We start from the raw sequence: 115,343 nt of genomic DNA, 5'->3' as shown, positions 1-115,343 counted from the left end.
GCTAATAAAATGTAATTGTTGTAATTTGGCATGGGGGTTCTGCGCTTTAAACTGCTTAAATGATTGCCACAATGCGAGAAAATTCAATCCTGTACCAAAACCTGTTTCGGCAATCACACAGGTTTTATATGGGTGATTAGAAAAACGCTCAGGAAAATGATTTCCTTGCAAAAAGACATGTCGGGTTTCTGCTAAGCCATTTTGGTTAGAAAAATAGATGTCTGCAAATTGTTCGGACATCGGTGTGCCTTCGGCATTCCAACTTAGGTGTGCGGTTTGAACAACGCTCTTTTTCACAATAAAGCCTATTATTACCAAATAATCATTGAATTTTAGCGCCGATATCGTTGCAAGGCTACTGTCATAAAAAAGTCTTATTGTGGACATAAAGAAAAAAATACAAAAATTTACCCTGATCGGACTTGTTCAGCGTACAAGTGTAAGCTAAAGTGACGCCTGTAATCCCGTAATCATAAAATTATAGACATGAGGTAACGAATGAAGCGTGCAGTCATCACTGGTCTAGGTATTGTTTCCAGCCTTGGTAATAACCAGAAAGAAGTACTGGCTTCTTTGAAGGAAGGTCGTTCCGGGATCACTTTCTCAGAAGAGTTCAAAGAGGCAGGGCTACGTAGCCATGTCTGGGGTAATGTCAAAAACTTAGATCCAAAAGACTTAATTGACCGTAAAATTTTTCGTTTCATGAGTGATTGCTCCGCATATGCTTATTTATCTATGGAACAAGCAATTGCTGATTCGGGGTTAACAGAAGAACAGGTTTCAAACTTACGTACGGGTATTGTGGTGGGTTCAGGTGGCGGTTCTCCGCGTAACCAAGTGGCCGGCTCTGACGGTATGCGTGCGAAAGGGTTGCGTGGTGTTGGCCCCTATATGGTCACACGTGCAATGGCATCGGGTATTTCTGCGTGTTTAGCAACACCTTTCAAAATCAAAGGGGTTAACTATTCAATCAGCTCGGCGTGTTCTACATCTGCACACTGTATTGGTCATGCTGTTGAATTGATCCAATTAGGCAAACAAGATGTGGTTTTCGCAGGTGGTGGCGAAGAGCTGAGCTGGGAAATGACCTGTGAGTTTGATGCAATGGGCGCATTGTCGACTAAATACAATGAAACGCCAGATAAGGCATCAAGGACTTATGATAAAGACCGTGATGGCTTCGTTATTGCAGGTGGCGGTGGCATCGTGGTTGTTGAAGAATTAGAGCATGCACTTGCTCGCGGTGCTCATATCTACGCTGAAGTTGTGGGTTATGGTGCAACATCTGACGGCGCAGACATGGTAGCTCCTTCAGGTGAGGGGGCAGTTCGTTGTATGCAAATGGCGATGCAAGGTGTCGATAAAATTGATTACATCAATACACACGGTACGTCAACGCCAGTAGGTGATACGAAAGAGTTAGAAGCTATCCAAGAAGTGTTCGGTAGCAACTCTCCAGCGATTTCAGCAACTAAAGCGATGAGTGGACACTCATTAGGTGCTGCGGGTGTGCATGAAGCGATTTATAGCTTACTGATGTTAGAACACGGCTTTATTGCGCCAAGCATTAACGTTGAGAATTTAGATGAGAAAGCCGCTGGCTTGAATATTGTCACTAAACCAACGGAACAAGCGCTAGAGACAGTGATGTCTAACAGCTTTGGTTTTGGTGGTACTAATGCCACATTAGTGATGAGCAAGTTTAAAGCGTAATTGTGCTGCTATCTCGATGAAAAGCGAGGACTTTAGTTCTCGCTTTTTTACATTTTAATCCCCACCGCCATCTCCTCCTCCGCCATCTCCTCCCGAAAAGGATGATGAACAATCAGAGCTTGAATTGTCACTTGAACAAAAAACACTACTAGAGCGAGGGGTATCATGATGACTGGTATCTGCATAACTCGTTGGAACATAGCCTGAGTTATAAGAGGCAGAGTGCGCTCTCTGAGAGGCTTCTTGATAATTTTTACGGACTTCAAAAATTTGGCTTTTATCTTTCACCCAACCAATAGTGATAAGGGTGGTATTTTTTCGCACACTCAAATGCAGCATTTTCCCACAGTAAAGATACATTCTGCCAAATGACTTAATTTGTATATACCCACTTTCCTTTTCGGTGATTTCTACAGGGTGTTGGCTGTGGACTGCATAGCGGTCACCTAGGATATCGATAGTGCGAGAGTAGGGTAGTGGTTTAGGGTGAATATTAAAAAGAACAAAAAGTAATCTATCAAGCATGGCGTTATCATTTTAATCAATAAGATGAATAGGATAATTGTTTGAAGTTATTCGATATATCGTCATTGTCTGATTAAGTAGTTTTAATTTAAGTTTGAATTAATGGCCGAGGAATAAATAATCACTTTATTCAATTCTCTGAGTAAAAATAGTGCCATGATATTAGCCCAAACTGCATTTTCACGAGGGACTAATATGAGTATAACAAGATTTCATGTGGGGATTTGGAGGCAGGATCTTAAAATTATCGGTAAGGCATTATCTCACTATATTCGCGGTAAATTCAGTGGGATGGTCTGCAAAATACGTAATATCGAAATCCCATTTCCATTACATGGAAATGTTCAAAAGAAGCCAAGCTCAACCCCTATTTTACACTCAAAACCTATTTGTGGTGAAGAAGGGACTCCTAATAAAAACGTTGTTTTACTGAGCTATACAAAATTCACTCTGTCTTGATAGCAAAAAAATGCCCCGAAATCTCACTGGGGCAAAGTTTTACAGAGAGGGTATGAACAGGGTTTGGTTTATGCGACCGAGGCCTGTTTGCGTTTACGAATACGTTTTATGATTGGCGGCAGTACCAGTACGGCCACTGCAAGGGCGAGTAAGCTTTGGGAAATGGTGCTGCTCCAAAGAATATCGAAGTTGCCGTTACTGATGGACAATGAACGACGTAAGTTTTGCTCTAACATTTCACCAAGGACAAAACCTAAAATTAGCGGAGACAAAGGGAAATTCATTTTGCGCAGAATAAAGCCAAATACCCCAAGTCCCATCATCAACAGCAAATCAAAGGTGGTGCTATGAACCGCATAGACACCCACAGCGGAAACACAGGCGATAGCAGGAACTAAGAACCACAGCGGCACTGTTAACATTCGAGTGAACAGACCAATTAATGGGATATTCATGATCAACAAAACCACGTTGGCGATAAGTAGTGCGGCAATTAACCCCCACACAATATCGGGTTGTTCAGTGAACATCCCCGGTCCCGGAGTGATGTTATACAGGGTAAGCGCCCCCATCATCACGGCGGTTGTCCCTGAGCCGGGCACTCCCAAGGTTAGCATAGGAATAAATGAGCCACAGGCGGAGGCATTATTAGCCGCTTCAGGTGCTGCAACCCCTCGAACATCGCCATGACCGAAATCGCCTTTTTCGCCACTGATTTTCTTTTCAGTCATATAGGTAATGGCGCTGGCAATGGTGGCACCTGCTCCGGGTAATACCCCAACAAAGAAACCTATAAATGAAGAGCGTAATGCAGGGCCTGCACACGCTTTGGCTTCTTTACGGTTAAACAGCATTCTCCCTGTTTTGCGGATCAACCCTTGACCGGTCGCTGTTCCTTCTAACATCAATAAAATTTCACTGACAGAAAACAGGCCAATAACGACAACAATAAATTGTATGCCATCAGACAAATGAACACTGTCAAAGGTAAAACGATATTCCCCTGAGTTGGCGTCAACACCGACCGTCGCCAGTGACAAGCCGATTAATGCGGCAAGTAATGATTTGACAGGATTTTGACTCATCATACTGCCAAGACAGGCGATAGCAAAAACCATCAGTGCAAAATATTCGGCAGGCCCAAAAGCCAGTGACCACTGCGCTAATAAAGGGGCAAATAAAATAATTCCCAAAATAGCAATGGTTGAGCCGATAAACGAACTGACTGCCGAAATCGAAAGGGCAACTCCGCCTTTGCCTTGTTTTGCCATAGGATAACCATCTAGCGTGGTCATAATTGCAGCGGCATCGCCGGGGACATTAAGTAAAATAGATGAAATCCGCCCCCCATATTCACAGCCTAAATAAACTGTAGCTAGCAAGATCAAGGCAGACTCCGCGGGTAATTTCAGGGCAAAGGCGAGAGGTAATAAGATGGCTACACCATTGATAGGACCAAGACCCGGTAACATTCCCACTATAGTGCCGATAAAGCAGCCAATTAAGGCAATCAAGATATTTTGAGGGACAAGTGCCACCTCAAAACCTTGTGAAAGATACATCCACGTTTCCATGATGCTGCTCCTTAATTAAACAAGCTGCCAATTGGCAAGGTAACATCAAGCAAGTTATCAAAGGCATAGAATAAAAAGATGCCAAGGACAGGCCCAGAAATGATGGCAGCGATGGGCGTCGCACCAAATAATAAGGCAATGCTGATGGTCAGTAAGCTTGTGGCAAGTGGGAACCCTAGCCATTCAAAAGCCCATGCATAAATGACTAAGGAAATAATTAATAATAGCAAGCGGCGTAATACATAAGGTTTTGGCCACTCAACGGCTTCTTGCTTACCAAACAACAGAGCAAGGGCACAAATAGCCATTAAGGAGAGTATGGCGACCGGAAAAGGGCGGGGGCCCAGTGGTTCATAGGAAAACTCACTTTGTATGCCCCAGCCAATATAGATTCCGATAGCACACAGTATTAGCCAGATTATGGCAAATATGCGTTGGCTCATTGTTTGCTCCGTTATTTGGCTAAGCCAAATGCACGGGCTTGCTCACGATATTGCTCGATTTCTTTTTTCACATAGTTATCGAGTTCTTGCCCCGTTAAGTTATATTCAAACAAGCCACGTAGTTCGCGTTGTTTTTTGAATTCGTCGGTTTGTTGTAATTTTTGGAAGGCTTCGACCCACTGGTTATAGTCAGCATCAGAGACTTTCGGCCCCATATAGAAACCTCGAATAATCGGCCAAACAATGTCATAGCCTTGTTCTTTGGCGGTGGGGATATCAGATAAGCCATCACCTAAGCGTTTGTCTGCATAGACGGCAAGAATACGAATTTTTCCTTCATTGATATAGGGGGTCATTTCGCTGATATCGCCAGATAATACTTGAATATGGTTACCCAATAGAGCCGTTAGCGTTTCACCGCCACCTTCAAAGGCCACATAGCGCATTTTTCGTGGGTCGACATCAATGGCTTTGGCGAGTAAAGCCGTTTTCATCCAATCTTGGCTACCAATTGACCCCCCAGCACCGAAGACAATGCTATTTGGGTCTTTTTTGAAGGTATCCATTAAATCGTTCAGCGTTTTATACGGTGAGTCAGCGCGTACGGCTATCATGCCGTAGTCACTGCCTACACTGGCAAGCCAACGAACATCGTTTTCGTTATAACGACCAAATTTCCCCTGTGCGAGGTTGAGTAATGAACCTCCTGAAAAAGCAACAATGGTTCCCGGCTCAGCAGGGCGCTGTGCGACGATAGCATTATATGCAACGGCGCCAATACCGCCTGGCATATAGGTCACTCGCATTGGTTTCTCAATCTCTTTGGTTTCAAGCAGGGAAACTTGGACTAATTTGCAGGTTAAATCGAATCCACCGCCGGGTTTGGCAGGGGCGATACACTCTGTGCGTTCAGGAAGGGCACTTGCCTGATTGATGCCAACTAAAAATATTGCTGTTGCTAAGGTCTTCATTGTGAATTTTTTCATTCTTTTATCCTTACTAAGACAATAATTAGAGGTACATACTGTTTACAAATTGTTGTATTGGTATTGCATCATTGTCTTGCAAAGCTTTCATTTACCTTTCATTAACAACTTTTATTGTTTTTATGTGATATATATCAGATTCTTTTGTATTTTAACTTTTTTGTATTGTTAATTTAATGTTAATTTTAAGATGTTAACTTCTTTCGCAAGCTATAGTTGTGATGGAGACAGTAAAAATGGTCTCAATCGCTTTTCATTCACATAATGGAATGTCAACGTATATGAATAAGTAATTATAATGAGTATACGGAATGCGAATTTTACTGGTGGAAGATCATGATGAGTTGTCATTGTGGCTACAAAAGGCGCTCTCATCATCGGGGTTTGCGGTTGATATTGCGAGTGATGGTGCGATAGCCGACCAATTATTACAAACGGAAGATTATACTTTGGTCGTGTTAGATGTATCACTGCCACGCATGAGTGGGCTTGAGGTATTGGCTCAAATGCGAAAACGCCACCAAGAAACCCCTGTTTTGTTATTGACGGCTAATTCAGATGTGGCTGACCGAGTACAAGGTTTGAATGCGGGAGCGGATGATTATCTGACAAAACCGTTTGATATTGCAGAATTAGAAGCGCGTATTCGGGCTCTATTAAGACGCAGTCAAGGGCAAGTTAATGAGTCTCAACGCTTTGGTTCCCTTTGTTACCATGAAGAAGGGTATTTTTTGCTAGGCCAAGAGCCGTTAGGGCTGACACCGAGAGAATATGCGGTGTTAAACACCTTATTTCATCGACGGGGCCGTCCTGTTTCAAAGATGCAACTATTTGAGCAGGTGTTTTCTTTGTCAGATGAAGCCAGTTTACAAAGTATTGAATTGTATGTTCACCGAGTGAGGAAAAAGCTAGCAGGTTCAGATGTGAATATCAATACTTTACGCGGATTGGGATACCGATTAGAGCAGTGTAGTGTATGAAATTAGTCTCTCATCCACACTCACTCTTTCATCAGTTGCTGCTCTTTTTCGGTATCCCCCTCATTTTGTTGGGGAGTTTTTCAGTATATACCCATTACTACAGTGCTAAAAATGCTGCCAATCTTGCTTATGACCGAACATTATTAGCGTCGGCGCGTACGGTGGCAGAACGGCTTCAAGTGGCTAATGGCCACCTTTCTGTCAGCGTTCCCTATGTGGTGCTTGATAGCTTCGAATTAAATAATAATGACCGTATTTTTTACCAAGTCATTTCCCCGTTAGGGGAGACGATATCCGGTTATGATGACCTGCCTCCTGTCCCCCCTTATTGGATGCGTTCACAACACTATACGGCATTAGTGTATTTCTATGATGCTGAATATAAAGGTTTACCGATTCGCGTTGCGACTTTTTTCCAACCCATTAACGAAGGTGGCATCACGGGTATGGTGGAAATACGCGTCGCAGAAACCATTTATTCGAGGCAAGATCTGGCTAATCAATTATTAGTATCCGCCTTGATGAGTCAAGGAACCGTGGTATTTTTAACACTAGTACTTGCCTATATTTTGTTGAGCAAGTTATTAACACCGTTGAAAAAATTATCAAACTTGATGTTAGGTCGCTCGGCTAATGATTTAACGCCATTACCAGATATGCTGCCTTGGTCAGATTTATCACCGTTAATTGAAGCATTGAACCGTTATATTTCTCGGCTTAAGCGGATGGTTAAGCGACAGGAGCGTTTTAGTGCTGATGCATCTCATCAATTAAAAACGCCTTTAACTGTATTAAAGACCCAAGTTTCGGTTGCCATTAATAGTGCAGATGAAAGCCAGCGGCAGCAAAGTCTAGAAGCGATTGATAAAACCTTGGATACTACAATAACACTGACAGATAGGCTATTGCAGCTGTCTCGCTTGAAAGCTCACGAAAAAGAAGCTATCACGAAATATCGTGCGGTTAACTTAGTGGAGATTGTTCATCAAACCTGTTTTACCCGCCTAGCGCAAGCAGAAAGCCAGAGAATTGATCTTGGTTATGAGGGGTTAGAAATGGCATGGATAAAGGGGGAGCCGATTTTATTGGCAGAGATGTGTGCGAACTTAATAGATAATGCCATTAAATATACCCCAGTAAATGGTATCGTCACGGTACGTGTGGTGAGTAGTGGTGACAATGCGCATTTTGCGTTAGAAGTAGAAGACTCAGGCCCGGGAATTCCCGATGCGAAAATTAGTCGCTCTATGGAGGCTTTTACGCGTTTAAATAACGCGTTGGGTAAAGAGGGGGCAGGGCTCGGTTTAGCGCTGGTCAAAGATATTGCGAGCTATCATGGCTCAGAGCCTCAGTTATTGAAAAGTGAGCTATTAGGTGGGTTATTAGTAAGAATTGGCTTTAAAGTGAGTAAAGCCCCTATTTAGTTGAAAAGGCGCTAAAAACCATTAGCGCCTTTTGTTCATGAGTTATTGATTTAACAGCGTAAAGTCCCACTCTTGTAATGCTTTGATTGAGTCTTTATCAAGGTATTTAGCACCCAGCTCAAGGTAATCATGGGCTCTTTGCAAATCCTCTTTGCTCTTTGTTCCAATCCAACCGTTATAATACATATAGGCCAGTTTGTATTTTGCCATTGCATGATGGGTGCCTTGCTCTAAGTCCGTCATATCGTAGTATTTAGCTGCTTTGACGTAGTCTTTTGGCATTCCTTGGCCAAAATAGAGCATATCGCCGGCTAAATGTGCGGTATTACTGTCGTTTTGTTGCGCACCTAAATCAAAGTAGTAAAGTGCTTTAGGGAAGTCTTTTTCAATACCGCGTTTATTGTCCTTACGGTAAAGATTACCTAAGATGTTGTAAGCGCGAGGATAGCCATTTTTACCTGCTAATTCATAGTAGTAAATCATTTTTTGAGTGTCTTTAGGGACTTTTTCGCCCCGAGCATAGGCGATACCTAATGAGAACGCAGCCATTTTATCGCCAGCTTCTGCTTTTACGCGTTGTTCTTCAATCTCCTGTGTAAAGCGGCCATACTTTTGGAATGCTTGCTCATCGGCAAAACGTTGGTCGACATCCTGCTTGTCCTTAGCGGATAATTCATCGAATAATTCAATATTGCTTGTGTTTTTTTTCAAACGCAGCGCAATGTAATAGGCTTGTTTTGCATCCCCTTTTGCCACATAAGCTTTGTATAGGCTGTTTAAAGCATGCTCATCATGATAATTCAAGGAAATGAGATACCATTCAATGGCTTTGTCGATATCTTTTTGCATATCGCACTTACCATTTAAATAAACATCGCCCATTTTTTTACTTAAACTTTCAGCGGCGCTAATATAACGTCGATCTGTATTTTTCTCGAACTTGCTTTTTTCTAACCACTCTTTAAGGTAAGTGCTGGCTTTATCCATATCTGCGGTACGTCTATTGGTGCAGTATTGATTGGGAAAGTTGATTTCATACAGTTTTTCTACCGCATTTAAATCGCCGTTCTTATAAGCACGCTGTAAATATTCCAGCGCTTTAGGCTCATCAGTTTTTGCGTAATAGTCATATAGCTGAATCAGAGCTTCTGGTCGATTCGCTTCTTCACTTTGCAGTAATGCTAAATACTTTTTATCATCTTTGGGGCGGTTAAGGCTTTTGTCTTTGTTGCGTATTCCTTCTTGATATAAAACTGTTAACATATTGAATGCATTACCAGAAAGTTTACTATCTGCCGATTTCATTCCCTCTTGTAGATATTGGATAGCCGTATTGTAGTCGGCTGAATCCGTTGGAACGTTACCGTCATACAAGAAGTCTTTAGCGAGTTGTATTTTGGAAAATAGGTCGCCTTTTGCGGTGCCATCAAGGTAATTTTGACGTTTTACTTGAGCGCTATCAGTAACTAAGTCAAGAGGTTTGTATGCGGCTAAGTTACCGGCATCAATACTTTTTTGATACCAAGTTCGGGCAGCTAACGGGCTGCCATATCTTTTATACCAATCGCCGAGTTTTATATAGGCGGTGGTATCACCATTTTGTGCAGGGACGACGATGGTATTATAGATTTCGATATAATCTTCAGTGCGTCTTGGGTTTGGGTGTTTTTTTAAATAAATAATGGCTTGATCCCAATTAGGTTCGAGCAACCAAGACTGATTATCTTTGTTAGGTATACCCATGTACAGGATTTTTGTATATAGGCCAAGGGCGAGTTCATGACCCTCATCACTTGCCATTTTCAGATATTTAACACCTTCAAGTTTATCCTCTTTGACTCCATAACCGTAATAATAGGCACGGCCTACTTTGTATTTAGCATTGGCACTTTCACCCTGCATCTTCATGCCGATGTCAAAATCATCCATATATTTTATGTACTGATCCCCCCAGCTCCCTGCTTTGATATAATACTCACGAGCTTTCTGGCGGTTTGGCTCAACAAGGCGACTACCGTTTAAGTATTGATGAGCTAATTTGCGGGTATAGTCTTTGCTGCCTATATTGGCTAATTGGTCGTAATAACCCAATATTTTACTTTTATTGGTATCAATCAATGTGTCTTGGTTGTAATAATCTACAAGTCTTTTTAAAGCTTTCTCGTCATTAAATTTTGCAGCAGCCGTTAAATATTCCAGCGATTTTTTTTCATCAACTTTTTGCCCATAGCTACCATTTTTATAAGCATCAGCTAATTGGCGTAGTGCGGCTGGGTTATTTTGTTTTGCTTCTGCCTGTATTTTAATAAATTTAGCTTTAGCGTTTTCAATCGCTCTTTTGCGTGATTTTAAAAAGCTAAAATCAGGGTCAGATATTTTTCCATAATATTCTAATGCAGTATCATAGTTTGCATCTTCCCCATACTTACCTTCTTGGTAAATTTCACCTAATTCGTATAAGCAACGATTGCTATTTTGTGCCGCACATTTTTTGTATTGTGCAACCAGATCATCTGGCGTTAATCCTGTAATTCTCTGGAATCGAGCTTTATAGTAAGGTCGGTCATTATAATAATTAACACGATCTAAATTCTGTGCAATATAGAGGCTAGCTGATTGGCTACCTAATTCAGCAGCATTTAAAATGGTATCGTAATAAGGTTTTAGCTCTGCATCACTCATATCATCGACATGGGTAAGTTGTGACAGTTTTTTAATGCCATATAAGTAAGTGATATCGGCATCAACCCCTATTTGTTGCTCGATAAGTTTTAATGCCTCTGTATTATTTTCGAATAGAGCTAAATTAACTAATAGATTCTTAGCCGGTACGGTCGTTAAACCGACTTTTAATAAAATATTATTGGCGGTATTGATTTCTTTTTCCGACAGTTCTGATTTGTTATTTGGTGAATTCAGTACGTCAACAATCAAGTTGACGGCACGTCTAGTTTCTTCAGGCTTATATTTTAATAACGCTGCCGCATAATAAACGGAGCCACTATAGTTCTGCTTACTGGATTGCTCATATAACTCAAAGGCAAGTTTACGATTTTTTTCTGCATCTTGTTGTAATAAATAATCAGCATAAAAATGAGCTAACTCGTAGTTTTTTCTTTCGATGACATCCTGTTTTAGAATATCAATGATGATTTTTTCATCAACATATTCTTTGATATCATAGCGGTAATACAATTGAACTAACAGGCGATCGGCTGTAGATGGATAGCCCCTTTGGTCTAAACCTTTCTTCAATATCTTGACCGCTTCTGGCAAATTCTGCTTAGTGCCAAAGCCTTGAATGTAATAGCGGGCGAGTTGTATTTGCGAATCATAATCGGGTGATATTTTATTGGCTTTTTCTAATGCCTCAAAGGATTTCTCTGGTGAATATAATGGGCTGTCTTCATTACCATATACATTGCTGGCGGCAATTAAAGCATCTGGAGAATTTGGGTATTTTTCCATTAATATCGATGTATATTTTGTCACGATATCAGCCAATTGCTTATTTGGAAACCGATGGCTGGAAATGGTTTTTTCAATAATGGTGATTAACGCTTGCTCGTGCCCCATATCCGCGGCACTCGTTAAATATTTATCCGCTCGGGCATCATCGCGTTTTACATCATAGTTAAACGTCTTTCCTGAATATACACGATAGGCAGCATACATCGCATCAAGATATTGGGCGTCAGCGGCTTCAGTTAAATCTTTAATATTATCTTTATCGGCAAGGTAATTTAGATACAGTGCCTTAGGCGCGCGCTTTTGCACTAAAGGATATAAATAAGCAGCGGCTTTATTTTTATTTTTACGGACATCTTCACCTGTCATATACTTTTGATACAAAATATACATGGCAGTTTCATCGCCGTTGCTGGCGCGAGTTTCAAGATTGGCGATGATTTTTTGCTTTTCTTCTAATGTCAGTGAACCATAAAGTGATAATGGAGATGGCTCAAATTGGTCTGCATCAGCAATAAATTCAAGAGTTGACGCCATTGATATACGTTCATATCTTTTTGCAAAAAACTTATTTTGCGTAATACCATTTCCGCCTTCTTCATATATGGATGCAAGTAGTATTGCAGGTAGAGGAAAGTCTTTGCTGACTAATGGCGTTAGGATTTCAACGGCTTTTTTATTATCTTTATCAAAATCATGTGCAATGTAGCCAAGAGCAAATTTAGCTAGTCGTGAATCTTGTTCTGCCGCAAGAGTGAAGTATTTACGGGCTTGTTCAACATTCCGTGACTTTTCTTCGTATTTATCTTCCATATAAATACCGCCCACCATGACTTGTGCTTCGAGTAGGCCTAAATCAGCCGCTTTGATGAGAGACGTCAAGCCATTTTTATCATCTTGGGTGTCTTGCATTTCTTGGTTATAACGGTAAAAACCAAGGTTATAGAGTGCATTCTTATTATTTTGTGCAGCAGATTTTACCAACCAGCTTTGTGCTTGACTCTCATCAGCGGGAGTACCAATTCCACCTTTATACATCATGGCTAATGCATAAGCGGATTGTGAGTCTGTATCAGCGGTTTTTTGAAACTGTTTGAAAGCAGCCTCGGTGTCACCTTGTTGATATAAATCGTAACCGGCTTGGGCTGAATTAGATTGGCTTGATGCATTGATGAAATAAATGCTAACGGCCAGAGCAATAACTATTAATATGCAGAGCCAAACTTTAAGCTGTTTAGTCATGGTTATCCCTTATCAATGGTCATGTGTTGTGACACATGCCGTAATCCTTAAGTACAGAAAGAGTCGGATGTTGATTAAATTAAAAAGAATACCCCTAATTAGGTACTTTAATTCCAGTTAAGTCTAATTGTTTGTAAATAAGGTTCAAGTAGATTTCCCTTTATTGCTTAACTCAGACACAAATGAGTGTATCAGTTCATGAAATGTTAAGGATGACTAAGGCGTTTTAGAACGTTACAAGATATGAATGAGGGTAAAAATTGAAAGGTAGTATAGGGAGATAAAACATAGCCCCACAGAGTGGGGCATATGAGTTCACGACATTGCTTTTATTGCTTTTAGTATCAGTTATAGCGACGCATTATTGGCAAGTATCTTCTTGTTGTACCGCTTTTTTATTGCGCTTAAAGACTTGCGTCAGTGGCGTGCGTAATTGCTGCGCTAACATTACCCCTAATAATACTACACCTCCACCAATAAGGTGATAACTTTTTAATTCTTCACCCAAAGCAAAGATAGCAATGATGGCGGTAAATACGGGGGCAAGGTTCATAAATATAGAGGTCGTATTCGCGCCTAAGCGCATAACACCTTGAATCCACATTGCTGGTGCAATTATCGACGCGGCAATTCCTGCGAATATGACTAAGCCAATATTTTGGCTATTTAGCGACACATCGTCGGCTAATAAAAAGTTGGGTAACAGTAAGATAACGCCAAAGAAAACTTGCACATAGAGGGAATCCCAACTGGATAATTGAATTGACCAGCGCTTAGTTAATACACCGTACAGTGCATAAGCGGCAGACGCTATCAACATCATGATTTCCCCTTGGCCTAAGCCATGAGATAACATGGATGCAGGGTTCCCTTGGCTAACCAACCACAACAGGCCAAATAGTGACAGTGCGGAGCCTAGCACAATACCGACAGTAGGGATGACGCGCAGCACAAAAATACTGATCACCACAGTTAATAATGGGATCAATGAGTTCATTATTCCCATAAAGGTTGCACTCACGCTATGGGCGGCATAATAAGCTAAACTTTGGTATAACATCATGCCTAATGCCCCAAGAATCGCCAGTTGCCACCAATGCTTCATGACCACTTTATGGTTTCTAAGTACTGAGCGCAGCACAAATGGGGTCATGACGATAAGTGCCAGAGCCCAACGATAAAAAGAAATGGCAGCAGGATCAATGGCTGTAGAGGCTGCTTTGTTAACAATGGCATTAATAGACCATAATAAAACCGCAATTAGCGGAAAAAGAAGATTTTTCATTCAAACACTCTCCCGTTACGAATGCGAAGTAGTATACATCTGTCCGATTTTTTATATATACTGATAACCAGACAATCGATAACGCTTTTCAGACAGGTAGCATGGAAACTTTAAAATCTGATATTTGGCAGGTGAGTGAATGCAACATTATTGAGCCTGAACTCATTGCATTTCGTCACGAGCAAACGGCCGCACTGACAGAGTACAAATCCCATTCACATCCCTTTGGGCAAATGTTATATGTTGTTTGCGGTATTATGGAAATGGAAGTTGCGGGTAAGCATTATTTAGCGCCGCCAGAATTTTGTATTTGGATACCTGCAAATATTTCCCATGCTAGCTTTAATAAAGAAAGTGTCAAATTTCGTATTATTGATTTTTCACATCAATATAATCAGATTTTGGCGCAACACCCCTGTGTTATTAAGCTAAGCCCAATATTTCAATCCATTATGACGGATATGTACCATCGAGGAATTGTACAACCAGAAACGGAGCCTGATTTACGATTGGCGCATGTATTGATTGACCAATTTTTATTGTCACCTTGCCAAGATACCTATTTGCCTAACACCAAAGATAAGTTTTTAGCGCCAATCCTACAGGAATTGCAAAATGACCCCGCAGATAACACCACATTGGCGGGATGGGCTACCCGATTTTATACTTCAGAGCGTACATTATCACGGCGTTGTCAGCAGGAACTCGGCATGTCATTTAGTGAATGGCGTCAACGTTTACGCTACCTTCATGCAGTGGCGGGGCTTGAGCGTGGTAAAAGTGTGCATGAAGTGGCCCTTGATGTTGGTTATAGCTCAGCTTCTGCGTTTATTGCGATGTTTCAGCAAATATCTGGAGTCACCCCTGACCGTTTTCGTACAAAAGAGTTTATAGCAGAAGATTAGTTTATATTGGAACGCTAACTCTCATAGGCATCTGGGACAAACCGTGGCAAAATATTGCGATGCAAAGCCGTATCGCCAATAGATTGGGACAAAATAGTGAAAATTTTAGTTGATGAAAACATGCCCTACGCTCAGGCACTATTTAGTGAACTGGGTGATGTTAAAGCCGTGCCGGGACGTCCAATTCCTGAACAGGAACTTATAGATGCGGATGCACTAATGGTAAGGTCTATAACCAAGGTGAATGAATCTCTATTAAAAAATACCCCGATTAAATTCGTTGGAACTGCAACCGCAGGTTTTGATCATGTTGATACAGCATGGTTATCAACGGCGAATATTGGTTTTTCTTCCGCGCCTGGTTGTAATGCGATTGCAGTCGTGGAGTACGTTATTTCATCATTATTATTCCTTGCTGAACGTGATAATTTTGATTTACGCGATAAAACCGTAGGGATTGTTGGTGTTGGTAATGTTGGAGGGCGTTTAGCGGCTCGGCTAAACGCATGGGGAGTGAAAACCTTATTATGTGATCCACCACGAGCAGCGGGTGGATCATCGGAAAACTTTGTTTCGTTTAATGCACTGCTAACGCAAGCGGATGTGCTAACTTTCCATACGCCACTGAATCTTTCAGGTGAGTATCAAACTTTCCATTTAATGAATCAAACCCATTTAGAAAGTCTGCGTGATGGTTCGATATTGATTAATGCGAGTCGAGGTGAAGTTATTGATAATCAGGCATTATTATCAGTATTACAGCAAGGGAAAGACTTAAGCGTGGTGTTGGACGTTTGGGAGCCTGAGCCTGATTTAAATACCGATTTGTTGAACCTTGTCGATATTGCAACCCCACATATTGCAGGCTACACCTTAGAAGGTAAAGCAAGAGGAACGACGCAAGTTTATGAAGCTTACTGCCAGTTTATCGGTAAATCGGCACAGGTTTCCCTGTCTTCATTGTTACCAAAGCCGGATATCAATGAACTGACATTGAATGGTAAATTAACGCAAAGCCAACTCAAAAGATTAGTGCATCTTGTGTATGATGTGCGCCGTGATGATGCCAAGCTACGCAGGGTGGCGGGTATTAAAGGCGAATTTGATAAATTGCGTAAAAACTACCAAGAGCGTCGCGAGTGGTCATCACTTAATGTGACTTGTGATGATGCGGAGGTTGTCACGCAGCTTAATGCGTTAGGGTTTAGCGCTCGTTTAGCAAACTAATTGTTATGATTTTTATCATTAAACGATCTCACTAGTGAGGTCGTTTAGTTTTTATTATTAGAGGAATAGCCATGACTGAAGGTTGGAATATTGCAGTATTAGGGGCAACCGGAGCTGTGGGTGACGCCATTATCGCACTGTTACAAGAACGCGAATTTCCGGTAGGCGAGTTATATTTACTTGCCAGTGAACGCAGTGCAGGGGAGAGCGTGCGTTTTAACGGAAAAAGTATCCAAGTCACCGAGGCGGCTGATTTTGATTGGTCTCAAGCACAAATTGCCTTTTTTGCGGCGAGTGAAGCCGCAAGCATACAGTATGCCGAACACGCAGCGCAGGAAGGCTGTATTGTTATCGACACGAGTGGGGTATTTGCTCTGGAGCCGGACGTACCACTGGTTGTGCCAAATGTTAACCCGCAAGTCCTTGCTGATTATCGTAACCGCAATATTATTTCTTTGGCAGATAGCGCAGTTAGCCAACTTCTTACTTCAATTAAGCCATTAATTGATGCGGCAGGACTTGGACGCATTACGTTAACCAATATGCTATCAGTTTCTAGCTACGGTAAAGCGGCGGTTGACGAACTGGCGGGGCAAAGTGCACGTTTATTAAATGGCATTCCAGCGGAAGAAGGCCGGTTTAGTAAGCAATTAGCATTTAACCTGTTACCGTTGCTGGCGGATATGGACGGCAGTGTTTCTCATGAACGCCGTCTCGTTGAGCAGGTGCGTAAAGTACTGCAAGATGATGGTTTACCTGTCGCTGTGAGCTTTATTCAGTCTCCGGTTTTTTATGGTAATGCGCAAGTTGTGCATTTGGAAACATTACGTCCAATTAATGCAGAAGAAGCTAACGAAGAACTTGAACGTTTTGATGATATTCAGGTCTCAGAAGAGGGCGATTATCCGACGCAAGTGACAGAAGCGTCTGGCAATGATCAACTTAGCGTGGGCTGTATTCGTAATGACTACGGAATTCCTGAAATTTTACAGTTCTGGTCAGTGGCAGATAACGTGCGTTTTGGCGGTGCACTGATGGCGGTTGAAACCGCAGAAAAATTGGCTCAGGAGCTGTTTTACTAATGTCTGAGCCAGCAAAGTTGTATCGGATAGCTTTAGGGATTGAATACAACGGAAGTCGTTATTTTGGTTGGCAACGCCAGCAAGAAGTGAAAAGTGTACAAGGTTGTTTAGAAGAAGCCTTGTCGAAGATTGCCGCGGAGCCTATCAGTGTGTTTTGTGCTGGGCGCACGGATGCCGGAGTGCATGCGACAGGGCAAGTTGTGCATTTTGAAACCTCGGCCAACCGTAAAGAAGCGGCTTGGACAATGGGGGCAAATACTCACTTACCCGCCGATATTGCCGTTCGTTGGTGCCAGCCGGTGAATGAAGAGTTTCATGCGCGGTTTAGTGCGACTGCTCGTCGGTATCGTTATGTGATTTTTAATCACCGCTATCGACCAGCGATTTTATCAAGTGGCGTTACGCATTTTCATTATCCACTTGATGAAAAAAGAATGCATAAAGCGGCGCAGGCCTTAGTCGGAGAACGTGACTTTACGTCATTCAGAGCAGTTCAGTGTCAGTCAAGAACGCCTTGGCGTAATGTGATGCATGTTAATGTCAGTCGTCATGGTCATTATGTGGTGGTGGATATTAAAGCGAATGCATTTGTTCACCATATGGTGAGAAACATTGTTGGCAGTTTGCTGGAGATCGGTTGTGGCAATCAAGAGGTTGATTGGATGGCCTATCTTCTTGAGTTAAAAGACCGAACCAAAGCCGCTGCCACAGCAAAAGCAGAAGGGCTCTATTTGGTCAGTGTAGATTATCCAGAGAAATTTGCGCTCCCGAGTAATGTGATGGGGCCTCTTTTTCTCAGTGATGAGCTGATGTAAATCGACGTTAACTTTATCTCATAATTACTGTAAATGGCATGGATGCTATTATTAACGAGGGTTATATGGAATTTATCAGTTTTATTATCGACTTTATTTTACATATCGATGTGCACCTTGCTGAACTGGTCAGAGATTATGGTTCGTGGGTATATGGTATCCTTTTTCTGATCCTATTTTGCGAAACAGGGTTAGTGGTTACACCATTTTTGCCTGGGGATTCGTTATTATTTGTTGCGGGCGCAATTTCCGCATTAGATAGCAATGATTTAAATGTCCACTTAATGGTCGTGTTAATGATAACAGCGGCGATTATTGGTGATGCTGTAAATTATACGATAGGCCGTATTTTTGGCGAAAAATTGTTTAGGAACCCAGACTCAAAAATCTTTCGTCGGGTCTATTTAGATAAGACCCATGCATTTTATGAAAAACATGGCGGTAAAGCGATTATATTGGCGCGTTTTGTGCCGATAGTCAGAACATTTGCACCTTTCGTTGCAGGAATGGGAAAAATGTCTTATCGTCATTTTGCCTTTTATAATGTGGCAGGGGCATTTATCTGGGTGTTATTATTCACCTATGCAGGTTATTTATTTGGTGATTTACCGATAGTACAAAAGAATTTGAAATTACTGATAGTCGCGATTATCTTTGTTTCAATTTTGCCGGGTATCGTTGAAATTATTCGCCATCGTCGTATCGCTATGAAAGAAAAGCGTGCGGCAGCGCAAAAAATCGATAACCGTTAGGCGGTTTAAAAAGTTTTTATCTACAGTGAGATATCATTGTGGTTTAATGGCAAAAAATTACATACTGGTGATAACCAGAGCGAATCAGACAAAAAGGTCCATTAATGAGCTGGATTGAAAAAATTTTAAAGAAAGGTAACTTGACCCAATCACATAAAGCCAATATCCCAGAAGGAGTTTGGACAAAATGCGATGGCTGCGGGCAAGTATTATATGGCGCTGAGTTAGAACGTAACTTATCCGTGTGTCCAAAGTGTGACCACCATATGCGTATTCACGCACGTCAGCGCTTAGAAGCCTTCCTGGATGAAAACTCTACAACGGAATTGGGCAGCGAGCTTGAGCCAAAAGATGTTCTTAAGTTCAAAGATTCAAAAAAATATAAAGACCGTATTACGGCAGCGCAAAAAGCAACGGGCGAAAAAGACGCGATTATCGTTATGAAAGGCACCCTTAAGGGAATGCCGGTGGTCGCAGCTGCATTTGAATTTGCTTTCATGGGCGGTTCAATGGCATCGGTGGTGGGGGCTCGTTTTGTCCGCGCTGTTGAGCAGGCACTGGAAGATAACTGTCCGCTGGTTTGTTTCTCGTCAAGTGGTGGTGCGCGTATGCAAGAAGCTTTGCTATCACTGATGCAAATGGCCAAAACCAGTGCAGCCTTGGCGAAAATGCAAGAGCGTGGTTTACCTTACATTTCAGTGTTGACTGACCCGACTATGGGGGGCGTTTCAGCCAGTTTAGCGATGTTAGGGGATATCAATGTGGCGGAGCCTAAAGCACTGATCGGTTTTGCCGGACCACGTGTTATCGAGCAAACAGTACGTGAAAAGCTACCACAAGGCTTCCAGCGCAGTGAGTTCTTACTCGAGAAAGGCGCTATAGACATGATAGTTCGTCGCCCTGAAATGCGTGATCGCTTAGCGGAAATATTGGCGATGTTAACCAATAAGCCTAGCTTCAGTGAAGCGCCTATTGTTGCGGCTGAAACGGTAGAAATCAATATTAATGCAATCGACGATATTGATACCGAGGAACCAGAAAAGGATTCTGCAAAGCTTAAAAAAGATGATGAGTAATTTAATCATTCCTACTGCCAAGTCTCCATTGGAGACTTGGCTTTCTTATCTCACTGACTTGCATAGCCAAAATATTGATATGGGGTTGGAGCGAGTAGGTCAAGTTGCTAGGCAAATGAACCTAACGCAACCGGCACCCCGAGTTATCACTGTCACCGGAACTAACGGCAAAGGAACAACTTGCCATACCTTAGAATCTATCTTTATGGCAGCTGGGCTAAAAGTTGGCGTGTACAGTTCTCCACATTTAGTACGCTACACGGAACGTGTGCGCATCCAAGGTGGAGAGCTTGCGGAGACTGATTTTTGTGAAGCATTCGCTAAGATTGAAGCCCAGCGCGGTAATATTTCACTAACTTATTTTGAATATGGCACTTTGGCGGCACTGCAATTATTCAAACAAGCTAAATTGGATATTGTGATCTTAGAAGTGGGATTAGGTGGGCGATTAGATGCAACAAATGTCGTTGACGCTGATATAGCGGCCATCACCAGTATTGCTCTTGATCACACAGATTGGCTTGGTTCAGACCGTGAACATATTGGTTATGAAAAAGCGGGTATCTTCCGGACAGGTCATTATGGCGTAGTCGGTGAGCCTGATATGCCTGCATCGATAGCGCAAGTGGCTACAAAACTCGGTACTTTATTGTTCCGTCGTGGTGCTGATTGGCACTATAGCCAACAAGCCGACAGCTGGACATGGCAAAGTTCGCAGCGTGAATGGCACAATCTGCCATTACCCAATGTGCCGTTAGCCAATGCAGCAACCGCCCTTGGTGTGGTGAGTTGCTTATTACTGATTGATGAAAATATTGCGCGGCAAGTCACGGACTCTGCTATTTATCAAGGGTTGAGGTCAGCACAGTTACCGGGGCGTTTTCAGGTTATCGGTGAACACCCCTTGTTGATCTTAGATGTGGCGCATAACCCACATGCTGCTGGGTATTTAGTGAGTAAATTGGCTGAATTACCTAAAGTTGATGGGCGTCGTATTCGTGCTGTTGTCGGTATGTTGGGTGATAAAGATATTAAAGGCACGCTTGAGTGTCTATCACAGCAAGTGACAGATTGGTATATTGCGCCATTGACTGAGTTTAGAGGGGCTGATGTTGCCGAACTTAGCCAACATTTGGTGCAAGCGAATGAATTTGATTCTGTAGAAAGCGCATGGCAACAAGCTTGTTTTGATGCAACGGAACAAGATGTGATTGTTGTGTGTGGGTCATTTCATACCGTAGCCCATGTCATGATGTTATTAGAAAATCAAAAAGGATAGTGCCGGTGGCTAGTAAATTTCAGAATCGTCTTGCTGGCGCCATTGTACTGGTTGCTGCGGGGGTTATCGTGCTCCCCGCACTGCTTGATGGCGATAAGAAATATAATGAAAATGAATTTGCGGCCATTCCTATCATACCTAAACCGGGTGATGAAGAAGATATTGAAGCGATTGCGCATAATGCTTCATCTGCATCTTCTGAAGGGGCTTCTGAGGCGATGCTATCAGAGGCTATAACGCAACAACAAAATGAACAAGCTGAGAATAGCATACCCGATACACAAACCAATATTCCTGCTGTATTGGAGCCTGTAAAACAGGCACAACCGGAACCTAAGCCAAAACCACAACCGAAAGTGGAGCCAAAACCGGAAGTGAAGCCAGAACCTAAACCAGAGCCTAAACCAGAACCTAAACCAGAGCAGAAGCCGCAAGGTAAAGCATTTGTGGTTCAAGTGATTGCACTCAATAATGCTGCCAAGGTTGAAGAGATAGTGGCGAAACTGCGGTTATCGGGGTATCAGGTTTACACTATTCCTGCAAGGCCGGTGAATAACAAACTAACACGGATTTATGTGGGACCAGAGGCTTCTAGACAGAAGCTAGAGTCTGCATTACCGGAACTTAATTCCATTACGGGAACAAAAGGGATAATTCAAACTTATAAACCTTAAATAAAAGATTCAATAATCCCTAAAAGGTAAGGGGATTTAGTAACTTACTGCGGCGATTATGATTTTTTCTTTTCGCCGCTATTTTTTTAAAATTGATAGAAAAATGGTTACGCAAACGTTTTCGTTTTCTGTTAGAATGCACTTCGCTGTTGTCGTGAGTGCGAATTTTGGAATGGAATATGGTCTGGATAGATTACGCAATAATTGCCATTATTGGCTTCTCGGCACTGGTAAGCTTGATCCGTGGGTTTGTACGTGAGGCGCTTTCATTAATCACTTGGGGTTGTGCTTTTTTTGTTGCAAGTACTTTTTATCCTTATTTAGCGGATTATTTTACCCGTTTTGAGGACATACTCGTGCGAAATGGCATTGCTATCGCTGCTTTATTTATTGCTACACTGATTGTGGGCGCTGTCGTTAACTATGTGATTAGCTCATTAGTACAAAAAACAGGGTTATCAGGCACTGATCGGGTTCTGGGGATCTGCTTCGGTGCGCTGCGTGGTGTGTTGATTGTCTCGGCATTGTTGTTCTTTCTCGATACATTTACACCCCTTCCTCAAAGTGAGGATTGGCAGCGTTCGGAACTTATTCCGCAGTTCAGCCATATAATCAGGTGGTTTTTTGACTACCTGCAAAATGCGTCAAGTTTCCTGCCGGAGAACATTTCTCCGTCTACCTGATGAGGAAAGACTAAATGTGCGGTATTGTCGGTATCGCCGGTGTTACACCGGTAAACCAATCAATTTATGATGCTCTAACGGTGCTTCAGCATCGTGGGCAAGATGCAGCAGGTATTGCCACTATTGATGGCACAAACAATATTCGTCTACGCAAAGCGAATGGCCTAGTCAAAGACGTGTTTGAAACACGTCATATGCTGAGATTACAAGGTTGTATGGGGTTGGGGCATGTTCGGTACCCGACCGCAGGCAGCTCAAGTGCATCGGAGGCTCAACCTTTCTACGTAAACTCGCCTTTTGGGATCACACTTGCTCATAATGGTAACCTGACAAACGCGCACGAGCTCACTCGGAGTTTATTTGAAACAGCGCGCCGCCATGTCAATACAACCTCAGATTCTGAAATTTTATTAAATGTGTTGGCTTATGAGTTGGATAGATTTGATCATTTTCCTCTTGAGCCAGATAACGTATTTAGCGCTGTTGCAGCCATGCATAAAAAACTACGCGGTGCTTATGCCTGTGTCGCCTTAATTATTGGTCATGGCATGTTAGCTTTTCGCGACCCTCACGGTATTCGCCCACTTGTTTTAGGTCGTCGAATTACTGAGAACGGTAAACATGAATACATGGTCGCTTCAGAAAGTGTGGCGCTTGATACGTTAGGGTTTGAGTTTTTACGGGATGTTGCACCGGGCGAGGCAATTTATGTCACCGAGAAAGGCCAATTGTTTACGCGTCAATGTTCGGATAACCCACAACTGACACCATGTATTTTTGAATATGTCTATTTTGCGCGTCAAGATTCCTTTATTGATAAAGTCTCCGTTTATAATGCAAGGCTGCGTATGGGGCAGAAACTTGGTGCAAAAATTGCGCGCGAGTGGGATGATTTAAATATTGATGTGGTGATCCCAATTCCTGAAACGTCATGTGATATTGCACTCGAAATCGCACACATTCTGGATAAACCTTATCGTCAAGGGTTTGTGAAAAACCGTTATGTAGGCCGTACATTTATCATGCCTGGTCAACAAGAACGCCGAAAATCCGTTCGTCGTAAGCTGAATGCGAATCGTGCAGAGTTCCGTGATAAAAACGTCCTGCTAGTGGATGACTCTATTGTCCGTGGCACGACGTCAGAGCAAATTGTCGAGTTAGCGCGTGAAGCAGGCGCTAAAAATGTGTACTTTGCATCAGCGGCTCCGGAAGTGCGTTTCCCTAATGTGTATGGCATTGATATGCCAAATGCTAATGAGCTAATTGCACATGGCCGTGAAGTCGATGAAATCCGCAAATTAATTGGTGCTGATGGCCTAATTTTTCAAGATTTAGTCGATTTGGTGGATGCCGTACGTGAAGAAAATCCCGAAATTACCGAGTTTGAATGTTCTGTATTCGATGGTATTTATATCACCAAAGATATTGACCAAAGCTACTTAGACTATCTGGAAAACTTACGTAAAGATGACGAATTAAAGTTAAAAGATAAGAGTGAAGTTGAAGATCTTGAAATTTATAACGAAGGCTAAACTTTCGTCATAACAGAATATAATTGAATACCTGCCTTTTGGCGGGTATTTTTTATGTAACGCTATAAATTACAGTTATATCTGATTTGAAATAATAGGTAGCCGAGTAGGCTAGAGGAAACTTATTGCTTATTTGGAGCTACGTATGATTGACTTCGATTCCCTCCCTGAGGTTCTTAAACCATTTGCAGACAAAATCAAAGCCACGAAAAAATCGCTTGTTGAAATGAGGCTGTTCCCTGTTAAAGATTATGTCTTATGGGAGAGTCGAGTAGGAGGTATGCCATATTTACCTCTCGATGAGCAATACCCAACAAACAGTGAGGGAACACCGCTTAAGCTACTCGCTCAAATTAATTTTGCTCACATGCCTAAATTAGAAAACTACCCAGAAAAAGGGCTATTGCAGTTTTTTATTGGGGGAGATGATCTCTATGGCGCTGACTTTGAACAAAGGCAAAAACAAGAAGATTTCCGTATCATATACAGGGAAAATATCATTGAAGATGCCAGCCAACTGACACAAGATTTTTCCGCTATCATTGCAGCCCACTCGGATGATTACTACACCCCCATTGACCATCAATATGGCATCGAATTTAATCCAGTTGAACAATATATCAGTATCGACGATTTTCAATTTGGACAAAAAATTCTGGGGGTTGATAACCTTTATGACTATGAAGAACAGTTTGACGGTGAGGATTTCTATGATGAATGGATTGAACCCTATAGTGACACTTTTGAATCAGGCGCTCATTGCATTGGGGGATACCCATTCTTCACTCAAACAGACCCAAGGGAATATGAGGAAGAGATCCAACAATATGAATTGCTTTTACAAATAAATACCGACTATGAAATTGGTATTATGTGGGGAGATATGGGGGTAGGAAACTTCTTTATTCATCCTGATGACTTGAAAAAACGTGACTTTAGTCGTGTTGTGTATAATTGGGATTGTGGCTAATAGGCTAAATTGTCGACATACTTTGGACTACAGCGCAGTTGGTCTCTGCAATCTTAGTGAGTTTTGTATATAATGCCGTAAGTATAGTGAATAGGGCAGCGAAATGAAAAAACTGATCATTGGGTTAACTGGAGCTAGTGGGGCGATTTATGGCATCCGTTTGCTTGAAGTATTACAACCTGTTAAAGAGGTTGAAACCCATTTGGTGATGAGTGCGGCTGCCCGACAAACATTAGCATTAGAAACGACTTACAGTGTGAAAGACGTTCAATGCCTTGCTGATCATAACTATGACAGCCGTGATATTGCCGCAGCGATTTCTTCAGGTTCTTTTCGAACGGCAGGAATGGCGATTATGCCTTGTACGATGAAAACGCTATCAGGTATTGTACATAGTTATACCGACACCCTAGTTACAAGGGCGGCAGACGTTGTACTCAAAGAAGGCAAAAAGCTAGTGCTAGGGGTACGTGAGACCCCGTTGCATGTTGGCCATTTAAAGTTGATGGTACAGGCCGCCGAAATGGGCGCCATTATTATGCCCCCAATGCCTGCTTTTTACCATCAACCAGAAACTATCCAAGATATTGTCAACCAAACAGTTAATCGCGTCCTCGACCAATTTGATATCGAGCTGGAGCATGACTTATTTAACCGCTGGCAAGGCGCAAAATAGTCGCTATTCATTCTCATTATGAGTAACAAGTATGTCAGTCAAAGCCTCTTTTAAGTTGATAAATTCAAACTGAAAACCCGCTTCCTCTAACCGTTTAGGAATAGCCTGCTGCCCGCCTAAGACTAATATAGCTGACTCCCCGAGTATCGCTTTTATGGCAAAGGCAGGTGTTCGAATAAAGGCAGGGCGGTTAATGACATCACCAAGAATGGCGGTAAATTGGTCATTATGTACAGGATATGGCGCAGTCATGTTGAATGGGCCTGATAGTGCGGGGGTATCCAATAGGAAGCAAATTGCGTTTACCATATCGTTGATATGTATCCACGGCATAAATTGTTTACCATGACCTATTGGGCCACCAGCTCCCATTTTAAATATAGGCAGTATTTTTGCCAGTAAACCGCCATTTGCTGATAAAACTAAACCTGTACGCAATAAGCAAACGCGAGTTTTATCTGATTGTGCATTAAGCGCGAGAGCTTCCCAATGTTGTGCCAGCTGGTGAGTAAACTCATCGTGTGGTTGTTCATCTTCAGTGACGACGGCTTGCCCCTGATCTCCGTAGTATCCAACGGCTGAGCCTGATAAAAATACCTGAGGTGGCGTTTCGCTCGCAATAATTAAATCACTAAGGCGCTGAGTGAGCATCCAACGACTATCACAAAGGCGTTTTTTCTGCTCATCAGTCCAGCGCTTTTCTGCGATAGGTTCACCTGCTAAATTAATGACCGCATCAAAATCATTTAAATGGGTTCGATCATTTAATGATGTCCAGCTTTCAACGGCTTTGCTAAAAAGACTATAAACTTTTTGGGGGGAGCGGCTGAGTACCGTTACCTGATGACCAAGGGAAATGAGTTTTTGGATGAGTGGTGTACCGATTAGCCCTGTACCACCGGTTATGAGTATTTTCATTATTATCCCCGCCATATTTCAAACAGCAACGTTGTTACTTGCATTCTGTCACCTTAGCTACATGCTGAAGTATGTTCCTAAGGATCTCACTTTGTAGCGCCATGAACTAACTATAGCATCTGTGAATGTAATTTGTATGATTTACTAGGCTATCTAAAAACGAATCTTATTAATCTTGCGATAAGAAGTGATTTTTGGGATAGCAACCAAATGCAAATTCAGCTAGGATCGTTAGCTAAATGTGAGCCAAAAGCATCTTTTGTATTGTCTAACATGTTGTGGCAATCAATCTATGGCATAAGCCGTTTAAGGCTAAATTTTAAAAGGTTTATAGGATGGGACAGCAGACTGAACTCGTTGAATGGGTAGACATTGTTGATGAGGACAATACGGTGATTGCTCAGGCAACACGAAGCCAGATGCGAGCAGAGAATTTACGCCACCGTGCAACTTATATCGTTGTGCATGATGGTATGGGGAAAATTTTAGTCCAGCGACGTACGGATATTAAAGATTTTCATCCAGGTTTATTAGATGCGACAGCGGGGGGAGTTGTCACACAAGGGGAAAATATTCTTGATTCAGCTAAGCGTGAAGCTGAAGAGGAGCTCGGTATCGCTGGCGTTCCATTTGCAGAGCATGGGCATTTTTATTTTGAAGATGACTATTGCCGCGTATGGGGTGGGCTATTTAGTTGTGTCAGTCATGGCCCTTTTGCACTGCAAGAAACGGAAGTTGTAGAGGTGAGCTGGCTAACACCGAAAGAAATCAGTGCGCGCTGTGATGAATTTACCCCTGATTCCCTCAAAGCCCTTTCTTTATGGCTAACGCGTAATAATGAGCCAGAGAAAACCATTACTTGTGCTGAAAACTCTTAGAACGTCAGTATTAAATGTTTAAAGGGCTATTATATTTAGCTCTTTAGATTGTTTCTATCATATTGAAATTTCCAGCAAGGTTATTTCTCATCTAATATATAACTATTAGTTATATCAATCTTATATGTTGCACGATGTATTCATTTCAACTCTATATATAATGTGACCTGTATCTTTCCACGACATTATGTAATTGCTTAATGTATAAAATAATATTATTGAGAGAATAATAATGACAATTCATAAGGAAGATTTCCTTTTAAAACAACACCTAGAGAATGTAACCAATAAAGCCCGCGAAATCATGGAGCGTGAGGGAATTGAAGCGTTAATTGCGACAGTGGGTGATAATTTTTATCATTTAACGGGATTTGCTAGTTTTTTTATGTATACCTTTAGGCAAACAGGATCTGCTATTGCTGTTATTTTTCGCGATCCTTCTATTCAATCACTGGTTATTATGAATGAATTTGAAGCGGCAAATTTAACGCTTCAAATGCCTAATGCACAAATTAAAACTTTCCCAATTTGGGTGGATGTGGATGACCCTTATAATCCGGAAAATGGCAAAGTAGTTAAAGAAAGGCCGATTAATAGTCCGGTTGAAACCATTTTTAATTTATTAAAAGACGCATTGTCAGAGGCAGGGGTTCATGGCAAACCGGTTGCGATTGAATTAAATCAAATTACTCATACGGGTAAAACATGGCTGGATAAAGTGATCCCAAATTTGAACCTTGTTGACTCTTCTCCTTTATTTAATGAACTTCGTATGATTAAAAGCGAGTGGGAAATTGCTCACTTGAGAAAATCTGCACAAATTACTGAGGCGGGTATTGCGGCTGCAAGCCAACTGATTAAAGTGGGTTGTACCTCTGCACAATTAACAGCGGCCTTTAAAGCCCGAGTGATGGAATACCCAGAGACAAATTACAGCCGTTTTCACCTTATTTCGGTTGGCAGTGATTTCTCACCAAAAATGTTACCTGATGACGTACCGGCTAAAGAAGGAGATTTAATTAAATTTGACTGTGGCGTCGATGTGGCGGGTTATGGTGCAGATATTGCTCGCACCTTTGTTGTTGGCAAACCGAATGAAAAAGTCAGTGCGATTTATCAAACTATTTTGAAAGGCCATCAATACATGCTAAGCCGTATAGCACCTGGAGTGGCATTAAGTGATGTATTCAATGAAACGATGGCTTTGATTCGTTCTTCCGGTTTACCTCATTATAACCGTGGGCATTTAGGGCATGGTGATGGTGTATTTGTTGGGTTAGAGGAAGCGCCTTTTGTGAGTGCTGCGACGACTGAAGTGTTTCGTGCAGGGATGGTCATGAGCTTAGAAACGCCATATTACGGGATTGGCGTCGGGGGTATTATGATTGAGGATATGCTACTTATCACTGAAAATGGTGTTGAAATGCTAAGCCACTTGCCTCGTGAATTGGTCTCTTTAGGGTAGTGGAATAAGGAATTTGCTATGAAATGGTATCACTATTTAGTTATTTTCCCGATATTGGCGTTAACCGTGGGCATTTATTTTGTTAACCAAGTTGAACCTTTCATCATGGGTTTACCATTCTTAATGTTTTGGATCGTTGTGTGGGTGATTATTACTGCTTTAGTTATGTTACTGATAAATGTATTAGATAGTAAAAATACTAAGGAAAGCTCATGAGTTCCTCATTAATTATTATTATCGCATTTTTCTTTTTTAGTATTTATTTGGCTATTCGCGCTAAAAAAGGCAAAACGATGGATCACGAGGGGTGGTCTGTTGGCGGGCGTAGCTATGGGGCATTGTTAGTTTTCCTTCTAAGCGCAGGGGAAATCTATACCACATTTACATTCCTTGGTGGGAGTGGTTGGGCATACGGTAAAGGGCCTGCAATTCTCTATACACTGGCCGTCAATGCTTTCATGGGGATCTTTTTGTATTGGGTACACCCAAGGGTATGGCGTTTTGCAAAAGATAACGATGTTAGAACAATATCTGAATTCTTTACTAAGAAATATAATAGCCAAGGGTTAGGGTTATTAATTAGTTTAATTTCCATTGCGGCAATGGTGCCTTTATTTGTTTTGCAACTTAAAGGATTGGGGATTATTGTTTCCCAAGCGTCTTATGGTGCGATCCCTGCAGATATGGCGATTTGGATTGGTATTATTGCTGTTACATTATTTGTGATGATCTCGGGTATTCATGGTTCAGCTTGGACATCGGCACTGAAAGATTTAATGATTTTAGTCGTGGTGCTATTTATTGGGATCTATATCCCGTTACATTACTACGGTAGCTTTGGTGATATGTTTAAAGCTATCGATACTGCTATGCCAAGTTTCTTAACATTTCCGGAAACAGGCCTAAATATCCCGTGGTATATTTCTACTATTTTCTTATCGGTGGTCGCTTATTTTTGTTGGCCACACTATATGGCGGCAGTATTTACTGCTAAAGATGAAAAATCACTTAAGCGTAATAGTATTTTAATTCCTGCTTATAGTTTGATTATGTTATTTGCCTTTTTTGTGGGTTATGCGGCGATATTGCAGATCCCACATCTTGAAGGCGCTGGGGTCGATTTATCACTATTTGAAATATCGAAAAGTACGTTTTCGCCTATCGTGGTTGGCTTTATTGGCGCGGCAGGGATGCTAACGGCATTAGTGCCAGGTTCAATGCTATTACTCACAACCTCAAATATGCTCGCGGGTGTATTGCAAAAAGCGTTAGGAGTGAGTGAAGAGAAACGTCAATCAGGTGTTTACGCACGCTTCATGGTGCCACTGGTTGCATTAGTGAGCCTCTATTTCATATTCCACAGTAATGACACGTTAGTCGCGATAATGTTGTTAGGGGTGAATATCGTGGCGCAGTTCTTTCCTGCGTTATTGATGAGTTTTAAACAACATAATCTAATGACCTCCGCTGGTGCTATTAGTGGTATTAGTGCAGGAGTATTATTCCTAGCAGTCACATATATTGAGAAAATTTCATTGGCACAATTGTTCCCTTGGTTAGGGGAAGGGTTAAGCTTTATGAATATCGGTATTGCTGCATTTGTTCTGAATATTATTGTGGCAGTGGTTGTTTCATTATTTACCCGTAAAAAATAATATTGTTTGATTAAATAAAATACCCGCCAGTATGATGCGGGTATTTTTATGTTAACTATTTACGTGATAGTTGAACACAGAAAACACCTGCGATCACTAAGCCAATCCCCAGTATTTTTCCAAGTGGTACGGGGGTTTGTGGCATTCCAAACCAGCCAAAGTGTTCTATTAAAGCTGAAATTAGTAGCTGCCCTATGATAACCATTACAAAGAAAGTCGAACTGCCAATTTTGGAACTAAAATAAGCGCTGAGGTGAGATAAAGCATACCTGCAATTCCGCCAAACCAAATCCAGATAGGTTGTTGGAAAAGGGCAATACTAAAATTTGGCTTCGGTACTTTAAATATAAATAATAATGGAATGAGCACGATAATACTGATAATCAATGAAATAGCGGTTGCCCATAATGGATGGCCTAATTGGCGTGCTAAAAGTGCATTACTTGCCGCTTGAATAGGGACAACGACGCCCGAAAATAGAGCCACTAACGCCAAAAGTAGTGCAGATAATGACAGTGTAGACATATAAACCTCGGTGTTAACAGGAGATCATTATTGATTTAAGGTGAGCTTAATGAGTGGGAGACTGATTGGGAAATGAACAATTTTATAAGGTACTATTCGTCAAATGGATAACTTAAGAAGATTAGATTTAAATCAATTGGTTACCTTGTTGGTTTTGTTACGCGAGCGTCATGTTAGCCGCGCGGCTGAGGCGTTACATAAAAGCCAACCTGCGGTTAGTCATACACTGAACCAGTTGCGCGAACTGTTTCAAGACCCATTATTGGTTCGCCAGCAAGGGCAGTACCAATTAACGAGTAAGGCGGGTGCTTTGTATGCGCCATTATTAAATGCGCTAGGGCAGCTCGATTATTTGATTTCTCAACAAAATTTCCGACCCGAGTTGTGTCACCGCCAGTTTAATATCGCGTTATCTGACTATGGTGCAGCGATTATTACTTTACCACTCACACGCTATTTGCGGTCACATGCCCCTGATGTAGATTTGAAAATTTGGCATTGTAGCCGTGAAGAAATGCAGACTAAATTGCAAGAAGGGAGTTTAGACTTGGCATTTGGGGTGTTCAATTCATTGGATAATACCTTACAGGCACAGTCTGTTTTTCAAGACCGCATGGTCAGTGTGGCAGATAAATCGATTTGCCCCAAAGGGGAGATGACGCTACGTGAATGGCTTTCATATCCACATATTGCTGTCAGTATGAAACCTGTTGATGCAAATGAAGTGGATATTCAATTAAAGCGTTTAAATCTACAACGACGCGTAGCGGTGACCGTGCCTTATTGGCAAGTAGCGCCAACATTAGTTGAAAATACAGACTTAATTTTAACGGTCGCTCGGAAAGTTTTCCCACAAGAAATGAGCGAACAATATGTCATATTTGAGCCACCGATTAACATTCCTTTACTTGACTTTCAGATGGTATGGCATGAGCGCAGTGATACAGATAATGCATTAAATTGGTTAAGAGAAATCATTGCCAATTTATTAAAATAATAAAAAATGCCAACCAGTTAAGTGAACTGGTTGGCATTCATCGACATCATAGACTTAACTGTTTTTATACGTTTTCGTTCTGTACCGCTTGGATAGCAGTTAACGCAACGGTATAAACGATATCATCAACTAATGCTCCACGAGATAGGTCATTGACGGGTTTACGCATACCTTGCAGCATTGGACCGATAGACACTAAGTCAGCAGAACGTTGTACGGCTTTATATGTGGTATTACCGGTATTCAAGTCTGGGAAGATAAACACCGTAGCTTTACCTGCTACCGGGGAATTAGGTGCTTTCGATTTAGCGACATCAGCCATCACCGCAGCATCATACTGTAATGGACCATCAATCATCAGGTCAGGGCGTTTTTCTTGCGCTAAGCGTGTTGCTTCACGTACTTTCTCAACGTCACTACCTGCACCGGAGTTACCTGTAGAGTAAGAAATCATCGCAACGCGTGGGTCGATACCAAACGCTTTTGCAGAATCCGCAGATTGGATAGCGATTTCGGATAATTGTTCTGCGGTTGGGTCTGGGTTGATAGCACAGTCACCATAAACAAACACTTGCTCAGGTAATAGCATGAAGAAGACGGAAGACACTAATGAGCTACCCGGCGCCGTTTTAATTAATTGCAACGGTGGGCGAATCGTATTTGCAGTGGTATGAACCGCACCAGACACAAGGCCATCAACTTCGCCTTTTTCGAGCATCAATGTTCCTAGAACCACGTTATCTTCCAGTTGTTCACGTGCAACAACTTCGGTCATCCCTTTGTTCTTACGCAGTTCAACGAGACGCGAAACGTATTCTTCACGGACTTTAATTGGATCAACGATTTCAATACCGGTGCCTAATTCAATACCTTGAGCCGCAGCAACACGACGAATTTCTTCAGGGTTACCTAACAGAACACATGTCGCGATACCACGGTCAGCACAGATAGAAGCCGCTTTAACGGTACGGGGTTCATCACCTTCAGGTAGAACGATACGTTTGCCCGCTTTACGTGCTAATTCAGTCAACTGATAGCGGAATGCTGGCGGAGATAAACGGTTTGGACGTTCTGAGTCAGCAACCAGTGATTCAATCCATTCACTGCTAATATGGCGAGCGACATAGTTTTGGATTTTTTCAATACGCTCATGGTCATCTGCGGGGACTTCTAAGCTGAAGCTTTGCAGATTCAAAGACGTTTGCCATGTGTTACTTTTGACCATGAAAACAGGTAGGCCAGTTTCAAATGCTTGTTCACATAATTGGCGGATTGGTGCATCAATGTTGTAACCGCCGGTGAGCAGGACAGCACCAATTTCGACACCATTCATCGCTGCAAGGCAGGCAGATACCAGCACATCAGGACGGTCCGCTGAGGTCACTAATAAAGAACCCGGACGGAAGTGTTCAAGCATGTGTGGAATACTGCGGGCACAGAAAGTCACTGATTTAACGCGGCGAGTTTTAATTTCACCTTCGTTAACAATCTCAGCACCTAAGTGTTTTGCCATATCAATTGCACGGGTTGCGATTAAGTCAAAATTCCATGGAATTGATGCAAGAACAGGTAAATTCAAGGAGACGAGTTGCTTGGTATCGAGGTTTGCAACGGTCGCTTTAGTTGAGTCATCAAAGATTTCAGACAGGTCAGGGCGTGTACGGCCTTGTTCATCAACAGGTGCATTGACCTTGTTAATGATGACACCAATAATATTTTTATTACGTTGACCGCCAAATTCATTACGGACCAGTTCCAAACGTTCTTGCATTTGAGTAATACTGCTATTACCAGGTGCAGTAACAAAAACAATTTCAGCACCCAGTGTTTTGGCAATTTCATAGTTCAATGATTGTGCAAAGGAATGCTTACGAGTAGGAACAAGACCTTCAATCAGGATAACTTCTGCATTTTTTGTGTGGTCATGGTAACGAGCCACAATTTCTTCCATTAATACATCTTTTTTAGATGAAGTCAGAAGTGATTCAACGTATTCCATTGTTAATGGTTCAACAATGGTGGTAATACTTGAATGCGAACGCAGGACTTCTGTTGTTTGATCTTTGTTTCCAGAGACACGTGGCTGCGCAATAGGCTTGAACACGCTCAGTTGGACACCTTTTTCTTCCATTGAACGAACGACACCTAAGCTAACGCTGGTTAAACCAACACTGGTGCCTGTAGGTATTAACATAATTGTACGGGACACGGGAACCTCTTTGTTTCGGTTACTCTAATGATAAAACGTTACCGCCAGCAAATTGCTGGCGGTAGAAGTGACTTATGCGGTTAAACGCGCAGTATCTTGGGCGATAACCAATTCTTCATTGGTTGCGATAACCAGCGCTGGGCGGCTGTTATCGGTAGTGATTAAACCTTCTTTACCGAAACGAGCGGCTAAGTTGCGTTCATGGTCATATTCGAAACCAAGGATAGCCAGTTTTTTCAGGGTGATTTCACGAACTTGTGCTGAGTTTTCACCAATACCACCCGTGAAGATAATAGCATCAAGACGGCCTTCCATCAGGGCGCTATATGCACCTACATATTTTGCTAAACGATGGCAAAATACGTCCATTGCACGAGTTGCTTCTTCTGCTTTACCGTAGTTATCTTCAACATAGCGGCAGTCGCTTGTCACACCTGTCAGACCTAACAGACCTGATTCTTTCGTCAGCATTTTGTTGATTTGTTCAACGCTCATACCTAACGAGTCGTGTAAATGAAAGATAATAGCAGGGTCAATATCACCACTACGGGTACCCATGACTAAGCCTTCTAAAGGCGTCAGTCCCATTGAGGTATCAACACATTTACCGTTAACGATAGCGGTTACAGAACCCCCGTTACCTAAATGACAAGTGATAACATTTAATTCATCAACAGGCTTGTTTAATTTTTTAGCCGCTTCACGAGAGACATAATAATGGCTGGTACCATGTGCACCATAACGGCGAATACTGTGTTCTGAATACAATTCGTATGGTAGAGCATACAGATAGGACTCTTGTGGCATGGTCTGATGGAATGCCGTGTCGAAGACCGCAACATTTTTGTTAATCAGGTGCGGGAAAGATTTTCTCGCTTCTTCAATACCAATAAGATGAGCAGGGTTATGCAGTGGTGCAAATGGAATAGCCGCTTCGATACCTTTAATCACATCATCAGTGATCAAGACAGATGAGGTGAATTTCTCGCCGCCGTGAACAATACGGTGGCCGATGGAGGTGATCTGCTCTGATAGCTCAGGTTTTTCAGCAAGAATTGTATTAACAATGAAATTCAATGCTTCGCTATGCGCCGCGCCAGCACCTAAAGGTGCTTCTTTTTTAGCACCATCCATTTTCCACTTAATACGGGCTTCAGGGAGGTTGAAACACTCAGCTAAACCGGATAAAAATTCATCTCCATTAGTTGGATCGATGATGGCGAATTTCAATGAGGAGCTACCGCAGTTTAGAACCAGTACCAGCTTACTTGACATGGAAATACCTATCGTTAATTGTTGTTGTGAAGCCTTTAAACAGCGAAAGACTTAGAATAAAAATCGTTGTCGCTAGAGCCTAGCGCATTTATTACCTGCTACTTTATGATTGACATCATGTTAATGGTGAAAAGTTAGCGTGAGTGGTAATTTTAATGGGTTCCATAAACACTCGTTATGCTTTCTTTGCGAAATTATTTAAGGAAATATTTCGCATTTTGTGTTGAAATAACGACCAGAACCCCAATATATAACTGTTGTCTATCTTTTTTATCACACCGTTTTTTAATCTCTATAACTCACATATATTGGACTTTTTAAAGTAACCTCATGTTAATCATAAACATCTGGATGTAACAAATTAGATAGATAAAGCTACAAAGTAACAATTTCAACAGCAATTCTAAATAGGGCTGATTCTACTAAAAATATTTTATATTTTATACGTTTTTTTTAAAAATAGGTTGTTTGATTGATTAAAATCATAAGTGACGTATAAGGCTGTGTTACAGCGTGGGGGGAACCCTGCTATGAGAATAGCTGATTTTAAATGAATTAGCTCATTTTAAGGTAAATTTAATGACGTTGTTTTGTTATCTTAAGTGTGCGTTCACTGCCACAATGGCGTAAGCTTATACATTATTGCATTAGTTTGAGTAGTCGATAGGAAACGTTTCATGAGTACATTACAAAGTCCCCCCCCTGGTTTCTTTAAGCGCTTTAGATTAGGAAATCGCTATCTGAAGACCTTTCCTATGGAGAAAAAACTTTCGCCTATTTTTCCTGAGATCCGCATTAACAAAGCGGTTCGTTTTGGCATTCGTTATATGCCACCGATTGCCGTTTTTACGTTAGCGTGGCAAATCGCACTGGGTGGGCAGTTGGGGCCGGCAATAGCGACCGCACTGTTTGCCTGTAGTTTGCCAATGCAAGGTTTATGGTGGTTAGGAAAACGTGCTGCTACGCCATTACCATCAAGTTTACTAAGCTGGTTTCATGAAATTCGTGAGAAATTTAGCGAGGCGGGAATTGCGATGGCGCCGATTGAGCATCAACCTGATTATATGGCACTTGCGGACTTATTAAAACGTGCGTTTAAGCAGTTAGATCGTTCCTTTATGGAAGATATTTGAGAATAAAACACAGTACATTTTTGTTAAAAGGTAGATTTAACAATAAGTAATGCAGAAACCGTGTTTAGATCAATAAAAACAGTGTTTTCACTGTCTATGATATAAGTTGAATGCGAAGATAAGCCATACTTTTCTGTAGGAGAGCCATAATGGAAATGACTAACGCACAACGCCTGATTTTATCGAATCAGTATAAAATGATGACCATGCTTGATCCTGATAATGCAGAGCGTTACCGTCGTTTACAAACGATTATCGAACGCGGCTTTGGGTTGCAAATGCGTGAGCTAGATAGGGACTTTGGGCATTTAAGTGAAGATACATGCCGTACTGTGATTGATATCATGGAAATGTACCATGCATTGCAAGTCTCCTATAGCAATATGGACAATAAGCAAGATATTGATGGCCGTCGCGTGCAGTTTTTAGGCTTTGATGCGGCGACCGAAGCGCGTTATTTGAGCTATGTTCGTTTTATGGTTAATACCGAAGGGCGTTATACCCATTTCGACAGCGGAACTCATGGCTTTAATTCGCAAACACCGATGTGGGAAAAATATAACCGCATGTTAGCGATTTGGCACGCCTGTCCTCGTCAGTATCATTTATCCTCGGTAGAGGTTTCCCAGATCTTAAACGCCTAATGCTCGTCATTCTTCGCGCTGTTGCGTTGTTGGCTGCGTTCGGCTACTCGGGTCACATACTTGTGTATGCTCCCCGAGATATCCTTTCTGGCCGCCTAGCAACAGCACGAATAATTTAGTGCACTAAGTTTGACTCTCTTCTCATGATTTCTACGTCTTTTACGTATTTGAAACTCAGCGTTAGGCTAAATTCTTAATTATTTAACATATTGAGGTTGCGTATGTACGCTTGTTTATCGTTAACTAGTCGTTAAATCGATTCAACTTTGTATGTGAATAACAAAACTAAAGAGGTAAACGTGAAATTAAAGGCAAAAGGGTTTCTTTTCGATCTGGATGGTACATTAGCAGATTCGCTTGCTGTCGTTGAGCGTTGTTGGTGTAAATTTGGTGAGCGTATTGGTAAAAGTGCTGAGGAAATCATTAGCTATATCCATGGAAAACCTGCATTGACCAGTTTGCGCCATTTTTTACCGCATGCGAGTGACAAAGAAATTATGGATTATTTTCGTTGGTTAGAAAAAATGGAGAGTGAAGATACCGAAGGTGTCGTAGCTTTACCCGGCGCGATCAACTTGTTATCACGTTTAAATGAAATAGGTGCCCCTTGGGCCATCGTCACTTCTGGAACGGTGCCAATTGCTCACGGTCGTCAGCAAGCCGCAGGTTTACCTGAACCAAAACATTGGGTCACATTTGAAAAAGTGACTAAGGGTAAGCCAGATCCTGAACCTTTTTTGTTAGGTGCAGATATTCTTTCTTTGCCTCCAAAATCGTGTATTGCTTTCGAAGATGCAACCGCAGGCATCCATTCTGCACTTAGCGCGGGTTGCCAAGTGGTAGCGGTGCATGCACCAGAAGGGATGGCTCGTCGGGATGAAATTAATATAATTGTGAGTTCGCTGGAACAAATTTCCGTTATGGGACCAGACAATAATGGTGATTATGAACTTTTAGTGTCTAAATTAGGTTAATCGTGATCTAATCAAAGAAATTCTCCGTAAAACGTGGTTAACTAAAGAAAATCTTTAGCAATGTTTTTTTTCGTCGAAAGGGGATATTTTGAACGGAGAATTGCTGTGGGTATTAACCCTCCTACTGATCGCGATCGTTTTATTTACCACAAATAAAATCCGCATGGATGTGGTCGCGTTATTGGTGATCGTCGCTTTTGTGTTGAGTGATACCTTAACGCTACAGCAGGCAACCGCAGGGTTTGCTGATCCTAATGTATTGTTAATCGCCGCTTTGTTTGTTATTGGTGATGGTCTTGTCCGTACAGGGATAGCTTATCAGATGGGGGACTGGCTTGTTCGCGTTGCGGGAAACAGTGAGAGCAAAATGTTGGTTTTTTTGATGATCACTGTTTCAGGCCTTGGGGCATTTATGAGCTCAACGGGGGTCGTGGCTATTTTCATCCCTGTGGTGCTGAGCGTCGCTTCCCGCATGAAAACATCACCAAGCCGCTTAATGATGCCACTTGGTTTTGCTGGGCTTATCAGCGGTATGATGACTCTGGTGGCAACGCCTCCCAATATGGTAGTGAATAGTGAGTTGTTGCGCGAAGGTATTGACGGTTTTAAATTTTTCTCAATTACCCCTATCGGTATTTTGATTTTACTCGCGGGTATTGCCTACATGTGGCTGACTCGTCGTTGGCTAGGGAGTAATGAACCCGATAAACTCCCTGAGCGTTATCAGCGTACTTTTCGTGATTTAATCCGTGACTATAAACTAACGGGCAGGGCTCGTCGCCTAGCTATTCGTAAAGGCTCCCCATTGATAGGTCACACACTTGACGAGCTACATTTACGTTCACGTTATGAAGCTAACGTGGTCGGTATAGAACGTTGGCGTAAATTCCGTCGTGTCATGGTCAGTGCTACCGGCGGAACGGAGCTACGTGAACGTGATGTTTTGTTAGTTGATATTTCGGTAAGCGATGATGATTTGCGCCAATTTTGTGGTGAAAAATTGCTTGAGCCTATGATTTTGCGGGGGGATTATTTTTCGGATCAATCTCGTGATGTGGGTATGGCTGAAGTTTCCATGAACCCTGATTCAGAGTTACTAGGTAAATCCCTCAGAGAGATTAAATTTCGTACTCGTTATGGCCTTAATGTGGTCGGGCTCCGCCGTGACGGTAAAGCATTAAGCGGTAAATTAGTCGATGAACCGTTAAGACTTGGTGATATATTATTGGTTATTGGGGATTGGAAGTTGATCCGTGTTTTGTCAACAAAACCCCGTAATTTTATTGTGCTAAATTTTGCAGCTGAGGTTGAAGCAGTTGCGCCAGCTTCATCTCAAGCACCTCATGCATTGTTTTGCCTTGCGCTGATGGTAGCCATGATGGTAACCAATGAGGTTCCAAATTTTATTGCAGCACTCATTGCTTGTTTGTTGATGGGAAAATTTCGCTGTATTGATATGGAAAGCGCGTATAAATCTATTCACTGGCCAAGCATCATTCTCATTGTGGGGATGATGCCGTTTGCGATCGCTTTGCAAGAGACAGGCGGTATAGCTCTTGCGGTTGATGCCCTAATGAAGGTTGCAGGTGGGTTAGGGCCGCATGTGATGTTACTGTGCCTATTTATCTTGTGTGCCACTATTGGGTTGTTTATCTCTAACACTGCTACAGCAGTATTAATGGCACCTATCGCGATTGCTGCCGCACGGCAAATGGAAGTCTCTCCTTTACCCTTTGCAATGGTCATTGGTATCGCTGCATCTGCTGCATTTATGACTCCGGTTTCATCACCAGTTAATACCTTAGTACTGGGTCCTGGTGGCTATAAATTTTCTGATTTTTTGAAAATGGGAGTACCATTTACCATTATAGTTATGTTTATTAGTGTAGCGGTTATTCCGATACTGTTTCCTTTTTAAGTACACATAAAAATAATTTCAAAAAAAGCTCTATGATATATTAGAGCTTTTTTGCTATTAAAATTAATGATATTTTTAATGTTTAATATATTGCAAAATAGAACTTACTATTGATATTTTCTTTTTTAATATATGCCAATTATCAATAAAAATAATCCCAAATGAATAGAGGGGATATGATAAATTTAATTTTGATTAATGTGATTTGAAAATTAGCGGAGGGCGGAACTATCAATTTTTGAGTTAATGTATTTATTCCTTAACACTCAAGAGTATTTTCTACAACGATAGACTACAATATAAAATGAGTAAAAGTTGATTAAACTATTTAATCAGAGGCACTTAAAGCTCATTGACTACTAATAAATTAATAATATTTAAGCAGGTATAAAACACCACACCTTATATGTTAATTACTAATTTCATCTAAAGAAAGAGTAAAGCTCGGAACGAAGGTTTTCATAAAATATTCCATTTCTGGACTATTTCTTTCGACGAGCATTTTTTCAAGGCGTCTTTTAGCGAGTTTAAATTCACTGTTGCCTGCTGAAAGTTCTTCTAAACATTTTAAATAAGCGCATAAGGTGTCTGCTTGTTTCACGATAAAGTGTTCTTCTTCTGATTGTAACTCTTCAATGAGTAAACATTTAAAATCTTCTTGTAGCTCTTCGGGTAACATATCGAGCAATTTTTGCTGAGCAAATTTTTCGATCTTTTTATATTCATAAGCAATTTGTTGATTATGATATTTAATGGGGGTGGGTAAGTCACCAGTGATCACTTCACTAGCATCATGATACATAGCGAATAAAGCGATTTTTTCTGCGTTTACGTTTCCTTCGAACTTGCGGTTTTTAATGATTGCAAGTGCATGGGCAACCATAGCGACTTGTAGGCTATGTTCTGAAACATTTTCAATACGTACGTTACGCATGAGTGGCCAGCGGTGGATCAACTTCATTCTAGCTAGGTGGGCGAAAAAGTAGCTCATAAATCCTCTTTAATGCTGTCAACAAACAATAAAAATTATAACGGAAATAGAGATGAAGTGATATGAATTTATTGTTTTTTAATGAGTTACTTAGGAAGTATCAAATTTTTATATTAAATAAATTATTTTATAGTAATCATAATAGTACATTCTTTTTTTGATATACTTGATTAATATTGTATTTTTATTGAATTATAATATTAAAAAAATATAATGAATTTTCAATTCAAAAATAAAGAGGCAATATGAAATATTTTCCATTTATATTATTGGGCTTTTTTCTCGTAGCAATTTATTTTATTTCCATTATTTGATATTCAAAATAGTATAGTCAATAAATGAATAAACAAAGCCTCCACATTTGGAGGCTTCACATATAAAAAATACAGAAATAAAACTAGATACTATTGTCGGTAACCTTCAAGGAAACGGCCAAATTTATTGATAGCCATTTCTAAATCATCTGCGTATGGTAACGTGACAATTCTAAAATGGTCAGGTTCAGGCCAGTTAAACGCTGTACCTTGTACCAGTAGTACTTTCTCTTGTAATAACAAGTCGAGGATCATTTTTTGGTCATCATGGATATTAAAACGTTTAATATCAATTTTCGGGAACATGTATAGTGCACCTTGTGGTTTAACACAAGATACACCCGGAATTTGATTAATAAGTTCCCATGCTCGATTGCGTTGCTCATATAAACGACCACCTGGTTGAATAAATTCACTGATGCTCTGGTAGCCGCCAAGTGCTGTTTGAATGGCATGTTGCATTGGTACGTTAGCACACAAGCGCATTGATGCTAACATTTCTAAGCCTTCAATGTAGCTCTTCGCGTGTTTTTTCGGCCCATTTAATACCATCCAGCCTTGGCGAAAGCCTGCAACACGATATGTTTTTGATAAACCGTTAAAAGTGATTGTTAACAAGTCAGGTGCGAGTGCTGCAATTGAGTGATGCACCGCATCATCGTAAAGAATTTTATCATAAATTTCATCAGCATAAATAATAAGGTTATGCTGACGCGCAATTTCAACAATTTCTATCAACAGGTCTTTGCTGTAGACCGCACCAGTGGGGTTATTTGGGTTGATGATGACAATACCACGTGTTCTTGGTGTTATTTTTTTACGGATATCTTCGATATCAGGCATCCAGCCTTGTTGCTCATCACACATATAGTGCACTGCTTTACCACCAGATAGGGAAACAGCAGCCGTCCATAATGGGTAATCAGGCGCAGGAACTAGCATTTCATCGCCATTGTTTAGTAAGGCTTGCATTGCTTGTACGATAAGTTCGGATACACCATTACCTATGTAAACGTCCTCTACGGTCATTTCATGAATACCGCGAGCTTGGTAGTGTTGCACAATCGCTTTACGTGCAGAATATAACCCTTTTGAATCACAATAGCCTTGTGAACTTGGCAAATTACGTAAAACATCAACAAGGATTTCATCGGGGGCTTCAAAACCAAACGGTGCCGGATTACCAATGTTAAGTTTGAGGACTTTGTTGCCTTCTTCTTCTAAGCGTTTAGCTTCTTTTAAAACGGGCCCACGAATGTCATAACAAACATTATCGAGCTTACTGGATTTAGTTAGATTGTTCATTGTTCTCTCATTACCCTAACGGGATTGCTTTGGTAGGGGGACCGGCATAGTTATCTTACTGTACTCCTCACTCCGAAGCTTTTGAAGATGCAAGGTAATTTTTGGTGTAAACGGTTGGTTTAAGCATAAATGTGATACATGATGTCTTATTATATTTATTAAGTCGACATATTAATTCAAATTTATTTTGCTATCTGGTTTTTTAATCTGATAATTCTCTGTGTTTTAGTGAGTAAAAGATAAAAAAGTGCTAATAGGTGCCAAAGATAAAATTGTATCAAACTGTAAAAAATAGGACATGAATCATTATTTCAGTAATAAATTTCACACTTTAATGCTCTTTTTTGATAATTATCAGGGTACTTTTGTTAGTAATATTGATTGTTCTCGCTGCCTAACTGTAGCTAAAAGTGTTGCATTTTTCTTTAATGATTTGATAAATATAGGTATTTTAAAACGATGAAATGGTTTTTATAATGTGTTTACATTAAAATAATTGCAATTACATTAAATATGCTACTATTTAGTCATATTTAATAAGGGATTTCCCTCAATTTTAAAAGAGAGAATTCCTATTTATTAAATATTTTTTTGATTTTTTGGAAGTATTCTAATTTAAGCAAGCTACTTTAATACTAACCACCTGTAGGTTTGTCTAAATAGATAAAATAAATAGAAGTCATTGCAGATCTACGGATTAGAAATGCATTCACTTAGTTGTTGCAATAAACTCGCTGATTCTCACGGAGGAGAGCAGAAACACCAGGTAACATAATATTATATAAGAGAATGAACGATGATAAATTCCAATCGTCCCATAATGAACCTAGATCTCGACTTGCTGCGTACTTTCGTTGCTGTCGCTGATCTTAATACATTCGCAGCCGCTGCTGCTGCGGTGTGTAGAACGCAGTCTGCGGTGAGCCAGCAGATGCAACGTTTAGAGCAATTAGTCGGGCGTGAGCTTTTTGCTCGTCATGGACGAAATAAATTGCTGACTGCGCATGGACTGCAATTACTCGGCTACGCAAGGCAAATACTGCGCGCAAATGATGATGCAACAGCATCATTAACTTATAATGACGCTGATGGTGAGCTGCGTATTGGCGCATCAGACGACACTGTCGACATTTTGCTGCCTTTTTTGCTTAATCGTATCGCCTCAGTATACCCTAGAATTGCGGTAGAAGTTCGCATTAAGCGCGCACAATTTATCGAGTCAATGCTGGATAACCACGAAATTGATTTAGCACTAACAACGGCTAGGATCAGCCATCACCCGAAAACAGCATTAAGAACTGTTCCTGTTTTGTGGCACAGTGCTCCTGATTTTCAGTTACGTCATAATGAACCGATTCCATTAGTCGTTATGGATGAGACTAACCCATATCGTAAACTTTGTACGAGTGCCTTGGATGAAGCGGGTTTATCATGGCATGTGGCGTATGAAGCGGCGTCTTTACCTGCTGTCCGCGCAGCAGTTAATGCAGAGGTTGGGGTAACGGCAAGACCAATGGAAATGCAAAATGCAGATCTACGTATCTTGAATGAAACTGATGGACTGCCCCGTTTACCTGATATTCAATACTGGTTGTATAAAAATGCGGATGAGCAAAAAGATTTTGTTTTGACTGTATTTAGTGCAATTGAAAACAAAAAAATTCCTTATGTTGCTGCTTCTCCTAGTGAGTTACTTGACAGCAGCATTGATAGTAATAACTAGGTTAGTCCTCTTATCGGTTATATTGATATGCAGGCCTAAGCTAAATGATGCTATCGACGGCAATTCCCATTTTACTGGGGGTTGCCGTTTTTTATTAACTTATGATTGAATGTTTGTTTGTGATCAATGCGTTAACAAGTTACACAAGTAAAATTAGATTTACCGTTTAGTTAGTAGGAAGTACGGCAACTCAAAGAATGGTGTGATAGCTTGGGCCCTTTAAGGATGAAAAGGGGAGAATGATCTGTTTTTAGGGCAGCATTATTTAGGTAATAATACTTAGACACTGAAACGATTATTCCATTGTGTTATGCGATATTTTCAATATTGGGAAATAGCTGCCAGAAATTAGGAACTGTTAATGTTGAAATAATACACAGTGGTAATCATTAAAAGAGTTATCAAGTTCAAATTTATCATTTTTTTACTCATATTTGTTCATAAAAAAGGCAATTAACCACTTAATAAGTATGGTTAAAAATCAAAGACCATGAAATAATTGTGATGTAGCTGGCATAACCTGAATTTCATTATTTGGTTAATGGTTTGTTACGTTGTTAACAATCTTTTTTTATTGAATTGATAAAATAGCGCTGTAATGTCAGTCGGTTAGTTAAGTCAATGAATAAAAAATGGTTACGATCTCTTAAAGTTAAATTGAATATGATGTAAACAAATTGAGTACTTTTTCAATAAAACTGTGCGTTAGATCAAATAAAAAGAGCAATTTTTCATCTGTTAAGACAGGTTTTTCCTGAGATAATGGTGTAGTAAAAACGAATAATCAGTTAAACTAGTTTGCGTGTTTACTTGTGTATTATTACACTGACACGTTTTAGCAGATTATGAGTTTTTTTTGTTGTTCTGTTGTTTTAAGTGTGTGAAGTTTTTGTAATAAATACGGGTTGTTTTACCTAATTTGGGTAAAATAAAATGTAATGAGAGAGGACAAACCAAACGCAGTCAACAGACTGATTTTAGTTTGGTGTTTTATAGATTGTGAACAATTTTGGTCTTTCTTCTCGATTAACTGGGCAATTGTGGTGCAATACTGCCGTGATATAAAAAAGAGCAGTTAACACACCATAAGTAATGAGTAAGCAACGAGTATGTCTACATCAATCCTAGCGTTAGCCCATAACTGGGCGTTTGCGATATTCCTCATCGGTACTATCGCTCTTTGTGCTTTCATGTTGACCGCGGGACATTTCCTAGGCAGTCGCGCCAAAGCCAGAACAAAACATGTCCCTTATGAGTCAGGTATTGACTCAGTCGGTAGTGCACGTCTTCGTATGTCAGCTAAGTTCTACTTAGTTGCTATGTTCTTCGTTATCTTCGATGTTGAAGCCATGTTCTTATTTGCATGGTCAGTTGCCATCCGCGAAGCCGGTTGGGTAGGCTTCATCGAAGCCGCGATCTTTATTTTGGTATTGTTGGCGGGATTGTTTTATCTAGTTCGCGTAGGAGCATTGGATTGGACTCCAGTCCGTTCCCGCGGAAAAGTTAAGCATCCTAGTGAAGTTATTAACATCAGCAATCGTCATCCGCAGTAAAAAGCGAGGCATTATACAATGGATTATACGCTCACCCGCATAGATCCGAACGGTGAGAACGACCGTTACCCACTGCAAACTCAGGAAATCGTGACTGATCCACTGGAGCAGCAAGTTGAAAACAGTGTGTACATGGGGAAACTTTCTCATGCATTACACGATGTGGTTAACTGGGGGCGCAAAAACTCTCTATGGCCATATAACTTTGGTCTTTCATGTTGCTATGTAGAAATGGTGACTTCGTTCACGGCTGTTCATGACGTAGCCCGCTTCGGTGCGGAAGTACTTCGTGCTTCACCTCGTCAAGCCGACTTCATGGTTGTTGCAGGAACTTGTTTCACTAAGATGGCTCCTGTTATTCAACGTCTGTATGACCAAATGCTAGAACCAAAATGGGTAATTTCCATGGGTTCATGTGCCAACTCTGGTGGCATGTATGACATTTATTCTGTTGTACAAGGCGTCGATAAATTTATCCCTGTGGATGTATACATCCCCGGTTGTCCACCGCGTCCAGAAGCCTATATGCAGGCTCTGCTTCTGTTGCAAGAATCTATTGGTAAAGAGCGTCGACCACTTTCTTGGGTCGTTGGCGACCAAGGTGTTTATCGCGCGAACATGCAATCAGAAAGAGAAAGAAAGCACGGTGAACGTATAGCAGTGACGAACCTGCGTACACCAGACGAAATTTAAGGCTTAAAGCCATACAGCGTAACAGAGCAATGTTGTTGCGAAATAATAAACCTGATCAAGCGTTATGGTGAAGAATGATGACAGATCAGATAGCGCAAGCGAGTAGTACCCAGCCAGGATGGCAGACACAGGATCATTTAAATGACCCTGTTCTTCTGGAACTGCGCAACCAATTTGGGCCGGATGCCTTTTCTGTTCAAGCAACCCGCACTGGTATGCCAGTGGTTTGGGTTCGCCGTGAGCAGTTACTGGAAGTAGTAGATTTTCTGAAAAAATTACCAAAACCGTATGTCATGTTATTTGACTTACACGGGGTCGATGAGCGTCAAAGAATTCACCGTCAAGGTCTGCCTGAAGCAGACTTTAGTGTTTTCTACCATATTATCTCTATCGACCGTAACCGCGATATTATGTTGAAAGTTGCTCTTAATGAGAAAGACCTCAACGTACCTTCTGTGGTTTCTTTATTCCCAAATGCAAGCTGGTATGAGCGTGAAGTGTGGGACATGTTTGGGATCACCTTCCAAGGTCACCCAAATCTTCGCCGCTTGCTGATGTCGCCAAGCTGGGAAGGTCACCCGCTGCGTAAGGATTATCCTGCGCGTGCAACCGAGTTTGACCCGTTTGTTCTGACTAAACAGAAACAAGATCTGGAAATGGAAGCATTAACTTTCAAACCAGAAGAGTGGGGCATGGCGCGCGGAAATGAAAACGAAGATTTCATGTTCCTGAACTTGGGGCCAAACCACCCATCATCACACGGTGCATTCCGTATTGTATTGCAACTTGATGGTGAAGAAATTATCGACTGTGTGCCTGATATTGGTTACCACCACCGTGGTGCTGAAAAAATGGGTGAGCGTCAGTCATGGCATAGCTACATTCCTTACACTGACCGTATCGAGTATTTGGGCGGTTGTGTGAATGAAATGCCGTATGTGTTAGCCGTTGAAAAATTGGCTGGCATCGAAGTGCCTGATCGCGTAAAAACCATTCGTGTCATGCTGTCTGAGTTATTCCGTATCAATAGCCATTTATTATACATCAGTACCTATATTCAAGACGTTGGTGCGATGACCCCTGTCTTCTTTGCGTTTACCGACCGTCAAAAAGTCTACAATGTTATTGAAGCGATTACGGGTTTCCGTATGCACCCTGCATGGTTCCGTATCGGTGGGGTTGCTCACGACTTGCCACGTGGCTGGGAAAAATTGCTGCGTGAATTATTAGACTGGTTGCCAAAACGTTTAGAGTCCTATGTGACATCTGCACTGAAAAACTCCATCTTGAAAGGCCGTTCTATTGGTACTGCAATGTACTCGAAAGAAGAAGCACTGGCATGGGGTGTGACAGGAGCAGGTTTACGCGCAACAGGCGTTGACTTTGACGTGCGTAAATGGCGTCCATATTCAGGCTATGAAAACTTTGAGTTTGATATTCCTATCGCTCACAACGGTGACTGTTATGACCGTGTGATGATCAAAGTTGAAGAGATGCGCCAGAGTATCCGTATTCTTGAGCAATGCTACAAGAATATGCCAGAAGGTCCTTTCAAAGCCGATCACCCACTGACGACTCCGCCACCGAAAGAGCGTACGTTGCAGCACATCGAAACCCTAATCAACCACTTCTTGCAAGTGTCTTGGGGACCGGTGATGCCTGCGAATGAGTCATTCCAGATGGTTGAAGCCACTAAAGGGATCAACAGTTACTATCTGACCAGCGATGGCAGCACAATGAGCTACCGTACACGTATTCGTACACCAAGTTATGCTCACTTGCAGCAAATTCCTGCGGTCATTAAAGGTAGTTTGGTTTCAGACTTAATCGTCTATCTGGGTAGTATCGATTTTGTAATGTCGGATGTGGATCGCTAACCATGCATAATGAACATAACGAAAATGAGAAGCACAATGAGCTCAATGTCGTGAATGTGTTTGAACCGCAAGTCAACCACGGCTTTGTTTTAACAGAGAAAGAGCGTGAAGAGATTGAAGGTGAAAAACACCATTACGAAGATGCGCGTGCTGCCTCAATTGAAGCACTGAAAATTGTGCAAAAAAACCGCGGTTGGGTTGAAGATGGCGCTATTCATGCTATTGCTGAAGTGCTAGGCATCCCAGCCAGTGATGTTGAAGGTGTGGCGACATTCTATAGCCAAATCTTCCGCCAACCAGTAGGTCGCCACATTATTCGCTATTGCGACAGTGTTGTTTGCCATATTACAGGTTATCAGGGCTTGGAAGCTGAAATCATTAAACAGCTCAATATTCGCCCGGGTCAAACAACAGACGATGGCCGCTTTACGTTGCTGCCGACCTGTTGTTTAGGTAACTGTGACAAAGGTCCAACGATGATGATCGATGAAGACACTCACAGCTACGTACAGCCTGAAAATATTCAAAAATTACTGGAGCAGTATCCATGACAAATTCTGTTAATCCAGTGATCCGTACTGCAGAAACTCACCCCTTAACATGGCGTTTGCGTGATGACAATCAGCCTGTTTGGTTAGATGAGTATCGCAGTAAGAACGGATACAAAGGTCTTGAGCGTGCGCTCAAAGGCATGGCTCCCGATGAAGTAGTGAATCTCGTCAAAGACGCTGGCCTGAAAGGGCGTGGTGGTGCGGGCTTCTCAACTGGTCTGAAATGGAGCCTGATGCCGAAAGACGAAAACATGAAACTGCGTTACTTCCTATGTAATGCAGATGAAATGGAACCGGGCACTTATAAAGACCGTTTATTGATGGAACAGCTTCCTCACTTGTTAGTTGAAGGAATGATCACAGGCGCTTATGCACTTAAAGCCTATCGTGGTTATATCTTCTTACGTGGTGAATATGTTGAAGCGGCTCATAATTTACGTCGTGCCATTGAAGAAGCGAAAGCTGCGGGTCTATTAGGGAAAAATATCCTAGGTTCGGGTTTCGATTTCGAACTGTTTGTCCACACGGGGGCTGGGCGTTATATCTGTGGTGAAGAAACTGCATTGATTAACTCCTTAGAAGGCCGCCGTGCGAACCCGCGCTCTAAACCACCATTCCCTGCAACTTCAGGGGCTTGGGGTAAACCTACTTGCGTCAATAACGTTGAAACTATCTGTAATGTACCGGCAATTTTAGAGCACGGTGACCAATGGTATATCGACTTAAGCGCAGGTAAGAGTAAAGACGCGGGCACGAAATTAATGGGCTTCTCAGGCCGTGTTAAAAATCCGGGTCTGTGGGAGTTACCATTTGGCACCACGGCACGTGAAGTGCTGGAAGATTACGCAGGTGGTATGCGTGATGGCCTGAAATTAAAAGCATGGCAGCCGGGTGGGGCAGGAACAGATTTCCTGACTAATGACCACTTAGATTTACCAATGGATTTCGAACATATTGCCAAAGCGGGGAGCCGTCTTGGTACTGCATTAGCGATGGCGGTTGACCATGAAATCAATATGGTTTCTTTAGTGCGTAACTTAGAAACTTTCTTTGCCCGTGAATCCTGTGGCTGGTGTACACCGTGTCGTGATGGTCTGCCGTGGAGTGTGAAAATTTTACAAGCGCTGGAAAAAGGCGAAGGGCAGCCGGGGGATATTGAAACTCTTGAGCAGCTGTGCCGTTTCTTAGGGCCAGGTAAAACTTTCTGTGCTCACGCACCGGGTGCGGTCGAACCGCTACAAAGTGCCATCAAATATTTCCGTGATGAATTCGAAGCGGGTATTTCGCAAAAAGATCTACGCAACATTGCGCAGATTGCGGGTATCCAACCAAACCTGCTGAAGCAGCGTTGGTAATAATTTAGCGATTGAGCAACCGCTAAATTGGATTTTCACGAAGAACGTATTTTTGATTAACGCCTGCTTTATGCGGGCCTTTGGGAAGCATGCTGACTATGGCTACAATATATGTAGACGGCAAAGAATATGACGTTAACGGGTCTGAGAACCTGTTACAAGCCTGTCTTTCTCTTGGGCTAGATATTCCTTATTTTTGCTGGCATCCGGCGCTGGGAAGCGTTGGCGCTTGCCGCCAGTGTGCGGTTAAGCAGTATCAGAACGCGGATGACACTCGTGGTCGCCTAGTAATGTCTTGTATGACACCGGCAACGGAAGGTACTTACATCTCGATTGATGATGAAGAAGCCAAACAATTCCGTGAAAGTGTTGTGGAATGGCTGATGACTAACCACCCACACGACTGCCCAGTCTGTGAGGAGGGAGGGAACTGCCACCTGCAAGATATGACGGTGATGACCGGTCATAATATGCGTAAATATCGTTTTACTAAACGTACACACATCAACCAAGACTTAGGGCCTTTCATTAGTCATGAAATGAACCGCTGTATTGCTTGTTATCGTTGTGTTCGTTACTACAAAGATTACGCTGACGGCACAGACTTAGGAGTTTACGGGGCGCATAATTATGTGTATTTCGGTCGTACTGAAGATGGTACGCTGGAAAGTGAATTCTCCGGTAACTTAGTTGAAGTTTGTCCTACTGGTGTTTTCACCGATAAAACCCACTCAGAGCGTTATAACCGTAAATGGGATATGCAATTTGCACCGGGCATCTGCCAACAGTGCAGTATCGGTTGTAACACCAGCCCTGGTGAACGTTATGGTGAAATTCGCCGTATCGAGAACCGCTATAACGGTTCGGTAAACCATTATTTCTTGTGTGACCGCGGGCGCTTTGGTTACGGTTACGTTAACCGCAAAGACCGCCCTCGTCAGGCTATCTTGAACAAAGACGGCGTGAAACAAACCATCTCTGCAATTGAAGCAATGCAAAGTGGCGCACAAATTATCAACCAAGCCAAAAAAGTGATTGGGATTGGTTCTCCACGAGCAAGCATTGAAAGCAACTATGCATTGCGTGCGTTAGTGGGGGCAGAAAACTTCTATTCAGGTATTTCTGCGGGTGAACAGCGTCGTTTAGCATTGATGCAAAACATCCTGCAAAATGGCGGTATCTACACCCCAACCCTGCGTGAAGTGGAAGGCTATGATGCGGTATTGGTTCTGGGTGAAGATTTAACTCAGACGGGTGCGCGTATGGCTTTATCGGTTCGCCAAGCGGTGAAAGGTAAAGCTCGTGAAATGGCAGCAGCGCAAAAAGTGGCTGACTGGCAAATCGCGGCAATTATGAACATTGGTCAACACGCAAAATATCCGCTGTTTATCACCAACGTTGATGACACTCGCTTAGATGATGTCGCGGCATTTAACTACCGTGCACCAGTGGCTGACCAAGCGCGTTTCGGTTTTGCTATCGCGAATATGATTAATGGCGAAGCCCCTGCGGTGAATGACTTATCCGCAGACTTAAAAGCAAAAGTTGAAACCATTGCTCAGGCATTAGCTGGCGCGAAAAAACCATTAATTATCAGTGGTAGTCACAGTGCAAGCGAAGCCATGATCCAAGCAGCGGCTAACGTTGCATTTGCATTGAAGGCGAAAGGCGCAAATGTAGGCTTATCTTATTTAGCTTCTCATGCAAATAGTTTTGGTCTAGCCATGATGAATGCGCAGCCATTAGACAGCGCGTTTGCTCGTATCGAAGCGAATGAAGCGGATGTGGCTATCGTCATCGAAAATGACCTTTATCGTCACAGTAATGTTGATGCGGTTAATCATGCATTAGCAAAACTGAAACACTTGATTGTTGCTGATCATCAGCAAACCGACATCATGGATAAAGCAACGTTAATTCTGCCGGCGGCGAGTTTCGCTGAAGCGGATGGTACGTTGATTAACCAAGAAGGTCGTGCGCAACGTTTCTTCCAAGTTTTCGATCCAACCTATTACGACAAAGCTATCGTGATGAACGAGAGCTGGCGCTGGATGCATTCGCTGCAAACTGAAGCTCAAGAACGTGATGCAGATTGGTCGCAACTTGACCATGTTATCGCAGACTGTGTTGCTGCTATGCCGCAATTTGCCGGTATTGTCGACTCTGCACCGAAAGCCTCTTTCCGTATTCGTGGTCAAAAACTGGCGCGTGAGCCTCATCGTTATAGTGGTCGCACAGCGATGTTGGCAAACCAATCTGTACATGAACCTCGTCAACCGCAAGATATTGACTCACCATTTGCTTTCTCAATGGAAGGGAACAACAGTCCTACGGCACCACGCCAGCAAATTCCATTTGCATGGGCGCCGGGTTGGAACTCACCACAAGCGTGGAATAAATTCCAAGCAGAAGTAGGGGGACACCTGTTATTTGGTGACCCAGGTGTACGCCTGTTCAATTCAACGGAAAGTAAACTGGCTTATTTCACTGAGATCCCAACGGCTTATCAAGCCGCTGAAGCTCAGTGGGTTGTCGCCCCGTATTACCATTTGTTCGGCAGTGATGAAATGTCACAACGTTCAGAGGTAATTCAAGAGCGTATGCCAGAGCCTTATATCATGCTGAACACGCAAGATGCTGCGACTTTGGGTCTGTCAGCGGGTGCTAAAGCTGAGTTTAGCCACGCAGGTCAAACATTTAACTTGACTGTGCGCCTAAGCAATCACTTGTTTACAGGTCAAATTGGCTTACCACTAGGAATGCCGGGTATCGCACCTTCACTGGCTGGCGTGTCAGTCAATAATCTGCGGAGGGGAGCATGATGGATTGGATTTCTCCTGAAGTGATGGAAGTTTTAATTTCCATCCTCAAATCTGTCGTTATTTTATTGGTTGTTGTGACTTGTGGGGCCTACATGAGTCTGGGAGAGCGCCGTATCCTCGGTTTGTTCCAGAATCGTTATGGTCCTAACCGTGTTGGCCCATTTGGGATGGGTCAGTTAATCGCGGATATGTTCAAAATGCTGTTTAAAGAAGACTGGATACCACAGTTTGCGGATAAGAAAATCTTTACGCTAGCGCCAGTTATTGCATTTTGTTCTTTATTCCTTGCGTTCGCCATTGTGCCCGTTAGCCCAACTTGGCACGTTGCAGACCTCAATATCGGGATTTTGTTCTTCCTGATGATGGCGGGGCTGGCGGTGTATGCAGTGTTATTCGCGGGTTGGTCAAGTAACAACAAATACTCATTATTAGGTGCGATGCGTGCGTCAGCACAAACCGTGAGTTACGAGGTGTTCCTAGGTCTTTCTTTAATGGGTGTAGTTGCACAAGCAGGTTCATTCAACCTGATTGATATTGTGAACTCCCAAGAAGGCATGTGGAATATTATCCCTCAGTTCTTTGGCTTTGTGACTTTTGCGATTGCAGGGGTTGCGGTATGTCACCGTCACCCATTTGACCAGCCAGAAGCAGAGCAAGAGATTGCGGATGGTTATCACGTTGAATACTCAGGGATGAAGTTCGGTCTGTTCTTCGTTGGTGAGTATATCGGTATCGTAACGGTTTCCGCATTGATTGTGACGCTGTTCTTTGGTGGCTGGCACGGTCCATTCTTGCCGTCATTCTTGTGGTTTGCTATCAAAACAGGCTTCTTCATGATGATGTTTATCTTGATCCGTGCCTCTTTACCGCGTCCACGCTATGACCAAGTGATGTCTTTCGGTTGGAAAATTTGCCTACCGTTGACTCTGCTTAATCTGCTGGGTACTGCAGCAGTGATTTTATACAACGCTCAGTAAGGGGTGATTGAACCATGACATTGAAAGAGTTATTGGTCGGTTTCGCCACCCAAGTACGTAGTATTTGGATGGTCGGCCTACATGCGTTCGATAAACGCGAAACGTTAATGTATCCAGAAGAGCCGGTTTATTTGCCACCCCGTTACCGTGGTCGTATCGTATTAACTCGCGATCCAGACGGTGAAGAGCGTTGTGTTGCCTGTAATTTATGTGCAGTTGCTTGCCCTGTGGGGTGTATCTCACTGCAAAAAGCTGAACATGAAGACGGTCGCTGGTACCCTGAATTTTTCCGCGTTAACTTTTCGCGCTGTATTTTCTGTGGTCTGTGTGAAGAGGCTTGCCCAACCACGGCAATCCAATTAACACCTGATTTTGAAATGGCTGATTGGAGACGTCAGGATCTGGTTTACGAGAAAAATGACCTGTTAATCTCAGGTCCGGGTAAATATCCTGATTATAACTTTTACCGTAAATCAGGTATGGCGATTGCAGGTAAAGACAAAGGTGAAGCGGATAACGAAGCGAAACCGATTAACGTCAAAGACCTGTTGCCATAAGGAGCGATATTCATGGAATTTACATTTTATATCGCCGGCCTAGTTGCCATATTAGCAACTTTGAGGGTGATAACTAATACCAACCCAGTGCATGCATTGTTGTATCTGGTTGTTTCTCTGCTGGCTTTGTCGATGGTGTTTTTCTCACTCGGCGCATATTTTGCTGGGGCGTTAGAAATCATCGTTTATGCAGGCGCCATCATGGTCTTGTTCGTTTTCGTCGTGATGATGCTCAACTTGGGCCGCTCAGTACAAGAGCAAGAGCGCGCTTGGTTGGCTCCGAAAAATTGGATCGGCCCCGGTATCTTATCTGCCGTATTATTGGCTATCTTAGTTTACGGCATTACCTCTTTGTCTTATCAAGGAGGCATTGACGGTTCGGTGATTGGGGCGAAAGAAGTGGGAATTAGCTTGTTCGGGCCTTATGTTCTGGCTGTTGAATTAGCGTCATTGCTACTGTTAGCGGGTATCGTCGTCGCATTCCACGTTGGACGTGACCGTAAAGAAAACGGTGCTGATCTCGTCAGTATCGCGAAGGCGGAGGAGCAAAAATGATACCTCTTCAACATGGTCTGATTTTAGCGGCAATTTTATTTGTAATGGGACTTAGCTGTCTTGTTATTCGCCGTAATCTGCTTTTCATGCTGATCGGACTAGAAATCATGATTAACTCAACTGCACTGGCATTTGTTGTTGCAGGGAGTTTCTGGGGGCAACCAGACGGCCAAATTATGTATATTTTGGCTATTGCGCTGGCTGCAGCGGAGGCGAGTATTGGATTGGCGTTGTTACTGCAACTCCATCGTCATCGTCAGAACCTGAATATTGATAAAGTCAGTGAGATGCGCGGATGAACCTACTCTATTTAACTATTCTGTTACCACTACTCGGAGCGGTGCTACTGGCCTTCTCTCGTGGACGTTGGTCGGAAAACGTTTCTGCCATTATTGGTGCGGGGTCGGTCGGCTTAGCGGCTCTCGTAGCACTTTATGTTGGCAATGAATTTTTAGCTCAACCTGTTTTATCGAATGGCGGATATCAGCCATACTCACAACAACTTTGGACTTGGATGTCTGTGGGTTCTTTTAGCATTCCTTTTACCTTAGTACTTGATGGTCTGTCACTGACCATGCTGGGTGTGGTAACGGGGGTGGGCTTCCTTATTCACGTATATGCGTCTTGGTATATGCGTAGTGAGGAAGGTTACTCACGTTTCTTCGCTTATACCAACTTGTTTATTGCAAGTATGGTGGTGCTAGTTCTTGCCGATAACATGATGTTAATGTACCTCGGTTGGGAAGGGGTGGGGCTGTGCAGTTACCTGTTGATTGGTTTTTATTACACTAATCCAGATAACGGCAAAGCCGCGATGAAAGCATTTATCGTAACGCGTATTGGTGACGTATTCCTTGCCATCGGTATGTTTATCCTGTGGAACCAATTAGGCACGCTGAATTTCAGCGAAATGGCACAACGTGCGACTGAACTATCGCCAGAAGGTTTGTCAATGATGAACTGGGCAACGCTGATGATTTTAGGCGGTGCGGTAGGTAAATCAGCTCAGTTACCACTGCAAACATGGTTAGCCGATGCTATGGCAGGTCCAACACCTGTTTCAGCACTTATCCACGCAGCCACCATGGTAACCGCTGGGGTCTATTTAGTTGCTCGTACACATGCTCTGTTCTTATTAACACCTGAGGTTTTACATTTAGTGGGTGTTATTGGTGCCGTGACATTAGTATTGGCAGGTTTTGCTGCATTAGTACAAACGGATATCAAACGTGTTCTCGCATACTCTACCATGAGCCAAATTGGTTATATGTTCTTGGCTTTAGGGGTACAAGCATGGGATGCGGCGATTTTCCACTTAATGACGCATGCGTTCTTTAAAGCGTTATTGTTCTTATCAGCAGGTTCAGTGATCCTCGCTTGCCATCATGAACAAAACATTTTCAAAATGGGCGGACTGCGCAAACAGATCCCATTCATCTACGCTGTGATGTTAATTGGCGGAAGTGCACTGGCAGCGTTGCCACTGTTTACCGCTGGTTTCTACAGTAAAGATGCCATTTTGTGGGGTGCGAAACTTGATGGTCAAACCGTGCTGTTATGGGCAGGTATTTTCGGTGCATTAATGACCGCAATCTATACTTTCCGTATGATTTTCATCGTGTTCCACGGTGAAGCAAAAATCAACGCACACAAAGTTAAAGGCATCACCCATACATTACCGCTGGCTATTTTGGCTATCCTTGCAACGTTTGTTGGTGCATTAATACACCAGCCATTAGAAGGTGTGCTCCCGACGGAAGCTGTTGGTAGCGAAGAAGGTAAAGTTTTACTTGAAGCTATCTCCGGTGGGTTTGCTATCGCAGGTTTATTAGTTGCGATATTCCTCTACCTATTTAGGCGTTCAATCGTTGATGCGATCGCGAAAACTGCGGTTGGCCGTTTCTTCAGCGCATGGTGGTACCAAGCTTGGGGATTCGATTGGCTGTACGATGTAGTCTTTGTTAAACCGTTTAAAGGTATTGCATGGCTACTAGAAAGCGATCCTGTTAACTCACTGATGAATATTCCTGCCCATCTTTCACGTTGGATGAATAAAGGGCTTGCTGTCAGTGAAAACGGCCAGATCCGTTGGTATGTTGCCTCATTGGGGCTGGGTGCAGTGCTGATTCTTGCTCTGCTGCTTTTGGTTTAATTAAGGGACACATTGCGCCATGCTATTACCTTGGCTAATACTCATTCCCTTCATCGGAGGCCTGCTAAGCTGGCAGGCTGACCGATTCAGTCACCGTGCACCACGTTGGATTGCACTGGCGACGATGGGATTAACACTGATACTCTCCGTGCAATTGTGGTTACAAGGGAATTATTCTCTGGTGAACCCACAAGGTATTCCACAGTGGCAGTCTGTTTTTCTTATGCCGTGGATACCATCACTGGGGATTAATTTTCATTTAGCGATAGACGGTTTATCACTGCTGATGGTCGTATTAACGGCTATTATGGGCGCTTTCTCGATACTGAGCTCATGGAGTGAAAACCAAAAGAACCAAGGTGCTTATCACTTTAACCTATTGTGGATTATCACAGGGGTGATGGGGATCTTTACTGCGGTTGACCTGTTTTTATTCTTCTTCTTCTGGGAGATGATGCTGATCCCAATGTACTTCCTAATTGCCAATTGGGGACACAAAGGTTCAGAAAACAGACAACATATTAACGCAGCGACTAAGTTCTTTATCTATACGCAGGCAAGCGGCTTGATTATGTTGGTGTCCATCATTGGATTGGCGCTGGCACATTACAGCTCAACAAATACATTAACATTTAATTACGATGAGTTATTAGGCACTCAAATGTCTAGTCATGTCGCATTTATGTTGATGTTAGGTTTCTTTATTGCCTTTGCCGTTAAAATGCCACTGGTTCCATTTCATGGGTGGATGGCAGATACACAAGAACAATCGCCAACAGCGGGCTCTGTTGATATCTCCGGTATCATGTTAAAAACTGCTGCCTATGGTTTATTACGCTTTACCTTACCGTTGTTCCCAGAAGCGTCTATCCAGTTCACGCCAGTGGCGATGACGCTGGGGGTGATTAGTATCTTCTACGGAGCATGGTTAGCGTTTAAACAAACCGATATCAAACGTTTGGCGGCATACAGTAGCTTATCTCATATGGGATTCGTGACTGTCGCTATTTATGCAAGTTCAGTACTGGCTTACCAAGGTGCAGTGATCCAGATGATCACTAACGGTTTGTCTGGTGCAGCACTAATTATTATTAGTGGTCAATTATACGAACGTGCACAAACTCGTGACATGCGTATGATGGGCGGCTTGTGGAAACGCATCAAATGGTTACCAGGTTTATCCTTATTCTTTGCTGCGGCAACGCTAGGCATGCCGGGCACAGGTAACTTTATCGGTGAATTTATGATCCTGTTCGGCAGCTTCAGCCAATTCACATTAGTCACCTGTATCATGGTCTTTGGTGTGGTATTCGCATCTATTTACTCGTTATGGATGATGCAACAAACTTATTACGGTACACCGAAGTCTGAAAAAGAAATGAAAGGGTTAACTGCACGTGAGTTTGGTGTGCTGCTAGCTCTGGCTGCTTTACTGGTTTTCATCGGTTTCTATCCACAACCAATTTTAGATACATCAATTGGTTCAATGGAAACATTGTATAACCTGTATTCTGCTCCACTTACAACATTAGGGCTGTAATTCGCCATGACAATAACTCCTCAAGAACTGATCGCAATACTACCACTGATGATCGTCGGGTTGACGGCGGTGGTTGTGATGCTGTCCATTGCGTGGCGACGCGATCACCTTACCAGTGCCGCGCTGACAGTATCAGGCTTTGTTATTGCGTTGCTTTCACTCATTTGGGTAGCCGATGGCTACCTAATGGATGTTACTTCGCTTATCCGTGTTGATGGCTTTGCTTTGTTTTACAGTGCATTAGTCCTGATCGCAGGTATAGGTACCAGTATCTTTGCTTACCATTGGTTGGAAGGTTTTGATGATAATAGAGATGAGTTTCACTTGTTAGTCGCAATTGCGGTAGCAGGTGGGGTACTACTTTCTATGTCAAACCATATGGCATCAATGTTTATCGGTATTGAACTGATTTCACTGCCATTATTTGGTCTGGTCGCTTACACCTTCGAACGTAGCCGTACTTTAGAAGCAGGGATCAAATACATGCTGTTGTCCGCAGCGGCATCCTCATTCCTGTTATTTGGTATCGCATTACTGTATGCAGAATCAGGTAGCTTAAGTTTTGCTGCTGTGGGACAGAGTTTATCTGACAGCCAAATCCATGCACCATTAGTAATGATTGGCTTTGGTATGCTTATTGTTGGTTTTGGTTTTAAACTGTCGCTGTTCCCATTCCAATTATGGACACCCGACGTTTACCAAGGCGCACCAGCACCCGTGTCTGCATTCTTAGCAACAGGCAGTAAAATTGCTATCTTTGCTGTACTCGTGCGCATCTTTATGGAAGCCCCAATTACGAACAGCAATACATTAGCGATTGTGATTTCTGTGATTGCTATTGCGTCTATCCTGTTTGGTAACTTGCTGGCTATCTCGCAAAAGAGTGCAAAACGCTTACTGGGCTACTCATCAATCGCGCATATGGGGTATTTACTGGTAGCACTGGTTGCTTTACGTGCCGTGCCTGAATACGCTCAAATAACCATCGCCATATACCTTGTAGGTTATCTGTTTGCAAGCTTAGGGGCATTTGGTGTAGTCAGTATCGTTTCTAGCCCGTACCGTGGTGATGACCAAGATGACTTTAGCGCATTCCGTGGGCTTTTCTGGCATAAACCGGTATTGGCAATGGTCATGACAGTGATGATGCTTTCATTAGCTGGTGTGCCAATAACATTAGGATTTATTGGTAAATTCTATGCTATTTATACGGCAGTGAAGGCAGAATTGTGGTGGCTAACGGGAGCTGTGGTTGTCGGTAGTGCAATTGGTTTATATTACTACCTACGCTTTATGGCGAGCTTATATAGCCGTGATGCAGAGCATGCAGAGCGTTACACTGGCCCTGAAAAAGCAACTCTGGGTACTGTGGTTGCTGTTATTTGTGCCATTGCTGTTATCGTCTTTGGTGTTTGGCCACAACCGCTTATCGATATTACATCAACAGCCCTCGCTGTGATTAATTAATAACGTATATATTGATATCAAGCCGGTTACTTTCGAGTCGCCGGCTTTTTTGTTTTTAGCCAGTTGAATCCGGTAATTGCCGATGATACTGATATTCCACATCATTTAGATAGGTCTCGAGCATCTGGCTTGCAGTATTAATTAAGGCAATATTTAGGCGCTGCTCAGAAGCTTGTTCGTTAATAAACGTGCACCAAGACAGCCAGTAGTTTTTTAGTAACTCTATCTGTGCGGTGACAGAGAGCCTGTATGTATCAATAGTGGTTATTTCATTGGCTAGTGGTATCAATTGAGAAAGCCGAGAGATATTCGTATCAATTATATTAAGTTCTTCTTTTAACGCTATGATTTTATCACTTAGATATAATCTAACATGGACTAGCTGCGAAAACTCTAAGCCATTATCTATGACGGCCAGTAAATTTCTCACATAGCTTATGGTTGATTTAAGTATCTGCTTTTTGTTTACGGGTAGCTCAAGAGTATCTATTAACTCTTTGCCTAGCAAATACCTATTAAAAAAATCTGAAATTTTAGTTTTTAAAATAATATCTTCCGCCGCAGTGATAATAGAATATTCGTGGTTGATTTCATCAATTTTTGCTTGTTTACTATTTTTTGATGTAACAAGTGCTTCTTTTTGATTGATATATTGAGAAAGCTTTAATTTATTGGGTTCGATAAGGTCAAAAATAAGTAATGAGTCATTTGTATATTTCATTTTAGAAATTACTTTTTCTAGGTCTAGTTTTACATCCATCAAATCCTCAATATAATTTGCTATTAATATTTTTTTCTGTATATCTTCGAGGTTATTATTATCATGATTCTCAGTGCTATTTTCATTCAGTTCACTATGTGTGATGTAACTTAGTTTTATTTTTAATAGTGGTATGGCATTTCTAACAATTTCATTTAGTTCTTCAGTTTTCATGGCTATTTTTTGTATTCTTTCATAAATAATATAATCATAATTGATTATATTTTTATTGAATGTATTGATATTATTTGATTTGTATCTTAATTGATATATATCAATAGCGGGAGGGGTGGGTATTTTAAGGTTAGTATGCATATTAATGCCTTTTATTGTGAATGGAGTTCGTGTTTTTGTAGCTCATCAAATAATTTCATTAAATGAATGGAGTATTCTTGGATTGAGCTCCAAGCGCTAATTATTTTTTTAAATTGGGTGATGAACCTAAGAAGTTTATCTGCATTGTTAATGCGTTGAAATATATCAATAGATTGTTTTATTTCAGTTAAAATAACCAGCCACATGTAGTCTAGATGGTCAATGGCGAGCCGTGCATCTTTGAAAAAAGCTTCGATTTTATGTAAATTAATCTGTATATCAAATATTGTTTTTTTTAGAATTTTATTTTTGTTAATTCTAGCATTGATATCTTCTATTTCTGTTAATGTTTCATTTCTTTTTTTTCTAATTCCTTCAGCTTTGGAACCAAAGATACTGCTGGTTATCGCTAAGCCGATAATGCCGCCAGCAAGCCCAGTGAAGCAGAGTTTAACAAAGTGAGAATATTCTTTTTCGAGTAGTTTTATCTCTTTTTTTTTGAATTCCATTATCTCTTTTAAATAATCTTCTGCGTTATCATCATTTGAAGAGTCAAGTTGCTGATATATTCCTTTGATGTTAAATAATAATGATTCCACATGTTGAAAGTTTGAAAGGTACCCTCCTGTAATATGAGTTCTAAAATCAGAAATAATGTTTTTTATTTTAACTGTTTCAATTGACTGATGCTTTATATCAAGTTTTATTAAATTTAAAATACTAACAAGTTCAGTTGCAATTTGCTGATCATCACTTTGGTATGTAATTTGCGACAAGTCACTGTCAGTAATATCTCCCAAATTATCCGATATTTTTTTTAAAATTGGCATGTGGTTAATATATTCAATAATTTGATTTCCAGTTTGGATAATATTACGGCTAGTTAATGAAAGATTGATTGATTGTGATTTAACATGCTGTTCGACATTATCCCATGTGTTAGCATGGGCTCGCACATTAATAATGGCCATTGTTAAATCGCGAGTATCAACAGGTAGTGTTGTTAATTCTGTAATACCAAACCATTTTAATATATCACTTTCTTTTAATGGTAAGGAAAGTGAAAAGTTCACATGTCGATGTATATTGATCAAATCCTCTAGTGTAAAAATACCTGCTGCACGAGAGGAAAGTGAATCTTGATTAGTGAGTAAAGCAAATGTTGCATTACCTATATTTTCTTTATCAATAATTCGATCATAACTTTCTTGAATATTCATTATTAGTTCCAACTTAATATGTTAAAGATAAAATTTAATTCAGTATTGATGGCTGTGTGATTGAATGATTTATTTATGATGAGATATGGACATAAATTTTGTATTGATTAACCTACTTGAAATAAATGAAAAAGTTGATATTAAAAAATGGAAATCAACACTAAAAAATAGCGCTATTTTTTACTGGTTATTTATAACACATATAAAAGTGCTATCATTTGCACAAGTGTATAAGTGTTAAGAATGGTTATAAACTAAACTACAATTCTCATTGAGTGCTTAAACACATTGTCGTTAGTTGATGACATCGCATTTACTGGTTGTCATCAATGTATTAAAAAATCACATTGCACTATATAATAATTGAAAGTGAATCTGTGTGATGTAGCAGTAGGGATCGAAAGTGACATATAAAAAAATTGATAAAGTGATAACTGAAATTTTAGATCATTTGTCTACATTGACACTCAAAACAAAAGAGTACACACGCCTTGTTTGGCAAGTAGATGGGCAACTTATTTTCCCAGGGCTTTCATGGTTATCTGAACAAAATTGTTATCCGCAATTTTATTGGTACCAACGTACTGGAGCGCAAGAGTGTAGTGCTATCGGAATGGTAAAATCTTTCCAATCGATTGATAACGCACAGGCTTTTTTATCGCAATATCCCCAAATGCCAGATATGCGTTTATGGGGATTAAACGGCTGGAATGCCGTTGGAGAAGACATTCCTGAAACGTTGAAGCAACAAGCAACCTTTTGTTTTTTACCACGATTGGAAATTTATCGATGCCGTTCGACAGTGAACATTAGCATCCATATTGACGGTGAAGAAGATCGTTTAAATGCAATCCATTTTTTACGCCAACTAAAGCCTACATCAGAAGGCGTTTTAACCCTTTGTGCGAACATTACTGCTCAAGAACATATTCCTGACCATGATGAATGGTGCCGTTTATTGAACAGCGCCATTAATGATATGAAAGCAGGGAAAATGGAAAAGGTGGTGATGGCGCGAGAAACTAAGCTCACATTGACTGAACCTATTGCTGTGGCTGAGTTTTTATCGGAAAGTCAAAAAGTGAATCACTTTTGTTACCACTTTATGATGGCCTTTAGCCAACATTCAGGCTTTATATCTTCTACACCCGAACGTTTATATTTACGCCAAGGTGAACTGCTAAATTCAGAAGCTTTAGCAGGGACGGTGGCAAATGATCCTGACGATGCTATTGCCGCGGAATATGCAAAGTGGCTAATGGAAGACAAAAAAAATCAACATGAAAATTTGGTTGTGGTTGATGATATTTGTCAGCAATTACAAGGTGCTGTAACAGGTGTGGATGTATCTAGCGCGAAAGTTATTCGTTTAAGAAAAATCCAGCACCTATACCGTTCTATCGTTGCAACCCTCGTCACGCCTTCTGATAGTGACTGTTTACAACGTTTGCAGCCAACGGCGGCTGTTTGTGGATTACCCAGAAATGTCGCGCGACAATTTTTAGCTAATAATGAACCTTTTTCACGGGGTTGGTATGCGGGAACTGGCGGATTTATTAGCCTTAATCAAAGTGAATTTGCGGTATCATTGCGCTGTGCACAAATAGAAGGAGCGCAGGTTTCTTTATATTCAGGCGCGGGTATTGTCAGCGACTCAGACCCAGAACAAGAATGGACAGAGATTGAAAATAAAGCGGCTGGGTTAAAATCTTTATTTGGAAATAACGAAAAACCATAACATAAAAATGGTTATTTTCTTTTTATTTTCAATTAGTTCATCAAAAATTGTTCTGAGATCAAGAAATTTATCTCAAGCAGTCTAAACTAATTGATAATTAATAATTTGCTGAGCATATTATGTCGAATTCTGCGTTTAACATCCGTTGGGCTGAAGTGATCCTTGAAGCACTTGCCCGCCATGGTATGAAACATATTTGTATTGCACCAGGCTCTCGCTCGACGCCTTTGACTCTGGCGGCGATCAATAACGCCAAATTACATTGTCATACTCACTTCGATGAGCGTGGTCTAGGGCATCTCGCACTTGGATTGGCAAAAGCTAGTAATGAGCCCGTTGGCGTCATTGTGACATCAGGAACTGCGGTTGCAAACCTTTACCCTGCATTGATAGAAGCGGGGTTAACTGGGGAAAAAATCATTTTTCTCACCGCTGATAGGCCGCCTGAGTTAATTGACTGTGGTGCTAACCAAGCTATTCGGCAAACCCATATCTTTGCTTCACATCCATCCCAAGCGTTAATGTTGCCAAGGCCGACAAAAGATATTTCTGCAAAATGGTTAGTCACCGCTGTTGATAATGGCATGAACCAACTGCATCATGGTGCATTCCATATTAATTGTCCCTTTGCAGAGCCGCTATATGGCAGCACTGAGGGGGAATATGAATGGCAAAAGGCACTCGGAGAATGGTGGAGCTCTAACCATCCTTGGCTAAGTGAGCCTCTGACGAATACGGTGGCACTCGTTGCTGATTGGTATTTTTGGCGGCAGAAAAAAGGCGTCGTTATTGCTGGTCGAATGACGGCAAGTGAAGGAGAGCGCGTCGCGAAATGGGCTCAAGAGCTGGGATGGCCTGTCTTAGGTGATGTATTGTCGCAAACGGGTCAGCCTTTCCCTTGTGCCGATTTATGGTTACAACACCCAGATGCTCAGGGTATTTTAAAAGAAGCAGAATTAGTCGTGCAGTTTGGGTCTAGTTTAACGGGAAAACGCCTGTTACAGTGGCAAGCCAGTTGTGAACCCGAAGAATATTGGATTATCGATGCCATACCCCAGCGTCTCGATCCCGCCAATCATATGGGTCGTAAATTAACCTGTTCAATTAGAGGTTGGTTGGATAATCATCCAGCACAGCCACGCAGTTTATGGTGTGAACCTTTACTGGCTTTAGCACAGAAAACCCAACTTTATGTGCGCCAGCAGCTAAGTGAACAATTTTCAGAAGCCGCAGTCGCTCATCAATTGCCTGAACTGCTTTCATCAAGAGGGCAACTGTTTGTTGGTAACAGCTTAATTGTACGTTTAGTGGATGCATTAGCTCAATTACCAGCCAATTACCCTGTATATAGTAATCGTGGTGCAAGTGGCATTGACGGGTTGATCTCGACAATGGCGGGCGTACAAAGAGCAACCGCAAGACCAACATTGGGAATTGTGGGAGACATTTCTGCATTATACGACCTAAATAGCTTAGCGCTATTGCGTAAACCTTCAGCGCCAACGGTTTTAATTATCGTCAACAATAATGGTGGGCAAATTTTCTCAATGCTGCCAACACCGGATGAAGCAAGAACACATTATTATTGCATGCCGCAAAATGTTAGTTTTGAACCCGCCGCTAAAATGTTTGGTTTACAGTATTGTGCCCCAACAGATTGGGCTACATTGAAAGACACCATAGTACAATTCTGGCATAGCCAACATGGCACCTTATTGGTGGAGTTAGTCGTGGATAGTGATGAAGGCGCTCTTATCTTAAAACAACTACTGAGTGATATAGCGGAATTTTAATGTTATCAGCCCAAACTCACAACCCAGATGCCCCAAGGCCTTGGTTAGTCTGGCTACATGGATTACTAGGTAGCTCTGATGATTGGTTGCCCGTTATTGATAATTTCAATAACTACCCATCATTACTGGTTGATTTACCAGGGCATGGTGCATCGAAGTTTGAGGCATGCCACGGTTTTTCGCATTTTGATCAACAGCTTTGTGCGCTTTTGCACTATCATCAAATTGATGAATATTATTTGATTGGTTATTCATTAGGTGCACGTCTTGCCATGCACTTTGCCTGTCATTGCCCGCCAAAGGGGTTATTAGGCCTAATTATTGAAGGTGGAAATGTTGGTTTAACAAGCCATCAAGAACGAGTAAATCGGGAAGCTAATGACCATGCATGGGCTCAACGTTTTCGTGTGGAACCGATTGAAAACGTGCTTAATGATTGGTACCAACAGCCTGTATTTATGGATTTAACACTCGCTCAAAGAGAGCAATTAATCAATTTACGTCGGCAAAATAACGCACAAAGTATTGCGGATATGCTAGAAAGCACATCACTTGCTAAGCAGCCTTTTTTGGTCGACAAACTGTCTCAACTGAGTTGTCCCTATTGCTATTTTTGTGGTGAGAGGGATCAAAAATTTCGAAGCGTTTCGCAACAATATGCTTTGCCGTTAACGTTGATTGCAAATGCAGGGCATAATGCACATCGGGAAAACCCGACGGGTTATGCGGCTGCACTTCATCATTTTTTATCATATAGTGGTTAAAGGGATCTGATAATGATTTATCCAAGTGAAGAAAAATTATATGCGCCTATTGAGTGGCAAGACTGCTCGACAGGGTTTGAAGACATTCGCTATCACAAGTCCCCTGAAGGGATTGCAAAAATTACCATTAACCGTCCTGAAGTGCGTAATGCTTTTCGCCCACAAACGGTAAAAGAAATGATCCAAGCACTGTCCGACGCACGTTATGATGACCAGATTGGTACGATCATTTTAACGGGAGAAGGCGAAAAAGCGTTTTGTGCGGGCGGTGACCAAAAAATTCGGGGTGATTACGGCGGATATCGTGATGAGAGTGGAACTCACCATTTAAATGTTCTTGATTTTCAACGCCAAATTCGTACCTGTCCAAAACCTGTCGTGGCGATGGTCGCCGGTTTCTCGATTGGCGGTGGTCATGTTTTACACATGATGTGCGATTTAACGATTGCCGCTGACAATGCGATTTTCGGCCAAACAGGGCCAAAAGTCGGGTCATTTGATGGCGGATGGGGCGCATCTTATATGGCGCGTATCGTAGGTCAAAAGAAAGCGCGCGAAATTTGGTTCCTGTGTCGCCAATATAATGCTCAAGAGGCATTAGAGATGGGGCTGGTTAATACCGTTGTTCCTTATGCTGACCTCGAAAAAGAGACGGTGCGTTGGTGCCGTGAGATGTTAGAAAATAGCCCAATGGCCTTACGGTGCCTAAAAGCCGCCTTGAATGCGGATTGTGATGGTCAGGCGGGTCTGCAAGAATTAGCCGGTAACGCTACTATGCTGTTCTACATGACTGATGAAGGTCAAGAAGGCCGTAATGCTTTCAATGAAAAACGTGCACCTGATTTCTCTAAATATAAGCGTAATCCGTAATGCGTAAAGCCAAGGTTTATTCGTTCAGCCTGCCGATGGAGGCAGGCGTTATCCTTCGTTATCAACGGCTAAAAACCCGTGATGGGCTTTTGGTGTGTTTGCAAGATGGGGATAACGAAGGTTGGGGGGAAATTTCGCCTCTACCTGAATTTAGTCAAGAAACGCTGGAACAAGCGACCGCTGAAACTATTATTCGACTAAATGAATGGGTGAAAGAAGGCCATTTTTCCGAAAGTAAACTCCCTTCAGTGGCCTTCGGTTGTAGCAGTGCAATGGCTGAGTTAACAGGCGAGTTGCCTAAAGAGGCTGACTATCGCAAAGCACCATTGTGCAGTGGCGACCCAGATGACCTCATTTTAAGCCTTGATGCAATGGAAGGTGAAAAAGTTGCAAAGGTAAAAGTTGGGTTATACGAAGCGGTACGTGATGGTATGGTCGTTAACCTACTATTAGAGGCGGTTCCAGAACTAAAATTACGTCTGGACGCAAATCGCAGTTGGACACGCGCTAAAGCAGATGGTTTTGCTAAATACGTTAATCCAGATTATCGTGGCCGTATCGCATTTTTAGAAGAGCCGTGCAAAACCCGTGAAGAATCACTGCAATTCGCCGCAGATACAGGGATTAACATTGCATGGGATGAAAGTGTGCGTGAAAGCAGTTTCAAAGTAGAGGCTCAGCAAGGGGTCGCTGCGATTGTGATTAAGCCTACATTGACGGGTAGCTTATCTTATTGTCGCTCTTTAGTGGAAGATGCACACCGTTTAGGGTTACAAGCAGTGATAAGCTCATCTATTGAAACGAGTTTTGGATTAACACAATTGGCACGTGTTGCTCATTGGCTGACTCCCGATACTATCCCCGGTTTGGATACTGTTTCATTGATCCAATCACAGTTGGTTCGACCTTGGCCTGACTGTGAAATACCGGTACAACAACTCGATGAATTAACGGTTGTATGGCAGAGTTAAAAGACTTCAGCGACTGGCCTTGGCGGCATTGGGCCAGTCTTCAAGCTCATTCAGTCGCATTACTGGCAGATGCTGAAAGTATCACTTGGGGCGTTTTAAACCAGCGGGTTAGCAATCTTGTAACCTATTTTTCCAAGCAAGGTGTTGCCCAAGGGCAATGTGTTGTTTTAAGAGGTAAAAATTCGATTGATTTACTTCTTAGCCAATTAGCGCTTATTGCGTGTGGTGCAAAGGTTTTACCTCTAAATCCTCGTTTACCTGAAAGACTACTTACTGAGTTGCTACCGCATCTTAATGTTGATGCCGTGATTGATTTCACTGATGATACAAATATATTTGCGAAGTATCGAAACCTAAATTGCCAACAGGATAACCTCTTTATTGGTGATGATGCTTCTGCAGCTGTTGATTTTCTCTCTGCACTAGAGCAGCCTGCGACGTTAATATTAACTTCTGGTTCCACGGGTTTACCGAAAGCCGCAGTTCATAGTATGGCAGGCCATTTGAGTAGTGCCGAGGGCGTTGTCAGTGTCATGAATTACCAACAAGGGGACTGCTGGTTACTGTCCTTGCCACTTTTTCATGTTTCAGGACAAGGAATTGTTTGGCGCTGGCTACTTCAAGGTGGAAGTTTAGCGTTGAAAAACTCGCCGCTGGTGGATGCATTGCGAGGAGTCACCCACGCGTCTTTAGTGCCTACTCAACTATGGCGCTTACTCAATGAGGAAATCGTTGAGCCATTTACTTTAAAAGAAGTTTTATTAGGTGGAGCTTTGATCCCAACAACACTCACTGATTTAGCTGAAAGTCGTGGGATCGCCTGCTGGAGTGGCTATGGGATGACTGAAATGGCATCTACGGTGTGTGCGAAACGTGCAGATGGTAAAAAAGGTGTCGGCCTACCTTTAAAAGGAAAGCGCCTTCGCATCATCGATGATGAAATCCAAATTCAATCGAATAGCCAAGCGATGGGTTATTGGTTTGATGGTGAAATGAAACCATTAAATTGTACTGGTGACTGGTTTAAAACGAATGATAAAGGCGCGTTTATTGACGGTGAGTATCAGATCCTCGGCCGTTTAGATAATTTGTTTATCAGTGGTGGGGAATGTGTTCAGCCTGAAGACATTGAATCGGTCATAAATTCCCACCCGGATGTTAGCCAGAGCTTTATTATTCCTGTTGACGATGAGCAATTTGGTCAACGACCTGTGGCGGTTGTGGAGTGTGATTTAAATTTACCACTTAGTGAATTATCTGTTTGGCTGAAAGATAAACTCGCACCATATCAGAACCCTATGGCATTTTATCATTTAGATTCTCAACTGAAAGCAGGGGGGATCAAGGTTTCTCGCCAGCAAGTCAAACAGTGGTTATATACAAAAACAGACTTTAATCATTAAAAAGTGGCAGATATGACTCTGCCACTCAATCTAGTTATTTTTTCAGAGCATTCAACGCTTTTTCTACACCAGCACCGTACTCAGGGTGAACTTGTTTGAATAGTCCAATCTGACGCACTTGGGTTTCTTCTGTTGCATCAATCAACTCCCCTGCGATGCGTTTAAACATCCTTTGATGTTCGGCATCATCTAATAGTTCATATAAAGCACGAGGTTGGCTGAAATAATCCTGATCTTCACGATGATCCCAGTGATCCGCTGCACCTTCAATAGACAATGGGGGTTCACTAAAATCAGGTTGCTCTTGGAATAAGCCAGCTTCATTAGGCTCATAAGTTACGTGGTTACCGCTATTACCGTCTACACGCATAGCGCCATCTCGGTGGTAATTATGGAATGGGCAACGAGGTGCATTGACAGGAATTTGGTGGTGGTTGACACCAAGGCGATAGCGATGAGCATCCCCGTAAGAGAATAAGCGACCTTGCAGCATTCTATCTGGCGAGAAACCAATACCAGGAACGACGTTTGCAGGGCTAAATGCGGCTTGCTCAACATCAGCAAAGTAATTGTCTGGGTTACGGTTTAATTCGAAATAACCAACATCGATTAGTGGGTAATCTTTATGCGGCCAAACTTTAGTCAGATCAAATGGGTTGTAGGGGACATCAGATGCTTCTTTTTCAGGCATAATCTGAACTTGTAATTTCCAACGTGGGAAGTCACCTTTTTCGATAGACTCAAAGAGATCACGTTGTGAACTTTCTCTATCTTTTCCTACTAACTGTTCTGCTTGTTCATCAGAGAGATTTTCGATGCCTTGTTGACAACGGAAATGGAATTTCACCCAGAAACGTTCGTTATTGCTATTGATAAAGCTGTAAGTGTGACTACCAAAGCCGTGCATATGGCGGTAACTTTGGGGAATACCTCTATCGCTGGCATCAATAGTGAGCTGGTGCAAAGATTCTGGTAATTGAGAGAAGAATGCCCATTTGTGTTCCATCGTACGTAAATTAGAACGAGGATCACGTTTAACGACGTGATTTAAATCAGGAAATTTTAATGGGTCACGGAAGTAGAATACAGGGGTATTGTTACCAACCATATCCCAGTTACCTTCTTCAGTATAAAATTTCAGAGCAAAACCACGAATATCACGCTCTGCATCAGCAGCCCCTCGTTCCCCTGCAACCGTTGAAAAACGAGCAAACATCTCTGTTTTTTTTCCAACTTCTGAGAAAATTTTTGCACGAGTATAGCGGCTGATATCATGGGTGACTGTAAATGTTCCAAATGCCCCTGACCCTTTAGCATGCATACGTCTTTCAGGGATTACTTCACGATCAAAATGAGCCAGTTTTTCTAAAAACCAAACATCTTGTAATAACATAGGACCGCGCTTGCCGGCTGTCATTACATTATTGTTATTGGCGACGGGAGCGCCAGCGGCGGTTGTAAGGCCTTTTTTCTTCATCACATTGCTCCTTTTTGGATTAAATCACTACACAAAGCTAACTATTAAGTTAATTTTTTGTAATGATAAAAATTTGTCACTATAATAAACTTATAATTCAGTATAGTAGTTGTAGAATTGATTATCTAATTAATATAACCAATTACTGTGATTAACTGCGAAAATTTGTTATTTGACATAGGTGAAATTAAAAATATTTCTTTAATTACATTATGTTATGCAAGATAAAATGTGGTTTTATAGATAATGCTGCGTAAATCTGAGTAAGAATAGCTGAGAAAAGTGTGAAATTTTAGTAGTATCAGTGGGTAATAATTTAAAGAGGATAAAATAATGCGCAAAGTAGTTTTATTTGTAGCGGCGATGACCCCGTTTTTTATGAGCTCTGCTCAGGCTGTGTCTGTAAGTGCACAAGCAGGTAAACACTATACTGAATTATCAGCAGGTTTAGGCAATCAAAATGCAGGTTTGGCATTCAATGGCTCTTGGGCACGCAGTGACCATGATGGTCAAATGGGCAGTGTTGGTGCTACATTTGGCTTGCCAGTTGGGCCTTTTGCTGCATATGTCGGTGGTAAAGGTTTATATTTATCACCGGATAACAATAGCAGCGGTGCTGCATTGGCTGTTGGTGGTGGCTTAAATTGGCAAGCAATGCCTTCACTGAATATTTATGGTGAAGCTTATGGTGCTCCCGAATCGTTAACGTCAGGTAGTAAATCATTTGTAGAGGCCAAAGCAGGTGCGCGTTATACGGTGTTTAAGCCGTTATCTGTTGATGCAGGTTATCGCTTGATTGAAATGAAAGGCTCACACAATAAATCGAATGAGAAGATTGCTGATGGCTTTTACCTCGGCGCTGGTCTTTCATTCTAATTGTGTTACCTTCTGTATGTCGCCCTTAACTACGTATTTTAAGTGTACGTTTAGGGCGAATTGATGATGGAAACCTAATTGAATTTTTTTAAAATCAAATAATTAAATTTCTGACTACACACACCAAGCTGTTCCCTTTAGCTTCCATCGCATTACTGTCATGATGACCAATTGGTCACGGCTCAATCCTGTACCTTTCATAATAATTTCAGGGCTAACACCATTTTTCAGCAGTTAGGCTGCCTTGGTTAGTTTTGCCTCTTCTCTGCCTTGCTTAATGCCTTCTCGGCGGCCATTGAGTTGTACTTTCAGTGCTATGTGCTGTTATATGACGAAATTAAAGAAATATATATCAAATAATATGCATACATAGATTGAATAGGAATGCTCGGTGATTACTCATTGATGGCGGGTATCAAACTATGAACTACAGTGGTTATGAGGGAATAGTTAATTTCGGATAAACAAAAGCCGCAATTTGACGTTACCCAGATTGCGGCTTAATTTGTTAGCCAACGTTCGGTAAAAAGCCTGCAACAATTGAAAATTGGATAGCGATAACGGCAATACCACATATGAGGACTAAAGCTAAAATGGGGGTGCCACCTTTGACTTGATAGCCACTTTGGACTTCTAACTTGCGCACGCGTAATGTCAACAATGCAGGAATGATCAGTGCTAGTACTGATAGCGCAACAGCAGCATAAGTAAGCGCTTGTACGAAACTACTAAAGAATAGGGCTGCTAATAGAGGAGGAATAAAGGTTAATAAACCTGTTTGTACACGGCCGATAAAATGATTGCTACGTTTGAATAAATCAGCAAGATAATCAAATAAGCCCAATGCAACCCCTAAGAATGATGTTGCTAGTGCTAAATCCATGAATAAGCTAACTGCAATATTAACCCGAGGTGTAGCTACGACATCACGGATAGCGGTAAGTAACCCATTAAGACCAGATTGCTGTGCGAGTATCCCCATAAATGTGTGTGATGGAATAGACCCTAACGTCGCGATTTGCCATAAAATATAGGCAACGAGAGGGATTGCACTTCCAGTAATAAAAATCATGCGTAATTTACGCACATCCCCATTCATATAGTTAACTAAACTCGGCACGCTGCCATGAAAGCCAAATGAGGTAAAAATAACGGGTACAGCGGCAAGGACTAGGCCTTTTTCAATTGGCATTGTGCTTAAATTCACAGCTTGAGCATGTGGCATCATAACTACTAGCATAATGACGAGAAAAATCGTTTTCGCTGTGAATAAGATCCGGTTAATAAAATCAACGGAATGGGTTCCGATACACACCACTGCACCACCAATAATAGTAAAGGCAATAATGGCGGTATTGGTGGATATATGAACCCCCCACCATGAAGATAAACTGTCTGAAATTAACACGCCAGCACCGCCAATATAAGCGGTTGTTAATGCATACATCAGCAGCAACATACTAAGACCGGTGACAATTTGGCCTGCGGGTCCTAAGTATTTTTTTGCAACAGAGCCTAGCCCCATATTTGCTGGATTGTGTTGATACACTTCAACTAACAGTAATGAGGTATAACTCATTAACATCCATAAGCCGACGAGTAAACAGATGATGCCAGTGAAACCGACACCTGCAGCGGCAAGTGGCATAGCCAGCATCCCTGCGCCTATTGTTGTTCCTGCAACGATTAACACACTGCCAAGCGTACGATTCTTCACAAGTTCCTCTAATTGAATTTGAAATATTAATAAGTGATGCAGATTATGCGATTGCGTTTACGCTGTCAAATGTAAATTACAGGTGTTGTAATTTTATGTTTACACTAATTTAAAAGAATAGATAAATTGAATAAAAGGCGTGACGTTAACATAGTAAAGAAAAAATGATGAATAAAGGTAATTAAAGGTAAATTTACATGATGGGTTATGTTAAAAAATGATATTTAACATACTGATTTTAAATAATACAGTGGGGAGCTGAATATTATGCCAGTAACTTAAGAAGAATAGTGTGATGAGGTCATAAAAAAAGCATAAAAAATAAAACTAAATTGATTTTTAAATTATCATAAATCAAATTAATACTTGAAAATCATCCCGATAATAGATGTAAACATTTATAAAAGGATGGAACTATGGACTTTATGATACAACTTGCCATTATCCTTGTTTGCTTATTCTACGGAGCAAAAAAAGGTGGGATGGCACTAGGACTTTTAGGTGGTGTAGGCCTTGTTATTTTGGTTTTTGGCTTTGGTTTACCTCCAGGAAAACCGCCTGTTGATGTTATGCTTGTAATCATTGCTGTTGTTGCCGCATCAGCAACGTTACAAGCGTCAGGCGGTTTGGATGTCATGCTGCAGATTGCAGAACGACTACTACGGAAAAACCCGAAATACATTTCTATTGTGGCACCTTTTGTGACATGTATCTTAACCATTTTGTGTGGTACAGGGCATGTTGTTTATACTATTTTACCTATCATCTATGATGCGGCGATTAAAAATAATATTCGTCCAGAAAGGCCAATGGCGGCGAGTAGTATTGGGGCTCAAATGGGGATTATCGCTAGCCCCGTATCCGTTGCTGTCGTTTCATTAGTTGCTATGCTAAATGGTGTGACCATCAATGGTAAGTCACTCGAATTTTTGGATTTATTAGCAATAACTATTCCATCAACCTTAATTGGTATTCTGGCGATTGGTATTTTTAGCTGGTTTAGAGGTAAAGATCTGGATAAAGACCCTGTATTCCAAGAGTTTATTTCTGTCCCTGAAAATCATGACTATGTTTATGGGGATACCGTTACATTACTGGACAAAAAATTACCGAAAATTAATTGGGTTGCGATGTGGATTTTCTTAGCATCCATTGTTGTCGTCGCATTATTAGGTGCATTCTCTGAACTTAGACCTCTGGTGAATGGTAAGCCATTATCTATGGTATTGGTTATTCAGATGTTTATGTTATTAGCGGGTGCGTTAATCATTATTATTTGTAAAACTAACCCAGCACAGATTTCGAAAAATGAAGTTTTCCGTTCAGGGATGATTGCGATTGTTGCAGTATATGGCATCGCATGGATGGCTGAAACCATGTTTGGTGCTCATATGGATGAAATCAAAGGCACATTAGGTGCTTTAGTGAAAGATTTCCCTTGGGCCTATGCAGTTATTTTACTGTTAGTTTCTAAGTTTGTTAACTCACAAGCAGCAGCACTGGCCGCAGTGGTTCCCATTGCGTTAGGAATTGGTGTGGACCCTGCGTATATTATTGCATCCGCTCCGGCGTGTTATGGTTACTATATATTACCAACTTATCCAAGTGACCTTGCAGCTATTCAATTTGACCGTTCAGGGACAACACGAATTGGTAAGTTTGTTATCAACCACAGCTTCATTTTGCCCGGTTTAATCGGGGTAGGTGTATCTTGTGTGTTTGGTTGGGTATTTGCATGGCTTTATGGTTATCTATAACCGATAAAAAAAGTAAATAAAAAAAGTAAATAAAAAAGCGATTGTATGACGAACCAAATTGTTGTCATACAATCGCTTATTAAATAAAGATATTAGCCAATTTCAATATCAGAAAGTGGATGGCAGCAACAAGGCAAAATTTCACCTTCTTGCACAAAGGCTAATGGTTTATGTTTATAGCCAACTTTTCCCCGTAACAACGTTACGCGACATGAACCACAATAACCTTCGCGGCATTGATACTCTACAGGTACCCGACTATCTTCTAGTGCTTCCAATAAACAGGAATGAACTTCTGTATGGTAGGGGACTTGAACACCCTGCGTTAGTCGCAGGGTGATTTTGTGACTCGCCATAATTACAGTTCGAAATCACTCAGGTCATCAGTATTGACTTCAGAGTCAATTTGACCCACTAAGTAAGAACTCACTTCAACCTCTTGTGGGGCAACTTGTACGTTGTCAGACACCAACCAAGCATTAATCCATGGAATTGGGTTAGAACGTGCTTCAAATGGCAGTTTAAGTCCGACAGCTTGCATACGAATGTTCGTAATATACTCAACATATTGGCATAAAATATCTTTATTTAAGCCAATCATCGACCCTTCGCTGAATAAGTAGTCAGCCCATTCTTTTTCTTGTTCAGCGGCTTGAACGAATAAATCGTAGCACTCTTGCTCACATTCAGCGGCAATTTCAGCCATTTCTGGGTCATCTTGGCCTGAACGCAGCAAATTCAACATATGCTGTGTTCCCGTTAAATGGAGGGCTTCATCGCGGGCAATCAATTTGATGATTTTTGCGTTACCTTCCATCAGTTCACGTTCAGCAAACGCAAATGAGCAAGCAAAGCTCACGTAAAAGCGGATAGCTTCTAGGGCATTGACACTCATTAAGCACAGATACAGCTGCTTTTTCAGTTGACGCAGCGAAACAGTGACTTGTTTACCGTTACAAGTATGCGTGCCTTCACCAAACATATGATAGTAATTGGTCATTTCGATAAGGTCATCGTAAAAACCCGAGATATCTTTAGCGCGTTTTAAAATTTCTTCATTTTCGACGATATCATCAAAAATGATAGCGGGGTCATTCACGATATTACGAATAATATGCGTATAAGAGCGTGAGTGGATGGTTTCTGAGAATGCCCACGTTTCAACCCAAGTTTCCAGCTCAGGAATCGAAATTAACGGTAATAACGCAACGTTAGGGCTACGACCCTGAATGGAATCAAGTAGCGTTTGGTATTTCAGGTTACTGATAAAAATATGTTTTTCGTGATCAGGCAACGCATTGTAGTCAATACGGTCGCGAGATACGTCAACTTCTTCTGGACGCCAGAAAAACGAAAGTTGCTTCTCGATCAGCTTTTCAAAAATAGGGTACTTTTGCTGATCGTAGCGTGCTACGTTAACAGGCTGGCCGAAAAACATCGGCTCCAGCATTTGGTCATTTCTCTTTTGTGAAAATGTTGTATATGTATGTGACATAACAATTCCTATTAAATTTTACACGCGCCGCCTTCGCAATCGGAATCCGCAGACTCAACCACTTCTTCCAGATCACCTTGTACATCTTCCGCGCCATCACGGGTGTTATGATAGTAAAGTGTTTTCACACCAAACTTATAGGCGAGCAATAAATCTTTTAGCAATTGGTTCATTGGTACTTTACCGTTCTCAAAACGAGTTGGGTCATAGTTTGTGTTAGCAGAGATAGACTGGTCGATAAACTTCTGCATAATACCAACGAGTTGTAAATAACCGGTAATAGAGGGCATTTGCCATAACAGCTCATAAGCGCCTTTTAGATTTTCGTAATCAGGCACGACTTGGCGCAAGATACCATCTTTAGAGGCTTTGATACTGATGTAACCACGAGGGGGTTCAATCCCATTAGTTGCGTTTGAAATCTGAGATGATGTTTCAGAAGGCATCAAAGCAGATAACGTCGAGTTACGCAGTCCATATTGTTTAATATCTTGGCGTAATGCTTCCCAATCATAATGCAGAGGCTCATTGGTTAACTTATCGAGTTCTTTTTTGTAAGTATCGATAGGTAAGATACCTTGTGCATAAGTAGTTTCATTGAACCACGGGCAAGCACCTTGCTCTTTTGCTAACTCATTCGATGCTTTTAACAAATAGTATTGGATAGCTTCGAATGTTTTGTGAGTTAGGTTGTTTGCACTACCATCGGAGTAGCGGACACCATGTTTTGCCAAGTAATATGCGTAGTTAATCACACCAACGCCCAATGTGCGGCGGCCCATTGAGCCTTGGCGTGCAGCGATAATTGGGTAGTCTTGGTAATCAAGTAAGGCATCTAATGCGCGAACGGCTAACACAGCTAGCTCTTCTAGTTCATCTAGGCTATCAATTGCGCCTAAGTTAAAAGCTGATAGTGTACACAGTGCAATTTCGCCATTTTCATCATTGATGTTATTCAATGGCTTAGTAGGCAATGCAATTTCTAAACACAAGTTTGATTGACGAACAGGAGCAATTTCTGGGTCAAACGGGCTGTGCGTATTACAGTGGTCAACGTTCTGAATGTAAATACGACCAGTAGAAGCACGTTCCTGCATCATTAATGAAAACAACTCAACCGCTTTGATGCTAGATTTGCGGATGTTTTCGTCTTTTTCATATTTTACATATAAACGCTCGAACTCTTCCTGATTAGCAAAAAAAGCGTCATACAGGCCAGGAACATCGGATGGACTAAATAGGGTAATGTCTTGGTTTTTAATCAAACGTTCGTACATCAGTTTATTCAACTGTACACCATAGTCCATATGGCGAACACGGTTACCTTCAACACCACGGTTATTTTTCAGAACTAATAAGCTTTCAACTTCAAGGTGCCAAATTGGGTAGAATAAGGTTGCAGCGCCACCACGAACACCACCTTGCGAGCAGGATTTAACGGCTGTTTGGAAGTGTTTATAGAATGGAATACATCCAGTATGGAATGCCTCGCCGCCACGAATTGGGCTACCTAATGCACGAATGCGACCTGCATTTACCCCGATCCCCGCACGTTGCGAAACATATTTAACGATGGCACTAGAAGTTGCATTGATAGAATCAAGGCTATCGCCACATTCAATTAGCACGCAAGAGCTGAATTGGCGTGTAGGTGTACGTACCCCCGCCATAATCGGCGTAGGTAATGAAATTTTGAACGTAGATACGGCATCATAGAAACGACGAATATAATCAAGGCGTGTTTCTTTTGGATAATGTGAAAATAGGCAAGCTGCGACCAAGATATATAAAAATTGTGCGCTTTCGTAGATTTCACCCGTTACACGGTTTTGAACTAAATATTTCCCTTCAAGCTGTTTTACAGCTGCGTAGGAGAAATTCATATCACGCCAATGGTCAATAAAACCATCCATTTGCTCGAACTCTGCTTCAGAGTAGTCTTCCAGCAAATGCTTATCATATTTACCCATTTCAACAAGGCGTTTGACATGTGTATACAGTGCTGGTGGCTCAAACTGGCCATAAGCTTTCTTGCGTAAGTTAAAAATAGCAAGACGCGCAGCAAGGTACTGATAATCTGGTGTTTCACCAGTAATCAAATCTGCGGCTGCTTTGATCATCGTTTCGTGAATATCAGAAGTTCTGATCCCATCATAAAACTGAATCTGTGAACGTAACTCCACCTGAGAAACAGATACGTTACTGAGGCCTTCAGCAGCCCAGGTTATTACCTTGTGGATTTTATCGAGATCAATGCGTTCTTTGTGTCCATCACGTTTTGTGACTAACAGACTCTGGTTCATGAGAAAGTACACCTTGGTTGAACTGCAAATAGGAACAAATAAACATAAAAAAGCCCATGGTTTAATGCCATGAGACTAGTGATGTTATGTTATTGATTGCCACTATATGTAGTAGTTTATTGAGAATACAATAACAAGATAATGTTAATATGCGATTTTATCAAGTGAACAAATCGAAGGGTTCTTGTGGATAACTGGTTGGATAAGAAAGTGGATCATGTCGGTAAGCTGCATGGTAAAAGGGACTAATAAAAAAAAGCTTCCGACATGAAGACTAAAATAAATTTTGTAAACGGCGATCGTTTGCTGCTTTCTTAAACGTACTGCTTGTGATTTATTCTTGTCGTGATTAAATCATTGCTCACTCATTGTGTGGAGCATATAATTCACATCCACATTAGGTCCAAGCCAGAACTTGTCAGTCAGTGGATTATAGTGCAATCCGATGATATGTTGATCTTTTAATTGCGTACCATCAACCCAATTGATCAATTCAGATGGGCGAATAAATTTATTCGCATCATGAGTGCCTTTGGGAACCATTTTCATCACATATTCAGCGGCGACCACAGCCATTAACCAAGCTTTTTTGTTACGGTTTATGGTCGAAAAAATAACATGCCCACCAGGTTTAACTAATTTTGCACAAGCTTTAACAACCGATTGTGGGTCCGGTACATGCTCAAGCATTTCCATACATGTTACTACATCATAAGCTTGTGGGTGTTTATCTGCATGTTGTTCAACGGTTTCTTGCACATATTCCACAGGAATACCGGATTCAAGAGAATGCAAACGAGCGACCATCAGCGGCTCTGCGCCCATATCGAGGCCAGTCACATTTGCGCCTTCTCGCGCCATACTTTCAGATAAAATTCCACCACCACAGCCAACGTCGAGGATCTTTTTACCAAAAATACCGCCGACACGTTGCATGATATAACCTAAACGTAACGGGTTAATCCGGTGCAGCGGAGCAAATTCACCTTCTAAGTCCCACCAACGAGAAGCGATGGACTCAAATTTTTCGATTTCTTGCTTGTCGACGTTAAGATAAGCTGGGGTTTGGGTATCACTCATTTAAAAATGCTCCTATTTTTATCCTACTCTCCAAAGACCTATTCTTTACGGCAGTGTTGATAGGTGAGGGAATAGGTGTCCGTTAATTATTGAAGGTTATAAATCGAACAATAATTCAGTTATTACCGTTATAAATGAGTAATCCTTCAAGTTTCGGACACATAAACTTAATTTTCCGCTATTATACATGTCTTGGAAGACAAATACCCGTCTCTTATTTTTATTAAATTGGCGAATTGTGGTATAGTTCTACTCTTTGAATCCGAAGTTATGAGGGACAGTGGTTCCATGAGCGAGATTGCCAGAGAAATCACACCAGTTAATATCGAAGAAGAGCTTAAAAGTTCATATTTGGATTATGCAATGTCCGTTATTGTCGGTCGTGCACTTCCAGATGTTCGAGATGGACTGAAGCCAGTACATCGCAGAGTACTTTATGCGATGAATGTATTGGGAAATGATTGGAATAAACCCTATAAAAAATCTGCCCGTATAGTCGGGGACGTTATCGGTAAATACCATCCACATGGTGATAGCGCTGTTTACGAGACAATTGTTCGTCTTGCACAGCCTTTCTCAATGCGTTACATGCTGGTAGATGGTCAGGGAAACTTCGGTTCAGTTGACGGAGACTCTGCCGCGGCAATGCGTTATACGGAAATCCGTATGGCGAAAATTGCCCATGAGCTACTGGCTGATCTGGAAAAAGAAACCGTAGATTTCGTTCCAAACTATGACGGTACAGAGCAAATTCCTGAAGTTATGCCGACAAAAATCCCTAACCTGCTGGTTAACGGGTCGTCAGGTATTGCTGTTGGGATGGCAACCAATATCCCTCCTCACAATTTAGGGGAAGTGATCAACGGTTGTCTTGCTTATATAGAAGACGAAAATATCAGTATTGAAGGCTTGATGGAGCACATTCCGGGGCCTGATTTCCCTACCGCAGCTATCATCAATGGTCGCCGTGGTATTATCGACGCTTATCGTACTGGGCGAGGGAAAGTTTATATTCGCGCAAGTGCTGAAGTTGAAGTCGATGAAAAAAATGGTCGTGAGACTATTATCGTCAGTGAAATCCCCTATCAGGTGAACAAAGCGCGCTTGATTGAAAAAATCGCTGAACTTGTTAAAGAAAAACGTGTTGAAGGCATCAGTGCATTACGCGATGAGTCTGATAAAGACGGTATGCGTATTGTTATTGAGATTAAACGTGATGCAGTGGGTGAAGTTGTTCTCAACAATTTGTATTCACTGACTCAGTTGCAAGTTTCTTTCGGTATCAACATGGTGGCATTACACCAAGGCCAACCAAAAATTTTGAACCTGAAAGATATTATCGCCGCATTTGTGCGTCACCGTCGCGAAGTTGTGACACGCCGTACTATTTTCGAATTGCGTAAAGCTCGTGATCGCGCGCACATCCTTGAAGCGTTAGCTATTGCTTTAGCGAATATTGATCCAATTATTGAGCTAATTCGTAAAGCGCCAACACCAGCAGAAGCAAAAGCAGGGTTAATTGCAAGATCTTGGGATCTTGGCAACGTTGCTGCTATGTTGGAGCGTGCGGGTGATGATGCAGCGCGTCCTGAGTGGTTAGAGGACCAATTTGGTGTTCATGATGGTCAATATTTCCTGACTGAACAACAAGCGCAAGCTATCCTTGATTTACGTCTGCAAAAATTAACGGGTCTTGAACACGAAAAATTATTAGATGAATATCGCGAACTTCTCGTTCAAATTGAGGCATTGCTATTTATTTTACGCAGTCCTGAACGTTTGATGGAAGTGATCCGCGAAGAACTTGAAATTATTCGTAATACTTATAATGACCCTCGCCGTACAGAAATTACTGAAAATACCGCTGACATCAATATCGAAGACCTTATTAATCAAGAAGATGTTGTCGTTACACTGTCTCACCAAGGTTATGTGAAATATCAGCCATTGTCTGATTACGAAGCACAACGCCGCGGTGGTAAAGGTAAATCTGCTGCACGAACGAAAGACGAAGACTTTATCGATCGCTTGTTAGTTGCCAATACCCATGACACCATTTTGTGCTTCTCAAGCCGAGGTCGATTGTATTGGATGAAAGTTTATCAATTACCAGAGGCTAGCCGTGGTGCCCGTGGTCGTCCGATCGTTAACTTATTGCCACTTGAACAAGATGAGCGGATCACTGCTATCTTACCAGTGCGTGAGTACGAAGAGGGCTACAATGTCTTTATGGCCACAGCAAGTGGTACCGTGAAGAAAACACCTTTGAAAGAATTCAGCCGCCCAAGAAGTGCAGGTATTATTGCGGTTAACTTGAACGAAGGCGATGAACTGATTGGTGTTGATTTAACTGATGGTTCAAATGAAGTGATGCTGTTTTCTGCTCAAGGTAAAGTGGTACGTTTCGCTGAGGATGCCGTTCGCCCTATGGGGCGCACCGCTACAGGCGTGCGTGGTATTAAATTAATGGATGACGATAAAGTTGTTTCTTTAATTATTCCACGTGGCGAAGGCCATATCTTAACCGTGACAAAAAATGGTTATGGTAAACGTACTGAGGAAGCAGAATACCCAACGAAATCTCGTGCTACTCAAGGGGTAATCTCCATTAAAGTGAGTGAACGTAATGGGAACGTAGTTGGGGCTATCCAAGTTGATGAGACCGACCAAATCATGATGATCACCGATGCAGGGACATTAGTTCGCACACGTGTTTCTGAAGTGAGTGTTGTTGGCCGTAATACTCAAGGCGTGACCTTGATTAGAACAGCTGAAAATGAAAAAGTGGTTGGTTTGCAACGTGTTGCTGAAACAGATGATGATGAACATTTGGATGATGAAATTGCAGATGAAAACACCATTGAAAATGGTGCTGATGATGCGAACATTGACGAACAAGAGTAATCATAACGTTTAATTGACGACTTAACGGGCAGCAGTACATGCTGCCCGTTTTTAATTCATTATTATTAATATTCATATCTATGATTTTTCATGTATGTCGCTTTTTAATCAACTGATCGAGTATACTTAACGGTCACGGTATTGGATAGACAGGAAAGCGCTTGAGATATTTACCCTCGTTTAAAACATCACTTAGACTCTCTCGGGATTTATTTCGTATCCTTGGCTTGATGTTATGGGGTATGGGAGCGTTTATCACCTTATTTTTCGTCTATTCTCAATTCAATGAATATAAATCTGATATTCGCCAACAGTTTTATTCGGGCCATGAAAGCCTACAAGCTTATATCCAGCAAACGGGTGTAACTCTGAATTCTATTCAGTCGATGACCGAAAAATATAAAATGAGGCTAGAAGAGTCTGGGATGGGAACTCGTATCCCGACCAATTTTATTGAATCACCTAGTGTATCGAATTATTCTTTTTATAAGTTAACAAATAATACGGACTGTGATTATTTTAAGAAGCGAGCAGAGAATTATTTGTATGCCTTTGAGCAACTCAATTACTTTTGGAAAGATAGTATTGCTGCGCCACAGGCTTTGAACCATGTGTTTTTTATCGGTTCAGAAAGTTATTGTATGGTGGATTATCCTATTCGCTCAACAGTATCTGACATTGAAATGTTGAGAAAGGTGAGTTACGAAAGTGTACGTTCTTTCCAAGGGTTAAGCTTGCAAGGAAAAGAACGTAGCTTATATGCTATTGTCCACGGTGCTCAGCCAGATAATGGACAAGTATATTTAATACAACCAGTTAACGAAAAAAATAAAGTAATGGCTTTTATTGGTTTAGAACGCTCAATTAACCTGAACCAATTTAATATACGAAAGAATAAAGCCGTTGAAATCCTGATGGTTAATAGCTATAACCAGCCTGTTTTATATTCGCCTGTAGATATTAACCCTAAAAGCTCAGCGCTACTGAATATTACTGAGCCATCTTTTTTTGGTTTCAATTCTGATTATTCAAAATTAATCTTCAAAAAGCGTCTTGTTCCTTCTCAAGTCACAGTGATTTTTTCAATAGCTACTGCTCAGATACTAGCAAGCCTTGAAGATACTATTTTTTACGGAATAATAATTAATATTTTTACAGGGGTACTCATATTTTTCCTTATTTGGTTACTTGAAAGGAAAATGTTGGAGCCTGCAGCAAACACGGCGATCCGACTGGAAGAACATGAGCAGTTTAACCATAAGATTGTGGCTTCAGCACCTGTAGGAATTATTATTTTAAGACTTATTGATGGCGGGAATATTTTAAGTAATGAGCTGGCTCATGATTACTTTCGGCTTTTAAGTGATGATGATAAACAGCGAATTTTGACTATTATTCGTCAAAAAACAAGTCACTATATTGACGTTGTAACCACGGATGGCACACATTTACAAATCAGTTTTGTGAACTCACGTTATCAAAATGAAGATGTCGCTATCTGTGTGTTAATTGATATTAGTATCCGCGTTCAAATGGAAAAATCACTGCAAGATATTGCCGATGCCGCAGAACAAGCTAACCATGCCAAGTCGATGTTTTTAGCTACGGTTAGCCATGAATTAAGGACACCGTTATACGGTATAATAGGGAATATTGAACTACTTCAACGCTATGAATTATCAGAAAAAGCGACACGTTTAGTGTCAACAATGGATAACTCCTCTTCATTATTATTACAAATTATCAGTGATATTCTCGATTTTTCGAAAATCGAATCTAAACAATTAAAAATTGAGAATAAGTTATTCAATTGTCGTGAGGTTTTTGCTTTTGTATTAGCCAATTATTTACCTTTGGTGACGAAGAAAAGGATCTCTTTGTACTCATTTATTGAGCCTGATATCCCTGATTTGATTCTTAATGACTCAGTTCGTTTGCAGCAAGTGGTTTCAAATATTGTTAATAACAGTATTAAATTCACCGAGTCAGGTTTTGTATTATTGTATGTTTGGAAAGATGAAAACTATTTGAAAATAGAAGTTCGAGACTCAGGGATCGGTATGACCCAAGCGGTTGTTATGCAATTGTTTGACCCCTTTTTCCAAGTTCACGACCAAAATAATATAGGACATAAAGGAACTGGGTTAGGCTTAGCGATCTGCGAAAAGTTAATAAACTTGATGGATGGTGATATTGAGGTGAGCTCCCAAATAGGTCTTGGAAGTTCATTTACTATTCGTATTCCATTATATGCTCAAAAATACATTCATAATCGAGTTCCTGATTATCGAGCAACTTTTACTATTGCAGTTTCGTGTCGAAATGCATTTCTAATGAATTTTGTATCGCGGCTATTAATTCATGCGAAATTCAAAGTTGTAACTGGGGAGCAAATTGATAAATCAGTACACTATGATTTGTTAATCACAGATTATGAACTTGAAGATGAAATAAAAAATACGAAGCACATTAGATTATCTAGCTTCTATGCTGGTGAATTGTATGAGTCAAAAAATAATGAGTGGGTTTATAACACATACCAGTTCGATAACCTGCCTCTATTAATTGATAAGGTGATTATGAAAACGGCAGGGCAATCACCTAGAAATATTATTGCGAGTGAACCCATCACAGCAGATGATTCTTTAAGTAAATACCATGTGCTGATTGTTGATGACCAGCCAATTAATCGAATGTTATTAAGTGAACAATTAGGCAGTATTGGTTTTACAACAGAAACGGCGATAGATGGTTTAGATGCGCTTAACTACGTAGGTAGCCATAACGTTGATATTGTTTTAACTGATGTCAATATGCCAAATATGGATGGATATCAATTAGCTAGAGAGTTACGTCGTTTAGGATATGATTTACCTGTGGTTGCCTTAACCGCCAATGCGATGGCTGAAGAAAAGCAACGTTGCATTGATGCGGGAATGAATGATTGCTTATCGAAGCCAACAACTATTGCGATATTACGAGAGACATTAACTCGGTTTTGTTCGTAATGAGATGTTGTCTGTTTACTAAAAAATAAAAACCCGTAATCGGGTTTTTATTTACAGTAAAATCAACCTTATTCTGAAGGTGAGTTATCAATACTAACGGAGGATAGGTAGTTTAATAACGCGATATCGTTTTCAACGCCTAACTTCAACATGGCTGATTTTTTCTGGCTACTTATAGTTTTAATACTACGATTGAGTTTTTTTGCGATTTCAGTCACTAAAAAACCTTCAGCGAATAAGCGTAGTACTTCGCTTTCTTTTGGTGATAAACGTTTATCACCATAACCGCTGGCATTTACTTTCTCTAATAGCTTACTTACGCTTTCTGGCGTGAATTTTTTACCTTTTTGTAAAGCCGCAAGTGCTTTAGGTAAATCAGCAGGAGCGCCTTGTTTCAGTACAATGCCTTCAATATCTAGCTCTAAGATGGCACTTAAAATAGCCGGATTATTGTTCATGGTCAGAACAATAATTGAAAGGTCAGGATAATGGCGTTTAATGTACTTGATTAACGTAATACCATCGCCATATTTATCGCCAGGCATAGATAAATCAGTGACTAGTACATCAGCATTTAAACGTGCTAAGTTGTTAATTAAAGAGGTTGAGTCCTCAAATTCACCTACGATATTCACCCATTCAATCTGCTCAAGAGATTTTCTGATACCGAAAAGAACAATAGGATGATCATCGGCAACAATGACATTTAGGTTATTCATATTATTGGTTACCTTCTGGCATTAGTTTTTTGACTGAATTATCCAGCATGCTAATGCAATTTTTTATTTCCAATCCGTTTTCATCTGCTATGTAGTGCTCTAAGTCTTCGCAAAGTTTATGAAGAACCGTAAATTCGAGCATAGCAAAAACTCCTTTTAAACGATGTGCAGTGTTTTTCAATTCGGTCAAATCCTCAACACTTTCACTATTATACAGTTTATTAATATCTATCGGTACTGTTGTGACAAACAAATCTCGATATCCGCTATTAGCTAAACTTAATCGATAACCTATAATTGCACTTTCTATGGAATTATTAGGTGTCGATGATGCAAATTTAGGTTCAAAATCATTTGTTATTAGACTTTCGGAGGGATTATCATCATTACCTGAATTTTCAATGAGTCGTGAAATGGCATCAATAAGCTCATCCGCGAAATTATAGTTAACTGTTAAATAATGAGGTTGTAGCTCATTTATGCCTAAAAGACTACCATCAATTTTGATAATATGTTCAAAATGTTCCTCATTATTATCGGTGATCAATAAATCCCAATCTTTCTGAGGTGAACTTTCACTTAAATCAAGAAATTCTGCTCCATAATTAGTTAAAGTATTTCTGACAATACGTGAAATATCTGCATTATGAATGTTTAATCGTATGTGAATATCCTCGAGTAAAGCAGGGTATTCTTTTATCATCATTTCGTGAGTAGCAGGAAAAGAAATTTCATAATGTGTCCCGATAGCGCTACTTGAACGAATAGAGAATGTACCGTTCATCCTTTTTACGAGTAATTTACATAAATAAAATGTTATCCCAGACCGCGTAAAATGAATCGCGTTTAATGTATGACCGGCAAAAGGGCTTTGTAAATTACTGAGTTCTTGGGTACTTAATCCAATCCCTGAATCTCTTATATTGAGAGAGACTGTATTTTTCTCAGAATTATAAGATAGCGTAAATGAAATTTTTCCAAAAGAGGTGGTGGCTATAGAATAATCCCAGATCAGTTGTATCAATTTTTTTAAATAAGTAGGTTCCGCATTTATTAGCGAATCTGGATTGATATTGTTATGAAAATAAAGAGATAAGCCTTTATTGTTTAGCCGAGATAGATTTTGTTTTAAAAATTGACTAGTTATTTGGCTGATAGAAATTTGTTCATTTTTTATCGGTGCTGCTTGAAATTCAAGTTGGTTCAGCAACTCAATATTTCTAAACCATTTATTAATATAAAATAGTTGATTTTCGGCCTCTATGGCAAATGAACGAATTTTCCCATCTGTTATTTGAATAAGGTTAGTTAATTGCTTATCTATTTGAATGAGTGCAGGTAAAATTTCACTGCACATATTTTCAAATACAATCTTGCGCATATGAATATTTTTTTTATATTCACGATTAGCAAGTTCTTGGCGTTTTTGTGTTAATGCTTCTTTATCTTTATCCATAATAATAAAGAGCATGGTATTGGCTTTCGTTGAGCTATCAACCAGTGCGATTTCATAAACAATATTTTCGATAGAAACCTGAATGATATTATGGTTTTCTATTGCCATTTCTTTTATATGAACAAGATCCATTGAAGGCAACAGCTGGTTTGCTAAGCTATTACCTAGAATTTTTTTATTGGTATTAAAATCGTAAACTAAAATACCGTATGAAATATGGCTGATGATATCGTCATTGAGTGATTCATTAAACTGAAGATCTTGCAGCATGTCGGTATTTGGTGAAATGAGTCGCTTACGAATAAAAACCATGATCACAAAAGCGAGAATAATCATGATTAGCATACCCACCACCAACCAAAAGTTGTAGCTAACTACATTGAAGATGATATTTTTTAGCGAGACATGATAATAAAGTTGATAGCCAGTTCCTTCTATCGGCTGGGAAAATATCAAGTTTGTTCCAACCCATGAGCTGTATGACTCAGAGTTTTCGGTGTTTGATGGGCGTGAATTAATCGTGAAGAAATTGCCATTTAAGGTGGAAGGTATTAATGAGTTAATAGCAATATCAAAAGATATGACGCTGGTTAACTGCCCTGGAGAGTTGAACATTAACCTGTAGGTATAATAGAAAAGGTTGTCAGGAGAATATTTTTGTATATTAGAAATAATTTCTCGGCGGTCTAACTGTGTTGATTGGGTCAACATATCTGCGCGTTTTTCTTCGGCAGTTAAAGTGAGATAACTTTCCTTAAAACGTAACTCAGGTTTAAGAATAGAATGAGTAGTCACAAGTGTTAGCGTGTTATCTAACCCATTAAGGTAGTACATTGAGTTATATTCATTACGGGCTCCCCACACAATCTCCATGTAGTTTGCTAATTTAGTCGCTAAAATACGGCTTGCCGCCTTATTGCTGCCAAATACAATGGCATCAATAGTTTGATTTTCACTATTTAGCCAAAAAATATCGGGGCGCATTTCAGTGACGGACAACCTATCCACTGTTGGCACGATGGATTGATCATTAGCAAGCTTATAAATATGGTTGGCTTGGTAGCGATAGTCTTCAATCTGATATGCCAATCGCGTAGCCACACTGTTTAATGAGGCCTGATGGTTTTGTACCCACGCTTGATAGTAGTTAAATAGAGATAAAAAGAGCATCACAATGAGCAACAGAATAAATGCAGCAAAAATACGAGAAAGAGTGCTTGGTTTTAATAATGATTGTTTGTACATACGGTAGCGTGCTGTCCCATCGGTAAAATATTATTAGGTTAAAAATCATACATCTAGTGTGAGTATAGATACCGATTTTGCACTGATATTACCATTTTTCTTGGCTAATAGAGAACAATTGTGTGAAGATTAGCCAAACGAAGTAAAAAAATCAATTTTTTCACTTTCAGGGGTAGACAAGGCGTCGAGATTCCTCCATAATCGCGCCCCATGGAGAGATGGCCGAGCGGCTGAAGGCAGCGGTCTTGAAAACCGCCGATGGGAAACCATCCTAGAGTTCGAATCTCTATCTCTCCGCCAAATTAGCCGGCTTAGCTCAGTTGGTAGAGCAACTGACTTGTAATCAGTAGGTCACCAGTTCGACTCCGGTAGCCGGCACCAAATAAGAACCCGTTATCTCTCAACCAGATAGCGGGTTTTTTCTTATTTCAATTAAATTTTTCTGTGTTTTTATCCAGTAAATTCCAGCCCGATTCGTTACAATCCTCTGCATAAATGGGTACAAAGATGGGTATCTGAGTTAGGAAACTGGGTACTTATTATGAAATTTATCCGCTCGCCAAGTAGAAACTGCGAAACCCGAGATAAAAGACTATAAGCTTGCCGATGGCGCAGGGCTTTTTTTACTTGTTCGAACTAATGGCGCAAAATATTGGCGTTACCGCTATCAATTTGCGGGTAGAGAGAAAATGTATGCTATCGGTGTCTACCCTGAAATATGAAAGTCTGGACTTCAGTATGAACAAATACAAAGCGCTAGTTTTTTCCTATTGGTATTCAAGACTTGAGCATTGAGTTCAATTCTTATCTGCAAGATTGGGTTAGTGTATAGTAATCCGTCACACTGCCAGTATTTACAGTGTGACGGTAAGAAAAATGATTATAAGTTTATATTAACGTTATTATCTTGGGATGATTGATAAGAAATAGAATCTATTTCATTAGGCATTACTGGAATAGTAAATCCGAATACATTCATGCCGTATAACGAATTTATCTCTAGCTTATTAAACTCATAAGTTTTATTTTTCTTGGTTTTTACTGTTACTTTATCTCCATCCTTAATATTATTTATATTATTAAATTGTATCGCTACTGATGTTCCTTGGAGTAAGCTATTTCGGCCAATAAAAATATTAGTTAAGCCAGTTTTTTCACTATCAGGCATCGCAATTTTTTTGCCATTAATAAGTACTGCATAATTGTATTTAATAGGATAAACATCAACAGGGTGTGATAGCTCGTAATATTTACCAGTTGCTCCAGCATCATGATATAAATCAATTGAATCACCCGCTCTCAATGTTTTAGGGTAATAAAATGCGGGGATTGCTTTTGTTTTTTCATTCATAGTAAGCTCTTTTTGGACTTCATAAACTCTTATCTCCTCTTGGAGGTTGACTGAGTTATATGAAAAAAGAATTTGGGCGTATGAAAAAATAAAGCTCAAGAAAGCTAGAAAAATAATGATAGCTAAAGTTGTTAGTGATTTTATATTTCTAGTTGTTAATGTGTGACTGATAGAAAAAGAACAAGATATGATATAAAAAAAGTGTGGGCCACTGAGTGCTCTTGTTGGAAAGGAAGGGGAAGCAATCATGGATAATGTGCTTAACAGTCCTAATGCAATAAATAATAAGGAAAAATAAAGATTCTTACATTTTTTATCATTAATGAATGTAATTAATAAAATTAATGAAACTAATATAGGTATCCATGTTTTTCCTAAGGCATAAGGTAATTTTTCTGACAAGAACAACCAGATCTTTTCAAGTAAACTTAACTCATAAAATTCAGTAGATAACGATGCGCGATGAAAATTACCAGGACTAAAAATTAGTACTGAAAAACCAATTAAAATAAGTAGTGTAGAGAGGAATAGCACCTTATTTTTCTCTCGAAAAAAAATATAAAATGATGTTACTAAGGATATTAATGCGACTATCCAGGTGGTATTTTCATTACTACAACCAGCAAAAAATGAAGAAAATAAAACTAGGGTAATACATTTTCTTTTATTTATATATTGTATTAATGCATAGAAATAGAGAACTACAAAGAAATTTGTAACAAGATAGTTTCCTGCACCAACAATCCAAAAAACAATTTGACCGATATTAGGACTTGTAATCCAATAGATGAAAAATAAAGCTAGGAACTGGATGTGAAACAGCTTATTGGATGTAGTAAAGCTATTGCCAATCTTAGTTATTAAAAATAATGTGGCGGTTAAAACAGCTCCAATCACTATCGATTTTAATAATTGAGAATCACTATTAAGTATCAATGTACTGAAGTAATCAGAAACGAAGCGGCCACTCCAAGAAAAGTAATGATCTAAGTGGACTGCTAGTGAATTACCTTTGATGTAATAAACGAAATCGTCAGATTGCATCGGTGTTAAATATTCGACTATAAAGATCAGGATAAAGGGTATAAATAAAGTCAAATATTGTGTGTTAAAATTATGAAAATACTTATTCACGTGGTTTTCCCGCCTGTGTTCTATTTTTTAATACATATCTAGGTCTTTGCTTGCTTTCTGTATAGATGCGGCCTATATACTCACCTAATACACCGATGCCAATAAGTTGAACTCCACCTAAAAAAAGAATAGAAACGAGCAAAGAAGGGTAACCAGGAACTGGATTTCCCCATATTAACTTATCGATTATCATCCAACCACCGTAAATGAACGAAAAGAGTGCGACAGCTAGACCAATATAAGTCCAGACGCGCAGAGGAAAAGTAGAGAAGCTTGTAACTCCTTCTAAGGCAAGGTTCCATAATTTCCAACCATTAAACTTGCTTTCACCAACAGATCTCTCCGCTCTGTTATACTCAACAACATCAATATTTCCACCTACCCATGAAAGAATTCCCTTCATAAATAAATTACGTTCAGGTAATAATTTTATATTATCAACTGTAGCTCGAGACATTAATCTAAAATCGCCTACGTTCTCTTCAATTTCAGGTGAGCTAATTTTATTGTGAAGTTTATAAAACCATTCAGCTGTTTTGCGTTTTAACCATGTATCGCTAGTACGATTAGCCCTTTTCGCAAGAACAATATCTGCGCCTTGTTGCCATTTATCTATGAGCTGTGGAATAACATCAATAGGATCTTGAAGGTCAACATCAATTGGAATTACAGCTTTTCCTGTTGCATATTCAAGTCCCGCAAACAAAGCAGGTTCCTTACCAAAATTTCGCGTAAAGTTTAAAGGGAGCACTAAAGGGTCAGCAATAGCTAATGCATTGATAATATTTTCAGTGCTGTCTTTACTTCCATCATTTATGAAGACTATTTCGATATCATATTGATTAAGAATCGGGTGTTCTCTTACAGACCTATAAAATATAGGTATAGCTTCTTCTTCATTATAAACTGGAACTACTAATGATATTTTCATTGTGGTATCCCCCTGAAAACAAAGATTTTGGAGTAAAGGAAACCTAATACGAGACTAATTGAAGAAAAGATTATTAATGTTGCGATAGGAGGAAATCGTAGTTGGTCTGCAACATAGCCAGTTAAGTAACTTAATAGCCCCATAAATAAGGTAAATGATAAATATCGTGCTGTAGTCGCTTTAGCTTTGAAGGTGAATTTTGCATTAGCAAAAAAAGAAAAACTTACCGCAGCGATAAAGCCGATTAAGTTAGCTATAGCTTGAGTGGTTGAAAGAAATGCGGTTATTAGCCCAAAAATAGACCAATGTATAAGAGTGTTTAAAATTCCAACCGAAAAATATTTAGTAAATAACTTAATCATTTCAATCATTCGTAGTGAAAATAAGTACTTTAGTATAACTGAATATATTTATTGATGCAGCAAGTCGGTAAGATGAGTTTATGTTAAATGTTGTGTTAGCCTTACTTTATTCTCCCCCACGAAACGGCGAGGAGCTGGAGCTCTGTTAGTGATAGTATAAAGCCTACACTATTTCCACATTATTGCAGACAGAATTGCCAACATTTAATGACAGATTTTCGGATTTGATAGTCACGATGTCACTGCCTGTAATATTTACATAACTTCTAACTTATTTAAGATTCCAATGATAATATCCAGTTAAATTCATTTCAAAGGAGTGTTTTATGCGCAAATATATTGCACCTTTAGCTGTAATTTCAATCACACTATCCACTTTTGCCATGGCCAATTCTATACAAACCTCATCTGAATCTGTACAGGTAAAAGATGGTGTTATTAATGCACCCGAAATCACCATCAAATTAACTGGAAAGCAATCTGCTAACGAACCTAAGGAAAAGATCATTGTTGAAGCGGATTCTATCGAAATTGTTGATGGAGAACTTCGTGCTAAAGGCGCTAAACTATATGAGCAGGATAAAAAAATAGAATCTAATAAGTAGCTTATTGCCCGAGCTATAGATGGCATAACTAGCTCGGGTAATAAAAAAATCAGAGTAGGCTATTAAAGCGTCTTTCTTTGCATACCACACAATGTGTTGTACTTGCCTATAAATACAGAAGACGATCCAAGCAAAAATTTTTAGTCCATGGTATTTTCAATTGCGTAGATAACAATTAGTAACACTGAATATAATTCATAACGTGATAGGTCATATCTTATTGATTTAAATATGGTAAATGGTTTGTTTTTTATTTTTAAACTTCTAAATTATGGATAATTCTATTTACCGGGTAGCAGTAATAATTAATTGACTGTCGTTTTAAGTATAATTACTCAAATAAACGATAGTTTTTGTTGTTCTAAGGGTATATAAGGAGTACAGTTTTAGCATCCCACTATTTCAATGGTTATTTAAGGTGTTTACTAATATTTTTCATTTATTATGTGTTTTTTTACTGATATTACTCGCATTTATATTTGGGGTATCATTTAGTGTGGGTAAAAAAACAGACGTTATTGATGGAGCGAAAGCGATGGTTGCTGATTTTATGTATCAACCACAAGCTGCTAGCTTTAAAAATATGAAGTTCTATCCAAAAGGTAACAGTCTAAGAAATAAAGTTATTGGGAATGTTTGTGGGGAAGTATTTACCTTTAAAAATGGAAACCCATATAAATATAAGCGTTTTATCGTTCAAGTCGCCACAAATAAACAAGGGCAATACGTTTTTTCGTTCCCGTTGTTTGATTTTGAAGGTGAAATGTTGACTGAGGAAAACTTCCAAAAAATTTGGGATGAGCGGTGCCAAGTAATTGCTATTGACTAGTCCTAATATAGTTTAACGATAAATATGGCTGTTTTTCATTACAATACGGGATTGATTTTTAATTAACTTCCTTGCCACTGCTAAGTTGCTCGTCTTTATCAAAAATATTCTGTTTTTAATCTTCCACTGACTTCCTCAATTGGTAGAAATAAAAATGCCTGATATTAAAATATTAATATCAGGCATTTAAATAGAAACTGTAAATTATAGTGAATTAAAAAGTTTTTTCGTATTCACGTGCTTTTTTGGCATCATAATTATGTTCCCACTTAGCGATAACTAAGGCTGCAAGTGCGTTACCGACAACGTTTAGTGCTGTACGGGCCATATCTAAAATACGGTCTACACCAGCAATAAATGCCAATCCTTCTAAAGGAATTCCGACACTGCCTAACGTTGCGAGGAGTACCACGAATGAAACACCAGGGACACCGGCAATACCTTTAGAGGTAATCATCAAAGTGAAAACTAATATTAACTCTTGCCCAATAGAAAGCTCAATGCCATAAAGTTGGGCAATAAATATTGCAGCAATACTTTGGTATAAAGTTGAACCATCTAAGTTAAATGAATAACCAATTGGAATAACAAAACTGGTTACCGATTTAGGTGCACCGTATTTTTCCATCTTATCCATAATACGTGGAAGTACGGTTTCGGAGCTCGCCGTTGAATAAGCGAGTAATAGCTCATCTTTTAATATTTTCATTAAAGTAAAAATATTAATTTTGCAATAACGCGCCACAAGCCCTAATACAATTACTGCAAAAAATATAATGGCGCAGTGGACGAGTATGACGAGTTTTAATAATGGTACCAATGATGAGAAGCCAAAGTTAGCAACAGTCACTGATATTAATGCAAACACCCCGATAGGCGCATACATCATAATCATGTTAGTGACACGGAACATGGTTTCAGAGAAGGTTTGCAAGACATCGAGTAGAGGCTGTTTTTTCTCAGAAGGTAACGATGAGAGGCCTAAACCAAATAATACGGCAAAGAAAATGACAGGGAGCATATCGCCGCTTGCCATTGCTGCAAAAATATTACTTGGCACTAATGTCAGTATAGTATTAATGATCCCTGAAGGGTGGCTTTCAACCTCTTGAGTGGTTTTCTCATATTGAGAGATATCGACTTGTGTCAATTGGGACATATCGATACCGACACCGGGTTGGAAAATATTGGCGAAGGAAATACCAACGATAATAGCTATAGTGGTAATAATTTCAAAATAAAGGATAGTTTTAAAGCCAAGAGAACCTAACTGCTTTGTGTTCCCAACTCCTGCTATCCCTACAATCAGCGTAGAAATAACGATAGGAACTACAATCATTTTGATCAACTGAATAAAGATTTTACCTGCGGGAGAAAGGATATTTAGAATCAGCCAATCTTTGTACTCTGTATTGTCATGCAAAAGCGCACCAGCAATAACACCTAAAATAAGTGCCGCCAGTATTTGCCATCCTAGGCCAAATTTGAACGGTTTCTTATTCGTCACTTGGTTTAATGTCATAATGGAATCTCATTTATATTAATAATTTTTATGTGTGTCTTTTTATTATCATAAATTTTATAACGAATATTCGATAAAACTACAACTCTTTACTCGATAAATTTGAGTAATTTCAGCAGGTAAGTTATGTAATTTTGTTACAATGGTTATTTAAAATGGGTTAATGTTAAATTTGTGTTATAAGAGTAACCTAATGTTAACTTTAATGGGGCGAAATCGGTGTTTTTTAACTTTTATTAAAAGGAGTAAATTGTTTTATTTTTGGGTGCTTTATGTGAGTAAATTGTTTGTTTTTTGATTAAAAAACACGAATAGATAATGAACACCAATAAAATCACGAAAATTTGTAACGTGAGAGTATCAATAAAATCTTTAAATTAAAGATATGGGCAGGATTAATTAACAATAAAGAGTTTTCTAATATACAAATTTAAACGCAGATTACAGTTTTTGTATTAAATAAAATTTTTATCGAAGTACGAACTATCACTCAAATTTTTGTAATGTAAGATAAATTCTCATTTGATTTTGAAGAATAAATATTGATGTCAAAATGAGAATAATTATGTGGGAAACTGATGACGTTTATAGGCAGCAAGCAAAGTTCTTTCAGATAAATGAAGGTAGCTACGTAAAGCATTCGCCGCATCTAAATTATGTCCACTGTCTAGTAATTCAAGGATAGACTGGTTTTTATTAATATAAGGTGCATATAAAATTTGCGGATCATTAAGGTGGCCAAAAGCCAGACGTAATTCAGCTGATATATTGCGGTACAACTTAATCAAACGCTCACTATCAGACAGCTCGACAATCGCGGTATGAAATTTCATATTAGCTGTTCCAACACCAACCCAATCTTCGCACTTTTCATGTTCTCTTGCATCAATAACTGCCTGTTTCATCTTTTGAACGGCTGGGTGCAAAGGGTAAGCATGAATTAAGGCATCACACTCAATAAGTCGTCTAACTTGGTAAATATCAATAATTGAGGCCATATCAGGGACAGAAACAAAGACGCCTTTATTTGGGGCATAAGTTAACAGCCCTTCTTGGGTGAGTACGCGGAATACTTCTCGTAAGGTATTGCGCGAAATATCGAGTTCTTCACTTAATGTCGCCTCAGATAAACGTTGACCCGGAGTGATTTCTCCAACCGTGATTTTATTGCGAATAGTTTCTGCAATGCTGACAGATAAAGTTTGTGTAACGGGTTGTTTTTTCATAAAAATATCAACTTTAATTTAGGTAATGAATGAACGGCTATATTCACATATTCAAGTTATAGCAGCAAGTTTCCTTTAAAACTAGCTAATGAAAGTAAGCATATTTGCACTGAAATAGTGAAAATTCAGTTTGTTGCTTCATTTTGGTGCAAGTTGGCTGACTAAAAAATCTAAAAATGATAATTAATTGTTAAAATAGTGATCTCACCTTGGTTTTTAAATCATCAATAACGATTTTTATTGATTATTTATGCATCATTTCATACAAATTGTTCAACAATCCATTAAACATGAATTAACAATCAGCATGGTAAGTAGAACAATGGCACGATAATTGCCTTAGTGAAAATAACATCAACAACTACATTAATAATTAAAACAATAACTATTAGAGGAGTATGCATATGGCAGCTCAAGAAAGCGTACCAACCACAGTGGAGTATGTGAAAAGTCGTCGGTCTTCGTTAATTAGCGCTATTTTTTTGATGGCGACGTCTGCTATTGGTCCTGGATTTATCACACAAACAGCAACCTTCACAGTGGCATTAGGTGCTGCGTTTGCCTTTGGCATTTTAGCCTCCATCGTGATTGATTTTATTGTGCAACAAAATATCTGGCGAGTCGTGACACTAACCAAAATGCACTCCTCCGAGATTGCTAATGCGACAATTCCAGGAAGTGGATATTTACTTGCTATCTTGGTTATTTTCGGTGGGTTAATTTTTAACATTGGTAATATTGCAGGGGCGGGGCTAGGGTTAAATGCACTGGTTGGCCTTGATCCCAAATGGGGAGGGTTACTCAGCGCATTGTTAGCGATCTATATTTTCTCATCCCGCAAAGCAAGTACCTTTATCGACAGACTAATCATTGGGTTAGGCGTAGTAATGGTTGGTTTGACCTTGTTTGTTGCTATTGCATCTAATCCACCAGTGGGTGAGGCATTGAGACAAAGTGTTTTACCCGATACGGTTGATTTCGCCATGATCACCACGATTGTAGGGGGAACTGTTGGTGGATATATCTGCTATGCAGGTGCTCACCGCTTGCTGGATAAAGGGACTGTCGGAATTGAGAATATTAACGTTGTTTCAAGCGCGGCCACTAAAGGGATCTTAGTGGTTGGGTTAATGCGCTACATTTTATTTTTGGCGATTTTAGGTGTTGTTGCAAGCGGTGTGACTATCGATATCTCAGGGCATGCAGCAAACCCCGCATCTCAAGCTTTTCAAGCCGCAGCAGGTAACTTTGGTCTACGTATTTTTGGATTGATTTTGTGGGCAGCAGCATTAACCAGTGTTATTGGAGCAGCTTATACATCAATGAGTTTTTTAACGGCTTTCAAGTCATCAATCACAGAAAGACAACGTAATATTGCAACTATTTTGTTTATTGCAATGTCATTAATTGTTTATTTATTCATGGGAACAGCCCCTGCGGCATTGTTAGTGTTTGCAGGTGGCTTCAATGGGCTAATTTTACCTATTGGTTTAACGCTATTTATATACATTGGTTGGAAAAGATCAGATTTGATGTCGGGGTATCATTATCCACGGTGGTTACTATGGTCTGGTGTTGTGACTTGTGCTCTGACTTGGTACATGGGAGTCATGTCAGTTGGTGCAATCTTTAATTACTTGAAATAACCCAAGGAGTGATGATGAAAAAGCAAATTGATTTGAACAGCGACCTCGGGGAAAGTTTCGGGCAGTGGAAAATGGGCAATGATGCTGCCATTTTGCCTGTGGTCAGTAGTGCTAATGTGGCTTGTGGTTTTCATGCAGGCTCACCCGAAGGTATTTTAAAAACATTAAAAGCAGCGAAAGAAAATGGTGTGACAGTAGGTGCTCATGTTGGGTATCCCGATTTAGTCGGTTTTGGTCGTCGTAATATGGATATTGCTCCAGAAGAACTTACCGCAGATGTTATTTATCAAATAGGTGCATTACAAGGACTTGCAATTGCGGCTGGGACACAAGTCTTATATGTGAAACCGCACGGGGCGTTATACAACACGATTGCTCATGATAAGCGCCAAGCTATGGCTGTTATCAATGCCATTATCACCATTGATAAAAAATTAACATTAGTGGCACTCGCCGGATCTCCGCTCATAGGCTGGGCGAAAGAGAACGGGTTAAACGTCGTTGCCGAAGCATTTGCAGACCGTGCTTATAACAGTGATGGCACACTTGTTTCTCGTCAGTTATCGGGCTCGGTTTTGCATGATCCTCAGTTAGTGGCTCAGCGTATGTTGCAATTAGTGAAAGAAGGTGGCGTGACATCCATTGATGGTCAATTTACTCCGATTGATGCAGGAACAATTTGTGTTCACGGCGACAGCCCTGGTGCATTAGAAATGGCACAACAAGTACGCCATGCGTTAGAAAGTCACGGTGTTGAAATTTATGCTTTTTCTAACAAAGGAGATGGCGAATGACGCAACTGATGAAGGCCTCACAATCAGCCATTGATGCAGCTCGTGCTGTTAGAGACGCGATTCGTCATGGTTATGATAAACCAACCGCAGGCTTAGCGCAGGGGATGACGCAAGCCAATATGATTGCACTGCCGCGCGATTGGGCGTTTGATTTTCTATTATATGCACAACGTAACCCTAAAAGCTGCCCTATTTTAGATGTCTGTGAAGACGGGAGCTGGCAAACCATACTGGCGGATGGCGCTGATCTACGAACCGATATTCCCCGTTATCGTGTGTGGGAGAAAGGGCAATTAGTGAGGGAGATAACTGATGCGACAGAGATTTATCGTCAACACCCCGATCTGGTTACCTTCTTGATCGGTTGTAGTTTTACATTTGAAACGCCAATGGTGGAAGCGGGCATCGATATTCGTCACATCACTGATAAATCAAATGTACCCATGTATAAAACTAATCGATTATGTCGTCCAGCAGGTCGTTTACAGGGGGAATTGGTTGTTTCAATGCGTCCAATTCCGGCTGGTCGTGTTGCGGATGCTGTAAGTATTACAGGACGTTTCCCTGCGGTTCATGGCACACCAGTACATATTGGCGCACCGGAGCAACTGGGGATTACGGATATCATGCAACCCGATTTTGGTGATGCCGTACGTATAGAAGAGGGCGAGATCCCTGTATTTTGGGCATGCGGCGTAACTCCTCAAGCTGCGGTGATGAAGTCCGGTGTTCCTTTTGCATTGAGCCATGCACCGGGTTATATGTTTATTACTGATGTCCCTGATGCGGCTTATCATATATAGAGGTGCCCATTGCGATTCTTACCCGTCAATTTAAGTGCCTTTATGGTTGAGCTAGACAGCCTTGAACAGACGATGGCACTAGCAGATTCCTTAAGCGAAGTGTCGATTAAAGGCATTGAAGAAATAATACCAGCAGCACGAACCATTTTAGTTCGCTATAACCCTATTATCACAGACACTAATGAGTTAATTAGTTTAATTTCATTGAGAGATATTACAAAAGCTCAAGTTAAAACCAGTAAGCAGGTGATTATCCCCGTACATTACAATGGTGAAGATCTAGCTGATGTGGCGGAATATCTTGGTATTTCAGTAGAAGAGGTGATTTTGCGTCATACTGAAAATGAATATCAAGTGGCATTTAGTGGTTTTGCGCCAGGATTTGGCTATATGGTTTCTAAAGGCGCTCAGTTAAATGTGCCGCGGCGGCAATCACCACGAGTACGTATTCCAGCAGGGTCGGTCGCATTAGCGGGGGAGTTTAGCAGTGTTTACCCACAGGCCAGTCCGGGGGGATGGCAATTAATTGGTGTCACTGAATTATCTATGTGGGATATCAATCGGCCTGAACCTGCGTTAATACAAGTGGGAATGCGAGTTAATTTTATTGATGCAGCGAAAAGCCACTCCAGCTACAGTTTGCCGCCTAAAAATAGTGAAATGGTCACAAGTCAGAGCGAAACCTCGGATCTAACAGTGATAGCGACGGGGTTACAGACTTTGTTCCAAGATTTAGGCCGTGTTGGTCAATCTGTATTCGGGATTTCAGAATCGGGTGGGATGGATAAGTCAGCATTGCGTAGTGCTAACCGTGTTGTTGGTAATGCGCCGGATTCCACCGTGTTAGAAATCACTCAAGGCGGCTTTAAGGCTCAAGCCCATAGGGACTTGGTTGTTGCTGTTACAGGGGCACCGTGTGTTGTGGATGTGATCACCGCAGAGCAGCAGCAATATCAAGCTAATAATTACCAACCTATCCACTTAGCTAAAGGGGATGTGATTAAACTTGGGCGGCCCAATAAAGGGGTGCGTAACTATTTGGCCGTACGTGGTGGATTCAATGTTAAACCGATTCTATCCAGTTGTTCATTCGACACCTTAGCCCAAGTAGGGCCTGCTCCAGTTAAGGTAGGGCAGTCACTCAGTATGAATGCAACTCAACCACAATCAGCAGTTTCATTATCCGAAACACCAGCATTCGTCTACCCAGATACAAATAATGTGGTTGTTCTTGATGTTATTTTAGGGCCTCGTACCGATTGGTTCACACAACAAGCTGTTGAAAATTTAACCAGTCAATTATGGCAAGTGACTGCGGCATCCAATCGCATTGGGTTACGTTTGCTGGGGGATATACCGCTTGAACGAGAAAAGCAGCAAGAACTCCCTAGTGAGGGTACTTGTATCGGTGCAATTCAAGTCCCCGCTAATGGTCAGCCCGTCCTATTTTTAAACGATCACCCACTAACAGGCGGCTATCCGGTGATTGGTGCAGTATGCGAGTATCACTTGGACTTAGCAGGACAAATCCCTGTGAATGCAAAAATACGTTTTAATCCGCTTAGTGAATATAAAGAATTACAAGGGAGTGACTGTACTTATGAATATCAACAACAATAAAAAAGCACATAAAGTATTGATTGCCAACCGAGGTGAAATCGCGGTTCGTATAATTCGTGCCTGTCGAGACTATGGTTTTGAGTCGGTTGCTGTCTATGCAGATAGTGATATTGGGGCATTACACGTTAAAATGGCCGATGAGGCTTATGGGTTAGGTGGAAATTCTCCCACAGAAAGTTATTTAAATATTGAGAAGTTAATTGAAGTAGCTCAAAAATCTGGGGCAACAATGGTACACCCAGGATATGGTTTTTTGTCAGAACGTGCTGAGTTTGCGCGAGCTGTGACTGAAGCAGGTTTGATTTGGATAGGGCCAAGTGCAGAGTGTATTGATATTTTAGGCGACAAAGTTCAGGCTCGCCATATTGCCATGCAGGTAGGCGCTCCATTAGTGGTTGGAACAAAAGATCCTGTGAATAGTGCTCGCGAAGTGGTTGAATTTGCTCATCAACATGGCTTGCCTATTGCGATAAAAGCTGCATTTGGCGGAGGAGGGCGTGGACTTAAAGTTGCATGGCAACTCGATGAGGTTGAAGAGCTTTATCATTCCGCAGTCCGTGAGGCGATCGCTGCTTTTGGCCGTGGTGAATGTTTTCTCGAACAATTTTTGCATAACCCTCGGCACATAGAGGCACAAGTCATTGCAGATACTCATGGAAATGTGCTGGTGGTAGGGACGCGGGATTGTTCATTACAGCGTCGGAATCAAAAATTGGTTGAAGAGTCGCCAGCGCCTTTCCTGTCAACTGAGCAACAGCAGCAGATTATAACTGCGTCAATAGATATTTGCCGAAAAGCTGGGTATGTGGGGGCTGGAACGGTTGAATTTTTGCTTAGCCAAGATGGCACATTGTCTTTCTTAGAAGTCAATACGCGGTTGCAAGTTGAACATCCTATAACAGAGGAAACGGCGGGTATTGACTTAGTCATTGAACAATTACGTATCGCAGAAGGTTTGCCTTTAAGTATTAAAGAAATGCCTAAGCCACGTGGACATGCATTTGAGTTTCGCATTAACGCAGAAGATGCAGGAAATGGCTTTTTACCTACTCCGGGGACTATCACTGAGTTCCATGCGCCATCTGGGCCAGGAGTTCGTGTAGACAGTGGCGTTACATCAGGAACCACGATCACTAGTACTTTTGATTCATTAATGGCCAAATTGATAGTGGTTGGCCAAACTCGAGAGCAGGCTATTGCGCGTGCGCGCCGCGCTTTAGCTGAATTTTCCATTGAAGGTGTTGCCTCCGTATTACCTTTTCACCGCGCGGTCATGGAGCAAGCCGATTTTTGTGAGGACTTTAAAGTTCATACGCGGTGGATTGAAACTGAGTTTGATGTGGAAATTCCGCCTGCTAAGCGGCAAATTCCGTTAACCAACCAAGAACTAACACGAACTTACATCGAAATTGATGGCAAGCGATGTGAATTAGGTTTACCTGCTCAGTTATTGTCAGGACTGGCAGCAAATAATTTATCTATCGTCAATTCTGAGCCGCAAGTAGTGAGCAATCCGAATATCATTAATGCGCCCATTTCGGGAATATTGTTCAACTGGTTGATCCCTCAAGGCGCAAATGTAATTGAAGGTGATGTGATTGGTATTATGGAGGCCATGAAAATGGAGGTTCAAATTATTGCTCACCGTGCAGGAACGCTAAAATACTATGCAAACAAAGGCGAATTTGTTGAAGCTGAAAGCCCAATTGCTGAAATTATCTCATAGATAGCGCGGAGGCTTGAGTCAAAGTCTGGCTCAAGCTAGCGTGAGTGACGTTCAGGTAAACTGCGTAATGGGGGATGTGGTGCAGGAACAGCATGTTTCTCTTCAGTGTTTAGCTCTTCACTGTCACGGTATACCTCGCCACAGAGAAAATACAAATTTGGCCGTTTGGACTCAAGGTATTTTTTACGGCTCATACACTGCTGTTGTGTAAAAATGGTATCAGTCACAGGCAGTGCATCACATGAATCTGTGCCACAAGGGCTAACCCATAATGCCCAACCAATGAGTACCATATGTCCTGCCATTTACGTTGCTTCCTTTAGCTGAGTCAATACGAGGCAAAAAAGAGTGATTAAAGGTAATTTAGTTTTGCAAAGTACATTACTGACTTGCTCATTATAAGTGAAATTCTAACATTAGGTTAACTAAATGTATGTATCTAGCCATGATAAATGTGTGACTTCACACGAAAAAGCAAATTAATGAAAATTTAGGTAGTGGCGTTATTATAAAGCGAGTGTAAGTGACTTATCTTATGAAGAACATCGTTAGTCGTTGAGTTTTCCATCACATTCGAAATGATTTTTAGGGTTAGATCGCAAAAAACAAAATAATTATCTACAAATAACCATTATAAGAGCCATAGCCTATTAATCTAGGCGGTATTTAATTAGGATTAAGACAATCTCTCATAAGAAATCGGATAGGAATAAATTATGAATGCCATGGAAGAAGTGCTTTCATTTTGGTTTGAGGAATCGACGCCAAAACAGTGGTTTGAGAAAAATGCAAAATTTGACTTAACGATAGCACAACGCTTTGCGCATACAAGTGAACGAGCAGCTAAAGGTGAGCTTGCGTATTGGCGTGCCTCAATTCGAGGTAGACTGGCTGAAATTATTGTTTTAGACCAATTCTCTCGTAACTTGTGGCGAAATACGCCAATGTCATTTGCACAAGATGGGATGGCATTAGCATTAGCGCAAGAAGCGATTAAACAACATGACTATAATTTGCTGACATTATCACAGCGAAAATTTATGTTGATGCCGTTTATGCATTCAGAATCGAGCTTTATTCATTTACAAGCGGTTGAATTATTTCGTATGTTGGGGGATGACAGTACTTTGGAGTATGAAATGCGTCATAAGGCGATTGTCGATAAATTTGGCCGCTACCCACATCGTAATGAAATTTTAGGGCGCCCATCAACACCAGAAGAAATCGCCTTTTTACAAGAGCCAAACTCGTCTTTTTAGTTTTAAACCAAATGAGCAGGCATTTTGGTTATTCGCTCATTTGGTTTAGTTGGGTATTTAACGAAATAATTCAGCATTGGCTGGAGATAATCCTAATTCCAACTGTAGTGCTTTTAGATAAATATCAGTTAGCTGCGCGAGAGCCGGGTAAAACGATGTTTCTGTTTTGCTTTGCTGCACCAGTTCTAAATAGCGATACGCCCAAGGTAACAAATATTGTTCAAGCAGGGTAATAATTGCATTGTCATCCCCCTGTTCTGCTAAAGCCGAAATCGCCATCATCATTAAGCCAAATTGGTCTTCAGGTTCACGGATACCCGTATCGGTAACTAAACCTTTCGTTTGCAAGAAATGACGATAGGCTGTCGTTGACTCACCCATGACCGTATTATCATGCTCTAAGTATACAGAGCCCCACGGTGGAGCAGGCATGCTACCTTGGCCTTCAAATAAGATTGAATAATCATAGGAAATCTCATCGGGCTGTACTTGCGACAGTGAGGCACAGATCGTTTGTACTTTATCTAGGTTATCCCATGCATACAAAGTAGGGATTTCTGATAAAACAGGCAGTACATTTTTCAGTGTTTCGGATTGAGGGGAGTAGTAAAAGCAAGCACCTAGGATACGCAGTAAGGTTGTGTCAATCATTTTATATCCATCAATTTATCCGTCATATTTCGAGCCGCAGCGGTGTTGGCTGCACTCAGCTATTCGGGTCACATACTAATGTATGCTCCCCGATTATCTTCATTTGCCGCCTAGCTGCAACTCAAACTATTTAGGCTAAAAGACATCAGGCCAAAAGGCATGAGGTAAAATAAGTTAGCATCAGCTTTTGGGTCATATATCGAGCCGCAGCGGTGTTGGCTGCACTCAGCTATTCGGGTCACATACTAATGTATGCTCCCCGATTATCTTCATTTGCCGCCTAGCTGCAACTCAAACTATTTAGGCTAAAAGGCATCAGGCCAAAAGGCATGAGGTAAAATAAGTTAGCATCAGCTTTTGGGTCATATTTCGAGCCGCGGCGGTGTTGGCTGCACTCAGTGACGTGTATATTTAAAACAAAGAACCCCAAATGGAGTTCTTTGACAAACTATTATAACACACGCACAACAAGGGGTTACATGGTGATTTGCCACAAGTTGTAGAAGGCAATACGCCCAGCGAGCTCAGCTAATAATACTGCGGCGGCACAAGTTACCAGTGTTGCTTTTGGTGCGCGTTGTTTTAATGCCATGCCAACGAAAGCGGCAAGTGCAATCGCAAGAACGACAACTTGGAAACCCCAGAAACCGGTTTGCTCACCACTGAGCATTGGGCCAGTTTCTGTTAAGAATGCTTGGTAACCCGCACGGCTTGCGAAAATAGCAAAAGTACCAATTAAGAATGACGCGATACCCAAGCCTCTAGCACCAATAGCTATAGCTAATGCACCGCCACCAACTAACATGGTCATCCACATCTGTAAGGTGGTATAGCCTGTATTCCAGTTAGCAATGGTTGCAATGTTATATACTTGAGGGATCGACCAAACAAAGGCCAGCCCTGATAACACAGCGGCAATGTTTGCCAATTCACGCAGTAGCGTATTTTTAAAGAACAATGTGAAGAATAGCGTTGCGGCGGCACAGCCCACAAACACGCCACTTAAGAACGCCTCGTTACTCATTGGTGAGCGTCCAACGCCCAACAACATATTGAAGAAACGCAATGGTTGTCCAACGTGTAACCCACCGATACCTAAGCCAATTATCATAATAATAAAGGCAACAATATTGGCAGTTTTTAATTGCTTATCGTCAATAGAACCCATTTTGCGGCTTAAATAAGCGAGCAAGAAAAGCCCTGCGGCTGATTGTCCTAAGACGGTGAAAAAAACGAGTGGTAATTCATGCATTTTACACCTCCGCAGGGTTTTTTAATTCGCCACTTTTATCGCCAAATGGCTTCGCATCTTTATGTGGTTTAATGACAATGTTAGGGTTAGTCAGACTTGGATCTGGCATAGGAGCAATACCGCATTCAGTCCCATGCAATTCACGCAGAACATTAATGTCATCAAAGTCTAAAGCGCGCTGCGGGCAAGATTCAACACAAACGGGTTTCATACCTTTTGCAACTCGTTCATAGCAACCGTCGCATTTGCTCATCAGTTTTTTCTTTTCATCAAATTGTGGTGCGCCATATGGGCAACGCAATTCGCAGTAACGACAACCGACGCAAATAGTCTGGTCAACGACCACTAAACCATCCTCTTCACGTTTGTGCATTGCACCTGTTGGACAACCCGCCACGCAAGTAGGGTTTGAGCAATGGTTGCACGAAATAGACAGATAGTAATTAAAGACGTTTTGCTGCCAAATGCCATCTTGTTTTTGCCAACTACCACCGCCAAATTCGTATACACGACGGAATTTAGGGCCTAGATCTAAGTCTTTCTCATCCTTACAACTGACTTGACAGGTTTTACAGCCAGTGCATTTAGTGGAGTCAAAGTAAAAGCCATATTGTTTCATTATTTAACTCCTTAAGCGCGTTTAACTTCAACAAGGTTAGTATGCTGTGGTGTTCCTTTCGCCAATGGAGAAGGAACGTGAGAGGTTAGAGTATTAATACAGCCGCCAACATCTAAACCTTCCGTATTTAAAGTGCGCCATGCACCTTGTGGAACAGCGATAACACCTGGTAATACACGCTCTGTAACTTTCACTTTGATTTGAATACGACCGCGGTCATTATAGATTTCAGCAATATCGCCATTGCTTAGGCCACGCTGCTGCGCGTCAATAGGGTTAAGCCAGAACTGATGAGGAATAGCCTCACGTAGCATTGCAACATTATAATAGGTTGAATGGACATGGCCTTTATCATGGAAACCTGTCATCAGTAACGTGTGTTTTTGCTGAGCAGCTTGCGCTTCAACACCTTCTTTGTTCACGCAATATTCTGGAATTGCAGGGATCCGCTGGCCTTCTGGTAACTCCCAGTTTTTCACACGTTCAGCTAATTGCTCTGAATAGATTTCAACTTTACCTGATGGCGTATTCAATGGGTTATTGATTGGGTCATCACGGAATTTTTTCAGTGCAATATTTTCCGAACTGTTTAGGAATCTACGGTCAATAATACCGGCGCCATCAGTTTCACTAAACTCAGGTAAATGAGGCATTTTCTCACGGGTTTTGTTATAGCAGAACTCAATCCATTGCTCGTATGTGCGGCCTTCAGTGAACTGATCTTTAATACCCATTTTTTCTGCAACTTCAGCCAATACGTCATAGTTAGGGCGGTTTTCCCATAATGGCTCAATTGCATTTTGTAAGCGTACTAAGTAATGGTATGCGCCGCTTGCATAGGAGTTATTGATTAAATCGTTGGTTTCAACGGTCGTCACATCCGGTAACAGCAAATCAGCATACTTCGCAGATGGGGTATCGTGGTTATCCCAGACTAAAATAAATTCACACTTTGATTCATCTGAAAGTATTTCATGGGTTTTGTTCAAATCACCGTGTTGGTTACCAATAACGTTACTTGAATAGCACCACATAAATTTAATATCGTTATTTAGCTTATCAACACCTTTTATTCCCCCATTTTCTGCGGTTAATTCTTTACCGCGGACAATCGCCTCCGACCACATATACGATGGGAGTAGTGCTTTGACAGGGTTCGGTAAACCAAAACCAGCAACAGGGTAGGCATAGCTATTACCCCATAGACCTGTATTAGTACCGGCACGACCGATATTACCGGACATTAATGGCAACATCATGATTGAGCGGCACGCTTGTTCACCGTTTTCAGTGCGTTGTAATCCCCAACCTTGTGAAATCCATGCATGGTTGGCATTACCGATTTCGCGAGCAAGTTGTGTAATTCGTGATACGGAAATCCCTGTTAGTTTACTTGCCCATTCAGGTGTTTTAACAATGCCATCAGGACCGTTACCTAAAATATAGTCTTTATAAGATGCATTACGTGGAGCAGAAGCAGGTAGGGTTGATTCGTCCCAACCAACGCAATAATTTTTCAGGAATTCTTCGTCAGTCAATCCTTCTTGGATCATGACATAACCCAGAGCAGCGACTAATGCAGCATCGGTACCTGGATAGATAGGTATCCATTCTGCACCTAGTGTGGTCACACTGTCTGTGCGACGCGGGTCGATGATAATCACTTTTGCTTTGCTCTTATCTAAGGCATTGAGCGTTTCATAGAACTGGCCGCCACCGGACATCCGAGTTTCTGCAAGGTTATGACCAAACATGACAACCAGATCAGAGTTTTGAATTTCGGATAAGTAGGATTCTTCCACGCTACCGTATACATAAGGCGTGATTTCCATTAACTGCGCATAGGAATAAGTACCATAGTCACCTAGGAACCCACCCGTTAGGCTTAATAGACGTTTACAAGCCGCACGGCCGTGTAAATTAGCACCAGTAGAGCCAGTACCATATTGGTAATAAATAGCATCATTACCATATTTATCAATGGTGTATTTCAGTTTTTCGGCGATAATCGTTGTAGCCTCATCCCATGAAATCTTTTTAAATTTACCCTCACCACGTTTGCCGACGCGTACCATTGGGTATTTTAAGCGATCTGGATTGTAAGTTTTCCAACGAACAGAACGACCACGTAAACATGGACGAATTTGGTGCTCACCTAAAGTTGAATCATCATACATAGTTTCGTTTGAAATACGGCTGATAGCGCCATCTTTCACATGAACTTTTAGTGGACAACGGCTTCCACAGTTGACTAAACAAGCACTATAGCTAATTTTCTCGCTGACTTCGTCAGGCATGATTGCTGGTGATTTTGCTTGAGCAGCAAAGGGGAGAGAGATAGAACCTGCAACTGCGGCGACACCCGCAACGGTTGCAGAGGTTTGTATAAACTCCCTTCGGCTCAGTTCTCCAAATTGAGTATTATTTTTAATTTTATGCATTGACATTGCCTATTTGTAAATAACAACATTACTTTCTTTTTTTATATGTTAAAAAAAGTCTCTGTTGAGTTACATGACTTACGTCAATGTTATCTCTAATAAGCAAAAGGTATTTATATAATTTATAAGGGCTTTTTTGTATTCATAAGGCAAATCAGTTCTATTTTTGTTAACTATCGCTGTATTTTGACTTATATAATGAGCGTGGAAAGTGTAGATAAAAAGAGGGATAAATCCCTCTTTACTTTACTACTTTAGATGTAAATAAATAAGAAGTACTAACTAATCACTAAGTATTAATTATTTTTCTGAGAAAGACCTATCATCCTAACATCATTTCCGGTAGGTGATTGATGTACCATCAAATTGAACTGGGGAAGGATAGAAAAAATATGGTCGAAAATGTCGGATTGTATACGCTCATACTCTACCCACGCCGTTGTATTAGTAAATGCATATATTTCTATTGGAACCCCATTTGAATCAGACTCAAGTTGCCTAACCATAATAGTCATTTTTTTATGGATGTTGGGATGGGCTTTCAAATAGGCATCAATATATGCACGGAAAGTACCTATATTAGTTAATCTACGTTGATTAAGGGGTATAGCTTTATCATCAGGTAGACTGGAGTTATAAACTTGAATTTCTGATACTTTTTGGTCTATGTATGGTTCAAGCAAGTTAGCTTTAACTAGGTAAGATATTTCATCAGCGCTTAAAAAATGCACGCTACTAGCATCTAAACGAACACTACGCTTTATTCGACGCCCACCAGATTCCGTCATACCTTTCCAGTTCTTAAATGAATCGGAAATTAAGGCATAGGTTGGAATAGTGGTTACGGTGTTATCCCAGTTTCTTACTTTTACAGTCGTTAAACCAATATCAACAACTGCACCATCTGCACCGTATTTAGGCATTTCTAACCAGTCACCAATATTCACCATATTGTTGGCGGAAAGTTGGATACCTGCGACTAACCCCATAATAGGGTCTTTAAAGACTAACATCATGACCGCAGTCATCGCTCCGAGACCACTGAGAATGATCAGGGGGGATTTACCAATTAATAAGGCAATAATCATGATGCCAATTAAAATAGACGCGATAAGCTTAACGCTCTGAAAAATTCCCCGTAATGGAAGATGCGCTGTTTTTTCTGCTCGTCGTAATATGCCTAAAATAATATCGAGAATAGAATAGAAGGTTAATAAACCAAACAATAAGCACCAAGCCTGAGAACCTACATTTAAAATAGATTGAGCTGTGGAACCTGAATGTAACCAAAGAGTGGCTTGTATATTGACAACAACCCCTTGGATAACGAACGCAAGACGATTGAAGAGGTTATGTTGAGTAAGAAGTTGTGGCCAACTTCCTTCAAATTTTTGCCCCCGTTTTTCTAAACGAGGAAGTAATATTTTGTGCAGAAAAAGGTGTAGTACACAGGCGACAATCAGGATTAACCCTAACACCATGAGCAAAGAAGCAAGATTAGCGTAGTCTTGATTGAACTGGCGTACCCAGTCTAGCAGTTGCTGCTGCATGTTTTCTCCTTCTATTGTAATTTTGCGATATTTTTCTCTATAACATATTGATATGCTAAGAGACTATCATGGAATAACAATGATTTCATTATTGAAAAGATAAAATTCTGTCTTAATAATCCATGTTGGTGATAAGTATTATCATGCATATCAAGTAACATGAGTAATAATAACGGGATGATTATAAGTTAAATTAGCTTCGAATGCTGATGTTTTTAACATTAACACAACAAAATGTCAGTGCAGAAATAAAAAATGGCTCTAAAATTAGAGCCACTGTGCAATAAAATTTTGCAAACTAACGCTAATGGTAAGGTAAATGAAAGTTTTGATTGACTAGAAAATAGATAGTTTACATATACTGTTTTGACAGTAATTCAACAACTTCTTGTACGCTGCTGATAAATTCTTTGATATTTTTCATCGATGACTCCAAATGTAAAAGTGTGATCTTAATCACGTTATGGTATTTTAGCTTTTAGCATGTTAAAGTCAAGTTAAGTTAAAAATATTTTAATTATTAAAAATATATTAGCAGTATAGTGAGTTTGTATATAACACTATGTTTTTATAGTTTTATTCTATTCTCATGGCGTATAGAACGATACTGTTAGCTTATTTTTAAACCTCATAATTGACTGATAATATGACTTAAAAAATAGGAAGGAGTATCAATGATTGCCTATGCTAATGGGCAATATATCGCTGATGCAGTCTATAAAGTGACTGCTATTATTAATGGATGATTGATCTTGAAAATTAGCTTAGATGAACTGCTCAATGTAAAGAAAGCGTTTATTACTTCAATCACAACGTTAGTTTTTCCTATTGTGAGAGTAAATAACCAACCGATTAGAAAAAGTAAGCCGGGAGAGATGGCTATCCGGCTACGAGAAATTTATCTACAAAAAGCAAATTAAATAACCCAATGTACAAATAGAAAGTTATTTTAATTGCATAAATTCCTTAACAGATGAGATTGTTACCATTCCCTCTAGCGCCTGAATGCTTTGTTCATGAAGTTCAGGCGTCGGGGCTGCACATAAATCGTCTAACACAGTGACGTGATAGCCTAAGTCATGCGCTTGTCTAGCGCTACTTTGGATAGCTTTTACTGTGCTAACACCACCAATATAAAGTTGGGTAATATCATTATCAACGAGCCATTTATGAAGGTGATTACCCGTAAAGGCGGATACACCTTTTTTAATCATAACAGGGTCGCGAAAGTGTACTTCAAGATCAGAAACCCAATGACAACCACTGCTGCTTAATTTTAAAGCTCCAATATTTTTAGCCTGTTGGAACATTGGTGATCCCATAGGAATATCATGGTAGTTATCTGCAAATCCAACCTTAACCCAAATAACAGGGATGTTTTGATTGCGAGCGTGGTTTGCTGCTAAATTTGCTTTTTCAACAATATTTCGAGCCTTAGTTTGCTGGTAGCTTGAATTAGATAAGCCATTTTTACCAATTATGTCTTCGATAAGGTCGATAATTATTAATGCGTTAGACATTATTGCCTCTTTCTGCTTAAGTAAATTAACTTAGTTGGATATTGTATCGTGAAGCTATAGCCTATGCTGTTAACTCAATAACATATTTAGATTTATGGCAAATCAATAACAAAACGCTACCACGGTTATCTCATCCATTTGCTACTCTGATTATTTTACCAATATTGATTGCTATAATTTGTTTAAATAAAATCAGCTATTAATTATAGCATGGGGGCTCAGTGATATTCATGGTCAGTGATCCTAAATTATAATCTAGGTGTTAACTTTATATATAGGGGGCTTGCTAATTAATCAGCGATTCATGTAACGTACTTTAACAAAACAACAGGGGTGGTTGGATTAACGAGTTTTTAGATATGAATATTAATACTATTGAATAAAGGAATGCTTAAATAATAGTTACACTCCTTTATTCGATGTGTTACTCAGCAATTTCTTCTTCAGGGAGCCAGCCGTCATCTATCCAAATTTCTTCTAAAATTTCCTCAATACGGGTTTTATCTTCAGTCATTTTAGTTCCTGATATATTAACGCATTGTTGTGAACTAAAACCAACACGTGTCACCATGTCAGGGTACTGATTTTGTAGCTTGCGTAAAATCTCAGACTCTAAAGCGTGTAAAACGGTATTGCTTGGTTTTTGTGGCGCATTTTTGTCAAATAATACTTCGATCCTTAGCATAATTGCCTCGACTGTATACTGTGTTAATATGGGACTTCCCTTGTTATGGTGGCTGATAATATCATAATGCATATTTTATGATCAGGGATTACTATCATGGACGAAAAGTCTCTTTACGCCCGAATACTCAATTTATCCCCTCCTTGGAGTGTC

General features: G+C 40.8%; 93 protein-coding genes, 2 tRNA genes and 2 pseudogenes (1 of these 97 running past the window's edge). 61 read left to right on the top strand and 36 right to left on the bottom strand.

Going from position 1 to position 115,343, the window contains the following annotated elements; all coding sequences use genetic code 11:
• A protein-coding gene (gene mnmC, locus ACLPIE_RS13265) for a bifunctional tRNA (5-methylaminomethyl-2-thiouridine)(34)-methyltransferase MnmD/FAD-dependent 5-carboxymethylaminomethyl-2-thiouridine(34) oxidoreductase MnmC (RefSeq protein WP_430262275.1) crosses the window boundary here: on the bottom strand, nucleotides 1–297 show its beginning. It extends 1,743 nt beyond the left edge of the window; 297 of the gene's 2,040 nt are visible here — the first part of the coding sequence; it begins with the start codon at nucleotides 295–297; its stop codon lies beyond the left edge, outside the window.
• A 201-nt stretch (nucleotides 298–498) separates the two neighbouring features.
• Between mnmC and fabB the strand changes: the two genes are divergently transcribed.
• Nucleotides 499–1,713, top strand: coding sequence for a beta-ketoacyl-ACP synthase I (fabB, locus tag ACLPIE_RS13260; protein ID WP_430262274.1), 1,215 nt, complete (start codon nucleotides 499–501; stop codon nucleotides 1,711–1,713).
• 54 nt (nucleotides 1,714–1,767) lie between these two features.
• On the opposite strand, the gene ACLPIE_RS13255 is transcribed toward fabB, so the two are convergent.
• Complete coding sequence (locus tag ACLPIE_RS13255; protein ID WP_430262273.1) at nucleotides 1,768–2,238, bottom strand: hypothetical protein; 471 nt, start codon at nucleotides 2,236–2,238, stop codon at nucleotides 1,768–1,770.
• A gap of 195 nt (nucleotides 2,239–2,433) precedes the next feature.
• On the opposite strand from ACLPIE_RS13255, the gene ACLPIE_RS13250 reads away from it, so the two are divergent.
• Entirely contained in the window at nucleotides 2,434–2,697 is a 264-nt protein-coding gene (locus ACLPIE_RS13250) for a hypothetical protein (RefSeq protein ID WP_430262272.1), read from the top strand.
• A 68-nt stretch (nucleotides 2,698–2,765) separates the two neighbouring features.
• Here ACLPIE_RS13250 and ACLPIE_RS13245 read toward each other — a convergent pair whose 3' ends face one another.
• From ACLPIE_RS13245 to ACLPIE_RS13235, 3 genes are read right to left on the bottom strand one after another with little or no spacing between them, the layout of a single operon-like run.
• A complete protein-coding gene (locus ACLPIE_RS13245) occupies nucleotides 2,766–4,271 on the bottom strand; it encodes a tripartite tricarboxylate transporter permease (protein ID WP_430262271.1) in 1,506 nt (501 codons plus the stop codon).
• An 11-nt stretch (nucleotides 4,272–4,282) separates the two neighbouring features.
• Nucleotides 4,283–4,714, bottom strand: coding sequence for a tripartite tricarboxylate transporter TctB family protein (locus tag ACLPIE_RS13240; RefSeq protein ID WP_430262270.1), 432 nt, complete (start codon nucleotides 4,712–4,714; stop codon nucleotides 4,283–4,285).
• An 11-nt stretch (nucleotides 4,715–4,725) separates the two neighbouring features.
• Nucleotides 4,726–5,700, bottom strand: coding sequence for a Bug family tripartite tricarboxylate transporter substrate binding protein (locus ACLPIE_RS13235; protein WP_430262269.1), 975 nt, complete (start codon nucleotides 5,698–5,700; stop codon nucleotides 4,726–4,728).
• A gap of 311 nt (nucleotides 5,701–6,011) precedes the next feature.
• On the opposite strand from ACLPIE_RS13235, the gene tctD reads away from it, so the two are divergent.
• Nucleotides 6,012–6,680 (top strand): transcriptional regulator TctD, encoded by a 669-nt coding sequence (gene tctD / locus ACLPIE_RS13230; RefSeq protein ID WP_430262268.1) that lies wholly within the window; start codon nucleotides 6,012–6,014, stop codon nucleotides 6,678–6,680.
• Entirely contained in the window at nucleotides 6,677–8,104 is a 1,428-nt protein-coding gene (locus tag ACLPIE_RS13225; protein ID WP_430262267.1) for a sensor histidine kinase, read from the top strand. The genes tctD and ACLPIE_RS13225 overlap by 4 nt, the downstream gene beginning before the upstream one ends.
• A 42-nt stretch (nucleotides 8,105–8,146) precedes the next feature.
• Here ACLPIE_RS13225 and ACLPIE_RS13220 read toward each other — a convergent pair whose 3' ends face one another.
• Together ACLPIE_RS13220 and ACLPIE_RS13215 are read right to left on the bottom strand one after the other, a co-directional pair.
• A complete protein-coding gene (locus ACLPIE_RS13220) occupies nucleotides 8,147–12,814 on the bottom strand; it encodes a tetratricopeptide repeat protein (protein WP_430262266.1) in 4,668 nt (1,555 codons plus the stop codon).
• A 361-nt stretch (nucleotides 12,815–13,175) separates the two neighbouring features.
• Nucleotides 13,176–14,099, bottom strand: coding sequence for a DMT family transporter (locus tag ACLPIE_RS13215; protein WP_430262265.1), 924 nt, complete (start codon nucleotides 14,097–14,099; stop codon nucleotides 13,176–13,178).
• 101 nt (nucleotides 14,100–14,200) lie between these two features.
• Here ACLPIE_RS13215 and ACLPIE_RS13210 point away from each other — a divergent pair, with 101 nt between their 5' ends.
• From ACLPIE_RS13210 to ACLPIE_RS13155, 12 genes are all read left to right on the top strand, one after another.
• The gene (locus ACLPIE_RS13210; protein ID WP_430262264.1) at nucleotides 14,201–15,004 is read left to right on the top strand and encodes an AraC family transcriptional regulator; all 804 of its coding nucleotides are present in this window, start codon (nucleotides 14,201–14,203) and stop codon (nucleotides 15,002–15,004) included.
• Between the two features lie 96 nt (nucleotides 15,005–15,100).
• The gene (gene pdxB / locus ACLPIE_RS13205; RefSeq protein WP_430262263.1) at nucleotides 15,101–16,231 is read left to right on the top strand and encodes a 4-phosphoerythronate dehydrogenase PdxB; all 1,131 of its coding nucleotides are present in this window, start codon (nucleotides 15,101–15,103) and stop codon (nucleotides 16,229–16,231) included.
• Between the two features lie 71 nt (nucleotides 16,232–16,302).
• Nucleotides 16,303–17,313: an aspartate-semialdehyde dehydrogenase gene (locus ACLPIE_RS13200; RefSeq protein WP_430262262.1), complete on the top strand. Its 1,011-nt coding sequence runs from the start codon at nucleotides 16,303–16,305 to the stop codon at nucleotides 17,311–17,313.
• On the top strand, nucleotides 17,313–18,128 hold the full coding sequence (gene truA, locus ACLPIE_RS13195) for a tRNA pseudouridine(38-40) synthase TruA (protein ID WP_430262261.1): 816 nt from the start codon (nucleotides 17,313–17,315) through the stop codon (nucleotides 18,126–18,128). Before ACLPIE_RS13200 ends, truA begins: the two co-directional genes overlap by 1 nt.
• A 65-nt stretch (nucleotides 18,129–18,193) precedes the next feature.
• On the top strand, nucleotides 18,194–18,880 hold the full coding sequence (locus tag ACLPIE_RS13190) for a DedA family protein (RefSeq protein WP_430262260.1): 687 nt from the start codon (nucleotides 18,194–18,196) through the stop codon (nucleotides 18,878–18,880).
• Nucleotides 18,881–18,984: 104 nt separating this feature from the next.
• The gene (accD, locus tag ACLPIE_RS13185; protein WP_430262259.1) at nucleotides 18,985–19,956 is read left to right on the top strand and encodes an acetyl-CoA carboxylase, carboxyltransferase subunit beta; all 972 of its coding nucleotides are present in this window, start codon (nucleotides 18,985–18,987) and stop codon (nucleotides 19,954–19,956) included.
• Nucleotides 19,946–21,235: a bifunctional tetrahydrofolate synthase/dihydrofolate synthase gene (gene folC / locus ACLPIE_RS13180; RefSeq protein ID WP_430262258.1), complete on the top strand. Its 1,290-nt coding sequence runs from the start codon at nucleotides 19,946–19,948 to the stop codon at nucleotides 21,233–21,235. The genes accD and folC overlap by 11 nt, the downstream gene beginning before the upstream one ends.
• Before the next feature lie 5 nt (nucleotides 21,236–21,240).
• Entirely contained in the window at nucleotides 21,241–21,909 is a 669-nt protein-coding gene (gene dedD, locus ACLPIE_RS13175) for a cell division protein DedD (protein ID WP_430262257.1), read from the top strand.
• A gap of 179 nt (nucleotides 21,910–22,088) precedes the next feature.
• Entirely contained in the window at nucleotides 22,089–22,592 is a 504-nt protein-coding gene (gene cvpA, locus ACLPIE_RS13170) for a colicin V production protein (RefSeq protein ID WP_430262255.1), read from the top strand.
• A 14-nt stretch (nucleotides 22,593–22,606) separates the two neighbouring features.
• Complete coding sequence (gene purF / locus ACLPIE_RS13165) at nucleotides 22,607–24,124, top strand: amidophosphoribosyltransferase (protein ID WP_430262253.1); 1,518 nt, start codon at nucleotides 22,607–22,609, stop codon at nucleotides 24,122–24,124.
• Nucleotides 24,125–24,269: 145 nt separating this feature from the next.
• Nucleotides 24,270–25,094 carry a YwqG family protein gene (locus ACLPIE_RS13160; RefSeq protein ID WP_430262252.1) on the top strand — a complete coding sequence of 275 codons (825 nt, stop codon included), beginning with the start codon at nucleotides 24,270–24,272 and terminating at the stop codon, nucleotides 25,092–25,094.
• Between the two features lie 103 nt (nucleotides 25,095–25,197).
• Nucleotides 25,198–25,770 carry a UbiX family flavin prenyltransferase gene (locus ACLPIE_RS13155; protein WP_430262250.1) on the top strand — a complete coding sequence of 191 codons (573 nt, stop codon included), beginning with the start codon at nucleotides 25,198–25,200 and terminating at the stop codon, nucleotides 25,768–25,770.
• A gap of 3 nt (nucleotides 25,771–25,773) precedes the next feature.
• Here the strand turns inward: ACLPIE_RS13155 and ACLPIE_RS13150 are convergent, their stop codons facing one another.
• Nucleotides 25,774–26,688 carry a TIGR01777 family oxidoreductase gene (locus ACLPIE_RS13150; RefSeq protein ID WP_430262248.1) on the bottom strand — a complete coding sequence of 305 codons (915 nt, stop codon included), beginning with the start codon at nucleotides 26,686–26,688 and terminating at the stop codon, nucleotides 25,774–25,776.
• 335 nt (nucleotides 26,689–27,023) lie between these two features.
• Between ACLPIE_RS13150 and yfcD the strand changes: the two genes are divergently transcribed.
• The 4 genes from yfcD to ACLPIE_RS13130 all read left to right on the top strand — a co-directional run bounded on the left by yfcD (nucleotide 27,024) and on the right by ACLPIE_RS13130 (nucleotide 30,686).
• The gene (gene yfcD, locus ACLPIE_RS13145; RefSeq protein ID WP_430262246.1) at nucleotides 27,024–27,566 is read left to right on the top strand and encodes an NUDIX hydrolase YfcD; all 543 of its coding nucleotides are present in this window, start codon (nucleotides 27,024–27,026) and stop codon (nucleotides 27,564–27,566) included.
• A 232-nt stretch (nucleotides 27,567–27,798) separates the two neighbouring features.
• Nucleotides 27,799–29,031, top strand: a complete 1,233-nt coding sequence (locus ACLPIE_RS13140; protein WP_430262244.1) for a M24 family metallopeptidase — start codon at nucleotides 27,799–27,801, stop codon at nucleotides 29,029–29,031.
• An 18-nt stretch (nucleotides 29,032–29,049) separates the two neighbouring features.
• Nucleotides 29,050–29,247, top strand: coding sequence for a DUF3311 domain-containing protein (locus ACLPIE_RS13135; RefSeq protein WP_430262242.1), 198 nt, complete (start codon nucleotides 29,050–29,052; stop codon nucleotides 29,245–29,247).
• Nucleotides 29,244–30,686, top strand: coding sequence for a sodium:solute symporter family protein (locus ACLPIE_RS13130; RefSeq protein ID WP_430262240.1), 1,443 nt, complete (start codon nucleotides 29,244–29,246; stop codon nucleotides 30,684–30,686). Before ACLPIE_RS13135 ends, ACLPIE_RS13130 begins: the two co-directional genes overlap by 4 nt.
• Nucleotides 30,687–30,741: 55 nt before the next feature.
• Here ACLPIE_RS13130 and ACLPIE_RS13125 read toward each other — a convergent pair.
• Nucleotides 30,742–31,211: pseudogene (locus ACLPIE_RS13125) on the bottom strand (DMT family transporter).
• Nucleotides 31,212–31,314: 103 nt separating this feature from the next.
• Here ACLPIE_RS13125 and ACLPIE_RS13120 point away from each other — a divergent pair.
• Nucleotides 31,315–32,208, top strand: coding sequence for a LysR family transcriptional regulator (locus ACLPIE_RS13120; protein WP_430262238.1), 894 nt, complete (start codon nucleotides 31,315–31,317; stop codon nucleotides 32,206–32,208).
• Nucleotides 32,209–32,272: 64 nt separating this feature from the next.
• On the opposite strand, the gene pta is transcribed toward ACLPIE_RS13120, so the two are convergent.
• Nucleotides 32,273–34,402: a phosphate acetyltransferase gene (gene pta / locus ACLPIE_RS13115; RefSeq protein WP_430262299.1), complete on the bottom strand. Its 2,130-nt coding sequence runs from the start codon at nucleotides 34,400–34,402 to the stop codon at nucleotides 32,273–32,275.
• 87 nt (nucleotides 34,403–34,489) lie between these two features.
• Entirely contained in the window at nucleotides 34,490–35,692 is a 1,203-nt protein-coding gene (ackA, locus tag ACLPIE_RS13110) for an acetate kinase (RefSeq protein WP_430262236.1), read from the bottom strand.
• A gap of 677 nt (nucleotides 35,693–36,369) precedes the next feature.
• Here ackA and yfbV point away from each other — a divergent pair.
• From yfbV to ACLPIE_RS13090, 4 genes are all read left to right on the top strand, one after another.
• Nucleotides 36,370–36,825 carry a terminus macrodomain insulation protein YfbV gene (gene yfbV, locus ACLPIE_RS13105; RefSeq protein WP_430262234.1) on the top strand — a complete coding sequence of 152 codons (456 nt, stop codon included), beginning with the start codon at nucleotides 36,370–36,372 and terminating at the stop codon, nucleotides 36,823–36,825.
• Between the two features lie 149 nt (nucleotides 36,826–36,974).
• Nucleotides 36,975–37,469: a YfbU family protein gene (locus ACLPIE_RS13100; RefSeq protein ID WP_430262232.1), complete on the top strand. Its 495-nt coding sequence runs from the start codon at nucleotides 36,975–36,977 to the stop codon at nucleotides 37,467–37,469.
• A 299-nt stretch (nucleotides 37,470–37,768) separates the two neighbouring features.
• Complete coding sequence (locus ACLPIE_RS13095; protein ID WP_430262230.1) at nucleotides 37,769–38,443, top strand: sugar phosphatase; 675 nt, start codon at nucleotides 37,769–37,771, stop codon at nucleotides 38,441–38,443.
• 88 nt (nucleotides 38,444–38,531) lie between these two features.
• Nucleotides 38,532–40,361, top strand: a complete 1,830-nt coding sequence (locus ACLPIE_RS13090) for an SLC13 family permease (RefSeq protein ID WP_430262228.1) — start codon at nucleotides 38,532–38,534, stop codon at nucleotides 40,359–40,361.
• A gap of 409 nt (nucleotides 40,362–40,770) precedes the next feature.
• On the opposite strand, the gene yfbR is transcribed toward ACLPIE_RS13090, so the two are convergent.
• A complete protein-coding gene (gene yfbR / locus ACLPIE_RS13085) occupies nucleotides 40,771–41,352 on the bottom strand; it encodes a 5'-deoxynucleotidase (RefSeq protein ID WP_430262226.1) in 582 nt (193 codons plus the stop codon).
• A gap of 404 nt (nucleotides 41,353–41,756) precedes the next feature.
• A complete protein-coding gene (locus ACLPIE_RS13080) occupies nucleotides 41,757–42,971 on the bottom strand; it encodes a pyridoxal phosphate-dependent aminotransferase (RefSeq protein ID WP_430262224.1) in 1,215 nt (404 codons plus the stop codon).
• Nucleotides 42,972–43,767: 796 nt separating this feature from the next.
• Here ACLPIE_RS13080 and ACLPIE_RS13075 point away from each other — a divergent pair.
• The 14 genes from ACLPIE_RS13075 (at nucleotide 43,768) to nuoN (ending at nucleotide 60,793) form a co-directional block, all read left to right on the top strand.
• The gene (locus tag ACLPIE_RS13075) at nucleotides 43,768–44,694 is read left to right on the top strand and encodes a LysR family transcriptional regulator (protein ID WP_430262222.1); all 927 of its coding nucleotides are present in this window, start codon (nucleotides 43,768–43,770) and stop codon (nucleotides 44,692–44,694) included.
• Between the two features lie 1,109 nt (nucleotides 44,695–45,803).
• Nucleotides 45,804–46,247 carry an NADH-quinone oxidoreductase subunit A gene (locus tag ACLPIE_RS13070; protein WP_430262220.1) on the top strand — a complete coding sequence of 148 codons (444 nt, stop codon included), beginning with the start codon at nucleotides 45,804–45,806 and terminating at the stop codon, nucleotides 46,245–46,247.
• A gap of 18 nt (nucleotides 46,248–46,265) precedes the next feature.
• Nucleotides 46,266–46,940 carry a NuoB/complex I 20 kDa subunit family protein gene (locus ACLPIE_RS13065; protein ID WP_004912254.1) on the top strand — a complete coding sequence of 225 codons (675 nt, stop codon included), beginning with the start codon at nucleotides 46,266–46,268 and terminating at the stop codon, nucleotides 46,938–46,940.
• A 74-nt stretch (nucleotides 46,941–47,014) separates the two neighbouring features.
• Complete coding sequence (gene nuoC, locus ACLPIE_RS13060) at nucleotides 47,015–48,817, top strand: NADH-quinone oxidoreductase subunit C/D (protein ID WP_430262218.1); 1,803 nt, start codon at nucleotides 47,015–47,017, stop codon at nucleotides 48,815–48,817.
• A 2-nt stretch (nucleotides 48,818–48,819) separates the two neighbouring features.
• Nucleotides 48,820–49,368 carry an NADH-quinone oxidoreductase subunit NuoE gene (gene nuoE, locus ACLPIE_RS13055; RefSeq protein WP_430262216.1) on the top strand — a complete coding sequence of 183 codons (549 nt, stop codon included), beginning with the start codon at nucleotides 48,820–48,822 and terminating at the stop codon, nucleotides 49,366–49,368.
• Nucleotides 49,365–50,723: an NADH-quinone oxidoreductase subunit NuoF gene (gene nuoF, locus ACLPIE_RS13050; RefSeq protein ID WP_430262214.1), complete on the top strand. Its 1,359-nt coding sequence runs from the start codon at nucleotides 49,365–49,367 to the stop codon at nucleotides 50,721–50,723. The genes nuoE and nuoF overlap by 4 nt, the downstream gene beginning before the upstream one ends.
• A gap of 98 nt (nucleotides 50,724–50,821) precedes the next feature.
• Complete coding sequence (gene nuoG, locus ACLPIE_RS13045; RefSeq protein WP_430262212.1) at nucleotides 50,822–53,545, top strand: NADH-quinone oxidoreductase subunit NuoG; 2,724 nt, start codon at nucleotides 50,822–50,824, stop codon at nucleotides 53,543–53,545.
• Nucleotides 53,545–54,522 carry an NADH-quinone oxidoreductase subunit NuoH gene (nuoH, locus tag ACLPIE_RS13040; RefSeq protein ID WP_004912244.1) on the top strand — a complete coding sequence of 326 codons (978 nt, stop codon included), beginning with the start codon at nucleotides 53,545–53,547 and terminating at the stop codon, nucleotides 54,520–54,522. The genes nuoG and nuoH overlap by 1 nt, the downstream gene beginning before the upstream one ends.
• 14 nt (nucleotides 54,523–54,536) lie before the next feature.
• On the top strand, nucleotides 54,537–55,079 hold the full coding sequence (gene nuoI / locus ACLPIE_RS13035; RefSeq protein ID WP_430262210.1) for an NADH-quinone oxidoreductase subunit NuoI: 543 nt from the start codon (nucleotides 54,537–54,539) through the stop codon (nucleotides 55,077–55,079).
• Between the two features lie 12 nt (nucleotides 55,080–55,091).
• Complete coding sequence (nuoJ, locus tag ACLPIE_RS13030) at nucleotides 55,092–55,634, top strand: NADH-quinone oxidoreductase subunit J (protein WP_430262208.1); 543 nt, start codon at nucleotides 55,092–55,094, stop codon at nucleotides 55,632–55,634.
• A complete protein-coding gene (nuoK, locus tag ACLPIE_RS13025) occupies nucleotides 55,631–55,933 on the top strand; it encodes an NADH-quinone oxidoreductase subunit NuoK (RefSeq protein ID WP_004921109.1) in 303 nt (100 codons plus the stop codon). The genes nuoJ and nuoK overlap by 4 nt, the downstream gene beginning before the upstream one ends.
• Nucleotides 55,930–57,786: an NADH-quinone oxidoreductase subunit L gene (gene nuoL / locus ACLPIE_RS13020; RefSeq protein ID WP_430262206.1), complete on the top strand. Its 1,857-nt coding sequence runs from the start codon at nucleotides 55,930–55,932 to the stop codon at nucleotides 57,784–57,786. The genes nuoK and nuoL overlap by 4 nt, the downstream gene beginning before the upstream one ends.
• A 19-nt stretch (nucleotides 57,787–57,805) precedes the next feature.
• Nucleotides 57,806–59,326 (top strand): NADH-quinone oxidoreductase subunit M, encoded by a 1,521-nt coding sequence (gene nuoM, locus ACLPIE_RS13015; RefSeq protein WP_430262204.1) that lies wholly within the window; start codon nucleotides 57,806–57,808, stop codon nucleotides 59,324–59,326.
• 6 nt (nucleotides 59,327–59,332) lie between these two features.
• Entirely contained in the window at nucleotides 59,333–60,793 is a 1,461-nt protein-coding gene (gene nuoN, locus ACLPIE_RS13010) for an NADH-quinone oxidoreductase subunit NuoN (protein ID WP_430262202.1), read from the top strand.
• Between the two features lie 55 nt (nucleotides 60,794–60,848).
• Here nuoN and ACLPIE_RS13005 read toward each other — a convergent pair whose 3' ends face one another.
• Nucleotides 60,849–61,868, bottom strand: a complete 1,020-nt coding sequence (locus tag ACLPIE_RS13005; RefSeq protein ID WP_430262200.1) for an alpha-xenorhabdolysin family binary toxin subunit B — start codon at nucleotides 61,866–61,868, stop codon at nucleotides 60,849–60,851.
• 11 nt (nucleotides 61,869–61,879) lie between these two features.
• Complete coding sequence (locus ACLPIE_RS13000; protein WP_430262198.1) at nucleotides 61,880–63,088, bottom strand: alpha-xenorhabdolysin family binary toxin subunit A; 1,209 nt, start codon at nucleotides 63,086–63,088, stop codon at nucleotides 61,880–61,882.
• A gap of 403 nt (nucleotides 63,089–63,491) precedes the next feature.
• On the opposite strand from ACLPIE_RS13000, the gene ACLPIE_RS12995 reads away from it, so the two are divergent.
• The 6 genes from ACLPIE_RS12995 (at nucleotide 63,492) to menE (ending at nucleotide 70,627) form a co-directional block, all read left to right on the top strand.
• Nucleotides 63,492–64,826, top strand: a complete 1,335-nt coding sequence (locus tag ACLPIE_RS12995; RefSeq protein ID WP_430262196.1) for an isochorismate synthase — start codon at nucleotides 63,492–63,494, stop codon at nucleotides 64,824–64,826.
• Nucleotides 64,827–64,945: 119 nt separating this feature from the next.
• Nucleotides 64,946–66,619 carry a 2-succinyl-5-enolpyruvyl-6-hydroxy-3-cyclohexene-1-carboxylic-acid synthase gene (menD, locus tag ACLPIE_RS12990; RefSeq protein ID WP_430262194.1) on the top strand — a complete coding sequence of 558 codons (1,674 nt, stop codon included), beginning with the start codon at nucleotides 64,946–64,948 and terminating at the stop codon, nucleotides 66,617–66,619.
• Entirely contained in the window at nucleotides 66,619–67,383 is a 765-nt protein-coding gene (gene menH / locus ACLPIE_RS12985) for a 2-succinyl-6-hydroxy-2,4-cyclohexadiene-1-carboxylate synthase (protein WP_430262192.1), read from the top strand. The genes menD and menH overlap by 1 nt, the downstream gene beginning before the upstream one ends.
• Before the next feature lie 12 nt (nucleotides 67,384–67,395).
• Nucleotides 67,396–68,253: a 1,4-dihydroxy-2-naphthoyl-CoA synthase gene (menB, locus tag ACLPIE_RS12980; RefSeq protein ID WP_042844425.1), complete on the top strand. Its 858-nt coding sequence runs from the start codon at nucleotides 67,396–67,398 to the stop codon at nucleotides 68,251–68,253.
• Nucleotides 68,253–69,224: an o-succinylbenzoate synthase gene (menC, locus tag ACLPIE_RS12975; RefSeq protein WP_430262190.1), complete on the top strand. Its 972-nt coding sequence runs from the start codon at nucleotides 68,253–68,255 to the stop codon at nucleotides 69,222–69,224. Before menB ends, menC begins: the two co-directional genes overlap by 1 nt.
• Nucleotides 69,212–70,627: an o-succinylbenzoate--CoA ligase gene (menE, locus tag ACLPIE_RS12970; RefSeq protein ID WP_430262188.1), complete on the top strand. Its 1,416-nt coding sequence runs from the start codon at nucleotides 69,212–69,214 to the stop codon at nucleotides 70,625–70,627. Before menC ends, menE begins: the two co-directional genes overlap by 13 nt.
• A 34-nt stretch (nucleotides 70,628–70,661) precedes the next feature.
• Here the strand turns inward: menE and ACLPIE_RS12965 are convergent, their stop codons facing one another.
• The gene (locus tag ACLPIE_RS12965; protein ID WP_430262187.1) at nucleotides 70,662–72,104 is read right to left on the bottom strand and encodes a catalase; all 1,443 of its coding nucleotides are present in this window, start codon (nucleotides 72,102–72,104) and stop codon (nucleotides 70,662–70,664) included.
• A 333-nt stretch (nucleotides 72,105–72,437) separates the two neighbouring features.
• On the opposite strand from ACLPIE_RS12965, the gene ACLPIE_RS12960 reads away from it, so the two are divergent.
• A complete protein-coding gene (locus tag ACLPIE_RS12960) occupies nucleotides 72,438–72,980 on the top strand; it encodes a YfaZ family outer membrane protein (protein ID WP_430262185.1) in 543 nt (180 codons plus the stop codon).
• 508 nt (nucleotides 72,981–73,488) lie between these two features.
• Here ACLPIE_RS12960 and tyrP read toward each other — a convergent pair.
• Complete coding sequence (gene tyrP / locus ACLPIE_RS12955; protein ID WP_430262184.1) at nucleotides 73,489–74,637, bottom strand: tyrosine transporter TyrP; 1,149 nt, start codon at nucleotides 74,635–74,637, stop codon at nucleotides 73,489–73,491.
• A gap of 476 nt (nucleotides 74,638–75,113) precedes the next feature.
• Between tyrP and ACLPIE_RS12950 the strand changes: the two genes are divergently transcribed.
• The gene (locus ACLPIE_RS12950; protein WP_430262182.1) at nucleotides 75,114–76,454 is read left to right on the top strand and encodes an anaerobic C4-dicarboxylate transporter; all 1,341 of its coding nucleotides are present in this window, start codon (nucleotides 75,114–75,116) and stop codon (nucleotides 76,452–76,454) included.
• Nucleotides 76,455–76,546: 92 nt separating this feature from the next.
• Here ACLPIE_RS12950 and yfaE read toward each other — a convergent pair whose 3' ends face one another.
• From yfaE to ubiG, 4 genes are all read right to left on the bottom strand, one after another.
• Nucleotides 76,547–76,810, bottom strand: a complete 264-nt coding sequence (yfaE, locus tag ACLPIE_RS12945; protein WP_430262180.1) for a class I ribonucleotide reductase maintenance protein YfaE — start codon at nucleotides 76,808–76,810, stop codon at nucleotides 76,547–76,549.
• 2 nt (nucleotides 76,811–76,812) lie between these two features.
• Complete coding sequence (nrdB, locus tag ACLPIE_RS12940) at nucleotides 76,813–77,949, bottom strand: class Ia ribonucleoside-diphosphate reductase subunit beta (protein WP_430262178.1); 1,137 nt, start codon at nucleotides 77,947–77,949, stop codon at nucleotides 76,813–76,815.
• Nucleotides 77,950–77,960: 11 nt separating this feature from the next.
• A complete protein-coding gene (gene nrdA, locus ACLPIE_RS12935; RefSeq protein ID WP_430262176.1) occupies nucleotides 77,961–80,252 on the bottom strand; it encodes a class 1a ribonucleoside-diphosphate reductase subunit alpha in 2,292 nt (763 codons plus the stop codon).
• A 354-nt stretch (nucleotides 80,253–80,606) separates the two neighbouring features.
• Nucleotides 80,607–81,332: a bifunctional 2-polyprenyl-6-hydroxyphenol methylase/3-demethylubiquinol 3-O-methyltransferase UbiG gene (gene ubiG, locus ACLPIE_RS12930; protein WP_430262175.1), complete on the bottom strand. Its 726-nt coding sequence runs from the start codon at nucleotides 81,330–81,332 to the stop codon at nucleotides 80,607–80,609.
• A 288-nt stretch (nucleotides 81,333–81,620) separates the two neighbouring features.
• On the opposite strand from ubiG, the gene gyrA reads away from it, so the two are divergent.
• Together gyrA and rcsC are read left to right on the top strand one after the other, a co-directional pair.
• The gene (gene gyrA / locus ACLPIE_RS12925) at nucleotides 81,621–84,236 is read left to right on the top strand and encodes a DNA topoisomerase (ATP-hydrolyzing) subunit A (protein WP_430262173.1); all 2,616 of its coding nucleotides are present in this window, start codon (nucleotides 81,621–81,623) and stop codon (nucleotides 84,234–84,236) included.
• 161 nt (nucleotides 84,237–84,397) lie between these two features.
• Nucleotides 84,398–87,244 (top strand): two-component system sensor histidine kinase RcsC, encoded by a 2,847-nt coding sequence (gene rcsC / locus ACLPIE_RS12920; protein WP_430262171.1) that lies wholly within the window; start codon nucleotides 84,398–84,400, stop codon nucleotides 87,242–87,244.
• 68 nt (nucleotides 87,245–87,312) lie between these two features.
• On the opposite strand, the gene rcsB is transcribed toward rcsC, so the two are convergent.
• Nucleotides 87,313–87,963, bottom strand: coding sequence for a response regulator transcription factor RcsB (rcsB, locus tag ACLPIE_RS12915; protein ID WP_004259923.1), 651 nt, complete (start codon nucleotides 87,961–87,963; stop codon nucleotides 87,313–87,315).
• Between the two features lies 1 nt (nucleotide 87,964).
• Complete coding sequence (rcsD, locus tag ACLPIE_RS12910; RefSeq protein WP_430262169.1) at nucleotides 87,965–90,664, bottom strand: phosphotransferase RcsD; 2,700 nt, start codon at nucleotides 90,662–90,664, stop codon at nucleotides 87,965–87,967.
• Between the two features lie 212 nt (nucleotides 90,665–90,876).
• Here rcsD and ACLPIE_RS12905 point away from each other — a divergent pair.
• From ACLPIE_RS12905 to ACLPIE_RS12895, 3 genes and pseudogenes are all read left to right on the top strand, one after another.
• Nucleotides 90,877–90,964, top strand: a tRNA-Ser gene (locus tag ACLPIE_RS12905).
• 5 nt (nucleotides 90,965–90,969) lie between these two features.
• Nucleotides 90,970–91,045, top strand: a tRNA-Thr gene (locus ACLPIE_RS12900).
• Nucleotides 91,046–91,212: 167 nt separating this feature from the next.
• Nucleotides 91,213–91,383: pseudogene (locus tag ACLPIE_RS12895) on the top strand (Arm DNA-binding domain-containing protein); the annotation flags it as partial.
• 161 nt (nucleotides 91,384–91,544) lie between these two features.
• Here the strand turns inward: ACLPIE_RS12895 and ACLPIE_RS12890 are convergent.
• Genes ACLPIE_RS12890 through ACLPIE_RS12880 form a run of 3 tightly spaced genes read right to left on the bottom strand, consistent with a single transcriptional unit; the run spans nucleotide 91,545 to nucleotide 94,442 of the window.
• Nucleotides 91,545–93,149 (bottom strand): DUF6056 family protein, encoded by a 1,605-nt coding sequence (locus ACLPIE_RS12890; protein ID WP_430262167.1) that lies wholly within the window; start codon nucleotides 93,147–93,149, stop codon nucleotides 91,545–91,547.
• A complete protein-coding gene (locus ACLPIE_RS12885) occupies nucleotides 93,142–94,080 on the bottom strand; it encodes a glycosyltransferase family 2 protein (protein WP_430262165.1) in 939 nt (312 codons plus the stop codon). Before ACLPIE_RS12885 ends, ACLPIE_RS12890 begins: the two co-directional genes overlap by 8 nt.
• On the bottom strand, nucleotides 94,077–94,442 hold the full coding sequence (locus ACLPIE_RS12880) for a GtrA family protein (RefSeq protein WP_430262163.1): 366 nt from the start codon (nucleotides 94,440–94,442) through the stop codon (nucleotides 94,077–94,079). Before ACLPIE_RS12880 ends, ACLPIE_RS12885 begins: the two co-directional genes overlap by 4 nt.
• A gap of 326 nt (nucleotides 94,443–94,768) precedes the next feature.
• Here ACLPIE_RS12880 and ACLPIE_RS12875 point away from each other — a divergent pair, with 326 nt between their 5' ends.
• Together ACLPIE_RS12875 and ACLPIE_RS12870 are read left to right on the top strand one after the other, a co-directional pair.
• Nucleotides 94,769–95,047: a hypothetical protein gene (locus ACLPIE_RS12875; RefSeq protein WP_430262161.1), complete on the top strand. Its 279-nt coding sequence runs from the start codon at nucleotides 94,769–94,771 to the stop codon at nucleotides 95,045–95,047.
• A gap of 496 nt (nucleotides 95,048–95,543) precedes the next feature.
• Nucleotides 95,544–95,876 carry a hypothetical protein gene (locus ACLPIE_RS12870; RefSeq protein WP_430262159.1) on the top strand — a complete coding sequence of 111 codons (333 nt, stop codon included), beginning with the start codon at nucleotides 95,544–95,546 and terminating at the stop codon, nucleotides 95,874–95,876.
• A gap of 214 nt (nucleotides 95,877–96,090) precedes the next feature.
• On the opposite strand, the gene gltP is transcribed toward ACLPIE_RS12870, so the two are convergent.
• Nucleotides 96,091–97,398, bottom strand: coding sequence for a glutamate/aspartate:proton symporter GltP (gltP, locus tag ACLPIE_RS12865; RefSeq protein ID WP_430262157.1), 1,308 nt, complete (start codon nucleotides 97,396–97,398; stop codon nucleotides 96,091–96,093).
• A gap of 563 nt (nucleotides 97,399–97,961) precedes the next feature.
• Nucleotides 97,962–98,624: a GntR family transcriptional regulator gene (locus ACLPIE_RS12860; protein WP_430262155.1), complete on the bottom strand. Its 663-nt coding sequence runs from the start codon at nucleotides 98,622–98,624 to the stop codon at nucleotides 97,962–97,964.
• Nucleotides 98,625–99,028: 404 nt separating this feature from the next.
• Between ACLPIE_RS12860 and ACLPIE_RS12855 the strand changes: the two genes are divergently transcribed.
• The 5 genes from ACLPIE_RS12855 to ACLPIE_RS12835 are packed head-to-tail and all read left to right on the top strand — an operon-like array spanning nucleotide 99,029 to nucleotide 105,213.
• Nucleotides 99,029–100,270: an NRAMP family divalent metal transporter gene (locus ACLPIE_RS12855; RefSeq protein WP_430262153.1), complete on the top strand. Its 1,242-nt coding sequence runs from the start codon at nucleotides 99,029–99,031 to the stop codon at nucleotides 100,268–100,270.
• A 14-nt stretch (nucleotides 100,271–100,284) separates the two neighbouring features.
• Complete coding sequence (locus ACLPIE_RS12850) at nucleotides 100,285–101,064, top strand: LamB/YcsF family protein (RefSeq protein WP_430262151.1); 780 nt, start codon at nucleotides 100,285–100,287, stop codon at nucleotides 101,062–101,064.
• On the top strand, nucleotides 101,061–101,867 hold the full coding sequence (locus ACLPIE_RS12845) for a putative hydro-lyase (protein WP_430262149.1): 807 nt from the start codon (nucleotides 101,061–101,063) through the stop codon (nucleotides 101,865–101,867). Before ACLPIE_RS12850 ends, ACLPIE_RS12845 begins: the two co-directional genes overlap by 4 nt.
• A gap of 9 nt (nucleotides 101,868–101,876) precedes the next feature.
• On the top strand, nucleotides 101,877–103,487 hold the full coding sequence (locus ACLPIE_RS12840) for a 5-oxoprolinase subunit B/C family protein (RefSeq protein WP_430262147.1): 1,611 nt from the start codon (nucleotides 101,877–101,879) through the stop codon (nucleotides 103,485–103,487).
• Entirely contained in the window at nucleotides 103,468–105,213 is a 1,746-nt protein-coding gene (locus tag ACLPIE_RS12835; RefSeq protein ID WP_430262145.1) for an acetyl/propionyl/methylcrotonyl-CoA carboxylase subunit alpha, read from the top strand. Before ACLPIE_RS12840 ends, ACLPIE_RS12835 begins: the two co-directional genes overlap by 20 nt.
• Nucleotides 105,214–105,248: 35 nt before the next feature.
• Here the strand turns inward: ACLPIE_RS12835 and ACLPIE_RS12830 are convergent, their stop codons facing one another.
• A complete protein-coding gene (locus tag ACLPIE_RS12830; protein ID WP_430262143.1) occupies nucleotides 105,249–105,518 on the bottom strand; it encodes a hypothetical protein in 270 nt (89 codons plus the stop codon).
• A 411-nt stretch (nucleotides 105,519–105,929) separates the two neighbouring features.
• On the opposite strand from ACLPIE_RS12830, the gene ACLPIE_RS12825 reads away from it, so the two are divergent.
• Entirely contained in the window at nucleotides 105,930–106,472 is a 543-nt protein-coding gene (locus ACLPIE_RS12825; RefSeq protein ID WP_430262141.1) for a DUF924 family protein, read from the top strand.
• 57 nt (nucleotides 106,473–106,529) lie between these two features.
• Here the strand turns inward: ACLPIE_RS12825 and ACLPIE_RS12820 are convergent, their stop codons facing one another.
• The 5 genes from ACLPIE_RS12820 to ACLPIE_RS12800 all read right to left on the bottom strand — a co-directional run bounded on the left by ACLPIE_RS12820 (nucleotide 106,530) and on the right by ACLPIE_RS12800 (nucleotide 112,985).
• Complete coding sequence (locus ACLPIE_RS12820; RefSeq protein WP_430262139.1) at nucleotides 106,530–107,123, bottom strand: TorD/DmsD family molecular chaperone; 594 nt, start codon at nucleotides 107,121–107,123, stop codon at nucleotides 106,530–106,532.
• A gap of 475 nt (nucleotides 107,124–107,598) precedes the next feature.
• Nucleotides 107,599–108,375, bottom strand: coding sequence for a dimethyl sulfoxide reductase anchor subunit family protein (locus ACLPIE_RS12815; RefSeq protein ID WP_430262138.1), 777 nt, complete (start codon nucleotides 108,373–108,375; stop codon nucleotides 107,599–107,601).
• Between the two features lies 1 nt (nucleotide 108,376).
• A complete protein-coding gene (locus ACLPIE_RS12810; protein ID WP_430262137.1) occupies nucleotides 108,377–108,994 on the bottom strand; it encodes a DMSO/selenate family reductase complex B subunit in 618 nt (205 codons plus the stop codon).
• Between the two features lie 11 nt (nucleotides 108,995–109,005).
• A complete protein-coding gene (locus ACLPIE_RS12805; protein ID WP_430262136.1) occupies nucleotides 109,006–111,435 on the bottom strand; it encodes a DMSO/selenate family reductase complex A subunit in 2,430 nt (809 codons plus the stop codon).
• A gap of 296 nt (nucleotides 111,436–111,731) precedes the next feature.
• Entirely contained in the window at nucleotides 111,732–112,985 is a 1,254-nt protein-coding gene (locus tag ACLPIE_RS12800; protein WP_430262135.1) for a mechanosensitive ion channel family protein, read from the bottom strand.
• 752 nt (nucleotides 112,986–113,737) lie between these two features.
• Between ACLPIE_RS12800 and ACLPIE_RS12795 the strand changes: the two genes are divergently transcribed.
• A complete protein-coding gene (locus tag ACLPIE_RS12795) occupies nucleotides 113,738–113,905 on the top strand; it encodes a hypothetical protein (RefSeq protein WP_430262134.1) in 168 nt (55 codons plus the stop codon).
• A 24-nt stretch (nucleotides 113,906–113,929) separates the two neighbouring features.
• On the opposite strand, the gene ACLPIE_RS12790 is transcribed toward ACLPIE_RS12795, so the two are convergent.
• Nucleotides 113,930–114,505, bottom strand: coding sequence for a cysteine hydrolase family protein (locus tag ACLPIE_RS12790; protein WP_430262132.1), 576 nt, complete (start codon nucleotides 114,503–114,505; stop codon nucleotides 113,930–113,932).
• Between the two features lie 424 nt (nucleotides 114,506–114,929).
• Nucleotides 114,930–115,190 carry a DinI-like family protein gene (locus ACLPIE_RS12785; RefSeq protein WP_430262130.1) on the bottom strand — a complete coding sequence of 87 codons (261 nt, stop codon included), beginning with the start codon at nucleotides 115,188–115,190 and terminating at the stop codon, nucleotides 114,930–114,932.
• Between the last annotated feature and the right edge of the window lie 153 nt (nucleotides 115,191–115,343).

Source organism: Providencia sp. Me31A, from assembly GCF_050487165.1.
In the GTDB taxonomy this organism is placed as follows: Bacteria; Pseudomonadota; Gammaproteobacteria; order Enterobacterales; family Enterobacteriaceae; genus Providencia.
This window is presented reverse-complemented; position numbering and strand designations above follow the sequence as displayed.

Coding starts and splice junctions, on each gene's coding strand:
- nuoC (WP_430262218.1), top strand. CDS start 47,015: ATGATGACAGATCAGATAGCGCAAGCGAGTAGTACCCAGCCAGGATGG.
- ACLPIE_RS13190 (WP_430262260.1), top strand. CDS start 18,194: ATGGAATTTATCAGTTTTATTATCGACTTTATTTTACATATCGATGTG.
- menH (WP_430262192.1), top strand. CDS start 66,619: ATGTTATCAGCCCAAACTCACAACCCAGATGCCCCAAGGCCTTGGTTA.
- ACLPIE_RS13075 (WP_430262222.1), top strand. CDS start 43,768: ATGATAAATTCCAATCGTCCCATAATGAACCTAGATCTCGACTTGCTG.
- tyrP (WP_430262184.1), bottom strand. CDS start 74,637: ATGCTGGCTATGCCACTTGCCGCTGCAGGTGTCGGTTTCACTGGCATC.
- ACLPIE_RS12805 (WP_430262136.1), bottom strand. CDS start 111,435: ATGCATAAAATTAAAAATAATACTCAATTTGGAGAACTGAGCCGAAGG.
- nuoG (WP_430262212.1), top strand. CDS start 50,822: ATGGCTACAATATATGTAGACGGCAAAGAATATGACGTTAACGGGTCT.
- yfaE (WP_430262180.1), bottom strand. CDS start 76,810: ATGGCGAGTCACAAAATCACCCTGCGACTAACGCAGGGTGTTCAAGTC.
- tctD (WP_430262268.1), top strand. CDS start 6,012: ATGCGAATTTTACTGGTGGAAGATCATGATGAGTTGTCATTGTGGCTA.
- gyrA (WP_430262173.1), top strand. CDS start 81,621: ATGAGCGAGATTGCCAGAGAAATCACACCAGTTAATATCGAAGAAGAG.
- ACLPIE_RS12845 (WP_430262149.1), top strand. CDS start 101,061: ATGACGCAACTGATGAAGGCCTCACAATCAGCCATTGATGCAGCTCGT.
- ACLPIE_RS12820 (WP_430262139.1), bottom strand. CDS start 107,123: ATGATTGACACAACCTTACTGCGTATCCTAGGTGCTTGCTTTTACTAC.
- ACLPIE_RS13250 (WP_430262272.1), top strand. CDS start 2,434: ATGAGTATAACAAGATTTCATGTGGGGATTTGGAGGCAGGATCTTAAA.
- menB (WP_042844425.1), top strand. CDS start 67,396: ATGATTTATCCAAGTGAAGAAAAATTATATGCGCCTATTGAGTGGCAA.
- nuoE (WP_430262216.1), top strand. CDS start 48,820: ATGCATAATGAACATAACGAAAATGAGAAGCACAATGAGCTCAATGTC.
- ACLPIE_RS13240 (WP_430262270.1), bottom strand. CDS start 4,714: ATGAGCCAACGCATATTTGCCATAATCTGGCTAATACTGTGTGCTATC.
- rcsD (WP_430262169.1), bottom strand. CDS start 90,664: ATGTACAAACAATCATTATTAAAACCAAGCACTCTTTCTCGTATTTTT.
- ACLPIE_RS13210 (WP_430262264.1), top strand. CDS start 14,201: ATGGAAACTTTAAAATCTGATATTTGGCAGGTGAGTGAATGCAACATT.
- menD (WP_430262194.1), top strand. CDS start 64,946: ATGTCGAATTCTGCGTTTAACATCCGTTGGGCTGAAGTGATCCTTGAA.
- ACLPIE_RS12800 (WP_430262135.1), bottom strand. CDS start 112,985: ATGCAGCAGCAACTGCTAGACTGGGTACGCCAGTTCAATCAAGACTAC.
- ACLPIE_RS13065 (WP_004912254.1), top strand. CDS start 46,266: ATGGATTATACGCTCACCCGCATAGATCCGAACGGTGAGAACGACCGT.
- nuoF (WP_430262214.1), top strand. CDS start 49,365: ATGACAAATTCTGTTAATCCAGTGATCCGTACTGCAGAAACTCACCCC.
- ACLPIE_RS12880 (WP_430262163.1), bottom strand. CDS start 94,442: ATGATTAAGTTATTTACTAAATATTTTTCGGTTGGAATTTTAAACACT.
- ACLPIE_RS12790 (WP_430262132.1), bottom strand. CDS start 114,505: ATGTCTAACGCATTAATAATTATCGACCTTATCGAAGACATAATTGGT.
- gltP (WP_430262157.1), bottom strand. CDS start 97,398: ATGACATTAAACCAAGTGACGAATAAGAAACCGTTCAAATTTGGCCTA.
- ACLPIE_RS13005 (WP_430262200.1), bottom strand. CDS start 61,868: ATGCATACTAACCTTAAAATACCCACCCCTCCCGCTATTGATATATAT.
- ACLPIE_RS13200 (WP_430262262.1), top strand. CDS start 16,303: ATGACTGAAGGTTGGAATATTGCAGTATTAGGGGCAACCGGAGCTGTG.
- ACLPIE_RS12815 (WP_430262138.1), bottom strand. CDS start 108,375: ATGCATGAATTACCACTCGTTTTTTTCACCGTCTTAGGACAATCAGCC.
- ACLPIE_RS13155 (WP_430262250.1), top strand. CDS start 25,198: ATGAAAAAACTGATCATTGGGTTAACTGGAGCTAGTGGGGCGATTTAT.
- accD (WP_430262259.1), top strand. CDS start 18,985: ATGAGCTGGATTGAAAAAATTTTAAAGAAAGGTAACTTGACCCAATCA.
- ACLPIE_RS12785 (WP_430262130.1), bottom strand. CDS start 115,190: ATGCTAAGGATCGAAGTATTATTTGACAAAAATGCGCCACAAAAACCA.
- yfbV (WP_430262234.1), top strand. CDS start 36,370: ATGAGTACATTACAAAGTCCCCCCCCTGGTTTCTTTAAGCGCTTTAGA.
- ACLPIE_RS13140 (WP_430262244.1), top strand. CDS start 27,799: ATGACAATTCATAAGGAAGATTTCCTTTTAAAACAACACCTAGAGAAT.
- ACLPIE_RS12875 (WP_430262161.1), top strand. CDS start 94,769: ATGCGCAAATATATTGCACCTTTAGCTGTAATTTCAATCACACTATCC.
- ACLPIE_RS13120 (WP_430262238.1), top strand. CDS start 31,315: ATGGATAACTTAAGAAGATTAGATTTAAATCAATTGGTTACCTTGTTG.
- menE (WP_430262188.1), top strand. CDS start 69,212: ATGGCAGAGTTAAAAGACTTCAGCGACTGGCCTTGGCGGCATTGGGCC.
- ACLPIE_RS13080 (WP_430262224.1), bottom strand. CDS start 42,971: ATGAACAATCTAACTAAATCCAGTAAGCTCGATAATGTTTGTTATGAC.
- ACLPIE_RS12830 (WP_430262143.1), bottom strand. CDS start 105,518: ATGGCAGGACATATGGTACTCATTGGTTGGGCATTATGGGTTAGCCCT.
- ACLPIE_RS13160 (WP_430262252.1), top strand. CDS start 24,270: ATGATTGACTTCGATTCCCTCCCTGAGGTTCTTAAACCATTTGCAGAC.
- nuoJ (WP_430262208.1), top strand. CDS start 55,092: ATGGAATTTACATTTTATATCGCCGGCCTAGTTGCCATATTAGCAACT.
- ACLPIE_RS13070 (WP_430262220.1), top strand. CDS start 45,804: ATGTCTACATCAATCCTAGCGTTAGCCCATAACTGGGCGTTTGCGATA.
- nuoN (WP_430262202.1), top strand. CDS start 59,333: ATGACAATAACTCCTCAAGAACTGATCGCAATACTACCACTGATGATC.
- nuoM (WP_430262204.1), top strand. CDS start 57,806: ATGCTATTACCTTGGCTAATACTCATTCCCTTCATCGGAGGCCTGCTA.
- ACLPIE_RS13245 (WP_430262271.1), bottom strand. CDS start 4,271: ATGGAAACGTGGATGTATCTTTCACAAGGTTTTGAGGTGGCACTTGTC.
- rcsB (WP_004259923.1), bottom strand. CDS start 87,963: ATGAATAACCTAAATGTCATTGTTGCCGATGATCATCCTATTGTTCTT.
- nrdA (WP_430262176.1), bottom strand. CDS start 80,252: ATGAACCAGAGTCTGTTAGTCACAAAACGTGATGGACACAAAGAACGC.
- ACLPIE_RS12835 (WP_430262145.1), top strand. CDS start 103,468: ATGAATATCAACAACAATAAAAAAGCACATAAAGTATTGATTGCCAAC.
- ACLPIE_RS13215 (WP_430262265.1), bottom strand. CDS start 14,099: ATGAAAAATCTTCTTTTTCCGCTAATTGCGGTTTTATTATGGTCTATT.
- cvpA (WP_430262255.1), top strand. CDS start 22,089: ATGGTCTGGATAGATTACGCAATAATTGCCATTATTGGCTTCTCGGCA.
- ACLPIE_RS12885 (WP_430262165.1), bottom strand. CDS start 94,080: ATGAAAATATCATTAGTAGTTCCAGTTTATAATGAAGAAGAAGCTATA.
- ACLPIE_RS12810 (WP_430262137.1), bottom strand. CDS start 108,994: ATGAAACAATATGGCTTTTACTTTGACTCCACTAAATGCACTGGCTGT.
- ACLPIE_RS12960 (WP_430262185.1), top strand. CDS start 72,438: ATGCGCAAAGTAGTTTTATTTGTAGCGGCGATGACCCCGTTTTTTATG.
- fabB (WP_430262274.1), top strand. CDS start 499: ATGAAGCGTGCAGTCATCACTGGTCTAGGTATTGTTTCCAGCCTTGGT.
- ACLPIE_RS12855 (WP_430262153.1), top strand. CDS start 99,029: ATGGCAGCTCAAGAAAGCGTACCAACCACAGTGGAGTATGTGAAAAGT.
- ACLPIE_RS13235 (WP_430262269.1), bottom strand. CDS start 5,700: ATGAAAAAATTCACAATGAAGACCTTAGCAACAGCAATATTTTTAGTT.
- nuoH (WP_004912244.1), top strand. CDS start 53,545: ATGGATTGGATTTCTCCTGAAGTGATGGAAGTTTTAATTTCCATCCTC.
- folC (WP_430262258.1), top strand. CDS start 19,946: ATGATGAGTAATTTAATCATTCCTACTGCCAAGTCTCCATTGGAGACT.
- menC (WP_430262190.1), top strand. CDS start 68,253: ATGCGTAAAGCCAAGGTTTATTCGTTCAGCCTGCCGATGGAGGCAGGC.
- ACLPIE_RS13220 (WP_430262266.1), bottom strand. CDS start 12,814: ATGACTAAACAGCTTAAAGTTTGGCTCTGCATATTAATAGTTATTGCT.
- nuoI (WP_430262210.1), top strand. CDS start 54,537: ATGACATTGAAAGAGTTATTGGTCGGTTTCGCCACCCAAGTACGTAGT.
- ACLPIE_RS13130 (WP_430262240.1), top strand. CDS start 29,244: ATGAGTTCCTCATTAATTATTATTATCGCATTTTTCTTTTTTAGTATT.
- ACLPIE_RS12965 (WP_430262187.1), bottom strand. CDS start 72,104: ATGAAGAAAAAAGGCCTTACAACCGCCGCTGGCGCTCCCGTCGCCAAT.
- nrdB (WP_430262178.1), bottom strand. CDS start 77,949: ATGTCACATACATATACAACATTTTCACAAAAGAGAAATGACCAAATG.
- ACLPIE_RS12850 (WP_430262151.1), top strand. CDS start 100,285: ATGAAAAAGCAAATTGATTTGAACAGCGACCTCGGGGAAAGTTTCGGG.
- ACLPIE_RS13100 (WP_430262232.1), top strand. CDS start 36,975: ATGGAAATGACTAACGCACAACGCCTGATTTTATCGAATCAGTATAAA.
- ACLPIE_RS13255 (WP_430262273.1), bottom strand. CDS start 2,238: ATGCTTGATAGATTACTTTTTGTTCTTTTTAATATTCACCCTAAACCA.
- ACLPIE_RS12860 (WP_430262155.1), bottom strand. CDS start 98,624: ATGAAAAAACAACCCGTTACACAAACTTTATCTGTCAGCATTGCAGAA.
- ACLPIE_RS13225 (WP_430262267.1), top strand. CDS start 6,677: ATGAAATTAGTCTCTCATCCACACTCACTCTTTCATCAGTTGCTGCTC.
- ACLPIE_RS13135 (WP_430262242.1), top strand. CDS start 29,050: ATGAAATGGTATCACTATTTAGTTATTTTCCCGATATTGGCGTTAACC.
- pta (WP_430262299.1), bottom strand. CDS start 34,402: ATGTTAATACCTACAGGCACCAGTGTTGGTTTAACCAGCGTTAGCTTA.
- yfbR (WP_430262226.1), bottom strand. CDS start 41,352: ATGAGCTACTTTTTCGCCCACCTAGCTAGAATGAAGTTGATCCACCGC.
- ACLPIE_RS12825 (WP_430262141.1), top strand. CDS start 105,930: ATGAATGCCATGGAAGAAGTGCTTTCATTTTGGTTTGAGGAATCGACG.
- yfcD (WP_430262246.1), top strand. CDS start 27,024: ATGGGACAGCAGACTGAACTCGTTGAATGGGTAGACATTGTTGATGAG.
- ACLPIE_RS12950 (WP_430262182.1), top strand. CDS start 75,114: ATGGACTTTATGATACAACTTGCCATTATCCTTGTTTGCTTATTCTAC.
- nuoL (WP_430262206.1), top strand. CDS start 55,930: ATGAACCTACTCTATTTAACTATTCTGTTACCACTACTCGGAGCGGTG.
- truA (WP_430262261.1), top strand. CDS start 17,313: ATGTCTGAGCCAGCAAAGTTGTATCGGATAGCTTTAGGGATTGAATAC.
- ackA (WP_430262236.1), bottom strand. CDS start 35,692: ATGTCAAGTAAGCTGGTACTGGTTCTAAACTGCGGTAGCTCCTCATTG.
- ACLPIE_RS13000 (WP_430262198.1), bottom strand. CDS start 63,088: ATGAATATTCAAGAAAGTTATGATCGAATTATTGATAAAGAAAATATA.
- nuoK (WP_004921109.1), top strand. CDS start 55,631: ATGATACCTCTTCAACATGGTCTGATTTTAGCGGCAATTTTATTTGTA.
- purF (WP_430262253.1), top strand. CDS start 22,607: ATGTGCGGTATTGTCGGTATCGCCGGTGTTACACCGGTAAACCAATCA.
- ubiG (WP_430262175.1), bottom strand. CDS start 81,332: ATGAGTGATACCCAAACCCCAGCTTATCTTAACGTCGACAAGCAAGAA.
- ACLPIE_RS13150 (WP_430262248.1), bottom strand. CDS start 26,688: ATGAAAATACTCATAACCGGTGGTACAGGGCTAATCGGTACACCACTC.